Origin of the sequence: Mesorhizobium sp. M0500 (genome assembly GCF_040321165.1) — a bacterium.
Lineage (GTDB): Bacteria > Pseudomonadota > Alphaproteobacteria > Rhizobiales > Rhizobiaceae > Mesorhizobium.
In genome coordinates, this window is record NZ_JAMYRB010000019.1 from 1 (window position 1) to 98147 (window position 98147).

Here is a 98147-nt window from a genome sequence, read left to right on the forward strand (position 1 = left end):
TCACCATGGGCTTCCATCCTTCGAAAGCCCGGCTTCCAAGTCAATTCTGCTTGTTCATCCCGTCCGGTCCGAGGGGCGCACTCCAGACTGAAGTCCAAATTGATCGTAGCCCTCGATGGCTTCCAAAGTGACTGGGGAGCAGAGCTTCAGCCATCGCAGTGGTGACCGGGATTTGTGCAGCTGGCAGCAAGCAACGGGTCCTGCCGCCGGGGGAACACCCGCCTTTCATCTGCTTGACTCGACAACCGTCAGGAGGAGAGTCGGCTTCTCGATGAGACCGAGATCTCGCGTGCATGAACTGGCCAAATCGGATACCTACGACGTGCAGACCAGCCTTTCCGGTAAGCAATCGAAGAACCGTCAATTCTTCCACAATACGCGACCGACGTCGTCGGGCGACCCCACCAGCGCAGTACTAGACACTGCACGCCGCGCCGCTGCTTAAGGGGGACCGCCTCGAAACCAAATTTGTGCTGTGGTACCCGGCGGGGGGCGTGGAAATTGTTTACGATTATCCCCTCCTCATCGAGTGGAGAGCAGCGGCCGCTCGATCAGGACCGGGTCTGACCACCGGATCAATACGCGCGCAAAGTCAGGATGTAGCTGTCTATCGCAGCACGCAAAGTCCTGTCGGAGAATTATTGCTTCCACCGACAACCACCACTATGAAGCAACACTTCGCCGACCCTCTTTCAAGCTACCCCGGAGAGTTTCATGGCAGAAGATGCCGACAACACAATCGACGCCCTCATCGAGCTCACCGCTGATGTGGTCTCAGCCTATGTCTCCAACAATCCGGTCCCGGTGGGCGATCTCCCTGCCCTGATCGGCCAAGTGCACGCAGCACTGAAAGGCACGGCCGGAAGCGTCTCCGCAGCAGAGCCGGAGGCTCTCAAGCCTGCAGTCCCGATCAAGAAATCGGTGACACCGGACTACATCATCTCCCTTGAGGACGGTAAGAAATTCAAGTCGCTGAAGCGCCATCTGTCGACCCAGCACGGGCTGACGCCGGATGAATATCGCGCCAAATGGGGTCTGCCGGCGGATTATCCCATGGTCGCGCCGAACTACGCTGCCACGCGCTCGGCGTTGGCCAAGACGATGGGGCTCGGCCGCAAACCGAAAGAGCCGGAAGCGCCTGAGCCGACGAAGCGGAGCCGCAAGAAGGTCTCAGCCTGATCGCCGATCGAGCTTCGCCGTCGACGTAAGTGTGCTGCGCCTTTCCCGCATCCGTTTTTTCGGACCCAAGACAGAGAGTAAGGCCAGGTATTCGGGCCAACGCACATCCAAAAGCCTGGGTTGCTAAGCCAACTCGCACCCCTTGGCAGCCATCTGTTGCCAAAGGGTGAGGTTAGCCATGTGCTATCGCTCGTATCGAACGGTCGGCCGGCCATCCCGGCCTGCCGCGTCCGTCCGGCTCTTAAGGGAGTGAGATCAACCAGCTTTGCTGAGATTGCCCGCGGAGGACTTGCCAGTCCGGCGGTCCTGTTCAATCTCGTAGTTGATCTTCTGCCCATCAGCTAGGGTCGAGAGGCCCGCTCGTTCGACAGCGGAAATGTGGACGAAAACATCCTGACCACCATTGTCGGGCTGGATGAATCCAAATCCCTTGGTGCTGTTGAACCACTTCACGGTGCCGGTCGCCATATCTACGTATTCCTTCGTAACAATTGCAGTGTGGCCTGGCCGTTGTGCCAGGCCGGTTCAGATCAAGGCATTGGAATTAGACGCAGCAAAGAAAAAATTGCAAGACCAACCCGGCATTCTCGGATGGCGTCACGACCGGTCAGTTAAAGACAACATCGCGACCCTGCGCAATTGCTGGGCAGCCGTTTGCCGGGTACGTCGGCCAATGAGCGGCTATCAACCGAGCATCCCGCGTGGCGGAACTGGATTGAAAGCAGCGAGTGGCTGCCGATCCGTGGTCATCGTTCCCCATGAACTCGAGTTAGGCGATCTATCTCGCCGACAGGGTGCTGGCAGAAGGGCGGCGCGGCGCGGCTTCATCACCGTTGACTTGCCGCGGCCGCGCGAGCGCAGCGAAAGCCGGTTTGTGCGCTATCGCGAGGGGAGGGATTGCGCGAGTTCGGCCTGCATTGAGCAAGCTGTCAACTCGCCAGCATTTGTCGGCTGGCAGGGCCGGAAGCTCAAAGGCCATCAAAACGGCACTGACCTTCAGTCGGTGTTTACCATTCGCTTCTATCTTTCGCGTAGCGGCAAGGTTCTGAGTACCGCACATAAAGGCCTGCTCCAGACAATGGAGCGGGCTTTTTTGTGTCACTTGGGAGACGGACACCAACAAATGCCGTCTACTGGAAAACGGTCCGCAAGGCTGTGCGGCTTGTGATGTGGCTGGGGCTGTTCGTGCAGATGGGCAGGCCGAAAGCAGGCCCCATCAGGCAACACTCTGCCCGCGTCAGGCTGGGCCTAAACTGGGTTATGGCGTCACGGCCCGCAATTTGGCCGATTCATAGTCGAACGAAACACGATTTCGTCCACGCTGTTTCGCTTCAAAAAGGCAGCGTCCGGCGGTGCGAAGGACGTCTTGAGCATCTGCATCGGGAGAGATTTCCGCGCCGCCGATGCTGACAGTCACTTTCACGCCGTCCTGTTGGCCTTTCGCCATCGGGCCCGCCTCGATAAGACGGCGTATGTTTTCCGCAATTGTACCTGCCTGCTCTTTACGCGCGCTGCGTAACAACACCCCAAACTCTTCTCCGCCAAGACGACCGATCGAGTCTCCCGGGCGTGTCAGATAAACGAGCGCCTTTGCAATTCGAACCAAAGCCTCGTCACCCTTGGAATGGCCGTGTTGGTCGTTTATCATGGAAAAGTGATCCGGATCGATTAGGAGCAGTGTGTCGCATTCACCTTCGTCACGCTTTCTGTCCATCCTTGCGATAAATTCACCGCGACTGAGAAGGCCTGTCATCGGGTCGTGACTGGATACGAAGGTGAGCCTGTCGTGCGCCTCTCTCAGGGCTGTGTATGATTTCTCCAACTTGTCACATGTTTCCTGGATCGTTTCAGCCTGGGTGAAAATGAAGGCGCTGACTGGCATTCCGATCAGAATGGGTATGAAGGTGCATTCCACCCAACTCAGCCAGTCGATCGGCATCTGCAGGCCAAGTCTTGCCGTGAACGACAGCCCGAAAGTCGCGACGACTGCAACTATCGTCACCACTATAGATTTGCCCAGAATACGTTTGCCGCGCGGCGTCATATTGTTGCTATAGACAATCCGGCTGAATGACATGTTACCAGCTTGATTAGGATTTTTCTCGATACACCGGCGAGGAGCCGAACCCGCGCGGTCCTCAAGGGCCAGGTCGAGCAAAAGCGCCCGCGTCCTGCCGACACTTCGCCTCGGTCGGTTCTTGGGCCGATTGTGCCGGCTGCGAGGGAAATGACATTTTGACCCGCAGTGAATTTCAGATTTCGGCTGGAAAAACCAGCCGCCTGCTGTAAACAGCGCGGGCCTGCTCACGGATAGGGGAAATCATGACGCTTGTTTCGCCCATGGAAGGTTCGACCGCAGATAGGGGAGCTGCCAGAAGCCGCCGCCTGTGGAGCCAAGCCGAAGCCCGCGCCCTCTACGAGTCTCCCTTCAACGAACTGCTGTTTCGCGCACATTGCGTCCACCGTGCGAACTTTGATCCCAACCGCGTTCAGCTCAGCCGGCTGCTGAGCATCAAGACCGGCGGCTGCCCCGAGGATTGTGGCTATTGCAGCCAGTCCGCGCACCACAATTCCGGACTGAAGGCCTCGAAGTTGATGGCGGTCGAACGCGTCATCGAGGAAGCCCGCAAGGCGCGCGTTGCGGGGGCGACGCGCTATTGCATGGGCGCGGCGTGGCGCAGCCCCAAGGCGCGCGACATGGATGTCGTGGCCGCCATGGTCGAAGGGGTTAAGGCGCTCGGCATGGAAACCTGCATGACGCTAGGCATGCTCGATATTGAGCAGGCGCAGCAGCTAAAAGCAGCGGGCCTCGACTACTACAATCACAACATCGATACGTCCGAGCGCTATTACGGCGAAGTCATCACGACGCGCTCGTTCGCCGACCGGCTCGAGACCTTGGCCAATGTTCGCGACAGCGGCATCAAAGTCTGCTGCGGCGGCATTGTCGGCATGGGCGAGGAACTGGTCGATCGCGTGGACATGCTGGTGACGCTCGCCAACCTCCCCGAGCCGCCCGACAGCGTCCCGATCAACATGCTGATCCCGATTGAAGGCACGCCGCTTGGTCATGAGCGGCCGATAGAGCCGATCGAATTCGTCCGCACCATTGCGCTCGCCCGTATCCTGATGCCGCAATCTTATGTGCGCCTGTCGGCCGGCCGCACGGCAATGAGCGAGGAAATGCAGGCGCTGTGCTTCTTTGCCGGCGCCAATTCCGTCTTTGTCGGCGATACGCTGCTGACGGCGGACAACCCGAGTGAGGATAAGGACACTGCGCTGTTTCGCAAGCTCGGCATTGAACCGATGGAGCTTTCCACCCGGTGAGCGCAGGGGGCTTGCTCGACCGCTACGAGACGACGCTAAGTGGGCTCGCGCGCAAGAACCGTTTGCGCGCGCTGTCGCCGCGGGCCGGCCTTGATTTCGCCTCCAATGATTATCTCGGACTGGCTGCCTCGCCGCGCCTGGCCAAAGCCGTCGCAGCAGCACTCGCAGCCGGCACTCCGATCGGCGCTACGGGGTCTCGCCTGTTGCGCGGCAATGGGCCCGAGCACGAGACCCTCGAAGCCGAGGCGGCACGTTTCTTCGGTGCCGAACGTGCGCTTTTCTTCAGTGGGGGCTATGTCGCCAATTTCGCCATCCTGACGACCCTTCCGCAAAAGGGCGACCTCATCGTCCTCGACACACTCATCCATGCCAGCGCCCACGAGGGCGCGCGGACGGGCCGGGCGGCGGTCGTGGAGGCGCCCCACAACGACGTCGGCGGCTTCGAAGACACCATCTTGGCGTGGCGGCGTTTGGGCGGCACGGGTCGCCCCTGGATCGTGGTCGAGAGCCTCTATTCCATGGACGGCGACCGCGCGCCCTTGGCCGATCTGGCAGCGCTTGCCGACCGTCACCAAGCCTTCCTGCTGATCGACGAGGCCCATGCCACCGGTGTCTATGGTCCCGACGGGCGCGGCCTTGCGCACGATCTCGAAGGCCGCGACAACGTCATCGTGTTGCACACTTGCGGCAAGGCGCTTGGCGCCTCCGGTGCGCTGGTGACCGGACCCAAGGTAATGAGCGACTATCTCATCAACCGTTGCCGGCCCTTCATCTATGCGACCGCCCCTTCGCCGCTGATGGCGGTGGCTGCAACCGAGGCGCTCGCCATCCTGCGTGACGAGCCCGAGCGCCGCGATCGTTTGGCAGCAGTCGTCGCCTTCGCCGGCCGGGAGATCGAAGCCTGCTGCGGAATGGCGCCGAGCGGCTCGCAGATCCTGCCGGTGATCGTCGGCGCCAACGCCCGCGCCATGGCGCTCGCCAACGTGCTGCAGGCGCGCGGTTTCGATGTTCGCGGTATCCGCCCGCCGACGGTGACCGAGGGCACAGCTCGGCTCAGGATTTCGCTGACGCTCAATGTCGAGCAGGCCGACGTCGCTGCGATGATTGAGGCGTTGGCGCAGGAATGGGAGCGGATGGCGGAATGAGTAAAACCTTTGTCATCACCGGGACGGACACCGGCATCGGCAAGACGATTGTTGCGGCTGGTCTGACCGGTCTGCTCAATGGCGCTTACTGGAAGCCCGTGCAGTCGGGCCTCGACGGCGAAACCGATACCCAGACGGTCGCGAGGCTTGCTGAGCTGCCCCCAGAGCGGATCGTCCCGGAAGCCTGGCGGCTGGTGCGACCGCTCTCGCCACATCGCGCTGCCGAACTCGATGGCGTTTTGATCGATCCCGACCGCCTCGTTCTGCCCGTAACGGCGCGCCCGCTGATCGTCGAGGCAGCCGGCGGTCTCATGGTGCCGCTCAACCGCAACTTCCTGTTCATCGATGTGTTCGCCCGCTGGCGCGCGCCGGTCGTGCTTTGTGCGCGCACGGCTCTCGGCACGATCAACCACACGCTTCTCTCGATCGAGGCGCTGCGCCGCCGCGACATTCCGCTTTTGGGCGTCGCATTCATCGGCGACCCTATGCCCGACACCGAATGCACCATCGCTGCGATCGGCAAGGTGCGTGTGCTTGGCCGCTTGCCTTTCCTCGATTCGCTGCGGCCCGACACTCTCCTGTCGGCCATGGCAGCGCATTTCGACATGGTGCCTTTTCAGCAGGCCAGCATATGAGCCGCTCAGCCGTCTGGCATCCCTTTACCCAGCACGCCGTTGAACCGGCCCTGCCGAAGGTCATCCGGACCGAAGGGGCCTACCTGCAGACGCATGACGGAAAGCGCATCCTCGACGCGATATCCTCATGGTGGGTGGTGACCCACGGGCATCGCCATCCGGCGATCGTCGAGGCGATCCGCTCAACTGCCGAAACGCTCGACCAGATCATATTTGCTGGTCTCACCCACGCGCCGGCCGAAGAGCTGGCCAGCGCGCTCATCGGCCTGGCGCCGAAGGGTCTGGACTGGGTCTTCTATTCCGACAGCGGCTCGACCAGTGTCGAAGTGGCGCTCAAAATGGCGCTCGGCTGTTTCCGCAACATCGGCGCGCCGCGCTCGCGTATCGTTGTGATGCAATCGAGCTATCACGGCGACACCATCGGGGCGATGAGCGTCGGCGCCCGCGGCGTCTTCAACGCCGCCTACGAACCGCTGCTCTTCGACGTCGACACCATCCCTTTCCCTGCCGAGGGATGCGAACAGGAAACGCTCGACGCCTTCGAAGCGTTCAGCCGTGATCGCAAGGCGGCGGCGCTGATCGTCGAACCGCTGGTCCTCGGCGCAGGCGGCATGCGGATGTATTCGCCAAAAATCCTGGCCGAATTGAAACGTATCGCCGAGGCCTCCGGGACGCTGTTCATCGCCGATGAGGTGATGACCGGCTGGGGCCGGACCGGTACCCTGTTTGCCTGTGAGCAGGCAGCTATTGCGCCCGACATATTGTGCACCTCCAAAGGGCTGACCGGTGGCGCGATCCCGCTTGCCGCCACGCTCGCCACCGACGCCATTTTTCGCGCGTATTATTCCCCGGACCGCAGCCGCACCTTCTTTCATTCGAGCTCCTACACCGCCAATCCGATCGCCTGCGCGGCCGCACTTGCCAACATCGCTATCTGGCGCGATGAGCCGGTCATCGAGCGCGTCACAACACTATCGCGACTGCAAGCCGAAGGGGCTCGCCGCTTTGCAGGCGATCCCCGCTTCGCCGATGTCCGGGTGACCGGCACGATTGCCGCCTTTGAACTGGCGGTCGCCAGCTCCGGCTACCTGGCTGAAATCGGCCCGAAGCTGCGCGCTTTCTTCCTTGAGCGCGATCTCCTGGTACGCCCGCTCGGCAATGTGATTTATCTCCTGCCGCCCTATTGCGTAAGCGCCAGCGAGCTTGGTCGCCTGCATGATGCGATCGACGAGGCCGCCGACCTTGTTGGGCAAGCCGGATGATCCGAGGCGCGAAAATCGTTGGGTTCGGCCACCACGCGCCGGCGCGGGTCGTGCCGAATGCCGAGATCGAGGCCTCGCTTGACCTGGAGGCCGGCTGGATCGAGAGGCGGACCGGCATCCGGTCACGCCGCTGGGCAGAGCCTTCCGACACCTTGTCGGGCCTGGCCGGGAAGGCGGGCGATATGGCGCTGGACATGGCCGGCATCGACCGGGCCGCCATCGGCCTTTTGCTGCTGGCAACATCGACGCCCGATCATCTGCTGCCGCCGAGCGCGCCGCTGGTCGCGCACCGTCTCGGCCTTGCTCATGCCGGCGCGGTCGATCTTGCCGGCGCCTGCGCCGGTTTCGTCTATGCGCTTACCTTCGCCGACGCCTTCGTGCGCACCCACGGCAAGCCGGCGATGGTCATTGCCGCCAATATCCTGAGCCGCCGCATCAACCCGGCCGAACGCGCCAGCGCGGTGCTGTTCGCCGACGCCGCGGGCGCCCTCGTCCTGGCCCCGTCACCCGACCCGCATCACGGCGTCCTCGGCGCCTCGCTGGATTCCGACGGATCCGGTTACGGCCTGATTCAGATCCCGGCGGGCGGCAGCAGCCGGCCGTTTGGCGGAGATTTCGACATAGCCGAAACCCGCATGACAATCGCCGATGGACGCGCCGTGTTCGCCAAGGCAGTCGAGATGATGGCGCGCTGTTCGGTCGAGGCGCTTGAAGTAGCGAACGTTTCAGCTCGGTCCGTGGATCGGTTTGTTCCACACCAGGCCAACGCCCGCATTCTCGACGCCGTCGCCGACAAGCTCGATATTGGCCCTGAGAAGGTGGTGAGAAGCATTGCAGAGTTCGGCAATTCCTCTGCCGCGACAATTGCGCTGTCGCTGTCCCTCTCCCATCAGGCCAACCCGCTTGCGCCGGGCGAAAGGCTTCTGCTCGCTGCGGCCGGCGCCGGGCTTACCGGCGGCGCACTCGTGATCGGCGTCTAGGGGGCAGCAGCTCAGGCGCCCACTGCGAGGATCGTTGCCGACAGGCTGCACGGCATCCATGGCCCAGATGCGGCAGCGCCCGGCGTGACCAGAACCCTGGAGGCGCTCCTTGCTTGCTGGGAGAGGAGCGAAGAACATCACGCTGCGGCGGCGGCCTGCACGAAACCTTGTACCGAGCCTGGCGACCACACCTCGACATTGTCGATCAGCCGCGTCTGGCCAAGCCAGGCGGCGACGAGCAGTCGCGCCGGTCGGTTGGGGATGGCGATGATGGCGAGGTCCTCGTCCGCGCGCAGCTCAAGATACTCGACCTGCGAAAATCCTGCAGCGATGATGGCCTGTCGTGCTTCAACGAGCACGCGATCGATGCAGTGGTCGCGGTTCAGCCGTCGGGCTGTCTCAAACAGGATTTTGGCCAGGCGGGGTGCTGCGCTCCGTTCAGCGGCCGACAGCCGCGCGTTGCGCGACGACATCGCCAAGCCGTCCTCCTCACGCACCGTGGGGCACGCGATGATGTCGATCGGGATGTCGAGATCGCGCACAAGCCGGCGCACCACATGCAGTTGCTGGAAATCCTTCTCGCCAAAGAATGCCAGATCGGCACCGGTCTGGAGAAAAAGCTTCGTAACAACTGTACCCACCCCGTCGAAATGGCCAGGCCGGAACGCGCCGCAAAGCCCCTCGCTCACCGCACTCACCGAAACCGTCGTGGCAAAGCCTTGCGGATATACATCTGCCGCATCCGGCGCGTAAAGGATGTGGGCGCCGAGCGGCGCCAGTTTGGCGGCATCATCATACTCGGTTCGCGGATAGGCGATCAGATCCGCCGGGCTATTGAACTGCTTGGGGTTGACAAAGAGCGTGACGATTACCCGATCGGCCTTTGCGAGGGCGGCACGCACAAGGCTGAGGTGACCCTCGTGGAGAGCTCCCATGGTCGGTACGACCGCCACCTTCAAACCATCCCGGTGCCACACGGCTACTATGCTGCGCAGTTCAGCAACTGTCCGAATAATGGGAATGCCCACCTTGGATCTCCTCTTTTCAGGTCTTCGGCTCGTTCCCGAACACGTGTTCTGCCGCTGGAAAGCGGCGCTCACGAACGTCATGCGAATAAGCCGAGACTGCCGCGGAAGCCGCCTCGCCCAGCTCGGCGTATCGCTTGACGAATTTTGGACGAAAGGCGCCGAACAGGCCCAGCATATCGTCAACGACGAGGATCTGGCCGTCGCAGGCCGGCGAGGCGCCAATGCCGATGGTCGGGATCGCGATCTCCTGCGTGATCCGCCGCGCCAGGGCTTCAGGTGTCTTCTCCAGCACGACCGCGAAGGCGCCTGCTTCGGCCACCGCGACCGCATCATGCTGGATGCGGTCAGCATCGTCGCCCCGCCCCTGGACGCGGTAGCCGCCGAGTGCATTCACAGCCTGCGGCGTCAGCCCGACATGAGCCATCACCGGCACGCCACGCGCAGCAAGAAAGCGTATCGTCGCGGCCATGCTTTCGCCGCCTTCAAGCTTGACCGCCGCGCAGCCAGTTTGCGCCATCACGCGAGCAGCATTGCGAAAAGCCTGTTCAGGACTTTCCTCATAGGAGCCGAACGGCATGTCGACGACCATCAGCGCCCGTTCGAGGCCCCGCCGCACCGCCTGGCCGTGCAGGATCATCATTTCGAGCGTGACGCCGAGCGTCGAAGGCAGGCCGTGAAGCACCATGCCGACGCTGTCACCGACAAGCACGACATCGCAGTGAGCATCGACCAGTTGTGCAATGGGCGTTGTATAGGCAGTCAGACAGACCAGCGGCGTCCCACCCTTGCGTGCCGCAATGTCCGGTGGGGTCAAGGCCCTGATTGCTCGCGTTGCGCTCACCGACTTCCCTCACGTAACGTCAACCCGAAGCCATCTGCCACAAATTTGTGCAGATGCGAAGAAGAAATTGCAGTGCACAATAATTTGCTGACTATTTATTCCGCAAGCTGCGACGCCGCTTCGAATGCACGAGTGCGAAAGCGGGCTCTTAATCTCGCGCCCAGTCCACTTCCCTTGCGTCACTGCCGGGCGGCTTCGCGTTTGCGACACTCTTGTGTAGACCGAAGGTCTAGGCCTTTACGGAGAGTGTGGTGTTGACAGGCTAAAGGGGCTGCTACACGCTGGTTAAATCGATTGAGAAGCTTCTCACGGAATTCTGCCCAACCCAGGCAACCATGGACGATCGCCCAAAAGCAACACGCAATGGTAGGGCCGCCGCAAAGGCCAAGCAAGTCGAAGCGGAGCTGATTGCCGTTGTCGTGTCCGTCAATGACGGTGAACCAGCGGTCCTCACCATCGGGGAGGCGGATTGCTTACCCTCGGGGCCGTTCGCGCTGGAGCATCGATCGCTGCAGTCAGGTCTAAGGGCGTGGGTCGAGAAGCAGACTGGTCATCCCCTCGGCTATATTGAGCAGCTCTATACGTTCGCTGACGGCGACCGCGCCGACGGGCGTCAGCAGCGCGTCATTTCCATCAGCTATCTCGCTTTGACCCGGAAGGAACATGCCACCGGCGCATCCACCTGCGCCTGGCGGAGCTGGTACGATTATTTTCCGTGGGAGGACCACCGCCTCGGAACACCGAAACTGATTGCGGATGTTCTGAAGCCGCGTCTGCTTGCCTGGGCGGCCGATGCCGAGCAAACCGCGACGCGCAGTGAGCGGCGGCGGCGGGTTGCCATTGCTTTCGGGCTCGAGGAGCGCTCCTGGAATGAAGAGTTGGCGCTCAAGCGCTATGAGCTGCTTTACGAGGCGGGTCTGGTGACAGAGGCCACCCGCGACCGTCGTTCGGTCGCATCCGACTCAACAGCCGGAACCGCAATGATTGCCGACCATCGCCGCATCTTGGCGACCGGCCTTGCCCGCTTGCGCTCGAAGATCAAATACCGGCCAGTCGTCTTCGAGCTGATGCCGCCGGTGTTTACGCTGCTACAGCTGCAACGGACCGTGGAAGCCCTGGCAGGCCGGCTGATCAACAAGCCCAACTTTCGCCGATTGATCGAGCAGCAAGAGCTGGTCGAGGAGACTGGGAAGATGTCCCTGGATACGGGCGGGCGGCCGGCCAAGCTCTATCAGTTCCGCCGTGCCGTGCTCGACGAAACTGCCGTTGCGGGGACAAAATTGCCTCTGGCCCGGGGTTGACACGCTTATAGTCAGCCTAGATATATGCCGCTTATAGTCAAACAGATTATAAACGGGAGGCGCCGGTGAGTGGCACGCAACCTTCGGCCGCGTCCCTGTATCAGCGTGTGCAGCGCATCATCCCCCCAGTGGAATGGGCAGCTTTCAGCGACGACATCGAGGCTATTCTCGAGCTCAAGCGCGAGCGCAACGCCGTCATCCTGGCGCACAACTATCAAACACCGGAGATTTTTCACTGCGTAGCCGATATCGTCGGCGACAGCCTGGCGCTGGCCCGCAAGGCAATGACCGTCGATGCAGACGTCATCGTGCTGGCCGGCGTGCATTTCATGGCTGAGACTGCGAAGCTGCTCAATCCGGACAAGACGGTGCTCATTCCGGATCTTGGCGCCGGCTGCTCGCTGGCTGACTCGATCGCGGCGAACGATGTGCGGCTGATGCGGCAACGCTATCCTGGCGTGCCGGTCGTGACCTACGTCAACACGTCCGCTGCCGTGAAGGCCGAGTCGGACATCTGCTGCACCTCCGGCAACGCTTTGGCTGTGGTGGAGTCGCTTGGCGTTGAGCGGGTGATCATGTTGCCCGATGAATACCTGGCCAGGAACATCGCGGCACAGACTTCGGTCGAGATCATCGCCTGGAACGGTCATTGCGAAGTGCATGAGCGCTTCACGCCAGCCGACATTCGCGAGCTGCGGGATGCCTACCCTGGCGTTACCGTGCTTGCCCATCCTGAATGCCCGCCGGAAGTTGTCGCGGTTGCCGATTTCGCCGGCTCGACGGCGGCGATGTCGGACTATGTCGGACGGCACAAGCCTGCGCGCGTCGTGTTGATGACCGAATGCTCGATGAGCGACAACGTCGCCATCGAGCACCCCGACGTCCAGTTCGTGCGCCCCTGCAATCTCTGTCCGCACATGAAGCGCATCACGCTCGCCAACATTCGCACGGCGCTGGAAGAAACCCGCCACATCGTCACCATCGACCCTCGAGTTGTTGATCGGGCCCGGCGCGCTGTCGAGCGGATGCTTGCCGTATGACGCCAGAGGTCGGCGACATCAGGGGAGCGCCCGTGATCATCGGCGCTGGCGTTGCCGGGCTGATGACCGCGCTTCATCTGGCGCCGCATCCCGTTTACCTTCTGTCCCCGACGCGGCTCGGGACAGAAGCCTCCAGCGCGCTCGCACAAGGCGGGCTGGCGGCAAGCCTCGGCGCTGACGACAGTCCAGACCTCCATCTTGCAGACACGCTGGCTGCAGGTGATGGCCTCTGCGACGAGAGTGTGGTGAGATGCGTTTTGAGTGCGGCAGACCGAGCCATCGAGAATTTGATGGACCTGGGCGTCGCCTTCGACTGCACGTCCGACGGGACACTGCGGCTCGGGCTCGAGGCAGCGCATTGCCGTCGCCGGATCGTCCATGCCGGGGGTGACTCTACGGGCCGCGAGCTTGTACGCGCGCTCATCATCGCTGTGAGGCGAACGCCTTCGATCACAATTCTGGAAGGCATAGAAGCCCGCCGGCTCATTGTGGAAAATGGTGCGGTCAGCGGCGTTGTGGCGGCAAAAGGTGGACAGGCGATTATATTTCCGACGCGCCGCGTGGTTCTTGCGAGCGGCGGTATCGGCGCCCTGTTCAGAGACACGACCAATCCGGCCAGCTCATTCGGGCACGGCCTGGCGCTCGCCGCATGCGCCGGTGCAGAACTCGCCGATCTGGAATTCATCCAGTTCCACCCGACCGCGCTCGACATTTCGCAGCGGCCGATGCCATTGGTGAGCGAAGCGATCCGCGGCGAAGGCGCAGTGCTGATCGACGAGTGCGGTCGACGCTTTCTTTCCGATACGCCTGGCGGCGAACTCGCATCACGCGATGTCGTGGCGCGTGCCGTGTGGCACCAGCTTGCCACCGAACATCGCGTTTACCTTGATGCCCGGCAGTGCCTCGGCCAGAAGTTCGCCAAGCGCTTCCCGGCTGTTGCCCGGCATTGCCGGGAGGTCGGGATCGATCCTGCCGTCGAGCCCATCCCGGTGCGCCCGGCGGCGCACTATCATATGGGCGGCGTGGCCGTGGATGACGCGGGCCGCAGCTCCGTGCCGGGTTTGTGGGCGTGCGGCGAGGTTGCCTGCACCGGTCTGCACGGCGCCAACCGGCTTGCCAGCAACTCGCTGACCGAGGCCGTGACAACCTCGTTATGGGTCGCCGAAAGTGTAGCTGCCGCTCCTGCTGGCTGGCAGTGGCCAAGGCCTATCGCGACGGCACCCCTGCGACCCGATCCCACCTCCATTCGCCACGTGGTCACAAATGGACTGGGCGTTATCCGACACGGGGAAGCATTATCCGAGACGGTCGAAACGCTACTGCCAATCGCGGCGGGTAACACTGCTGCATCCGATCCTGCCTTGATCGCGGTGATGATCGCCGTTGCGGCACTTCGGCGCGAGGAAAGCCGCGGCTCGCATTACAGGTCGGATTTCCCCACACGCAGCGCGCAAGCCCGGTCTTCACGCTTGACCCTTGCCTCAGCAATGACAGTTGCGGCCGAACTTAGCCTGCGACCCGCGGAACGGAGTGCCTGATGACGTCACCTCCACCTCTTCCGGGTATCGTAATCGAACCTATCGTGCGTAGCGCTCTTCTTGAGGATCTGGGCAAAGCCGGCGATCTTACCAGCGATGCCATTGTGCCTTTTGACTGCAGGGCCACCTTTGCGTTCAGAGCACGGCAGTCTGGCGTTCTCGCTGGGCTTGATCTGGTAGCCTACGCTTTCATGCTTGTTGATCCGTCGATCGACATAAATTTTGGACGCCTGGACGGCAGCAAGGTCGCGGCGGGCGAGACCATTGCAACGGTGAGTGGACCGGCGCGTGGGATGCTTGCAGCCGAGCGTACAGCGCTCAATTTTCTGTGCCATCTCAGCGGTATTGCGACGGCAACAGCCGAGATCGTTGAGGCGGTGCGCGGCCAAAAGGCAAGGATCGTGTGCACGCGAAAGACAACGCCCGGCCTGCGCGCGCTGGAAAAATACGCCGTGCGCGCCGGCGGCGGCGCCAACCACCGCTTCGGGCTCGACGACGCCGTGCTCATCAAGGACAATCACATTGCCATTGCCGGCGACGTCCGCACGGCCATTGAACGGGCGCGCGCCGCCGTCGGCCACATGGTTAAGGTCGAGGTCGAGGTCGACACACTGGACCAGCTCGAGATCGCGCTGTCCGCCGGGGTCGACGCCATCCTGCTGGACAACATGTCCGTCCAGCAACTCACTCGGGCGGTGGCAATGATCGACGGCCGCGCGACCACCGAGGCCTCGGGGCGCATAACGCCGGCAACGGCACCAGCCGTAGCGGCAACCGGGGTCGACCTCATTTCTATTGGGTGGCTTACGCACAGCGCGCCAATCCTCGACATCGGCATGGATGTGCCGGTCGAAGCATGCATCCAGAAGCATCTAAACTGATGAGAGCGCGTTCAATCAAGGTGGGGTCAATTGTGGCGGCAGGGTTCGTGCTATGAAAAAGAAGGGACTGGTTAGCAACCGTGTCGAGGCACTTGCCTTCATCAGTGCCAATCTCAAAGAACTGCATCTTGTGGCAGCCTCTCACAAACTGCACTTGCTGGGATACCTTCTTGGGATGGCCTACATCGAATCGTACGATATGGTCCGCAAGGAACGCTCTTATCGTCAGAGCAAGATCGTAGATCAGGGATAGCGCCGCGCTGCGAACTGAGCCCTGCGGCAGCTTCAGCTCACACGATCCAACCTTGAGCGGTTTGGCCGTAACGATCAGTTGGAGTATTTGACCGCGCGGCAGGCTCACTTTGTCTGCGTGGTTGCGATGCCTGTATAGAGTGGAATCGAGTGGGTCTAGTGGCACTTCACCGAGGCCCTATGCGAAGCTGAGGCGCGCGAATAAACCCAAATACGTCGCGTTAACCGCATCGAGGAGATACGCGTTGCCCCTATACGAGCCACTGCTTCGCCACCTGAAGTCGCGCGAGCTGTTCGGAGCCATTGACCGGGTGCCGGCTCTTGGCACCCCAGCAAGTGAGCGGACCTTCGAGGTATCAAACCCTTCGACCGGCGAGGTGCTGGCGGAATTGCCCGACATGGGTGTTGAGGAGACGCGCGCGGCGATCGACAAAGCCTACGTGGCGCAACCTGAATGGGCTGCACTGACAGCTCGCGAACGCAGCGACATTCTCTGGCGCTGGCATCAACTGATCGTCGACCACACCGACGATCTCGCTGCGATTCTCACTGCGGAGATGGGCAAGCCGCTAGCCGAAGCGAAGTCTGAGGTGGCGCATGCTGCCGCGTATCTGCAATGGTACGCCGAAGAGGCCAATCGCATCTACGGCGAGACGATCTCGGCGCCCTCTGCAGACCGTCGCATGCTGGTTATCAAACAGCCGATCGGCGTTGTTGGTACGATTACGCCCTGGAACTTTCCGGCTTCAATGGTTGCGCGCAAGATTTCGCCGGCTCTCGCCGCCGGCTGCACTATTGTGCTCAAACCTGCTGAACAGACGCCCCTGGTGGCAGGTGCAATGTTTGCTCTTGCCCATCTTGCCGGCTTTCCCGAAGGCGTCGTCAACCTCATCTACGCCTCCGAAGGCGATACGGTCGGCCGCGAACTCTGCTCGAACGCCAAGGTCCGCAAGATCAGTTTCACCGGTTCGACCGAGGTCGGCCGATTGCTCATGCGCCAGTGCTCGGACCAGATAAAGAAAGTCGGTCTAGAGTTAGGTGGCAATGCGCCTTTCATCGTCTTTGATGATGCCGACGTCGATGCTGCCGTCGAGGGCGCGATCCAGGCCAAGTTTCGCAATGCCGGCCAGACCTGCGTTTCCGCCAACCGGCTTTACGTCCAGTCGGGCGTTCATGACGAATTCGTCGCCAAATTCGTGGAGCGTGTCCGTGAGCTTCAGGTCGGCGACGGCTTCGATCCAGGTGTCGCCATCGGTCCGCTGATCGACGGGCATGCACTGGCCAAGATCGAACTTCACATTGCAGATGTCCTCGCCAAGGGCGGCGCGATCCGATTTGGCGGCGGCCGCATCGGCAGCGATGGCAACTTTTTCCAGCCGACGATCCTCAGCAACGTCTCAAGGGAAATGATCGTGGCGCAAGAAGAGACCTTTGGACCCTTGGCGCCGATCATCCGCTTCGAGGATGCCGATCAGGCCGTGCGTGAGGCCAACGATACGATCTACGGCCTCGCCGCCTACTTCTATGCTTCGAACCTGAAGCGTGTCTGGCGTGTGGCCGAGGCGCTGGAATTTGGCATGGTGGGGATCAACACGGGACGCATGTCCTCAGAAGCCGCGCCTTTTGGTGGGATAAAACAGTCCGGCATCGGGCGGGAAGGTTCCCGCCACGGCCTCGAAGACTATCTTGAAATGAAGTACCTCTGCATGGGCGGCATCTGAGGCGGCGTGGACCTGCGCAGGGTGTAGTTGAATGCGTAAGACCCGTTCCGCGATCGAGGTCTCCGGGCCGCCTTTACATGACCTGGAGCACAAATCCATGACATGAAACGACGGGCTACTGGGGTTCGAGTTCGACCCAAGTGTCAGCTCCCCGCCCCAATGCACACATTGAGCAGACTATAGCCGCATTGGACATTCGAGAGCATTGGGTGCGCGAGGCGGCACGCGAATGTTGCCGCTGGCAAGTAGCGGGCCTGATCTATGTCCATCGCTGGGCAACGTCACAAACGGGGGCGTCGTCGACCTCCGCTTCCAAACGGATCACCTTTCGGCGAAGCCATCTCCGTCTGTGCCTCGTACTTCGCTCGGTACACGTCCAGGTAGTCCGCATCCTGACAAATGCAGCGCCCCAACGGATCCTTCTTACGACGCTCCGTGATCACGTCACTGGGCATCTTGCGCAACAGATTGAGTTTGGCAGTGGTCCAATCGGGCGCATTGCCTGTGGCCTGCTTGACGATTTCCCCGGCCAGCATGATGCCCGCCATTGCCGACTGGAAGGCCAACGGAACCTCGACACGTACGGGTTTGCTCCCAGCCGTAAGGTCGAACACGATCCCGCCACAGATGGCGCCCTGGTAAAGGCTTCGCAAGGGCTGGCCAACGAAGGGAAGGAGCGGCTCAACGGGAATCGTCAGCCGGCTGGCGATCTGTCGCATCAAGTCCATGCTAACGGGGGCACCGTTGTGAAGCATAGGCCGCACAATATCCATTTTCCGATCCTCAAGACCGAGCGCTTCGGCAATAAGCTGGTCATCGTCAGGGACGGCTCCGTTCGGCAGGTAGAGGCATGCAAGGCATGCCATCTCCCCCTCAAAGCCGTGATGCGACACTCCAAGATCTCCGCGCTGCGTCCACGAGTTGATCGTCCAGCGAGGCAGCGTGCCTTGTAATGCAATTCGATCAGCCGTCGTATCGAGTGCGATCGCCACATGCTGCATGGAGCGCATTGCTGGCAACGTCTGCCATCTCCTGCTGTGCCCCTCAACGGCAAGATCCGGTCGAGCATTCAGGTATCGCCGGGCAAGCTTCACCTTGCTCTGGCCAATATCCCGCTCAAGCGCGAGCACGTAACGCTGAAGATTACCTTGGTCAACCAGCTCTCCGTCAACCACCTGCAAATACCCCTGTAAGTGGGGAACGCGGGAAAGCGCCCAGATTGCGCCGTTCCCAATTGCCCCTAGGCCAAGAAGAAACAAGTTGTCCAGCAAGATGACGTCGGCAAGTGGCGGATTGGAGCGCGAGCCGGGAGCATAGTCGAACAAGGAGAACATGACGGCCTGATCGACGGTCGCACCGCTGACCTGTTTACTGAATATCTGTCGAAACAGGTTCGATGCAGCAATACATGCGGCAGCACCCGCCCCGAACGTGTTGTGGCTGTTGCCGGAACCGACAGGCCGTTCCGCGGAGAACTTTACAATCCAACCGTCAGAGCCCAGGAACAACTTAGGGCAGGACGCCTCCGGGATTGTCGAACCGACGACTAGACAATGCGAAAGGGGCGATGACCCGCGGCGGGCGATCGTGATGCGTTCGTTGATTGACCGTGCCAGCGAGGCCAGGCTCTTGGCTAGCTTTCTCGCTTCCTCTCCCGCGGGCAAGAGACAGATGGTGGGATAGAGCCGCGACACCAATCTGATCAGGAGATCGAGCGACGCTCTGCCCTCGGTCGAGCAGGCCTGCTGATCGAACCCAATTCCAATTACAAGGCCATTGAGCAGCCCCTCGAAGTCCTTAGCGTCAAAACCTTGGAGGACTTGCGACGCTGCGGTTGCGGCTCGACCGAAATACTTCGCTACTGCCATGATCTCAATCCACGATATCGATCAGATGATTCACCACAGGCTGCGGGACTGCTACCCAGTCGCCCGCTCTGTCGAGCCGATAAACGGCGGTCTGCGAGAGATTTACCGGGCCTCTGGCAAAGTCCGGCACGACCAGGGAAAGCGAGCCAACCGCTGTCGCTAACGCGTTCTCGTCGTCGGTATCGGAATGGTACGCGTCAGTGGGGTGGCTGTGAATCTGTGCGAGTATGCGCAGGCCGTTATCGAAGAGCCACACGTTTATGCGATGCAACTCGGCCCCATCGACGTAGACGCCGACACCCGACGCATTCCGAATAAGGCGTTGTTGAGGAATAAGCGCCCGCTCCACGGTCGCGATTTTGGCTGCGACCGTCCCTACCCAAAGGCCCAGCCCCTCATATCCAGAACGGCCTACGACTGCCAGATGCGCATGCACATCGTTCACCGCTGCACGCGGGACGATGAAGCGCTCGACAGCAGCGAGACCACTTACCTTGGCAGGGCTGCTAGGTTGATTTGAAAGCCCGCGAAGCTCATCTGCTGAATCTGATAATTGATCGTCTGAATGGGGTTGATGCCGCTCGCCCAGATTTGTTCCAGAATAAAATGCAAGGAGCCTTCGCCAGAGCGACGATGCAACAGCCATGAGTCACCTGTATGGGCTGGGTGATCGTGATATTCCTTGACCCCGGGCAGACACAGGAAAGGAATCTCGTCGGGGCCGTGAGCCTGAAGCAGCGGTTGAACGGGTAGCCGCTGTTGTTGCGCCAGACTGGCTATGGTCTCGGGCGACGCATCGTCAAGGCCATCGAGACGCATCATCTGAAAGCCAAGGCTTTTCATTGGCAGCGCGCTCCCGGTGGACGGATCAACGAATTTCACCGACGGAGGCATCAGGTCGTAGTTCGTGAAGTCCAGGCGCACTGCGCACACCAGCGGCCGAGGCGTGACCTTCACCGCAGCAAACAGCACCAATACACTGGGGAAGGTAGCCTCCAGAAGGAACCAACCCCGCCGACGGTAAGTGTCTTCTAGCTGCCGGTATCGTGCGATCTCGCGCTCAAACTTGCGTCGAGAGACCGCCTCATCGACGATCTGATTCTCAGTCAACCCGCTGCACCAGCCTTGAGGCTGAGGAAGAGCTTTTGGCCGGCAGCAATACCGATCTCCTCGATCTTCTTGCTCGCGTCCAGAACCGCGCCGCCCTCATCTTTGAGTTCCCAATTTTCAGGGGGCTGTCCTACGTTGCCTGAATCCGTAAGTGCCTTGGCGATGATCGTATGAAGGGGCGCGTTAACGTTGGCTTCGACAGAAACCGGCTCGCCATTCACAATGATGGTCAAGTTTATTTTGTTTTTTGAGCCGGTCTGTTGACCGGTAGTCTCAGGGGCAGTCTTCGGAGCCTTCGCCATTGTTTACGTCCCTCAATCCGCGAATCAACTAAGCACAGCCTCAAATTAGCCGAATCGAAACCCAAGTAAACCGCAGTCTTTGCCCTTCTAACCCCAGAACAACGGTTTCACAGCCTTAAGGCCGGCGGAGACGGCCGGGCGCGGCCGAGATCGCCGGTTTAGAAACAACGGGCAAGGCCGAATTCGGTGTCGTTCACGAGCAAGGCCTCTTCCTCGGCTTCGAACTTGAACTCCGGTGCGATCGGCCGAAGACCTCTTCCTCAGGGAGCGCATCTTGGCGCCGCGTTGGCGATCACCATCGGCTGCAAGAACGAACCGCCAAGCGCATGGCGCTTTCCGCCGGCAACGATTTTGCCGCCTTTTCATCTCGACCTGCGACTTTCCTAACTGTCCTTCGCAGTGCTATGACGCGTCGTGCTGTTCTCGGAACGTCTGACGCGGCTTCCATGCGTTCTCATCGCGCTTTCCCGGATTATCATTATTGGGCGTGAGCGGCGTTATATTGGAGCGCCGAGCCGGATGACGGCTTCGGATTTTGTCACGTCCGGATCGAACGTGTATTTGACGCCCATGATTGATATCGACAAGGATTGGCTCTCTTCCAAATACTCGCTCGGTTTTGACGCCATTGAACTGGTCGTTGACGGCGTTAACCGGACCTATCGGGCACGTGCGGGGCAGAAGTATTTCTATTTACGGCTCTACCGCGCATCGGGAAGGCCCCTTTCGCACATCATTGCCGAGGTAACCCTGCTGACGCAGTTTCCGGACCGCGCGGATGTGGGTGTAAGCCGACCTGTCGCCACGGCCGACAGATCCGCCCATATCCTTGAATTGGCATGTGGTGGTGGCCTTCGTCATGCCTGCCTTTTCGAAAGTGTCGAAGGGGACACGATCGAGCTTACACCTGCTGGTATGGTGCAGTTCGGAGCGTCCATCGCGCACCTGCACCTGGCTATGCCAACGGCCATTGGCGGAGACATCCGAAGCCTTGAGCCGATAGCGATAGTCCAAGATACGTTGCTGGCACTTTCTCCCATCCTTGAGAGCCGCGAAGTCTCGGGAGTGATTGAGCACGACTACCTGGCACGCTTGCGGCGATCTGAGTTGCACTCCCTTCCAGCCGGCCTGTGTCACGGCGATGCCTGGACAGGCAATACTCGCGTTCACCAGGGGAAGGTCCACTTTTTCGATTTTGACGATTTTGGACACGGCCCTCTTGTTCTCGATCTCGGCACGGCGGCATGGCACTTAACGCGCGCCGAAAGTCCACATTCCGGTGACATGGTCGCTTCACTGATATCCGGATATGAAAGGGTCCGCCCGTTGTCGAAGATTGAGCTAGAGGTGCTGCCGCTTTTCATAGTCCTTGCTGAAGTCCGCTCGCTGCTTTTTCTCGCCCGGTATTGTGCGTTGACCGATGACTTGTGGGCTGAAACGTTTCAAGCGGCGATGGACGTATTCGCGCTGTCGCAGCACCCTCCTGAAAACTATCGCGCCGTGGAATTTGGATCGCATAATGGCTAATTAGAGCTGCGGTCGTGTGGACGCTTGGCGCGAATGGATTGCCTAGTGGTCATGTAAGAACGCAAGGGCGCCGGTACGGCCCGGAAGCCCGTGCTCGCCCTCCGATTGGGCGATTGTCGTTATCCTCCTGCTGGATCTGCACAAGCGTCAGCATCTCGCCCGTCAGCACCCTGCGATCAGCTAGAACATCTCCAACTCGATCTTGTAATTTGAGGCTCTTCGTTACTGCATAGCTGCATTGCACAAAATGTGTTTGCGGATTGCACAACTTTTAGCCATTAAGCCTGCAGCTGATGCACGCGATGGTTTCCTCCCATTCCATCGTCTCAGCTGTTCCCCTCTGAAGGTTTTGACCTTCACACCTAAAGGGCCTCGGTTTTCCGATGGCCCTTTTTTTTGGCGGTCGCCACGTCGTTAATTGCAACGCGGCGCGATCGCCGGTTCAGCCATCAGGCTTTGGAACCATTTCTGCCCGGCCAATCCCTCCCGACAAAAGTCTGATCTTCGCCAGCCTTCTACGGGCAAGCGTTCGCGCCAGAAGTTCAAAGCCGCGTCCGTAACATTCGACAATGAAAGCCAATGTCATCAGGTCGAGCAGAAAGTCGTCGATCGCATGTGTGAGCGCATCAGACTTTTGTTCGAATTGAAGTAGCAGGGCGCGCGCGTCTTTAATCGCGGCGTGGCAATCGTCTGCGTCAATCAGGGAATTGATCCTGTCAAAGATCTGCAAACGTCCTCACTTTTCGAAAGCCACACTCAGCATCGAACGGCGCTGATGAGTGAGTTTCCAACAAAAGAACAACGTCGCGTTTCGCGGAAAATCGCTCGGCAGCGCGTCGATCAAGCATGATGCCTCCAATGCCATGTGAATTCCGGCTCGCCAACATGTCGTCGAAGGCGAGTGAGCCGGCCCATTTCTGCGTCTCGGCCGCCAGACCACTGGTCAGGAGGAACTGTGGCCACATCGTCGGAGACAAATGGGTTCCATCTATTCTTCAAGCCGCCACGGTTCAGCCTAGATTACATGGGAAGCGACAATAACGGAAAGCAAAGGATCGCAAAATGAGTGGGGTGGCTGGATCAAACGAAGATTTGGCTGCACCAACGACCTTTGGGCCACTTTTGCAGCCCACCTTTCGCTCGATCTGGCTCGCCACGCAGGTTTCAAGCCTCGGCTGGTTGATGCAGACTGTTGCCATCAGCTGGCTGATGGCAACGATCTCGACTTCCGATCTGATGGTTGCGCTGGTGCAGGCTTCATCGAACCTGCCCGCTTTCGTCTTGTCCGTTTTTGCCGGAGCTCTCGCCGACAATTTCAGCCGGCGCAGGGTGATGTTCGCCGGTCGGTGCCTTATGGTGATTGCGTCCGCGATGCTGACCGCGTCTGTAGCGCTGGGCTTTGTCAGTCCGTGGATGATCCTCGGCTTCAGCTTCTTGATCGCAAGCGGCGGTGCTCTCAATGATCCGGCCTGGCAAGCGTCGGTTGGCGATATCGTGGATCGACGAGATGTTCCCGCTGCCGTAACCCTGCTTTCTGTTGGCTTCAACACCGTCCGGACCGTGGGTCCGGCGCTCGGCGGCATTGTGGTTGCCTCTTTTGGCCTCATGGCGGCATTTGCGGTGACCACGCTCACCTATTTCGTACCTTTGGCCACTATTTGGCGCTGCAAGTGGAAGGTTCGCTCGTCCCCTCTTCCACGCGAGTCGATGAGGACGGCGATCTATGACGGGCTGCGCTTCACGGCGATGTCATCGGAAATCAAAGCGGCGATCGCGCGCGGAACCCTCTTTGGCCTGGCGAGCATCGCCATACTCGCGCTGCTGCCGGTGGTTGTCCGCGACCAGCTGGGAGGAGGCCCGCTCGCCTATGGCGCGCTCATGGCCGGCTTCGGGACCGGTGCCGTCTTCGCCGGCCTCTCCAACAGCCTGTTCAGACGGAGCTTGTCGCAGGAGCGGCTGATGAGGCTCTCCTGCGTCGCCTGCGCGGCGTGCTCACTTTCCCTGGCACTGACCTCTTCGATCGGGGTGGCGGCAATTGCACTCGCTTTGGGCGGCGCGGGCTGGGTCACCGCCTGGTCAGGGGTCGGTGTGAGCGTGCAGCTGGCGAGCCCGCGCTGGGTCGTGGGGCGCACCATCTCGATCTACTATGCTTTGATAGACGGCGGCATCGCGCTCGGTAGCTGGGTGTGGGGCACGGTGGCCGAAAACCATTCGTTGACCTGGGCGCTGGAGGGCTCCGCTGGAGCCCTGTTGATCGTCGCTGCAGCCGGCGTTCTCTTTCCTCTTCGAGAGCGCCGCGACTCCGAGCCCGATCCCTTGGAGGAATTCGATGCCCCAGCTGTCTCTCTCAATTTGAAGCCGAGGAGCGGCCCGATCGTGGTCAAGATCGAATATCTGATAGCCGAGAGAAATCTCGAGGCTTTCCTCGACCTCATGCGGCAGCGGCGTCATGTACACAGCCGCGTCGGTGCTCGGAACTGGACGCTCCAGCGGAACCTGCAGAAGCCTATGCATTGGACAGAAACGTTTCGCACGCCGACCTGGACGGACTACCTCCGCCTCAATCATCGTCTCACGGAAGTGGACAAGGAACTGGACGAGCGTGTCTTTCACCTGCACGCGGCCGAGACCCCACCTCAAATGACACTTTCCATCGAGCGGCCGACAAGCTCGGCCCGCAAGCCCGAGCACTCAGCTTTTCGCCATCCCCGTCATTGAAGCCTGGCCGGCATCTCTGTTATCAATCGATTGGCTACGAGCGCGACCGGTCAGCCCCCGACCTTCAAGACCATCGACATCGAAGCGGCCGCGAGTTGCCTATAAAACATTACTGCACTCTTATTGTTTGTGACATGCGGGTGGTGAGCGGTTTTCAAAGGCCCCGTTTCCTGCTGACAAAGTTAGCTTGGGCCACTGAATTGCCGATCAAACGCTCTCGGATACTGGTGCGAGTATGAAATCAAAGACAAGTTCAGGCTGGGCAGGCTTTGGCTCCCGCAGAACAACCGGGTAAGCTACGATCGCTTGGGCATGTTCAGCGAGCGCGGCAGGTGTCATTCCCAGTGCTTTCTCAAACAGGCCGCCCGGCACTCTCACCACCTGACGAAAAAGCCCTGCAGCTCTTGTCGCATGGCGCGCCGCAGCGACCCGCTTTCCCTCACGGATCTTCACGCCGGCCGCCGCCAACAGGATCAGCCCCTTGAAGAACAGGCGGTGCTGAGCACTTTGTTTCGCAGCCTGCCAGAGAGGCTCCCAGGCTTCATGGGCTTCCCAGTAGTAGCCGTGATTGAAAAGGTCGATTCCCCATCGAAACACATCTGAGCCGAGCGCTTCGCCAACGGCGACGGTCACCGGATCTGATCGGTAACTGTGGCCCAAGGCATCACGCACCGGATGCGGATATTTGCCGGGCAGATACGCATAGCTCGGGAACTTTTTTTCGGGCAGCAGGCGAGGGCGAAACATAGGCCCAGCAAACATGAAAGTGCGTTGAGGGGCAATTCATGCTGACCGCGTCGTGACAGGCAAGCAGTCTTAACGGGCTTGTAAAGGGTGGCGAGATTGGCCAAAACGCGCTTTGCCAAATTCATGACGTTGGGTAAGCGGCTGACGCAGGGAGAAGATATGATTTTGCGACTGAAGGAGCGGCTCGGCAAAAGGTTTGAGGAAGAAGTCCAATTCTTCAAAGGCTGGCAAAAGGACAAGAAGGGCGTGGGAGCCCTTATTCCCACTTCGGTTTATGCGGCACGCCGGATGGCAAGCGTGGTGAACCCACGGTCAGGATTACCGATTCTGGAGCTTGGCGCGGGAACCGGTGTCATCACAAAGGCGATCCTGGCTAGGGGAATCAAGCCGCGCCAGCTGGTTTCAGTCGAATATTCCAGGATTTTCTACGACGGCTTGGTGCAACGCTTCCCGAATGTGGACTTCAGATTGGGCGACGCATTTGCGCTGGACGAAGCTCTGGGTGAGCGCAAAGGTGAACAGTTCGATTGTGTTATAAGTGCAGTCCCGCTGTTGAGCTTTCCAATGCAACAGCGTGTCGCGCTGGTTGAGGATCTGCTTGCCCGTATTCCTGCCGGCCGGCCCGTGATTCAGATCACATACGGACCTCTGTCGCCGGTGATCAAGATGCCAGACCGTTACGTGGTTTCCCACTATGACTTCGTCGTCCGCAACATACCGCCGGCACAGCTCTGGACTTATCGTCGAGCAGTCTAGCCAAATCTGGACGGTTTCCTTCTCTGAGGGTTCCGCTGAGTGGTGGCCTTGCACCCAAATAGGATGTGGAACAGAGCAGGGGCAGATGCCAGATTGCCAAGAAGACGACGCGGTCCTGGTTTGATTTGACAGTGGGCGGGCCAAATGCGCTTGACAAAGCAGCACCGGCCCATTCAACTTGAGGCATTCACCAGGGGAGTCCCGGTAAGGGGCTGAGATACTGCTGGCTTTCGCGGCGCAGTGACCCGTTGAACCTGATCCAGTTCATACTGGCGTAGGGACGGTGCAAGCGCTTTGCGGGAGTTTACGCCCGAGGTCCTGCTGCAGCAGGTCTACAGAAGCGTCTTTTCATCCTTCCGGCACAGAACTGGGTCTCCAATGCATGAGCAAAGGAGCCTCACGATGAATGCCCTCACCCCCGCCGTGTCGACGGGACCACTGCCCGCCTCGCGGAAAATCCACAAGCCCGGCGTCCTCTACCCGCAGATCAGGGTGCCGATGCGCGAGATTTCCGTCCATCCGACGGCCGGCGAACCGCCCGTCACCGTCTACGATCCGTCCGGCCCCTACACCGATCCATCAGTCGAAACCAGCATCGAAAAAGGCCTTGCCCGGCTTCGCCACGAATGGGTCACGGCGCGTGGCGATGTCGAAGCCTATGACGGCCGCCACGTCCGGCCGGAAGACAATGGATTCGCCACCGGCGAGCGCCTGACACCGGAATTTCCGATACGCAATCGGCCGCTCAAGGCCAAGCAGGGCAAGGCGGTGACCCAACTTGCCTATGCGCGCGCCGGCATCATCACGCCAGAAATGGAGTTCGTAGCCATCCGCGAGAATCTCGGCCGCGAGGTGATGCGCGGCAAGCTGCAACGCGACGGCGAAGCCTTCGGCGCGGCGATCCCAGATTTCGTCACACCCGAATTCGTGCGCGACGAGGTGGCGCGCGGACGCGCAATCATTCCCGCCAACATCAATCATCCCGAGAGCGAGCCGATGATCATCGGTCGCAATTTTCTGGTCAAGATCAACGCCAACATCGGCAACTCGGCTGTCACATCATCGATGGCCGAAGAGGTCGAAAAAATGGTCTGGGCGATCCGCTGGGGCGCGGACACGGTGATGGACCTGTCGACCGGCCGCAACATCCACAACATCCGCGACTGGATCGTGCGCAATGCGCCGGTGCCGATCGGTACGGTGCCGCTCTATCAGGCGCTGGAAAAGGTCAACGGCATCGCCGAGGACCTGAACTGGGAGGTCTACCGCGACACGCTGATCGAGCAGGCCGAGCAAGGCGTCGACTATTTCACCATCCACGCCGGCGTGCGGCTGCACTACATACCGCTGACCGTCGACCGGGTCACGGGCATCGTCTCGCGCGGCGGCTCGATCATGGCCAAATGGTGCCTGCACCATCACCGGGAAAGCTTCCTCTACGAGCATTTTGCGGAGATCTGCGACATCTGTCGCGCCTACGACGTGTCCTTCTCGCTCGGCGACGGCCTTCGTCCGGGCTCCATCGCCGATGCCAACGACGCGGCGCAATTCGCCGAGTTGGAGACGCTCGGCGAGTTGACGCAGATCGCCTGGGCAAAGGACTGCCAGGTGATGATCGAAGGCCCGGGCCATGTCCCCATGCACAAGATCAAGCAGAACATGGACAAGCAGCTCGCAGTGTGCGGTGAGGCGCCGTTCTACACGTTGGGGCCGCTGACGACCGACATCGCGCCGGGCTATGACCACATCACCTCAGGGATAGGTGCCGCCATGATAGGCTGGTTCGGCACCGCAATGCTTTGCTACGTCACGCCGAAAGAGCATCTCGGCCTTCCCGACCGCAACGACGTCAAGATTGGCGTGATCACCTACAAGATAGCCGCCCATGCAGCCGATCTGGCGAAGGGCCATCCGGCAGCGAAAACCAGGGATGATGCCCTTTCGCGCGCGCGCTTCGAGTTCCGCTGGGAGGACCAGTTCAACCTGTCGCTCGACCCCGAAACCGCACGGTCCTTCCACGACCAGACCTTGCCCAAGGAGGCGCACAAGCTGGCACATTTCTGTTCGATGTGCGGGCCGAAATTCTGCTCCATGCGCATTTCCCACGACATCCGTGCCGAGGCCCAGAAGGAAGGCATGGCGGCAATGGCGGCAAAATACCGGGAGGGCGGCGATCTCTACATGCTGGCGGACGAGACTGGCGTACCGGTCGTGCCAGAGGCTCCCAAACCATCATGAGGGTGCTCGTCAAAGGGGCCGGCGTTGCCGGCCTCACCGTCGCTTTCGAACTCGCCGCCCGCGGCGTGACGGTCACAGTCGCCGAGATGCGGCATGGCCTTGGCGGCAACGCGTCGTGGTTCGCCGGCGGCATGCTGGCGCCATGGTGCGAGCGCGAAAGCGCGGAGCAGCCGGTGCTGGATCTCGGACGCGACGCTGCCGACTGGTGGGATGCGGTGCTGTCGGGTCAGGTGACACGGGCCGGGACATTGGTCGTGGCCGCGCCGCGTGATGCTGGTGAGCTTGACCGGTTCGCCAGTCGCACGTCAGGGCATCGGCGCGTCGATGAAAACGAAATTGCGCTCCTGGAACCCGACCTCGCCGGCCGCTTCCGGCGTGGATTGCTCTTCCCCGACGAGGCTCACCTCGACCCACGCCAGGCGATGGCGGCACTTCATGACAAGCTTGCGACCATGGGTGTCAAATTCCACTTCGGCTGCGACGCCCGGCCTGTTTCGGGTTTCGCCCGTCAGATAGACTGCATGGGAATGGCAGCGGCCGATGACAGGCTGCGCGGTGTTCGCGGCGAAATGCTGATCCTTCGCACGCCTGATGTCTCGCTGTCGCGGCCGGTCCGTTTGCTTCATCCACGCTTTCCGCTTTATGCCGTGCCGCGCACCGATCACCGTTTCATGATCGGAGCGACGATGATTGAAAGCCAGAGCGCCGGACCGGTGACGGCGCGTTCCATGATGGAGCTGCTGGGCGCCGCCCATGCCCTCCATCCGGCCTTTGGTGAGGCCGAGATCGTTGAAACCGGTGTGGGTGTCCGTCCGGCATTTCCCGACAATTTGCCACGCGTCGAAACAGACGGTGAGATCATCGCGATCAACGGTCTTTATCGTCACGGTTTTCTCCTCGCCCCCGCCATGGCGCGCCAGGCTGCCGGCCTGGTTTTCAGTCAAGACAGAACCACGGAGCTTGCTCATGAAACTGATGGTCAACGGCGAAGCGCATGAGGTTGCCGCCACCACGCTGGCCGAGTTGCTTGCCGCGCTCGACTATGAGGGCGATTGGCTCGCGACCGCCGTCAACAGCGACCTCGTGCACAAAGCCAACAGGGCGGAATTCCAGTTGAACGACGGCGACCGGATTGAAATCCTCTCGCCCATGCAGGGCGGCTAGCCATGTTCGATCTTCTCGGGACGACGCTTCCCTCCCGCCTGCTTCTCGGCACGGCTCAATATCCTTCGCCGGCCATCCTTGCCGATGCAGTCAGGGCGTCGGGCACGTCGGTGGTGACCGTCTCTTTACGCCGTGAAATGGCAGGCGGCAGGGCCGGCGAAAAATTCTGGTCGTTGATCCGCTCGCTGGGCGTCAGAATCCTGCCCAACACTGCCGGCTGCCACTCCGTCAAGGAAGCGGTCACGACCGCGAAAATGGCGCGCGAGGTCTTCGGCACCAACTGGATCAAGCTCGAAGTGATCGGCAACCACGACACCCTGCAGCCGGACGTGTTCGGGCTGGTCGGGGCCGCCCGCATCCTGTGCGAGGACGGTTTTGCTGTATTCCCCTATACCACCGACGATCTTGTCGTTGCCGAGCGGCTGCTGGAGGCGGGCTGCCAGGTTCTGATGCCATGGTGCGCGCCGATCGGTTCCGCCCTCGGGCCGATCAACATCACGGCGCTGCGCTCGATGCGCGGACATTTCCCAGGCGTTCCGCTGATCGTGGATGCGGGGCTCGGACGGCCGTCGCACGCGGCCACCGTCATGGAGCTCGGCTTTGACGCCGTACTCCTGAACACCGCGGTCGCCAGGGCGGCCGATCCGGTCGGCATGGCGCGTGCGTTCGGCAAGGCGGTCGATGCCGGTCGTGAAGCTTTCAGCTCGGGAATGCTCGAACCGCGCGACGTCGCCGTGCCATCGACGCCGACGATCGGCAGGGCGGTTTTCTCATGAAGCTCGATCCCTTCTACCTGATCGTCGACAGCTCTGCCTGGATCGAGCGGCTGGTGCCGCTCGGCGTCAAGCTGGTGCAGCTTCGCATCAAGACCATGGATGAGGCCGGGTTGCGCGCGGAGATCCGCAAGGCGAAGGCTTTATGCGCCCAGTACCAATGCCAACTCATCGTCAACGACCACTGGCGCACGGCAATCGAGGAAGGCTGCGACTTCGTCCATCTCGGCCAGGAGGATTTGGCCGCGGCCGACCTGCTGGCGATTAAATACGCCGGATTGAAGCTCGGGCTTTCCACGCACGATCATCTCGAACTGGAAACGGCTATCGCTGCCGAACCGGACTACGTCGCGCTCGGCCCTGTCTATCCCACTATCCTGAAGCAGATGAAATGGGCGCCGCAAGGGCTCGAACGGATCAGCGAGTGGAAGCGCCGCGCAGCACCCATCCCATTGGTCGCCATTGGCGGCCTCACCCCGGACCGGCTCGACGGCGTCTTCGAGGCTGGCGCGGACAGCGCGGCGGTGGTCACCGACATCACGTTGAATGCCGATCCCGAAGCGCGCACGCGAGAATGGATCGAAAAGACAAAGCCATGGCGCTGAGGCGAGAACCGCATGTGCTCGTGGTCGGCGGATCAGACTCCAGCGGTGGGGCTGGAATTGCACGCGATATCGAGACGATCTCTTCCATTGGCGTGCGCACCTGCCTGACCGTCACAGCGCTGACGGTGCAGACGCACGAAGCCGTGATGGAAATCCATCCTTCGCAGCCCGATCTTGTGGCCGATCAGATGCGCGCCGCGCTGCAGGCCAACAAGGTGGCGGCAATCAAGATCGGCATGCTCGCAACGGCCGAGATCGTCGTTGCCGTCGCGGCTGTGCTACGCGAGAATCCGCAGGTGCCGGCAATACTCGACCCGGTGCTGGTCTCCACGTCAGCCCAGGCGCTGCTGGACACAAGGGCCATCGCCGTCATGAAACGCGACCTGATGCCCCTTTGCCGCCTCGTCACGCCCAATCTCATCGAGCTGGCGCTTCTTGTTGGCTTAGAGCCAGCGGTGGATGAAGGCGGCGCAGTGTGGCAAGGCCAGGAATTGCTGGCAGCCGGGATGCAGGCCCTGCTGATCAAGGGCGGCCACGCGGCGGGACCCCGATCGACCGATATTCTGCTAGGCTCCGACCAAGAACCAATCCGCTTCGATGCACCGCGCCTTGCCGGATCGATGCGCGGAACGGGTTGCATGCTGGCGAGCGCGATCGCGGCGCACCTGGCCAAGGCGAATCCGCTTGAAGACAGCGTGCGCAAAGGCAAGCTGTTTGTTCTCGAGAAGCTGCAGAAGAATGGTTCTGTAGTAGACTGTCCGGCCTCTGAGAGGAATGGTGATAGCTTGAGCGGCTGTTCTCTGGAGGTGGTGTGAGGCGTTGGCCAAGCCGGCCCACTAGAGGCCGAGGCCGCCAATGCAGACATATTTGGTATCGAGATAATCCTCGATGCCCTGATGTCCGCCTTCCTTGCCAAGGCCGGATTCCTTGACGCCGCCGAACGGCGCTTCCGGCGTGGTGATGAGGCCTTCATTGACGCCGACCATGCCGTATTTCAGGCCTTCCATGACCCGGAAGGCGCGGCCGAGATCGCCGGTGTAGAAATAGCAGGCAAGGCCGAACTCGGTGTCGTTGGCGAGCGCGATGGCCTCCTCTTCGGTCTCGAACTTGAACACCGGCGCGATCGGGCCAAAAATCTCTTCCTTCATGAAGCGCATGTCAGGCTTCGCATCGGCGATGACGGTCGGCTGGAAGAATGAGCCGCCAAGCGCGTGGCGCTTGCCGCCGGCAACGACCTTGCCACCCTTCGACGTAGCGTCGGCAATCAGCTCCTCGACCTTCTCGACCGCCTTCACGTCGATCAGCGGTCCCTGCTGCACGCCGTCCTCGAGGCCGGAGCCAACCTTCAGCCCGTTGCTGGCGGCAGCGAGCTTCTCGACGAACTTGTCATAGATGCCGGCCTGGACGAGAAAGCGGTTGGTGCAGACGCAGGTCTGGCCGGAATTGCGATACTTGGCCGTGATGGCGCCGGCAACGGCCCGCTCGACGTCGGCATCATCGAAGACGATAAACGGCGCATTGCCACCAAGTTCCATCGACACTTTCTTGACGGTGACGGAAGACTTCTGGATCAGCATCTTGCCGACCTCGGTCGATCCGGTGAAGGTGATCTTCGACACCAGCGGATTGGCGCAGATCTCGTCGCCGATTTCGCCGGCAGCACCCGTCAGGATGTTGATGACGCCCTTGGGGAAGCCGACTTCCTCGGCCAGCGCGCCCCAGGCAAGGCCGGAATAAGGCGTCTGCGTCGCCGGCTTGACGACGGCAGTACAGCCTGCGGCCAGCGCCGGGCCGAGCTTGCGGGCAAGCATCGAGGACGGAAAGTTCCACGGCGTGATGGCGGCGATGACGCCGACCGGCTCCTTGGTCACCAGGATGCGGCGGTCCGCCCACGGCGACGGTACGACGTCGCCATAGGTGCGGCGGCCCTCTTCGGCGAACCACAGGATGTAGGACGCGGCCGAGCCGATCTCGCCCTTGGATTCGAACAACGATTTGCCCTGCTCGATGGTGAGCAGTTCGGCCAGCACGTCCTGATTGTCCATCATCGCGTCATGCAGCTTGCGCAGCAGCTTTGAGCGCTCCAACGCGGTCGTCTTGCGCCAGGTCTTGAAAGCCTCGGCGGCGGCTTCGATGGCGCGGCGGGTTTCCGCCTTGCCCGACTTCGGCACGGTGCCGATCTTGAGGCCGGTGGCCGGGTTGTTGACGTCGACCGTCTGGCCGCTATCGGCCTGCACCCATTCGCCGTTGATGAGATTGGCCTGCCGCATGAAATGGCTGGTTTTCTGCAGCATGGTCTAGCCTCCGCTCGGCTTATGGTGATCAGGATTCGATATGCTGCGGCTCGCGCCTTAGCGAAGCGCCCTTGTCGCACGGCAGAACGACACGGCCATACGTGCTCGCGCCCAGGCGCGATGTCTCGCCGTCGGGCCCCGGAGGTTCATGTCGACTGGCCGGTCCGCGCATGAGCCGCCGCGGTCTCATCAAGAGCTGCCCGAATGCCGTCAACCATGGCATCAATCTCGTTGGGGGTGATCACATACGGTGGGCAGATCGCCAGCACGTCGCCCATGTTGCGGATCATGACGCCATGATCGCGGCACCGCCGCTCGACATCCGTGCCAATCCGCAGCTCCGGCGCGAAGGCGCGACGGGCGGCGCGATCCTCAGCGATCTGGATGCCCGCGATAAAACCGCGGCCGCGGACCTCGCCGACCAGCGAATGGTCGCCTAGAGCGTCCGCGAGCGCTGCATGCAGGTAATCGCCGAGACGGCGCGCCTGGCTCACGAGATCGATCTCGCGGTAGATCCTGATCGCCTCGGCGGCGACGGCGGCTGTCACCGGATGGCCGGAATAGGTGAAACCGTGGCCGAACACGCCGACCTTGTGGGCCTCATCGGCGACGCACTGGTAAACCTTGTCGGAGATAATGACGCCGCCAATGGGCAGATGACCGGATGAAAGCCCCTTGGCGACCGACAGCATGTCCGGTTCCATGCCAAAAGTCTGGCTGCCGAACCAGTTTCCGGTGCGTCCGAAGCCGCAGACCACCTCGTCGGAAAGCATCAGGATGTCGTATTTGTGCAGCACCGCTTGAACCTTTGGAAAATAATCCTCCGGTGGCACTAGCACGCCGCCGGCGCCCATGACTGGCTCTGCGATCATCGCGGCGATCGTCTCTGGCCCCTCCGCCAGGATCAGGGCCTCGAGTTCCTGGGCCAGGCGCGTGGCGTAGTCACGCTCCGCCTCGGCCGGCAGACCATCAAGATATTGGAACGGCCGCGCCGCGAATATGACGGGAAGCGGCGGCAGGTTGAAAGACTTGTGCATATGCGGCAGGCCACTCAGCGCGGCGCCCATGATCGTACTGCCGTGGAAGGCGCCAAACCTGCTGATGATCTTGCGTTTCTCCGGACGCCCCCGCGCGGCTTGGTAGTACCAGGCGAGCTTGACCATCGTATCATTGGCTTCGGAACCGGAGCCGACCAGAAAAACGCGCGCGTTGTCGAACGGCGCCAACGCGGTAAGCTGCTCGACGAGTTCGACGGTGGGCTCGTTCGAGCGGTGGTTGAAGGTGTGGTAGACGGCGAGCTTGCGCATCTGGCGGTCAGCCGCGGCGGCCAGCCGGCTGTCGCTGAAGCCAAGCGAGGCGCACCAGAGTCCGCCCATGCCCTCGATATAGCGGTTGCCCGCGTCATCCGTGACGGTCGCGCCTTCGCCGGCCACGATCGTCAACGGACCATGATCCTCATGCAGGCGTGGATCGGTTTGGGAATGAAAGTGCCTGGCCATGTCCAGCACGCGCGATTCGTTGTTCATCAAAATTCTCCTTGCGACCAGATAGGCGGTTGCTTCAGCGAGGAATATCTTATAACTTATAAGTTGTCGAGAAAAAATGATCCCGAGAGTGACGCCCAATGCCCAAGCCACCCACCCCATCAGATATCGCCTTACGACCCGACGCGGAGCGGACCGCCCTGTTGCGCGACAGGGCAGAGTTCGTACGCCTCGAGACGCTGCGCCTCATCCAGATCGCCAAGGTTGGGCATTATTCGTCAGTGTTTTCCTGCGCGGAAATATTCGCCACGCTCTACTACGATGCGATGCGGCTGAGGCGCGGCGAGCCGCAATGGCCGGACCGCGACCGCTTCCTTATGGGCAAAGGGCACGCCGCGGTCGGCCTTTACCCGCTGCTGGTCGACTGGGGCTTCTTCTCCAAGGACGTTCTCGACGGCTATACCCGGCTCGGCAATCCGCTTGGCGATCATCCCGACATGCGCAAGGTACCCGGCGTCGACTTCAGCTCCGGCTCGATCGGCCATGCCCTGTCCGGCGGCCTCGGCATGGTGCTCGGCGCCCGTGCGGCCAACCGGCGCTTCGATGTCTATGTCCTGCTCGGTGACGGCGAGATGCAGGAGGGCCAGGTCTGGGAAGCGGCGCTATCCGCCGCCCACCATAAGGCCGGCAATCTGATCGCCATCGTCGACCGCAACGGATACCAGCTCGACGGACAGGTTGACGACATCATCGGCATAGAGCCATTGGCCGACAAATGGGCGGCATTCGGCTGGCGGGTGCACGAGGTCGACGGACACGACGTCGTCGCGCTCGCGACGCTGCTGCGACAGTTGAAGGCCGAGGCAGATCGCACCCGGCCCGTCTGCATCATTGCCAAGACCTCCAAGGGCAAGGGCGTTGGCTACATGGAAACCGAACCCGGCTGGCATCTGGGCTATCTCGCGCCATCGGACGAGGCCTTGGCCGCCGAAGAGATCAAGCGTGGAGGCAAAACACAATGAACGGCCCGATCGATACCAACTCCTGGCAGTACCGCCAGATCAACGCGCGCGCGCCTGGCCTGAGTTACCTGGCCAATGCGCTCATTGATCTGGTCGAAGAGGGTTATCCGGTCGTGGCCGGTACGGCCGACCTGCAATATTCCAACGGGCTGGTGCGGTTCGCGCAGCGCTTTCCCGAACGCTTCACGCAATTTGGCATTTCCGAACAGAATATGGTTTCGGCCGCTGCCGGCATGGCCAGCACCGGCGCCATGCCGTTCGTCGCTACATTCGCTTCTTTCCTGGCGCTGCTGTGCTGCGAACAGATCAGAACCGACGTCGCCTATTCGGCGCTGCCGGTACGGCTGATCGGTCATCATGCCGGTATTTCACTCGGCTTTTACGGCACCTCCCACCATGCGACGGAAGATCTTGCCATCATGCGAAGCATTGCCGACCTCACGGTCGTCGCACCGGCTGACGGCCCGCAACTGGCGGCCGCCGTCAAGGCGTCTGTCAATCATGCGCAGCCAATCTACTTCCGCATTGGCCGCGGCCAGGAACCGGTGGTCTATGACGACGGCGTCGACTTCCAGTTCGGCAAGGCGATCGTTCACGGCGAAGGATCGGACCTGACCATCATTGCCTGCGGCTCGATGGTCCATCCCTCAAGGGAGGCTTACCGCGCGCTGCGCGCGGCGGGCAAATCCGTCGGGCTGATCGACATGCATACGGTGAAGCCGCTGGATACCAAGGCCGTGCTCTCGGCCGCCGCTCACTCCCGCTTCGTTCTGACGATCGAGGAACACAATATCCTCGGCGGTCTGGGCGGCGCGGTGGCGGAAATCCTGGCGGAGGCGGGCAGCCCGGCACGGTTGATACGCCATGGCATCCGCGACGAATACAGCCTGATTGCGCCGCCAACGCATCTCTACAAGCACTACCGTCTGGACGCGGCGGGAATTGAGGCCACCGTCCTCGAAGCCCTCGGCTGAGCGGCGGACAACCATAGCCATGCACGGACATTACGATGACCGATCAGAATAACACCGCCCGACTCATCGAGCGCGCCAGCGCGGTGATGCCCGGCGGATTGCTCAGCCCGAGCCGCAGGCTCGGCGCGCCGCATGTCTTTGCCCGGGCGCAGGGTGCGTTTCTCTACGACGTCGACGGACACCGGTACACCGACTTCCATTGCGGCTTCGGCGCCAACGTGCTTGGCCACTGTCATCCGGCGGTGCGTGAACGCATCGCTGCAGTCACGCAAGACATCGATCTTGTCGGTGCGGGAACGATGCGGCTGGAGATCGAGGTGGCGGAGGCGCTGGTCGACTGCATCCCTTGCGCGGATCTCGTCGCCTTCTGCAATTCGGGATCGGAGGCGACCTATCACGCCCTGCGCCTTGCCCGCGCCGCCACCGGTCGCAAGCGCATCATCAAGTTCCAAGGCGGCTATCACGGCTGGCATGACTATGTCGCCATGAACGTGCAGTCGCACGCGCAGGCGATCGGCAAGTACGACCCCATCAGTGCTGGCATCCTCGATGATGCCGCCCGTCACACCATCGTGCTGCCTTACAACGATGCCGGCGCCGTCGAGGATTATCTCAAGGCCAATCCGGGCGAGGTCGCGGCGATCATCATCGAGCCAATCGCTCACAATATGGGGTCGGTGATGGCGACGGATGTTTTCCTGGGCGACCTGCGTCGCCTGACCAGCGAACATGGCGTCGTACTGATCTTCGACGAGGTCATCACCGGCTTTCGCCACGCGCTTGGCGGCTATCAGTCGATCGCCAACGTCACGCCTGATCTCGCGACCTTCGGCAAGGCGGCCTCGTCAGGCTATCCCGTCGGCCTGGTGGCCGGTCGGCGCGATCTCATGGAGCTCGTCGGCCGGACCGGGGAAGGATCCGTGTTCATGGGCGGTACTTTCAATGGGACACCGTCGACGCTCGCCGCGATGCAGGCGACGATCGAGGAGCTGTCGAAACCAGGCTTCTACGACCGCCTCTTCGCCCTCGGCGCTTTCATGCGCACGCAGCTGGATGGAATTATCGATCGCCTCGGCCTGCCCGCGCAGAGCGCCGGGTTTGGCTCGGTGTGGCTGATCTATTTCCTCAGCGGTCCTTACCGCGACTACCAGGACTTGCTGCGCAACGACGATGTCTTCGATCTCGCATTCCGCAAGGAGATGGTGGCGAACCGGCTGATCGGTCAGCCGCTTCCGCTCAAGCGTCTCTACCTGTCAGGAAGCCATGACCGGGCGACGGTTGAGAAGTCACTGGATGTTATCGAGACAATCCTGCGCAAGCTCTCTGCTGGGAGACCCGCCAGCTCCTAGCCATGTTTCGCAACCGGACTTATAGGATATAAGAGCTGCTCGTACCTATCCGTTGCCGATTCGGTGCGGCCAACATTGCAGCGGTGGACCATGAGCACGATGCAGCCAATCGAGCAAGGCAGTCTGTCGGCGAGAACCTATATCTCGCTGCGCGAAGCCCTGATCGCCGGCAATTTCCGGCCCGGCGAAAGACTGTTGATGCAGGATCTGGCGCAACGGCTGGGCACCAGCGTCACGCCTGTGCGGGAGGCCTGTTTCAGGCTCGTCAGCGAGCAGGCGCTGGAACTGCGGTCGGGGCGGTTCATCACCGTTCCAGAGCTGACCCGGTCGCGTTACTGGCAGGTCCGGCTCATTCGCATCGCGCTCGAGGGACTAGCGGCCGAACTCGCCGTTGAGCATGTTTCGGAGAAAGACATTGCAAAACTGGTCGAGATCCATCGGGATTTCGTGGCCGGCGAAACGTCCGGCGATGCTGACCGCGCCCGTCGCGCCAATCGTGAATTCCACTTCGGCGTCTACCGCCTGTCCAAGATGGATATGCTGATCGCCCAGATCGAAAGCCTGTGGGTCTCGATGGGCCCTATCCTCAACGTGTATTATCTGCAGGCCGAGAACGATTACATCGGCGCGGAGGAGCACGAGACGCTGATCGAAGCGTTCCGGACCCGCAACAAGAAGGTGGCGCGTAAGGCGATCGAACGCGACATCGTGCGCGGTGGCATGAACCTGTTGCGGTATTTCGACGAGCAGGACGCGGCCGCCAAGCGGGCGTGATCGAAGCCGCCGGTCATTTGCCGGCGACCTCTCTTCGCATTGGCTCAGACCGCCCGAAGGCGCGCGGTGGCATCCTGGTCGACGACCCAGACGCCCTGCTCGGCGTCCAGTACCAGGGCCACCTTGTAGGATTGGCGAGCGGCTTCGCTCGTCAGCCAGCCGCGGTCAACGCTGGCCGCGACACGGCGGACATCGCGCTTGGTCGGGTCGCCGTAGCCACCGCCGCCACAGGCAACGAACTCGATGCGCTCGCCGGCGCGACACGCCTCCTCATGGAACGCAGGCAATTCCACCAGCTTGCCGTCCGTGCCGCGCTTGGCACTATGACTGGCCTTGGCGTCACCGCCGCCGAGCACGCCACGCGGCGGAAAGGTTGTGCCATCGGCCGAGTAGACCAGTGTCATCTCGTGGTCGACGGGATAGAAGACACCGCCCACCGCGGGAGCGCCCTCGAACTCGCCAATGCCTTGGGTATCCGCCACCACGCCGCGCGATTCAATGATGATGGGATACATGGATTCGTCCACCTCCACGGAATCCAGCGCGATCAGGCCGCCATTCGCTGGACCACAATATGTCAGCCAGCCGTCATAGCCGTGACGCGCGCCGCCGCCGGCGTAGCCAATGAAGACCTGGTTGACGTAGGGCTGCCCGTCCTTGAACGGATCCTTGCCTGAAATCACGCCGATGCCGGCTGGCAGGTGCGAGCCGCTCTCGGCCTGGCCATAGGGTTCTCCCATGGTCGAGAACACGCAATTGCCGGCGATGATCAAGCGGTCGTTGACATTGGTGGTCGCCACTGAGGTGCCTACTGGGTAGCGGGGTTTGCCGACCACGCTTCCCTCCCGCATCAACACCTTGATCCGGCTCTTGGCACCCTCGTTGTGCGGGATGCCGTCGTCGAGATTGTTGAAGACGCCAATGCGGCACGAGCCCGTGCAGGTGTTTTCCGAAAGGTTGAGACCACCAGGGACGTTATCCATGTTGTCACGCACATCGACCGTGATTTCGCCGGCTTCGGGGTCGACATCGATGGTGATCCGGACCGGGATGCCCTCTTCCGCCACGCCGGGGACCGGGTCATGGCGGACCTCGTAGGAGAACTTGCCCTTCGGCAATTTGGCGATCTCGGCCATGGCGCGGCGCGCACCGTAGTCGAACCAGTCCTCGACGAAATCCAGCAGCGTGTCGCGGCCATATTTTTCAAGCAGTTCCAATAGACGGCGTCGACCGGTCCTGCAGGCGCCGATCTGGGCGCGGACGTCGCCGAGCCAGATGTCTGGAACCCGATTGCGCATCATGCCGATACGCAGGATGTCCTGCTTCTCCCTGTGCTGTTCGACCACACGCACGCAGGGGAAGTGGATTCCTTCCTCATAAATGTTTTTGGCGAATGGCAGATAGGTCGAAGGTGTCGGCGCGCCGGTGTCGGCGTGATGGGAGAGCGCCACGGCCCAGAACAGCGGCTTGCCATCGAAAAAGATCGGCATCGCCATGATCAGGTCGGCATGATGGGTACCGCCCGTGTATGGGCAGTTGTTGAGGAAAATGTCGCCGTCGGCGATATCGTCGAACAGCTCCGTTATCGGACGCGTCGCCAAATCCATCGACATGACGTGGATAGGCAGCGCGTCCTCGGTGGAAACGAGGCGATGATCATAGGTCAGGATCGCGCAGCTCAGGTCGCGGGCGTTCTTGATCACCGCCGAGCGGCTGGCTCGCATCACCACCAGCGTCATCTCCCGGACGACGGCCTCGAACCGGCTCTTGAGAACCGACATCAGGAAGGGATCGACGCGGCGCGTTGGCGTCTCCGGGCGAATGACAGGTGAATCCATTTGATTAAGCCTTGCTCGTGAAGGGTTGAGTCAATCGACGGTCACGACGATGTTGCCTTGCGGGTCGACGCGCCCGCGATGCTTGTCCTTGAGGAAAGCGGTGAACGTCGTCGCCTCCACCAGACAGGGGCCGTTAAGCGCGGCTCCCGCGCCCAGCTGATCCAAGTCGTAGACCGGCAATTGGCTGGTCCGACGCGCTTCATGCAGAAAAACTGGCCGATGGCCTTTGGCGACCGGCGCCATCGCCTGGTTGGCCAGCCTATAGTCCTTCCAGGCGTCCTGATTAACGCGCTTGCCCACCGCGCGCAGCTTCCAGTTGGTGAATTCGACAACGTCGCGATCCGATCTGATTGAATAGATGCGTTCGTGCATCTGATGGAACGCTTCGACCAGACCTGGCAGGTTTTCGGCGTCGAGGCGCGCCTCATCGGCCTCGAAATGGACCTCGATCTCCCAGGACTGGTACTCGTAACGACCAAGAAAGGAGAATTCGAAGCGCCGCAAGTCAGGCTCAACGCCGGCCTGTTCGAGGAATGCCTCGCCCGACACCTTCAGCCGCGCCAGGACGTCGGAGACGCCGGCAGCGTCGAAGCGCCGTGACGAGGTCAGGAAAACCGCGCTTTCCTCGCGCGTGATATCCGAAATCAACCCGCCGAACGCGCTCAATCCGGCCATGAAGCGGGGAATCATGTAGCGTTTCAAGCCCAATATGTCGGCCATCTCGGCGATGTGAATGGCGGTCGCGCCGCCGCCGCAGACAAAGAAGCTGTCGCGCGGATTGATGCCTTCGCGAATGGTGATTTCCTCGATGGCGCCGACCATGTTGTGGTTGCTGGTGGTCTGGATGGCGTAAGCTGCGTCGAATACCGAGATGCCGAGCCGCGCGGCGATCCCCGTGACCGCTTTCTCGGCCAGGTCTCGGCTTATCTTAATCCGCCCACCGAGAAAGTAATCCGGGTCAATGATGCCGAGCACGACATTGGCATCGGTGACCGTCGGCGCGGTGCCGCCCGCTCCGTAGCATGCCGGCCCCGGCCGCGCGCCAGCGCTCTGAGGTCCGACCCGCAGCAGGCCGCCATCATCGACCCAGGCAATCGACCCGCCGCCGGCGCCAACCGATCTCACATCCACCTTCGCGATGCCGAGCGAGTCGTCGTGGATCATGCTGTCCGGGGTGACGATGATCTGGTGGTCGCGCAAAGCCGAGACGTCGAATGTGGTGCCGCCCATGTCACCGACGATGACATTGGCCTCGTCGCTCAACGCCAGCGCCGCCATCGGCGCCAGCGTCGGCCCCGACATGACGCTGTAGATTGGCCGCCGCAGCATCTCGGCGGGAGGCATCATTCCACCGACGCAGTTGGCGAGCAGCAGCTCGCCCTGGAAACCAGCCTGCGAAAGTGCTTGCCGCAAGTCCTCGATGTAGGTGCGCACGATCGGATTGATCGACGCGTCGATGGCGGCCGCGATGATGCGCTTGTACTCGCGCGACATCGGATTGACTTCATGGCTAAGCGTGACCGGGATCTCCGGCCATGCCTGCGCGATGATATCGCGCACCATAGTTTCATGGATGGGATTGACGACCGACCAAAGCAGACCGACCGCTATCGCTTCGACCCCATAGCGCCGGAAATCGGCTATCGCCGCCTCGACATCGGATCTCGACAAAGGCGTGAGCTCCCGCCCGCGCGCATCGACGCGGCCCCGCGCCGTCTTCGTCAGGTGGCGGGGGACGTAGGGCTCGGGATAGTCGAGCCGCCACTGGAAGGCGCCCTTGCGCGGCCCCTCGCGCAGGACGAGGATGTCCTGGTGTCCTTCGTTGAGGATCAGACCGACCTTGACGGTCTTGCGCTCGACCAGCGCATTGGTCGAGACGGTCGAGCCGTGTACGATCAAATCGATCGCGGTCATGAACGTCGCCGGATCCAGCCCGTATCCAGCGGCCGCGACGTGCAGCACGTTGATGAACCCCTTCTCGAATTCGCCGGGCGTCGTCGGCGATTTGAAGATCGAGATTTTCCCACCGGGCTCGGAAACCAGGCAATCGGTGAAGGTTCCGCCGATATCGATGCAGACTTGATATGCCATTTAAGGTCCGAAGCTGTTAGCGTTTCTTGTGATCGCGGCCCAGTATCAGGCTGGCCAGAATGATGAGGCCCAAAAGAACCTGCTGCAGATAGCCGTCGACCTGCATGAGATTCATGGCGTTGGAAATGACAGTGATGAACAGGGCACCGAGCAGGGCCGCGGTGACGCCTCCCTCGCCGCCGCTCAGCCGCACGCCACCGACCACCGCCGCCGCTATCGATTCCAGGGTCAGGTTGCCGCCGAGATTGGGTTCGCCCGACCCGGTGCGCGCGGTGAGCAGCATGGCGCCAATCGCGGCCAGCAGCGAGCAGACCACGTAGTCGATCGCAACGACACGTCCGGTGCGAACGCCCGCCGCCTTCGCCGCGCGCGGGTTGGCACCGATGAGATACAGGCCGCGCCCGAACACGGTGAAGCGCAGGACCAGGAACAGCAGTGCGAAACACAGCGCGGCGAACACGATGGGCACCGGAATGCCAATCAGCCGTCCCTCCGCCAAGGCGTTTGTGAAGGCCTCGGGAATGCCCGGCACGGGAAAGCCGCCGCTGACGGTTGACGCCAGCGCCATGACAATGTTGGCCATGCCAAGCGTCGTCACCAGGGGATTGATGCCGACACCGGCGATGAGGAAGCCGTTCAGCCCGCCGATCAGCAGCCCGACGCCAAGGCCGGCGACGATTCCCCACAGGATCGGCATATCGCCGCTTCCCGTCATCACCATCGCCGATATGACGCTGACGAGCGAGACGGTAAAGCCAAGCGACAGGTCGAAGCCGCGCGTCAGCAGCACCATGGTCTGCGCCATGGCGAAGAGTGCGAGATAGCTGGTCTGGATCGCGATGTTCCAGAGATTGCCGCTTGAAACGATGCGCGGGTCGAGCAGACCGAGACCCAGCAGGGCCAGGAATACGAGCCCCGGCAGCTTGGCCTGCGCCGCGAACTGGCGGATGTCCGGGCGAGCGCGGTCAAGGACAACCGGAGCCGCCATGTCTGGACGATCAGACATTGGCCCGCCTCCCCTGAACAATTCGGTCGAAAGCCAGTGCGCCGATGAGCACCGAACCCAGCACCAGCGTCTGGAACTTGCTGTCGATCTGCGTGAGGTTCATCGCATTGGCGATGATTGAGAGGCACAGCGCCGCCATGGCGACGTTCTCGGCGCGGCCTGAGCCGCCGCGCAATGAAACGCCGCCGATCACCGCCGCTGCGATCGTCTCCAGTCCCAGTGTGCCGCCGATCGTCGACTGGCCAGACCCGATGCGAGCGGTGATCAGGACGCCTGTGAGTGCGGCCAGGAGACCGGAGAGCACATAGGCGGTTATCAGCACACGGTGAGTCCGCACGCCCGACAGCCGGGCGGCGCCGACATTGCCGCCGACGGCGTAGAAGTGGCGCCCGAGCGCGGTCCGGCGCTGCAGAATGATGGCGATGGCGATCACCGCGATCGCCAGCAGCAAGACCGGCGGCAGGCCAAGCACCTGCCCTCGCCCGACGGCATCGACGAAAGCGTCGGAAACGCCATAGATCGGGATGCCCTGTGTGTAATAGAGCGTAATTCCCGCGACGATCGACAACGATGCCAATGTCACCATGAAAGGTGATAGGGAAAGCCGCGCCACCAGCGTGCCATTTACCAGGCCAACACAGGCGCCGCTGGCCAAGGCCAGCGCTACGGGCACCAGCAGCTGGAGCCCATGCGCATCGGGCATCGCGGCCATCGCCGCGGCAGTGACCACGGACGCCAACGCCATGGTGGCGCCGACCGACAGATCAAAACCGCCCGTGGTCATGACGATCATCTGACCGATCGCCGGAACCGCCAGGAAGGAAAAATTGCGCAGGACGTTGAGGATGTTCAGGCGGTTCAGAAAACGCGGTTCGATGATCGCGGCCGCCGCCGCGACCGCGACCAGAAGCAGGATGACGATCCCGCCTGTTTCCAGAAAGCGTCGCCGCAGCGTGTCAGGGCTCATGCCGCCTCCGTGGCGCCGGTTTCGGCGTCGAAATAGTGGCGCAGCACAGTCGCCTCGGTGATGCCGTCGGCTTTGAGTTCGGCGACTATGCGCCCTTCGCGCATGACATAGACGCGGTTGGCCAGGTGAACGAGCTCCGGCAGTTCGGACGAGGACAAAAGAATAGCCGCGCCATTCTCCGCCAGGGTTTTCATAAGCCTGTAGACCTCGCTTTTGGCGCCGACGTCGATGCCAACCGTCGGTTCATCGAAAATATGGACCGAGACCGGGCGCATCAGACCGCGCGCCAGCACGAGTTTCTGCTGGTTTCCTCCCGAAAACGACGACGCCGCGCGTTCGGGCGCCATCGGTCGCAGCCCCAGTGTCTTCAACGGCGCGGCTATCGCCCGGCGCTCGCGCCACGACTTGAGCAGTCCGCCCTGGGACAGTCTCGGATCGTCGAGCGCGGCCATGGTCACATTCTCGCGACCCGGACGGCTAAGCGCCAGTCCCTCGGCGCCGCGATCCGCCGGATAGTAACAAAGTCCAGCACGCAACATGCTGGGCGGCACTGGCGCTCGAACCACCGCGCCATGCAGTTCGATCTCACCGGCCGTCACCCGCTCCAGGCCGAACACGGCCCGGCAAAGTTCGCTGCGGCCGCAGCCAACCAGGCCCGCCAGGCCGACGATTTCTCCAGCCCTGACCGTAATGGAGGCATCGGATACGGTGCCGGAGACACGCAGCCCCCTGGTCGCCAGCACGATTTCGGCGGGGCGCTGGCTGATTGACGGATAAAGTCGTTCGACCGGCTGGCCGACCATCATCTCGATCAGGGTCGCGTCCGATGCCGCGGCGATGGCCACTGTGTCGATCTTGCGCCCTCCTCGCAAGACCGTGACACGGTCCGCGAGCCGACGGATCTCGGCCATGCGATGCGACACATAGATGATGCCGACGCCCCGCGCCTTGAGGCCCGCGATGGCGGCGAAGAGTTTTTCCGCTTCACCGTCGGTAAGCGACGCGGTCGGTTCGTCCAGGATGAGGATTTTGGCATCCGAAAGCATGCCTTTGGCAATCTCGACCATCTGCTTTTGCGCCCGGGTCAGCGTTTCGATCTTGCTGTCCAGCTCGACGTGAAAGCCAACGTCGCGGAAGCGTTCTTCCGCGCGGGCACGCATCGCGCGCCGATTTAGGAAAAGCCTTCCCTTGATCTCGCGTCCAAGAAACAGGTTCTCCTCGACCGTGAGGTCGGGGACGAGACTGAATTCCTGGAACACAGCCGCCACCCCGGCATCGCGGGATTTCTGTGGGGTCAGCGCGGAAACGGTTTGGCCGTCGATACGGCAAGAGCCTTCGGTCCAGCCGTAGGTTCCCGCTATCAGATTGATGAGCGTCGACTTGCCGGCGCCGTTTTCGCCGAGAAGGGCATGGACCTCACCGCTCAGCAGCTTGAAATCGACGCCGTCAAGCGCGACCACACCCCCGAAACGCTTCGTCATACCCGTAAGTTCAAGCATCGCTGACACCACCGAACTCGAAGCAAAACGGGCGGCAGGCCAAGGCCGAGGTCTACCGCCCATCGAAGATGGGACTATTGTACCGAAAATTCAGGCTTCCACCCATCGGGCGCGAAAATCTGCGTCGGGTCGATTTTGTCGACGTTGTCCTTGGTCACGATACCCGGCGCGACCAGCAGAACCTTCTCGTAGTCCTTCTTTTCCAAGGCGCGCACCGCGAGGTCGACGCTGATGCGGCCCATCATGACCGGATACTCGGCGGCAAAGCCGAGCACCTTGCCTTCCTTGACCAGCTTCAGCATCGTCTGGTTCTCGTACGACGACATGATCACGACATCGTCGCGGCCAGCGTCGGCGACGGCGCTGACGGCCGCTTCCGCCGCAGCAGCCCCGCCCCAGATGACGTTGAGATCCGGATAGGTCTGCAAGGCGTCCTCGACGATGCGCAGGCTTTGCGGAACGCCGGGCTCCCCATAGAGCTCGGCCGCGAGCTTGATGTTGCCGGTTTTGGTGCTGTCGCGGAAGCCCGCCATATAGCTCTCCGCCCAGCCCGATCCCTGCGGACCCGGCAGGCCGATCGCGGTCGTCTTTTTGTCGCCGAGATACTTCTTGAGGTACTCACCCTCCTGAAAACCCTTCTGGTAGGTATCGGGAGTGATGCGCGCGGTGATCGGAGTTTCCAGAATGGGATTGGCGACGGCGATCTGGACAAGGCCTTTGGCGTCGCCCTCCTTCAGCTTGGCCGCCAGGCCGGCTTCCGAGATGGCGGCGACGAGGATACCCTGGGCACCGGATGCGACGCAATCGTCATACTGCGACAGCTGCTTGGGCAGCGCGTCATAGCCGCCGGCCTGCAGCACCGTCACCTTGACACCCAGGCGCTTTGCTTCTTCGACGATGCCGTAGTCGACCGAGACCCAGTAGCTGTCCTTGAGGTGCGGAAACAAAACGCACAGGTTCCAGGGCTTCTCGGCCTTTTCCAGCGGCACATAGTCGAGTGCCTCGACTTTTTTCAGATCGCCGCCCTTGGCCGCGTTGATCTTGAAGGGCCACCAATCCTTGGCCTGGGCGGCGTTGGGCAGGACGGCCACGCTGGTGACGAAAGCCGCCGCGAGCATGGATTGGAAAGCGCGAGTCTTGGTCATGTGATTCCCCATTGTTTCGTGTGTTCCCGGGTGGGGAGCCGTCGAATTCGCCGGCTCCCCGGTCTGCCTTGGGAGCAGAGATACCTGCCGATGCGTCGAAGTCACCGTTCGGCGAATGCGCCTTAGGGTTCGTCCGCGCTGTCGCTCATTCACAACGCCACCGTACTACTTATAAGTTATAAGTCAATAGGCTTTCATAAGCCGTTGCTGATTTCAGGCAGGGTGAGCGCCTTCAACCCCGCGCTCTCGCCGCCGTCGACCGGCATGACGATGCCGTTGACGAAGGATGAAGCCGGCGACAACAGCCAGGCCACGGCCTCTGCGACGTCTTCGGGAGTTCCCAAACGACCCACTGGAATGCGGCTTTCCAGCAGAGCCCTGCGGCCAGGAATGGCTAGCGTGCCCGCCATCATTCTTGTTGCGATCTGGCCGGGGCAGACGGCATTAAAGCGAACGTCGCTGATCTCCAATGCCAGCGACAAGGTCAAGGCGATCAGCGCGGCCTTGGAGGCCGAGTAGATGGCCAAACCCTCCTCGCCCATCAGCCCGGCCACCGATGACATCATCACCACCGATCCACGCGCCGCGCGCAGGCCTGGCAGCGCCGCGCTGGTAAAGACGAACGACGAGCGCGCATTCACCGTCATGATTTCGTCCCAATCCCTGAGGGTGGCGGTCTCGAAAGCCCCTCGCCCCGTCATGCCGGCGTTGTTGACCAGTCCGGCGATCTTTCCATTCCCGAGCATCATCGCGGTATTGATGACCGTTCGGCATTCGGCTTCGTCGCGCACATCACAGGCGATGAAATGTGCATTGGCGGTGCTGGATACGATTTCTCGTGCGGCAGCCTGGTCGCGACCGGTGAAAACGACGGCCGCGTTCTCCTGCTCGGCAAGGCGCCGGACACAGGCGGCGCCGATCCCATGCGTGCCGCCGGTTACGACATAGACATTCTCTTTCTCTCTCATGGCTCAGCCTTATGAATGATTGGCCCAACGAGCCAGGTTATGCTGTGGCGCTTCTAGCGAGGCTCGCGCAATTCGGTAGTGATTCCCCCCACGTTGGTGGCTCACGGTGCGCGTCGATCGTGTTAACGGGCGTGGCGCCGCCGGCGGTGCGGATGAAGGTATGTCGGACCACGTAGCGAGGCCGCGTTCGGTCTGTGTAAGTCCCGCTGGACACCAAACTTCAGCACGCCGGCGCGCCATACGCTGTGACGCGCCCCCTGCCTAAATCTTCTATTAGCTTATAACTTATAAGATGGCTGTCAACCCTTAGGCAATGGTGGGAAATCTCTAGGGCAACAGCCGTGCCTTGAAAATGAACTCCGCCTCCGCCCCATGCCGCCACCTATTTCCCATCGGCCAAAGCCTGTCGGATCTTTCAACGGTCAGCGTCCAGCTCAGATAGCCACATTGTAGCCCGCAAAGTCAGGAACTTGCCGGAGGGTTTCGGTGTTGCGTCCAGAATTATCTGTCGCAGTCCGGAATTAAGTCAGGACGTCGCTGTCGCGGCACGTTGCCTACGCTGAGATTCTGACGCCATCTGTCTCAACGGATTGTGGGGGAAGTACAGAGCTGAATCTTGGTCGATAGGGCTGCTGCTTCGGTACCAATCCTGGGGTCTTGGGTTGACCAATCCGTTGCCGACCGTAAGCGGGTTGACCAATAGAAGCGCTTAAACTCCACGCTAATCCAACCACTTAACGCCAGTCCAGAATTAGCTGTCCTTGAGGCCATTGGTAAACCCGGTCCTTGGATCGGGAACCCCTATCCTCGGCTTGAAAACCCTCTTGTTTTCAATCGTATAGGCCGAACACCCGCGGCACTTAACTCCGGACTGGTAAACCCCACGAAATGCCAAATAATTCCGGACATCATACCACACTGCCATTTATGCGACTCTAGAAGCACAGAGAGCGAACATAGGACTGAAAACGTCTTTGCTCTCCGATCCAGACGTCAGCCTCGTCCGAGAGTGACGGCGATCAGCATCGCGGCATTGAAGGTCTTGGTTGGGGCCGATTGCGGAATTACTGCTTCTGGCCAGATGGCGGGCGAAGCTGACATCGCAGTCAAAGGATGACGGTCCCGACCGTGACCAGCCTACTGGCTGCGCGAAGGTCGTAGCGTCGACAGATCGAACAAGCCCTTAGAGCGAATTTCCGCACCTTGGGCGGGATAGCGAATTCAGCGAAGACGTTTCTTGCCAAATAAAAGGATATGCTTTTTCCAACAATTTACGATTATCGCAAACCAAGCTTACGGTGAATCTTCAACAAGAGTTCGACATCGTGTTTGTTCAATCCTTTTTCTTTCGTTCCCTCATGCGCCCAATTATTCCGCAGCGTGTTGAAGAGCGAGACCCATTTGATCTTGTCCGGTTTACTGTTGAATCCATGGCCGACGTCTATCGAGAAGTGCTGCTCAAACGACTCTGCATTGGGTAGATTTTCCGGCTTTTTCGTCCAGTATTTCTCGATTATTGTCTTATAGTCCTTGATAAAGAACTGGTCTGTCCAGGGGATTTCCTGCCGCCCTAGCCCCTCCTTGTAATTTTTCTCCATCTGCTCTTTCGCGCGGGTCTCGCATTCACGCTGGATCGCGCCAATCTCGATATCCCAATTCTCACCGAACAGCGCCTTCAGCTGCGCAATGATGAAATGCTTCATATGTCGTTCGATCTGGGTGCCGAGTTCTCTCCCCTCATTCTGGAGAGCCTTGTCCTGGCGCTCCCTCCAATCCTGGAGCTCAGGCGGTTTATAGTCAGCAAACTTGCCATGGACGTAACCCTGGAAGAACCTCAGCCAGGTGGTTTCCGCACCACTGCCCAATTTCCCCGCCAGAATCTCCGCATCTTCCGGCGTCATCGATTGCAACGCCTTGAAAAGTACAAGAAGGTACTTGCCGATGGCTTGTATCCGCTGATCCGTGCTCGACTTTATTGAAATCGAGCCTTGGCTGGCTTCGAGTGCGTGGAGATCGCCAACAAGTGATATGAACGCAAAGCTACCCCTGTTCGAAAGGACATAGGTAGTGAGCGCCTCCTGATCCTTCCCAAAGGACTCTTCCGCGAGTTCGTAGCAGGCGTTGATGAGGCTGACCGCACGGTCGCGCGCTTTCTTCATCTCGTCGCCATGCTCTACATTTGCGGCGTCATATAATGATGAAGCAGTGGTTCCTTCTACGAACTTGTTGCCCCTGGCTTCTGGCAACAGCTTACACTTGAGCAAGGCGTCCGCGAACGGCTTTGCCTGGAGCACAGCCCGGTCTTCACCGAGAGAAATCTTGTTGTAAAGCGGACCGGAGGGATCGCCGCCCAATGCGCGGATGACAGAAGAGCGAAGCGCCTTGAGCCGGGAGTCCAGACGACTGGCATTCCAGTACAGATCTTCCTCCAAGGTGATCCTGAGGGTGGGGCTTACCGCCTTCTGATTTTCATTGATCTGCATGAAAAGTTCGAGCTGATCGCCTGGATCAAGGTTCTTGAAGGCGACCACCGGGATGGTGTTGCTCGCCTTGAATTTTGAGTTTGCGTATCCATAAATGCGGTGCTGGCCGTCGATGATATAGGCGATCGCGAACGCGTTCGGGATTTTGAGCACGCCTGTCCGAGACGCTGAATCCTTCGACCGCGGCTGGCCTTGGAATTCGAGCTTCGCGTCGCGTTCGCTGAAGTTCAGAATGGCCGAATTGGGGAAGTATCCTCCACCGTCGATGAACTTGGTGATCCCCTTGAGCCGCGACGGCAGAAGGAGACGTTGATAGGTCGGCATCTCGGCCTCATTCGCCCGGGTCCGGTGGAGAACGAACCCGATCTTCAATAGCGTTTGTGGCTCCAGCGAGAACATATAATATGTCTTGTCGCCCATCGTGCCTTCGATGGCTGGGACCTCGATCTTCGCCTTGTTGATAGCCTGACCCTTCATGATCAGTCCCATGAACTGATAGTGAGCCGCATCCCGATAAGATTTCAGGAGGCTATCAACGTATTCGAACGTGTTGTCGTTGTAGTAAAATCCGCCAGAATCAACGAGTCTCTGTATATCGGCGGAATCCCGGCTCAACCGAAGATTTCTCGTCGCGAATATGTATTTTACCCGGCGGCCCGGGCCGAATGTCTGATCGATTGCCTTCCGGTATCCATCCAGACGCAATCGAAGCGCCTCAAATTCGGTCTTGTATGAGGGCGGCTTCGCCGAAACTTCGCTGGATTTGCACTCGACGAGCAACACGGTGTCGTCGTCGACCGCGACGACGTCGATTTGCTTCTTGTCCGACGGCTCCTGCCCAAAGGGCAGGCAGAATTTCTCGTCGATATTGAGTGTGCGATAACCCAGACGATAAAGCTGGCACCAAAGATCGTCCTCGAATTTAACATGGTGGCTCTTCGGCTTGCGGAGCCGCGTCTTGGTTTTGAGAGGCGTGCCATATTCCTCCCAGCCCTCCTCGAGCAAACCTTCGACCAAGCTATGGTCGACATTGCGGGAATGGAACTTGGAAGATTTCGCAACATAGATTTTGCCCAGCAGCGACTTGTCGCTACTGATTTTGTTACGAAGCGCAGCCGCTTCGGCAGGATCGATAAACGACAAGGCACCCCCCAAAAAAAATTCTACGCAGACCTTGAGATATCAGAAAACGAATAGCGCCTCGGTGGTTCCGCGCCTCGAATTCACTGCTCCCGATATCACCGACGGACGAGAAACCACTATCGGCGCACCAAGCTTACCGTAAAGCTCGTGAATGCTTTCGTGGTCTGCGTTTGTCAGGACGACCCGAACACCACGCTGCTTAGCGCGAATAATGGCTTGCATCAGCCTTTTCTGGTCATCCCAAGTAAAGATTTTCTGATTATACTTGACGAAGCCATTACAATTATGAGCCGTTGTATAGGGAGGGTCCAGGAAGACCAGATCGCCTTCCACCGCTTCCGCGACTACAGCTTCAAAGTCGCCAGCGCGGAGATCGGCGCGAGACAGCATCTCGCTCGCCTTCTCGAAATCATCATCGAGAAGCATAACCTGAGTCTTTGTCCCCAGCGGAACGTTGAACTGCCCCTTGAGATTCTCGCGGTAGAGGCCGTTGAAACAGGTTCGGTTCAGATAAAGAAATTGCGCAGCGCGGCGATGCGGCGTCGAATGCTGCCGACCTCGCTCCTCATAATAGAACTCTTTCGAGTGCCTCTCCTGAAATTCGGCCAGGCTTGATTGCACCAAACGCCAGTCGTCGCGAATGGATCGGTAGGTGGCGATCAACCGTTCATTGACGTCAGATAAAATCGCGTCCGGTGGTGCGAGATGAAAGAAAATCGCGCCTCCGCCCATGAATGGTTCGATATATCGCCCGGAAAATTCAGGAAGGCCGAAACGGGAATCGTTCAGAAGCCATCTCTTGCCGCCTGCCCACTTTATGAATGGCTTCAAACTGGTGCTCCCCTCGATGATCCAAACGCCGTCTAATGTCTTTAGCGGGCAGGATCTACATGTGGCAACGGTGGATTAGACAATATGAACTTTTCAGCGGCCTTGCCTCACACAGTCAGAACGGCGCCTTTGCAGATGCCGCGTTGATTGGCTGACTCTGATGGGGGCTTGCAGCATTTGCGATCAGGCTGCTGGACGGCAACAACTGGGCGCGTAGCCGACAGGCACCTTTGGGGCCGTTTGCTGACCGGCAGGTTCCGGACGAGTATGCAGGATTGCTGCCCTTCGCTCACTCGTGGCGCCGCTTGGGATCCTAAAGACTGGCCACAATCGGCGCGCCGAAACCTCGCTGGACTGGTGTCAATTTCATCTGGACCCTTCGCCGCCTTTCCTGTCTAACGCAAATAACCGGAAGGATTGGCGCTTGTGGCTGTAAGTTCAGGGCTGGAAAAAGTTGAAAGGCTAGTCGCGCAGCTTGAGGATGCGCTGGACAGCGAAGATCGGGAGAAGGATGCTCGCGCGATTCTGCGGCAGGCCTTGATTGCGCGGCTGCCAAACTCGCCCGAGAGTGGCAGCGTAGCCGACGCGATCGAGTCTCTAGCAGCGCAAGGCGATGCCATGCAATCGCTTGAGGCCGCGACTTTGCTGCGCTGCCTGGCTCGCGATGTGGTCAGCAGCGCGCGCGAGGCATCCATCGAGCGCCCTGTGGTGACGATCGTCGAGCGCGCCCTTCCAGAGCTTGCCAGCTTTTGCGGCACCGTTCAGAAGCGACAGACCTATGAGAAATACGAGGTCCTTAAGACTGTTCACGGACGCGCTGAGGAGACTCTGGCACCGTTCGTCAACGTGCCGGCCGATCTCGACGCAGTTATGGGTGCTCGCCAACTTCTGGCGCGAACGCTTAACAACCCATTGTTGAAGGCCTATTGCGCGCCCTCGCACTTGGCTCAAATCCGGGCCGGGTTTGAGGTGGTCAACAACAAGCTGGCACGCCTGCTCAAGGACACGGCCAGCCTGCCGGCGAACATGATGGACTGCAAGCAAGCTATCGGGGATCAGCTCGCCTACTGCGAAGCGCATTCCAACTTTTTAACCAAGCGGTATTTCGCAACCTATCTCACGATCGCGGATGCGGCGCTGGAGAAGTTCCTCACCTCCGTGCGCGGGCGCTTCAAGGCCCAGATCGTCCCCCGCCTTAGCGATGGCGGCATATTGCAGAAGCGCTACCCCTTCCGTGAAGCTGGTCGCCAGATCAAGCTCTCAATTCCCCTACGGAATCTGGGGCCCGGGATCGCTTCGAACGTGACGGTTCGGATCGAGGCTGATCCCGAACGTTTTCTGTTCGCCAACGAGGAGCTGTTGCTCGGGAGCGTAGCCGCAGGCGACTTCTCGGCCGTATTCAATGGCGAGGTGATGACTGAAACCGATGCCGTCGTGTTCCTGCTGTCGGTTAAATGGGACGAGACCGGGGGTCCAGAGCGCCAGGAGGTCGAGTTCATGGCGACGGCAAACGCCCAGCGCAGTGATATCGACTGGCAGGCCCAGACGTACCGGCGTCCCTATAGCACCGATGTCGCCAAGGGCGACACCTTCGTCGGGCGCGTCGACAAGGTCCAGGCGCTCGGCAACAAGATGCTCCGGACTCCGATGGAGTCTTTCTACGTCACTGGGCAGAAGCGGGTCGGGAAAACATCACTTGCCCTGGCGGCAGTCGCGTTCGCGAAGGAGCACGCTGCAGAGCCGGGGATCGAATTAAAATATCTGTTGTGGGGTGCCATAGCCAACGCCGACCCTGCGGCCTCGCTACGCGAGTTGGGCACGCACATTGCCGAGTTCATGATCGACAGCTTCCCGGCTGGGGTGCAGACCCCCGCGCTCAGCTTCGACGGAAGCATCGCAGCACTCACCCGTCTCGCCGACATCGCGGCAAAGGTTCGCCCCGGACTGAAATATGTGATCGTGATCGACGAGTTCGACGAGATCCACCCCGAACTCTACCAGCATGGCAATCTTGCGGAAACATTTTTCGCCAACATCCGCGCCCTTACGACTTGCGAGAACGTCTGCCTGATCCTCGTCGGCGGCGAGAACATGCCGTTCGTGATGGATAGGCAAGGCCAGAAGCTGAATAAGTTCGTCCGCGTTCCGCTCGACTATTTCTCGCGCGATTCCGAGTGGGAAGACTTTCAGCTTCTTGTTCAGAAGCCCAGTGCCAACGTGCTCGAATGGCATGAAGACGCGATTGCCGAGGTGTTCAATGTCACGAAAGGAAATCCCTTCTTCGCAAAGATCGTGTGTGCCGCAGTCTTTGAGGATTGCGTTCGCGAGCGCGACTCGGATGTCACGGGGCAGGAGGTCCGCTCGGCCATCGCCGCCCAAGTGCCGACCTTCGACACCAACGCCTTTGCCCATCTCTGGCAGGATGGCATCCACAAGCCGGTCAACGAACGCGAGCCGGACATCCTGCGCCGCTGCCGCACGTTGGTGCTAGTCGCACGTACGGCACGGCGCAACCTGCCGATCACGATCGAGAACCTGCTGGCGCAAAAACACGGACTGATGCTGCCCGACACCGAGATCGTGCCTGTGCTGCACAATTTTGTCGGCCGATCGGTGCTGCGCGAGAACCAGGGCCAATATACTTTCGTGCTGCCGATCTTCCGCGCCTGGCTGGTTGAAGTCGGGGGCAGCCGGCTAATCGCCGACGCGCTTGGCGAGGAACTGGCGCACCATGTTCAGGCTGCCGAGGATCAGGCTTTTGTCCAGTCGAACGAGATCGCCGCGTTGGTTAGGAGCTGGCCGACCTATCAGGGGCGCGAAATCACGGGCGACGAGGTGCGCGCCTGGTTCGAACAGGCCGAAGGTCATCGCCAGCAGCGTCTGTTATTCAAGCTCCTGCAGCACCTGCGCTTCTACGGCGACGTGGAGATCCGCGAAGCGCTCAAGACCTTGCACAGCTTCATCCGGCCATCGTTGCCGACGTTTGTGATCCGCAAGCGAACCGACAGGCGGTCGGACGTGCTGCTCACCTACGCTGACGGTGAAGGCAAGAGCGGTCAGTTCTACACATCCCGCTATGCGGAGACGAACGGGCTCGCTGCGAAGAGCATCATCGCCCCGTACCACTTCTCCGAACAAGTGCGAGAGAAGATGGCGGCTGGACTAAAACCTGCGGCCTTGCTCTTCCTTGACGATCTGGTTGCGAGCGGTCGGTCGCTTGCCAGGAACTTGAGCCGCTTTGTAAGCGTGAATGAGGTTTTGCTGCGTGAAATGAACATCCCAGTGACGGCGATGGCGCTTGCAGTTACGCCTGACGGCGACGAGATGGTCCGCGATGCTATGGGCGTGTTCGACTGGCTGCAGTTCGACTTGCGGTACGTGGATATCATTGGGCCTCGAGAGCAAGCCTTTCCCGAAGACCTCGGCATCTGGACGAGCCAGGATGAGAAGGAACGGGCCAAGGCACTATGCCGGGATCTCGGCGCGTTAATTTATCCGCACAACCCGTTCGGCTTCAGCGATCAAGGCTTGCTTGTCAGCTTCCCCGTGAACTGTCCCAACAACACGCTACCGATCCTGCACTCGCCGTCGCGCGCCGAAGCGAGCCGATCGTGGCACCCTCTATTCCCGCGCGCAATCCACTAGAAGATATCGCCATCCCCCGTGTTGAATGTCCACACCACTATTCTTTGCGGCCGCAGCTCTTATTCCCGGGGGTCGTTGACCCGTCTGTCCCCGAACTCCCGGTCCAACATTTTCTTTCGGTGGAATGCTGTCGCGGCTCGGATAGCCATGATAACGAACTCTGCCTCGGTGCAACTTCCGCATGGGCGCCGTCACCGGATCAGGTATAAAGCGGGTGGAGGGCATACAAAATGGTTTCGAGGGGCTGGGAATTACCCAATCCAACAGATGCGGATGTTGCGCTGTTAAGCCAGTTAAATGACCTTTCGGGCGTTCCAGTCCTCCTCACCTATCAAGACCACGGCTACCGACCTGCATTCTGCCATATATCCTCTAAGGACATTGCGTTGAAAAAGGGCGGCAGGCGTGTGCATGGTTGGTCTTTCTGGAGAGCGATCGACACGGATCACACCCCGGATGGCGGAACATCACAGTGTTTGGGAAACTGAGGACGGTGCTTGTCGATGTGACACCGCCGAGGCACGGGGGGAATAATACGCTGTTCCTGCGTGACGACAGGGCGACAATCGCTAGTACCAGTGGCGAGATTTTTATCCCGACCAACCTCGCGGATTTGCAAAAAGGCGTGTTCTTTCGGGATGGACATCCGGTTAACTATGAAAGTTGTGCCCTTCCAGAGGCCGATGCGGTGCGTGCGCATCAATATGCAGATGCATAGCCTTCGATATCCAAATATCCGACCGATCAGCGATATGGCTGAGCAAACGGAATGCGTTCCGGTTGATAGATCTCGCTGAGGTCAGCAATGCATCAGCTTATTTCACCCAACGGCAACCAGCCGTTTTCAACAGGCAGACTGCCAAGCTGGGCCGTTGAAGTCGTTTTGCTGCGGCGAAACGGATGAAGCTTAGGAAGTGGCGCACCCGGCGGTCGACATGAGGGGCATTGCAGCCCCTCAGCCTTTGGGGCCGGAGTCTACCGGTCCGCTTTGCAGTTCGAGGAAGTGGAAAGCGGCGGTTCAGATCCGGGCGTTGGTGGGCAGTTGGTCCAACGATGGTCCCTGCAGTCGTTCACGATCTGTTCAAGTACGCCATTTTGACCTATGCTTGCCACTTGATTCGCCAGTGTGGGGGCAATCACGCACTTCGTTGTATACTGCAATTAATGCTCTCTGGTTGGGAGCAGGAGAATAATCATGGCTAAGCAATATCAATTCAAGATCGAAGACGACACCTATCACTGGGACGAGCAATTCATAACTGGCGCACAGGTGCGGCAGGTTGGACCAGGCATTCCCGAGGGAATGGACCTGTACGTTAAGGTCCGCAATGTCCCGGGCCGTCCAGTTGCCGACGACGAGAAGATCGACCTCGCAGAGCCGGGTATCGAAAAGTTCTATGCGCAGGATGCCAGCTCCGAGGCTGGCAATTCCTAGCCATGACGCTCCTCTTCGATGAAGACTACCAGATACTCAAAGATGCAGGTCTGACGTTCACCGAGGACGAGGCATCACGCTTTTTTATATTCCGCGATTTTCCACTGCCCGAAGACGTCTACACCGCGAACGGGCAGGTGCGCGCGACCGTTGATGTGCTCTACGCCGTTCCGTCCGACTACAACACGTCGGGCGGTGATATGTTCTGGGTTCACCCGCAGCTCGCGCGTGCCGACAGCAAGCCAATTCCAAACATCGGCACGACAGGTCCGAACCAGGATTCACGTACTTATGCCGGCGTCGAGTACACACGTTGGTCACGTCACTGGCACCAGCCCGGCGTCAGATGGAAGCCAAAGGTCGACGATATTCGAGTCATTATTGACCGGATCACATGGGCGTTCAGCTATCCGGATGCGAAGCGTCCATGAGCGGACATCGAATCACATTGCTCGGTACGCAGCACGAACGTTTGCGTACATGGTTCAACGGTCATCCAGAAGGCCATGAACGCGGAGCGATCGCGGTGTTCCGCCGCTTCGAGCGCAATCATGCGGGCCTTCGGCCGTCAATCAGATTCGTCTGTGTCGACATCATTGAGATGCAGGGCGACTGGATACTCGGCAGCTCGCCCGTGCACCTGCGCGTCAACCTTCGCAAGATGCAAGACATCTACTTTCGCTGCGAGCAGGAGGGCCTCGAACTCGGCTTCGTGCACAATCACCCCGGCGGTTTCCTCGAGTTCTCGGAGAAGGATGAGGATAACGAGCAGCGCATCTTGAAGGGTTATGCCGGCTGCAACGGCAAGTCTGTTGCGCTTGTCGCGCTACTTTGGGTTGAGGGTCGATGGCGCGCTCGCATACGGCGGGGCGACGCACCGCAGCAGACAGAAGCTGTGCGGCACGTGGCGGTGCTTGGCACAAACCTTGACATGCATATCAACGGTGAGGAGAGAACACCTTCCGAGGTTCTCAAACGTCAGGCGGCGGCTTTCGGCGCACCGTTCAATCGCAAGCTGCAGTCGCTGCGTGTGGCCATTGTTGGTGTAGGCGGCACCGGCTCCTCGGTTGCGACGCTATTGGCCCGCGCAGGCGTGGGCGAGATCGTCCTGATTGACGGCGACGTGCTTGAGGGTACCAATCTCAACCGCGTGCGCGGCTATCGCACCCGGGATGTGAAGCGAAATAAGGCCGAGGTGCTGGCCGCCTACATTCAGTCCTTGGAGTTGCCTGGCGTTACCGTGGCGGCCATTGGCGAATATCTGGAGAAGTCGCCGGCCGCTATTGACGCGATTTCCGGCGCTGACGTGATCTTTGGATGCACGGACGACGTCGCAGGGCGCGATCTCCTCAACCAGACCACCTATTACTATGCCTTGGCATTCATCGATGTCGGCCTCACCGGCAAGATCGACATCGGCGCCGACGGAGAACCGTATCTTCGGGACCATCGCGGGCGAATCAGCCGCATCCTTCCGGAAGACGGCAAATGTCTCCGCTGCCAGAAGGTAGTGACGCAACAGAAGCTCGACTATGAGCGCGAACTGAGAGCGCGCCCAGAGCTTGCGGAACTCGACAAGGAAACGCTCAGACAGGAATACTATCTGGTCGGCGGCGGGGAGCAGGCGCCAGGAGTGGGACCGTTTACGAGCGCATCAGCGGACACAGCAGTTGCTACACTGATGGACCTCATACGGCCGTTTCGTAGGATCCCAAGCGACCTGCTGAAGGACAATATATGGTACGACTTCGTCCACATGGTCATCCATAGCAACGCACACCCGGATGATCCCGATTGTTTCTGTTGCGGTCCTGAAGGAATCAAGCTCAAGCGTGAGCGCGGCTACCGGCTCGATATGCCGGCGCTCGGGAAGATCACCTAACATCATGTTCAAGTGGCTCGCAGATAGATTTCGTGTGTTTCTGGATAGTCTCTCGCAGCGGGAGGGCCCCGTTGAGCCTAAGCCTGAAACACCAGCTGCCTATTTCGAAAGCTGTGATGTCGTTACGAAGACGCCTGCGAATGCATCCATCGGCCCCCGGCAACTGATCAACGTCGTCTATCAGAACAAGCCCCTCTGGACGATGTTCCGCTGCCCGTGCGGCTGTGGCGATGTGATTTCTTTGCCCATGCAGCCGCCACACAACCCACGATGGCACCTCTCATTGAGTGCAGCTGGCCGTGCGACACTTTCACCCTCGGTGTGGCGCAACAAAGGCTGCATGAGCCACTTCTGGATCACGGACGGCTGCGTGTACTGGACACGAGATACAGGAACAGAACCTTGGGTGGCTCGACCTGATAGGTACTCCAAGCGCGCTTAGCCAGTGCGGAATTTGCATGCCGTGCATATCCGTGGGTCCGGTATTAGCGCGCCTAGCGCTGCCGGCGTGCCCGTTCTGATGGGTCCGCTTTCAGGAATGTAGAAGGTAGTCTTCGACGACCGAACGGAGGCGCAAACCTGCCGTTCTCTTCGCTTCGAGGCATAAGTCGGCCTACCAGCTGATATCGGGGGAAATGCCAATCCGTGAGTGTCCGAAAATTGCGGCATACTTCGGACGTCTCTCTTGCCAGACCTCTACTACGGAGAGAATTCCGCTGGAGGAACGTCAAAAGCGGGTGAACAACACATCGAGGACCTCCGCCTCGCACAGTCCATCCTGATGCAACACTATCCGGATTGTGCGCCGTTGAGTACCTCGTGGGAAAAATCGATCTCGCCGTCATATCGCTCGAGAAGTTGCAGTGACGATGGCGGTCGTGCGGCCAGGCACAGGCGCTCTATTCGTCGGCGTCGGCATCACTCTCGCCGGGGGCGGAAAACCCCGGCATGATGTCGCCCGCCAGAAGCTTTTCCTTCGACAGCAGCCCCGCATCCTCGAGCGCCTCGAAGTCGGGAAGATCGCGCAAGGTTTCAAGCCCGAATTCCAGCAGGAACTGTTTTGTCGTCACATAGGTATAGGGGGCGCCTGGCGTCGGGCTCCGCGGGCCGGAGGCGATCAGGCCGAAGGAGCGCAAATTGCCGATCAGGTCGCGGCTGATCTCCTTGCCGAAGAATGACGACAGTTCGGCGCGCGTGATCGGCTGGAAGAAGGCAATGCACATCAAGACCAGCACTTCGGATTGCGTGAGGTCGACGGCGCGTTCGCTAGAGCCGACCGCCGTACGGATAGCGTCGGCATAGGTCGGCCGCGTCAGGTGCTTCCAGCCGCTGGCGACCGCGACCAGATCGTAGGGCCGGCCCCGCAGCTCCTCGCGGATGTCGTCGATCAAAAGGTCGATGCTGCAGGTCTTGCCGACGACGCGGGTAAGCACCTCGCGGCTGACCGGTTCGCTGGCGGCGAAGATGGTTGCTTCGACGCGGTTCATCCATTCGCGCCAACGTACTTCTGGCGGTAGGTGATCCAGTTCGCGGTCGAACAGGTGACCATCTGATCGCTCCTTCGCCCTTCTCCCCTTCGCCTGCTCCATGGTCTCACAGCCCGTAGATGCGGAAGGTCGGACGGCCGGACAGCTCGCGCACCGCGCCAAGTTCGATCAGCCGGTCGAACAGACGGCGCAGGCCGCGGTCGCTCATGCCGGCGATCTTTTCGGATGCGACGATCGCGTCGTCGGACAGCAGCTTCTCGACGACAGTGTCCGCCCCTTTCGCCCGCAGTTTTGGGGCGACAGCCAGCAGGCGGTCGGCGCAGCGGCCGAGCTCGGCCGCAAGATCCATCGCCTGCAGCGCCGCCTGCGCATAAGCCGCCCAAATGCGTTGCCGGGACGACTGACTGGATTGCCGTTCGGCATGGGGTGACCGACGACCGCCCGCCACCGGGTGCAAGCCGAACAGGGGCAGCGCATGCGCCCACCCTAGCCGGTCGGCCAGAACAGCGTCCGCAAGCCACGGTCCAAGCTCAAGCGCGGCGCGACTGTGATGACGCTCGAGCACGGCGATCGCGTCGACCGCGCCAGCGACTGCATTACCGACCGCGCCAGCCGTCGCCTGAATTTCGTCACCGATTTGGCCGGCCGCGGCCTCCTCAAGCGCGCTCCCCAGATCCGCGGCGACATCGACCAACACCGTCTCGCTGACCAACGTGGCGACCGGACGAGATGCCAGCGTTCGCCAGGCAAGCAGCATACGGCCGGCGGGTCCAACGTCGTCGCCGGGACGGGTGAGCAACAGCGCGTCGCGCAGCGCCGCCTCGTCCTCGACCCGGCCGGCGCGTTTGGCCGTTGCCGCTGCTGCCGCGAGTGCCAGGCGCTGCCGCCAAGCGCCGGCCCATCTCTCCTGACGGCGCACAACCGCATCGAGCGCGGTCAGCGCCGCGGCCGCGGCAAACGCAGCGTTTTCAATCGAGTCCGGACCGGCCGCCACGGCGCGCAGCCAGGTCGGGACGGGAGTGGCCAGCGCAGCCGGGGCTGCACAGGTGACGACCACAGGTGCATGGCCAAGCAGTTTCGGGCGCAGAATCATCGTCGACAGCATGAATCATCACGGCGCTTCTGGCAACGAAAATGGCCGAAAGCCGCCGTGCCCGTCGACAGTTAAAAACGAACGATAATCCGTAACGGTCATGGCCGGCATGCGGGAACGCTCGACCGCAGCAGCCTACGCCGCGTGAGCTTCGATTCTTCCTTGCAAAATAGGAGTTGCACTCCACAATTGCAAGGATGGGCGCAGCGCCGGATTGCTGGCCATCGTGTCCCTGCGCGGACCTCGTCAGGTTTGGCAAAACCAGCCTAGCGCTGGAAAGAGCCCGAGGGCATCCTTCCATCCGTCAGACCTTTGCCGGAGGAAGCTCGCCGTTGAGATGGTCAAGGCCCGGCTCCATTTCGACGGCCTCGACAGCGGCGATTTCTTCGGCGCTGAGTTCCGCGGCCAGATCGACCCGCTGGTCGCGCTTCGACAGCCGGACAAAATCCTCGCAAGCCAGCAGCACGGTGCACGGCCGGCCGTTCTTGGTGATGATGACAGGGTCGCGAACGGCGGCATCCTGATAGGCGCCGAAGTTTTTCGAGACGGCGGCGGCGGTGACGGTGGTGGTCATCGGCTGAACTCATTTCTTCCGGAATATACGGGTTTTCCGGGCTTTCCACATGTGTCAGCCGGCCATCGTAATTCGCGCTTGAGCTGGGCGCAAAGCGATAAGCTGCGGGATTTGGTGATCATCATCCCGTCATCCTTGCTGTGGCGCCGCTGGCCTTGAGCGCCGCCATCAGCATCGGCCCGACCGAAAACGCCCCCGCCTTGGCCTTATCAGTCAGCGCCCGAAGATAGCCGCCGGCGGAATTGATGTGCTGAGCACGTTGCAGAATACAGGCAATCACCACCGCCGCGATCTCCTGGCCCATCGCATGGCAGGCTTCCTCATACGCTGACGGCGAAACACCCAGATATCCCCGCACCTGGGCGGCGGTGATCATGAGATCGCGCCAATTGCCGATCCCGTCGACGGCATAATCCGCAATTTCGGGGCAGGCCTTCAGCACCATCCCCAGCGGGTATGTTTTCGGCGCCTCTGCGGTCCTCGTCCTTGGCTCGGCCGTCGCCCCGCTTTTCTCTAAAGCAGGTTCAAATTCAAAAATAGAGTCGGTATTTGAATCAGATTGCTGCCGCTCGTTTTGAGAGTCATTGCCGCTCGGATTCGTGGATTTCATATGAATTTCCAGCAGGTTATCGACTTCGTCATGCAACACGGCTAGATCGGCCACGATCGGTTCCAGGTCAGCAATGCAAGCTCGGCGCGGAATTCCCTCCACAACGCCGCGGAAACGCTTCCACAGGCCCCCCCAGTCGCCCGGGACATCTTCCTCAACGGCCGCCTCGATCAGCTTGTGGATGTCACGGCGGTGCAAGGTGATCCGCTCGCGCATAAGCCTGAGCGCCCTGTTGTCGGCACGAACACGCTCGGCCGCCGCCTTGAACTCGTAAGCACGGGCCAGCAGCGGCGCCAGGGAGAAGCCAAACGCTTCCTCGATCTCCCCTCCCCGGCCCTTCCGGGCATAACGCTTGCCGTTCGGGCTGTCCCGACGGATGATTAAACCGCTGCCCACAAGGGCCGCCATGTGCCGCCTGACTGTGGGTTCGGGCATCCCATGAGCTCTAAGGGACAGCTGTGCGTTCGAGGGAAACACGATGAGGCTGTTTTCCTCACTCAGTTCGCTGTCCGGGTAAAATGACAGCAACGCATTCAGAACGGCCAGAGCGCGATCGCCGATGCCGACGATGCTCTTGCCCTCGCAGAGGTTGCGATAGATCTGCCATTTGTCGACAGCCCTGCCCTTTGGGATTTCACGTGACTCGTTTTGCGCTGCCAGCATGGCAAGCGACATCGGCCGCCGCCCAAAGGGCGTCGTTGCAATACCCGTCTCCATTCTTCCTTCGCCTTCAATTAGGCAAAAGAAATCCGTCCGCCGAACCGACGCTTAAAACTCTTGACACTGATTCGCGAAAATGTGATTCTCAGCTTGCTTATGGTTGAGAAGGGCTTCCGCGACGGTGACGTTCGGGGGCCTTTTTCTTTTGCGGTTTCAGTTCTCCTGTTTCGACTTTCTGAACGCTTCGTATAGTTCGCCCAGATTGCTTGAAATCCACTCGCCGAAGGGCTTCGCCTCCTTTTCCGTGAGCACGAGCGAGAAATCCTTGGGACGTGATTTGGTGATGATGCTGACTGATTTGTCTCTAGGAGCCCAGCAGTTGGCAGCTACCGCCTTCACCTTCTTCGTCGAGGCTGTCTTGTTGGCCTTATTCGCGAGATTGAAGACCATCAGAAAGCGGTCGTTGGAACTGGCTCTCTTGAACTTGTCCTGCCCCAACAGATGTTCGAGGCCATCGACATTGCTGCTCTTGAGGAGGATGGATAGATCGTACCACCTGTCCCTACCAACTCCCCTCGCCGCTCCGATCTTGTAGATCACGGCTTCCGGGATGTTGGTGGTTACAGACTGCAGTTTGGACAAAACGGTCTTATTGATCGCTAGCGAAGACATGATCGTCGCGTTGTCAAACTGTTCGGCCAATTTCCTTGCGAACAGCGCCCGCTCAATGAATGAGAGATCGGCACGAGCAGTGTTTTCCTGCCCTTGAGCAATTACGTGTTCCTGATCGGAGAGCTGCCTGACTGCTGCATTCACCTTGATGCCGAGCGCTTTCGCGGCCTTGGCTCGACGATGCCCGAAAACGATTTGAAACCGACCTTCGGAACCTGATATCGGCCGTACCAAGATCGGGCTGTCCTGTCCCCTTTCCGCAATGGCCTGGATCAGTTCCTGTAGGCTTGAATCGTCATCGCCATCAAGACGGTCGACGACGAACGAGGCTTCCAACTGGTCGGGGTCCAGTTTGATGATCTGGGTGCCGGACAGTAGCTGCTTCTCGATTTCCTCGGCAGCTGCAACCTTGGCGGCCATCTCGTCGGCGGCGCGGCTCATCATCCCGAAAGCGCCACGGCGTCCGGGAGCCCCGGCGGATGTAGTCGGCTTGGAAGCCATCCCGTTTGCAACGTTAAGCTGGGAGTCGCTGTCCCTGTTCTGCTCATTAGACGCCTTGTTCCCGAATGAGTTTACGGGCGTAAACTCGTCATCGGCGCCCTCATCCAGCAGGCCTGCCATGATACCCTTCCTAGCCATCAGCTTGCCCTCCCCCAAGCTCTGTGGATCAACGACATAAGTTCCCCGTTCACGGAATGCAGGGATTCCACGGCACGGTCATACGTTGACCGGGTGAGTTGACCCCTCTCGACCTCGTAGAGGGTCTGCTTGGTGATGCCCGCGTCAGAGATTGCCGTGGATTTCACCATCTCGTTCTTGAGGACAAAACCTCCGAACAGCGACCGCATGAAATGAACCATCTGCGACTGCGGGATGTCGCCAGGTTCGTATCGGGTAACCAGATAGCGCATCCAGTCAAGGCTCATGTTTCCACCGCCGCGCTTGATGGGATCGAGTATCTCCCCAAGCATTAGCAGGAACTGACACATCGACATTACGTCCAGCATCTGCGGGTGGACCGTTACAAGTACCGCCGTCGCAGAGGATAGGGCGGTGAGAGTCAGGTAGCCAAGCTGGGGAGGGCAGTCCAGGACGACGACATCGAATTTGTCTCCGACATCGGAGAGAGCTGCATCGAGACGCGTGAAAAACAGCCGCCCCATGTCCCGGGTGCCTTTTTCGGCGAGGATCAGCGGAGTATCGTATTCAAATTCCTGAAGTTCGAGGTTTGCCGGAATAATATCGAGACCGGGAAAATTGGTTTTCCGGATCAGCGCGCTAATCGGTTTCTTATGTTCATCGTACCGGATGGCTTCGTAGAGCGACGGGAATTGATCCAGTTCAGGCTGGATACCGTGCAATGCGGTCAGAGACGCCTGCGGATCGAGATCGATTGCAAGAACCCGATGGCCAGTCAACGCAAGATGCTGGGCAAGATGTGCAGTGGTGGTAGTCTTACCGCTGCCACCCTTGAAATTGACGACAGCTACGATCTGCAGGTGTTCACCATCCTTGCGGTGAGGAACATACATGCGAGAATCCGACCGCCCTTTCTGGTCGAGGTAATGACGCATTTCGAGCATCTGCTCGGCCGTATAGGAGCGGCGCCCGGTTGGTGTTACAGTCGGCTGTGGCCCTTTGCCGTTCAATGATAAGTTTTTGAGATAGCCAGCGCTGATTCCGAGGTAGGAGGCGACTTCGGACAACTGGAACTGCCGAAGCGTTTTCACCGCGTCTGGAGGAAAGTTGTCGAGACGATGCTTTTCAAGGCGGCTGGAAAGCGCCGCGCCCTGCTTCAGGATCAGCTGATCAAAATCCAAAAGAGGCTTATTGGCGTCGAATGCGATATTCATAAGCTGAAACCTGTAAGTGCGAATATTTATCCGCATTAGCCCATTTATCGCACTTAGGCCCGATTCTGTGGATCCTTGCAAGGATTTTAAAGTTAACGAAAGCTTAACGCATTGCTCTGCGGCGTCGTTTACGGCCGTAAACTCATTGGCAGCTCCGCCGTCGATTCCCAAGACGCACCGGGGTCTCCAGGAACGTGCCCATGGGTAGGCGTTTCACGACCGTTACGGCCTCGATGCGTTCGGAATCAGCGCGCGCTTAAGCTACGCCACATCACCGATGGTCAGCAGCAAGAACATGCCTGCCCTGCCGTGGTGTCGATCGGATCCCGAAGTGGTCGGAATGGGCATTCTTGGCTGTGAAGTCGTCGATCGTCTCGATCAGGTTGTTAGCACGCCAAATGGTCGAGGCGCACCATCGCCGGCGTCGCTGGCGTCGAGATTGCGCGGAACCTCGGTAAGGCACGACGGGGCCCAATGTGACAGAACCGCGCGTAGCCGATTTGCCGCGATTTTGCCTGTATTAGAGGGCCTGAGAATGCGCTCTTGAGGGCGGAGATTCAAACACAGGGGATCAGGATACCCGATCCTTTGAGCGCAATTCCCGACGCCGAAAGAGGTGGCAACTTGTGTCATCGGCCTGAAAAGACTACCTTACGGCCATCATGAGCAAGCATTTGGCATCCGTCTTGACGACTGTGAACGGGCCCTACAGCGTGCAACTGGGCGACGCGACGCTGGCGCATTGCCTTGCAGATCTCGATTTGGCCAAACAGCACCCCGGCCATGTCAGCGCCTTTCTCGGTGAAGTTCCCCCCGAGTTGCAGGTCGAGTTCGCTGTGGTGCATCATATCCAGGTCCCCGACCTGAAAGCCTTCGCCGCTGCGTTCTCCGCCTGGTCCGGCGAGAGCTATCCGCTTGCTGCGTGATGGCCGAACAGGATAGCCGGCGCCCTTCCGAATGGCGGCGGCTTTTTCGCATCGCCGTCGATCTGATTGACCAGCTTCGAGAGAATGCGGGCGGCTATGACTTCGAATGGTCATTTGGCGGCGGCACGGCTATGATGATCCAGATCGGTCATCGTGAAAGCCATGACATCGATATTTTCCTCGATGACCCTCAACTGCTCGGCTTCATTGACCCGTCCAAAAGCCGCCTGCGTTTTGATCTGGTGCCATCGGATTATCAGGGTGATGGGCTTCGGTTTCAGAAATTCGCCTTCGAAGGCATTGGCGAAATCGACTTCATCGTTGCCGGAGCGCTAACGACGACGCCGTTCGAAACCCGTGTGGTGGAAGGCAGGACGGTGCGTCTTGAAACCATTCCGGAAATTATCGCCAAGAAGGTCTATTACCGGGGATCGGAAGCCAAGCCGCGTGACATTTTCGACATCGCTGCTGCTGCCCGGTCTCAATTAAGCGAGGTCGTCAACGCCCTGCGCACGCTCCCCGAACACGTCGCTCGCACCAGAGAGCGGATGGAAAAGCTCAACCCGGAATTCGTCGGCCGTGCCATTGCGCAACTCATGATCATGCCTGACTACGAAGCGTCGGCGGCCGACAGTCTGGTCGCAGCGATCGCTGTGCTCGACGAGGTGTTGTCATCACCTCAAAGAACCTGACCGCCTCACCCTAGGGATCGACCGGGGAAGGGGAGGGCTTTTCAAAGCCCGGACGCCTTGGTGAGATTGACCCGGAAGCGGTCGCGACGCCGCTGGTACTTGCGTGTCATCTCCGCCGAGGCGTGGCCAAGCTGCTTCTGCACATAGCGTTCATCAACCTCCGCGGAGGAAGCGAGGCCTGCGCGCAGCGAGTGACCCGAAAACTTCTGGCCGCGCTCCCCCTCCGACCAGTCGCCGCGCACGCCGGCGGCCAAGGCTGCGCGCTTGACCAGCCGCGCCACCTCCTGATCGTTGAGCCGCTCGGTGCCCACCGCTTTGCCTTGCCCGGTGACGCGGCGGAAGAGTGGGCCATGCGCGATGCGGGCCAGTTTCAGCCAGGTCTGCAGGGCAACGACCGGGCACGTGCTGTCCGCTGAGCCACGGCCGATCTCGACCTCGCGCCAGCCGGTCTTGCCGCGCAACGTAACCAGCACGCCCTTGTCCGGGAAAAATTCAATCCAGCCGCGGCCGTCCTCGGTTTGATCGCGCGCAACATCAAGGCCGACGATCTCGGAGCGGCGCAAGCCGCCGGCGAAGCCCAAAAGCAGCATGGCGCGGTCACGCAGACCGCGCAGCGTGCCGCGGTCGAGCGTTTCCAGCATGGCGACAAGATCGTCGCGCAGGATGGCTTCCTTTTGACGGGGAGGGGAGGCGTGTTTGTTGCGGATGCCGGCGAGCACGGTTGCGATATGCCGGTCCTTCCGGTCGATCGGTTGACCGCGTTGCGTATAGTTCCAGGTCAAGGACGACAGGCGGCGCTCAATGGTTGACACAGACTTTTTGTCCCTTGCCGATCCCGAGGCCTGGGCCGTGATGTAGAGGCCGACAACTTGGGGATCTGGCGGCAGCGGATCAAACGACTGGCGCCGGCACCAGGCGCAAAAATGCTTCCAGTCGGCGGCATAGGCGCGACGGGTGTTTGCCGAACTTGCCGCCTCGACATAATCGCGCGCACGGTCGGCCAGCTTTTCGAGATGTGCCGGCAGTGATGCTTGTCGCGACTCAAGGACCTGCGGGGGAGGGGAGGGAGCCTCATCCGGGCGCCCCATTTCCATGACGACGTCGACAATGTCAGGCAGGTCCTTGGTGTCGATCGCGTCGACGGGCGTCATGAAATTACGGGCACTGCTCATTGGGGGCTCTCGTTCTTTGGAATGTCGCAGTGGTGCGATTCGAAGAGCACAACGTGCGACCCAACCGCCGAATTGTCCACCGCGAGACACCTGACGATAGCCCCGAGTTTTGCTCCCCGCCACACACGACAAAGGGCCGGGCGCGCTGCTCCCCGCGTCGGGCGGGCACTTATGGACGATGCGGCGATCGCTTCCACGGCTTGCCCTTCCTTGCCATTCATTGCACTCGCGTTCAACATCCTCTATGTTTCGTTCAACAGGAGAATCCAGGATGAGCATACGTAGCGCAACGGCAACCGAAAGCGAGGAGCGGATTGCCCACACCCGCAACCGTCTGGTGCTTGAGCAGGCGAGGGCGGTCGGCCTTCTCGGCGCGGCCAAGAACACACGCCTGTCGGGCAGGGTGCCCTCGGAATTGATCGAGGCGGCAAAGAAGCGCGCTCATGTGAGTTCCGACACCGAACTGCTGGAGCTCGCCTTGTCGCGGCTGGCCCTCGAGGACGATTTTGGCGCCCGGCTCGTCGGCCGCAAGGGCAGCATCTCGGCGGACATTGATCTTGGCGTTTGATCTCGGGAGCGCACTGCGTTCCCTCAAGCCCCAGCGGCGTGTCGCGGGGCTGGAACGGCGGCCGGATTCCGCTCTGTCCTGGGCAGCGGACCAGCCGCCTGTCGGCGGTGCACTGCTTCTCGACACGAGTGTCTATCTGAATGTCCTGCAGGGGCGCACGCCCGAAGTGGTCGATGACCTTCTGACCTATCGGCTCTGTCAGCACTCGACGGTCTGCCTTGCCGAGCTCAGCCACCTATTCGGCCGGCTCGACCCAGCGCACCCCACGACGAAGTTGGTCCTGAAAGTGGTTGCAGGCACGATTGAAGACATTCCAGTGCACCGGCTGCATGCACCCGACGCCACCGCCTGGGGACGCGCCGGCATGCTTGCCGGCCTGCTGTTCCGGCTGAGCCGTCTGCCGAAAGGGGAGGGGCATGGACGGCGCTTCCTCAACGATGCGCTGATCTTTCACCAGGCCGGTCTGTTGGGCGCGACGGTCCTGACCGGCAATGTTGGGGATTTCGATTACCTCAACCAGCTTGTTCCGTCGGTGCGTGTGATGTTCTATCGGCCGGTGACAGGCTCGCGCCCGCCGGGTTGAAAGCGTCTGTGGGAGACATGCCATCATCGTCGTCGTAGAAGCCGGCGGGGTAAGGGCCAAATGGAATGATTGCGGGTTTCGCCCGCGTGCCCGGTTTGCGTGAATTTGGGCCTTCCGGTCGACGAGAGAAGCAATTCCTCGACTTGGTCGCAAACTCGGTCCGCTCAATGAACGCCAATTCTCGTTGAGCTGACGGCCAAAGCGGGCCTCTCCGGCGATGAAAACGGAGCCACAGCGGCCATTATGGCGCTCGATCCGATAACGAGCGATAAGGCAACATTATCGTTCGTTGTGGAGCTACGACAGGCGCAGCGGTTTTTGTCCGCTTCTGTTGCCACAAGCGCCGTCGTGATTCATGAGACCGGTAATTTCTCTGGGGTTAGGCGGCGCGCAGAAGGGGCGGTTTAGACTTGAAAAGAGAAGGCACGTTTGACTCTGGCCGTGAAACGGTGCCCGCAATCTATCGTGAAGTTCGCCATTGATCTCGGCCGTCCGGACCTGCATGAGCATATGCGCTCCGTGCAGCGACCAGCGCATCTGTTGCTTCTTGACCATACGTTTCCCGACGAGTGAGTTCACCGCCGACTCGGCGAGGGTCGTGGCAACGCGAAGGCCGGCTCGGTAGCGCTTGCCATAGTTCACGATCGCACCACGGTTCGAACGGATGTAGGTTAGAAGCTGCAACCCGAGACTATGAGGGCGTGCGATCGAGAACTCGCCTTCTCGCTGCGAATGCTTGAGTGTTACCAGGACCCGCTCCAGGTCGCGGATGGCGCGATCGAGACAACCCTGCCATAGACGCCACTTCACGGCCCTGACGTCCCTGTCGATGGAAAGCAGCTCCCCGGTTCGGTCAGCGTGGGCTCGTATCCACTGATCGGCGATCTGTTGCATGGGCTGGATCTTCATGGCGATATGGAACCAGTCGATGATGTGGGCCGTCGGCTTCGGCATGGCGCGGGCCGCTTGAGAATTTCTGCGCCGTCCGAGATCACAGTGATGTCGCCGAAGCCGCAGTACCCTTCGCGCCGAAGGGTAAAGGGTGCGATCCCGAATCGCCATTTGGTCGGTACTTCTGTATCGATGCTGACGACGAACTCTTTGCGTCGATCCCCTGGAAGCTGCATTTCGAGCTGGCGTCGGTCATCGATTTGAGACCTCGCGCGTCCTGTTTCCTGCGCGATGTGGTCGTCGAGCCGCTCGCCGATGCTGATGGTGCGCTTGCGCACGGTCGCATGCCTCTCGGTCGGTTCAATTGGCAGGAACTCGGCCAGCACCTTCGCCGCCTGCCGGTACGGCATCATGCTTCCCAGTCGCGCTGTCAATTCCATTAGTTCAGGCGTCGCTTGGTCAGGGCAAATCAGCGGCGCAAAGGCGCCGACCATGCCCGGATAGCACTCCCGACATAGCAGCCAACGCGGATTGCTAACCTCAACGGCGCCGAAGACGCTTCGGATCCGACGCATTGTATAGTCCTTGACCAGTCGGAATGTGTGGCAGTCCGGGCAAACCCGACGGAAAGGCGCGTAGGTCTCTGCCTCGTGTTTCACGACCGCGCTCTGGAGCGCCGCCATGATTTTCTTGCCCTGTTCGATCGAGAAGCCGATTTCACCGTCGAACATGCTTTCCCAGCTCTTGCCAACCCGGACTTGCCCACGACAGACGTTGCCGAATTCGCTCTTGCCCTCGATCGAGATCGTCCACTCTACCGCCACCGTCGCCTCCTTGAAAAAAGGCGGTCATGGACCGGTCGGGCCTAACAACCGTTATTCGACCCCAGAGAAATTACCGGTCTCTTTGGCGAGGTGGGCGCAATCTCACATTTAAGTGCAGTGCGACACAAAGCCTTCGTTGCCGCACGCGCCCTGGCACCGTTACAAAATCTTCAGACGCTGCGGCGCCGCTTATCTCGGCGACCACATCGCCCCTTGCAGTTCCAATGTCATGGCCCGAAAACTCCGTGTTCATCAGCCTATTGCAAGGTGCCTTGGCGCATCACTTACTGTTCAGCGGGAGGGCGCGGATCATGATGCATGACAAGATTAGGCCGCACCATTTGGAGCGCAAGGCGATCCTGTATGTACGGCAGTCGTGGGCCCATCAGGTCCTGCACAACCGTGAGAGCAGCACGCCTCAATACGCGATGCGCGATCACGACGCGTAGAGTAGAGATTTTTAGATGTGGGCAGCCCCAGAATCGACAGCAGACTTGAATCGTGCCTCCTAGACGCGAGGAACCGCTTCATCGCTGGGCATCCTAGAAGGGTGGCAACACCGCTTCGTGCTCTATTATCAGCCTTTTCCGATTGCGATGGACAAGGGCGAGGGGAGCACCCTCTGGGACACGCCTGAAGAGGTGCTGCCGCTTCCCAAGAAGCCGCAGAAGCTGCCGATCGTCCTCAGTCCCGAGGAAGTTCAGCGGTTCCTCGGTTGCGTCCTCGACGTCAAACACCACGCCATCCTGACCACGTGTTATGCCGCCGGCTTGCGCATCTCGGAAGCGGTTCAGCTGAAGCCCACGGGCATCGACAGCCAGAGAATGGTCATCCGCATCGAGCAGGCAAAGGCCAGAAGGACCGCTATGTGATGCTGTCGCCCAAGCTGCTGGAGATCCTGCGCAACTATTGGAAGATGCGGCGGCCAAAGGTGTGGCTCTTCCCCGGCGATCGCGCCGGCCAGCCGATCACCAGCAGTGCGGTGGGACAAGCCTGCGCGAAAGCGCGCGACCTCTCCGGATTGTCCAAACCGGTCACGCCACACAGTTTGCGTCACGCCTTCGCCGTCCCATCTGTTGGAGGCCGGCGCCGACGTGCGCACCATTCAACTGCTGCTCGGTCACCGCAGCCTCGCGACCACCGCCCATTACCTGCGGATCGCCACCAACAAAGTCTGCGCCACCTCGAGCCCCTTCGAGCTCTTGCCGCGTCCGGCGCCCACCGTGGCGCTGCCCGCCAAGCCGCCATACTTCTGAGCGGCGCGGCAATGGCCCGCTCGGGGCAGGAAGTGGCGGATATTCCGCTGCTACGGCGAAGCCTATCGCGCACAGCATGACGCGTCGCTGTCGACCGCCCAGCCCCGTGTCATGACGGCGATTGAACTGTGCCGGACCGCCGCGCTCGGAGACGAAGACTTCGACCATCGCCGTCATGGCGATGGTCGAACCCAATCTGCGAAGGACGTAAGCCGCCACCGTCCTCAGCCCTTCTTCATGTTCCACATCGCTATGAGCGCCGGCATCTCGATAAAGCCGGTGAGAGTCTTTCGGCGCGCACTCGGCGCGACATATTGACCTGCCAGAACCTGGGGCACGTAGTCCCACCATATTTGCTGCATTTCGCGGGCCAGAGCCTTACGCTCTTCGAGTGTTTCGAGATCTGCCCATTTGGCCCGAAGCGCCTCATATTCGTCGTTTTGCGGCCAGCCGTACCAAGCTTGTTCGCCGTTCATCGGCAAGGTGACCGCACTGACAACCTGGCCGGTGGTTGCTTCAGCGTCACTGGAGATGAATAGGCTCCAGCCACCGTCCACAATGGAGCCCTTGTTCTTGCGGCGCGCGACAAGCCCGCCCCAGTCGCTTGGCGCAAGCTCGGCATTGACTCCAATCTTCCGCAATGTGGCTGCCAGAAGCTCCGAAGCATTGGAGAACAAAGCACTGTCCGTGGCCTGAAGAATGACGACCTTCTCGCCAGCATATCCCGCCTCCTTGAAAAGTTCCTTAGCTTTTTCGGGATCGCCGCCCTTTTTGAACCATCCCGTATTTTCGTCGTTGGACACCGGCGTTTCGTTCCCAAACATCGAAGTAACGGTGTTGACGTATTTCGATTCGCCAAATGCGGCGCGCAACATAGACTCCTGATCCACCAGGTGAAGCAGCGCCTGACGCGCCTTCACATTGTCGAACGGCTTCTGCAGACAGTTTATGCGTACGAACATGTCCTCGCCCGTCTTATCCAGAGCTTGCAGTGCAAGGTTGGGATCGCTCTCGATCACTGCAAAAAGATCGGCCGGCGCCGTCCAAACGAAGTCAATCTCGCCCGCTTGCAAGGCCGCCAAGGCAGTCTGTGGATCCGCGATATTGTCCCAGATGACACGATCGACCTTGACGATCTTCCCGCCGGCAAATCCGTCGGCCGGCTCGCTGCGTGGTACATATTTTTCGTTGCGGTCATAGGTGAAGCTCGCGCCCGGCTTGGCAAGAGCCTGGTTAAACTTGAACGGCCCCGATCCGATGTTCGCCGTCACCTGCTCGGTTGCTGGCCTATTCGCGTCTTTCTCGCGCATGATGAATGGGCCCTGGAAAGCCAGGAGGTCGAGCAGAACACCCAGTGGCTCTTTGAGTGCGACCGCGAAGGTCTTGTCGTCCCTCTTCGAGATGTTGCTGGCGCGCTCCATGAGCAGCTGCCCGCCGGGGGTCACCTGTGCCCAGCGACGGATCGAGGCTACACAGTCCGCCGCCGTAACGGAGGTGCCATCGTGCCAGCCAAGACCATCTCGCAGCTGGAACGTATAGGTCTTCTTGTCGTCGGAAATGTTCCACTTTTCCACCATCTGCGGCTGCGGAGCGAACTTCGAATCGATCCCGAACAGCGTATCGTATATGGCCAAGGCATGGCTGCCGGTATCGGTGGACGTGGTCAAAACCGGATCGAAGATTTGGAGGCCACCCAGCGCCATGCGAACAGTCCGCGCGTCGGCTGGCGCCGTCTGCGCCCGCAGGACGGAAGGGATCGATAAAGCCGCTCCAGCGGCCATGCCCGCTTTGAAGAGATTGCGTCGAGAAATCGTCATTTTCAGTTCCCCTTTTTTAGACACTGGTGGTTGACCCGCGCTTGCCTCTTGTCGATAGCAACATTGACGGACTTGACTGCCCTTTCTTTTATCGCCTGATTGACCGGTGATTTTTCCAAATACTAGCACCCAGGAATGGAGCCCTCGCGTCAAAACTCGTAGACTGCTGAAACGTTAGCCGCACAAAACCCACGTGGAACTACCTGCAGTGAGGCTAGCCAATCGCGCCACGTAGAATCCACGGTCGGGTCTCAGCGCACCACGCTCAAACTCGGCCAATCGGTGGATCGAGGCTTAGGCGACCGCTTACCGCGCCTCACCCAGGTGAGTGCGGAACCAGTCCGTCACCCGGGTCAGGTAGTCGACAAGGTAGGCAGGCGGCCCCGTCCTCCGGAATCCGTGGGCGCATGCCGGATACCGCACGAACTCGGTCTCGCAACCAGCCCGGGTCAGGGCTACGAACATCTCCTCGCTCTGCCCGATCGGGCACCTCTCATCGGCCTCCCCGTGAATGATCAGCGTCGGAGTGGTTGCCCGGTGCGCATACGTCGAGGGCGAATGATCCCGGTACGAGTCCGGGACCTCGTGCGGGTCGCCGCCGCACTGCTGAGGGAAGTAAACGTGGCCGATGTCGCTGGTCCCCCACATTGAGGTCAGGTCGAAGTCCGGCGCGCCACACACTGCCGCGGCGAACCTGTTGGTCTGCCCGATCGTCCACGCTGTCATGTAGCCACCGTAGGAATACCCGAGGATGCCGGTCCGGTCTGGGTCCGCGTACGGCCGTTCGAGCACCGCGTCAACCACACCCATCAGCTCCGCGAAGGGCTTTCCGCCCCAATCCCTAACGACCCGCTGAGTGAACTCCCGTCCGTACGAAGTGGAACCGCTCGGGTTACAGAAGACGACCAGAAACCCGGCGGCGGCCAACGCCTGCTGTGTGACGTCGAAGTCGTAGCCGTAATAGTTCTGCGGGCCCCCGTGCACGTCCAGCACCAACGGGTAGCGCCGAGCTGGGTTGAAGCCAGGTGGGAACAGCAGCCAAGCCTCGATTGTCACCCCGCCGTGCGCGACGTCTATGCGCTCCCACTCGGCAGCAGGCCAGTTGACCAGACTGGAGGCGCTGTTCGCGGTCACCGTTCTCGACTCACCACTGACCAGATCAGTGACCACGATCTCGCCGAGGGAGTTCAAGCTGCTTTGCACCTGCACCGCATAGCGCTGCCGGTCGTCCACGCTCAGCCCGGCGTTCGTCGCGGTCCACCGCGCCACTGCGTCGTAGGCGCCAGACGCCACGTCTACGATGTACAACCCGCTGGCCCCTTTGTGTATCGCATGCACTAGCACCCGGTCGTCCTCTAGCCAGACCGGCTGCGACGGCGGTCCCAGCCTTTTGGGGGCGGCCAGGATTGCCAATTCGTGGGTGAGCCGGGTCAGTTCGCCGCGGGCGACTTCCAGCAAGAAGAAGTCCGTCTGTGCGGTACACAGATCGTCGCCGGCCAGGAAGATCCGCCGACCGTCTGGAGACCAGGCCCACTGATCGATGACACCCTCCGTCGGGCCAAATGGCTCGATGCTGCCGGTGGCCACGTCGACTAGCCCAAGGTAGCTCCGCATCTCGTTCAGCACGGTCACCCTGACTGCGACTGTGCGCGCGTCGGGAGACCAAGCCGGGTCGTAGTGGTCGAACGGTTCGCGGGTTAGTATCCGCCGTTCCCTCGTCTCGACGTCGATGACGAACAGTTGCAGCCGCACGTCGCCGAGGTACCCGCGACCGTCCTGCTTATAGTCGATTCGCCGGGTCACCCGGACAGGGGGCAGTACACCTCCTGGAAGGCCGGCCTCGTCAGGGTCGTCAGGATCAAAGAGTGTTGTGTAGGCTAGAGACCCGCCCTCGGGGGACCAGGCGAGGCCGCTGATCGGCGCCCGGTGCCCGGCTAGTTCCTGGACCTCGCCGCCTCCGACCGGAAGCACGTAGAGGCCGTACCTGGCGGGGCCGCCCCGATCTGCGATCCTGTCGGACACGAACGCGATCCGTGTCCCGTCCGGCGACCAGACGCCGCCATCGCTGACTCGCCCGCCCGTGGTGAGTTGGCGCGGATTGGCGCCGTCGACGTCGGCGGTCCACAACTGCGCCCACCTCGCGCCGGTGCCTCGGTCGGTTCGCGCCAACGTGTACATGATATGAGTCCCGCCCGGTGAGATCCGTGCATTTTCAGCGACCGTGAACCCGTAGACAAGGGTATCCGGGGTGAGTCCTTCGGTCTCGGATCGCGGCGACGCAGTGGTCACCGGCTGGGCGATATCTTCCATTCCACGCTTTCCCAGCTAGGGGGTCCTGACGTTCCGGCAGCGCGGTTCGAAGCGGCCCGCGCATATATTTGGCAGTATTACCTGAGCGCAGGACCTTCAAAATGAAGGCCATCGCGCAATGATTGCATCAAAAAGAGGTTGGCGTTGGCGGAAAATCATCAGGATATAGCGCGACGATCAGGATGAGACGGGTAAAACCACTCTCATGATTGCTGACAACGGCCCTTGGCGTAGAAATTGGCCCGCCGAACCCGATTGGCGGTCGAGGCACTTGTACGGCGGATATGACGTGCAAGAGGCGGGACTTGAACGTCGGTCAACAATCTCTCATCCGCGGGTCGGGCCGCATGACCTTGTTTCGTTTGGAGCTGCCTCTGTCTAGATGGCGAGCATCGAGGCTCATAGTGGTGACGAGGGCTCCCCGGCATTGTCCCGCCTCCAGCGCCGCATATCGCGCCGAGGCTGATCGGGGTTTTGCGATCTCCTCTGCTGGCTGTCTGTAAAATAGCGGTCACGCCGCCTTTGGCGCGGATTGAACCGTGCAAGCGATCGACCAGATGAAGCCCACCATCTCGCGTGCGATGGCGGCAACGACGACGTTGGCGTTCTTGCCGCGCGCGCTCAGCCGACGATATCGGTGCACAGCCGAACTTGCGCCTTCCACCCGATATCACGAACGACTTTTGGCAGCGCCTCGATCCGGTCGACCTTGTGCCGGCCCGATGCGCGGCCTGATCCTGTAAGCCCAGGCGCCCTCGACCAGCGCGCGCCGGGCATGGGTGTTGCCGGTCTTGGTGATGCCGCCGCGCCAGACGGTCTCGCCACTCGATTGCTCGCCAGGGACCAGGCCGAAATAGGCCATGAGCTGGCGTGGATTGGAGAAGCGTGTGAAGTCGCCGACCTCCGCGACCAGCACCACCGCATTGATCAGCGCGATCCCGCGCATTGCCTGCAAGGCATCAACCACCGGGCGCTGGTTCCATTCCGGGAGCAGGCTGAGTATCTGTTCCTCGACCTGCTGCAGGCGCCGTTCCGCATCCATGACGGCATCGACGTAATCCTGAAATGCGATCTGCTGAGCGGGGTGTTCGAAGGCCAATGTCGAAAGCCATCGCCGGTAAGCCATTCGCCAGGCCGTCCCACGCTCGTGCTTGCGTCCGTGACGCAGCAGAAATCCCTGAAGATGTTGGCGCGCTCGCGTCACCACCTGTCGTACGACGCTGCGTAGCCGTACCAGGTCGCGCATGGCTTCGTTCGGCGTCGGGCACCCACACGGGCGTCAACTCTCCGGCCCGATTGAGGCGGGCGAGCATGGTGGCGTCGCGGCGGTTCGTCTTCACCCGATCGCCGGGCTTCCTCGGATACAGCGACGGCGCCACCACGTCGCATCGATGGCCGAGGCTTGTGAGTTGGCGATGAACGCCATAGCCGCACGGGCCAGCCTCATAGCAAAACGCCAGCGGCTTGCCGGAATGCCGAGACGGTCGCACAGCTTGCTGATGGCATCAGGGTCGCTGGTAATCTCGCCGAGATATTCCACCGTGCCGGAGCTTCCGCTCTCCGCCACCGCGACCGAAATCCGTTGCTTGTGAATATCTAAACCGACAAAGCTGATATGTTCCATGTGGCCCGTCTCCTATGCATGAGGCTCTGCGCCGGCCAGCCGGCTCAACCCTCGTACCATTGCATATCGGATGCCGGGCCACCCCAGGCCCAGCAATCATAGGGACTAACAGATTGGGTTGAACGGCTCTTTCCCGGCGTGTCGACATCGCGGGTTGTGCCGTGGAGTGGTCTCAGACCCATGATGCCAAACATGATGCCGCGAGTGCGGCGCGGAAAACGCCCAAACGTTTTCTACAACACCGGCCATGGGCATCTTGGCCGGACGTTGTCATCTGTGACAGCGGAAATCGTCGCAGAGTTGGCATTGATCTCACCGCAAATTCCAAAAGCAGAAGAGGGCCAGCTTAGCGGAGACGGGGCGCCATCAGCAGCCGTGATCGCCAGGGGCGAATAAGGAGAGGAGCTTCCGGCGTGCTCAAATGTTCGTCGCTGGTCGCCTCCCGGGCCCCCCAAAGGAGAGCGATCCTCATCGCGGATCCGCATGATGGTTTGCCGGCTCGTCGCGAACTTCCTTGCAGCGGCGGAAATACTCATTCCCGCTGCCAGATCGTCGCGCACGTCCTGCCTCTGCTTGTCATTGAGGGTCGAGGGGCGGCCGAGAACCTTGCCTTCCGTCTTGGCACGCTTGAGGGCGGAATGCGTCCGCTCGATCAATAAAATCCCGCTCGAACTGTGCGACGGCATTCAGCACGTTCATGGTCATCGTGCCTGCCGAGCTAGTGAGATCGGCTGCACACCGCCGCCTACTGGCTGATGCTCACCCTGCGCGAGGCGGTGCCCGGAACCCTCATCTCAGCAAACCCGAATTCGCCACGCTCCGGCTCAGGCTCCTCAAGCTCGGCGCCCGCGTCATCGAAACCGTCTCGAGCATCCGCCTGGCCTTCGCCGCAGCCTGTCCCGAGGCCAGCCTGTTCCGAGCGATCACCCTCCACCTGCAGCCGCAGCCGCGGTGAAAAAGACGCCTCACACCTTCACGTCCCCGCGCTTCGTGGCAAAGGAACCAAGCCGCTCTCGAATAAGACGGGCTAATTCTTGCGGTCAGAGGGTCAAGATTGATTTGCTTATTTCAATTTGCAGGGCAAACTGCAATAATTGTAGCGTCACTTCCGACGATTATTGAAGTTGCAATCATTGGCAGCATTATTCCATGGATGATCTAGATCGACGGATCCTTACGGCTCTACAAAAGAACAACCGGCTCTCATTTGCCGAACTTGCAGAATTGGTCGGTTCCTCGGCAGCGTCATGCATGCGTCGAGTGAACAAGCTTCGTTCGGATGGCGTGATCGTTGCGGACATCTCGCTGGTGGATCCGAAAGCTGTCGGCAAATCGCTCACCGTTATTGTCACGGTGGAGTTGGACCGGGAGCGTCTTGACCTCGTCGACGATTTCAAGCGCGCGATGCGCGCGGCCAAAGAGGTTACTCAGTGCTACATGGTTACGGGCGACGCCGACTTTGTCCTGATCGTGGCCGTTGAGGACGTCGAGGCCTTTGACGTTTTCGTCAAGACAAAGCTCTATACCAATCCTAATGTCCGAAAATTTAAGAGCATGATTGCGCTTGATCGTGTCAAGTTCGAGCCGCGGGTAACGGTGTAGAGTTCGGCGGGTTGCGCTGAAGCCATCACGCCGGGCAGTGTTTTGAAACCGCCGTTGCGTGCGCACCGTCAGATTGAACTTTTTCGACTGGAGAGACGTGCGATCTAAGGGGCGCAGTCGATGCTGCGTCGGGACGGCGTGAGACGCCAGATCGTTCGACGCGGCAAAAGCAACTGTCCCAGTGCGAGGAAAAAGAATGGCACCCCCGATGACACAGGTCTTATCCGCGCTTCCAGTTGTGGACGAGCATCACGTGGACCGGCGCCGCTATCCTGACGGGGTAGTTTTCATGGATGGGCAATACCTTCCGATGTCCCAGGCCAAGATCTCCGTGCTCGATTGGGGGTTTCTGCACTCGGACGCCACTTACGACACGGTGCACGTCTGGAATGGCAGGTTCTTCCGATTGGAATTGCATCTTGACCGCTTCTTCGGGGGTATGGAACGGCTTCGAATGAAGCTGCCCTATGATCGGGAGACAATAGAGTCGATCCTGAAAAATTGTGTCGCTTTGTCGGGGCACAGATCGGCGTACGTGGAGATGATTTGCACGCGCGGTTCGTCGCCGACATTCAGCCGCGATCCCCGCCAGGCGGAGAACCGCTTCATCGCGTTTGCTGTCCCCTTTGGTTCGGTTGCCAACAAGGAGCAGATGGAAAGAGGCTTGCACGTCGCGATCAGCGAGACTGTTCGCATTCCGCCCAATTCAATCGATCCCTCGATCAAGAACTATCATTGGCTCGATCTCGTGAAGGGCCTGTTCGATGCCTACGACATGGGGGCAGAGACAGCACTGATCCTAGATACGAAGGGCCACGTTGCGGAGGGACCTGGCTTCAATGTGTTCGTTGTAAAGGACGGATCCCTTAGAACACCCGCTTTTGGGGTGTTGCCCGGCATCACGCGCCGAACCGTGTTCGACCTTTGCGCCGAGATTGGGCTTTCGGCCACGGCCGGTGATATCAGCCGCGCCGAGATCAAGGCAGCTGATGAGGTGTTCATCACCTCGACTGCCGGCGGCATCATGCCCGTGACCCGCATCGACGACGCTGCGATCGCCAATGGACACGTCGGGTCCATCACGCGTCGGCTCATGGATCTCTACTGGCAAAAGCACGATGATCCGGCATGGTCGACTGCTGTCGCCTATTCCGTAGTCGTAACCTAGCCATGCGACAGTGGTTTGCCGAGCGAGTTGGTGAGGGGTCGACGAGCATTGTCAGGCGCACAGATCATTGGACTGGCTACAGCAGCGTTGGTTTTAGAAGCACCGTTTGCGCAGTAAAATAACGGAGATCGCTCTTCGCCGTGCCGCGGCTTACCGTCACCGGGTTTTGCGCCCGTAACGTCTGTAATCACCAAATTCCAATTCAGCGGAGTGGCCGATGACCGCCAACTTCATTTCCCATTTGTCGATGGAACTCGAAAGCCTGAAGATGGCCGGTCTATACAAGTCCGAGCGCGTCATCACCTCGATGCAGTCGTCCGACATCGAACTCGCGGACGGCAGCAACGTTCTGAATTTCTGCGCCAACAATTATTTAGGTCTCGCAGATAGCAGGGAACTGAGTGAGGCGGCAAAACAGGCCCTCGACCGTTATGGATACGGCATGGCATCCGTGCGCTTCATCTGCGGCACGCAGGAAGAACACAAGCAGCTCGAGGCGACGATCTCGCGCTTCCTCGGCATGGAGGATACAATCCTCTATTCTTCGTGCTTCGACGCCAATGGTGGCCTGTTTGAGACGCTGCTTGATGAGCAAGACGCGATCATCTCCGATGCGCTTAATCACGCCTCAATCATCGATGGGGTTCGGCTGTCGAAGGCCACACGATTCCGCTACGCCAACAACGACATGGCCGATCTCGAGGCGCGATTGCAGGAAGCGAAGGACTCCCGCTTTAGGCTGATCGCCACCGACGGTGTGTTTTCGATGGACGGCACCATCGCCAATCTCAAAGGCATATGCGACCTCGCGGAAAAATACGGCGGCATGGTTATGGTGGACGACAGCCATGCGGTCGGCTTTGTAGGCAAGAACGGCCGCGGATCGGTAGAATATTGCGGCGTTGAAGGCAGGGTGGATATCATTACTGGGACGCTTGGCAAGGCGCTTGGCGGGGCTTCCGGCGGCTATGTATCGGGCAAGCGCGAAGTGGTGGATTGGCTCCGTCAGCGCTCCCGGCCCTATCTCTTTTCCAACACCCTGATGCCCGCGATTGCTGCCGCTTCGATCCGAGCATTCGAGCTAATCGAACGAGGGGGTGCGCTGCGCGAAAGGCTTTTCGCCAATGCCGACCGCTTCCGCACGAAGATGTCGAAGGCGGGCTTCACGCTGGCTGGCGCGAACCATCCGATAATTCCTGTGATGTTGGGCGACGCGAGCCTGGCGCAGCAGATGGCCGAGAAGATGCTCCAGCGCCTCATCTATGTGATCGGCTTCTCCTTCCCTGTGGTGCCGATGGGCCAGGCGCGCATCCGCACGCAGATGTCTGCCGCACATTCGAGTGCGGACGTGGACCGTGCCGTCGAGGCCTTCACGGAGGTGGGCAGGGAAATGGGCGTCATCGGATGTTGAACATGAAGCAGCACCACCGTCGATGCCAAAGGGATTCACGATCGATTGCCGTTATGTCCGGGTCGGGCGCGAAAACACTGAGCCTTACACGACATTCTCTTGCGAAGCGTAAATTGGGAATCACACATGCACAACGTTGAAACTTTCCGGGATCTGCAGCGCGAGGCAACCGAGTGGCGCCGCTACCTCCACGAAAATCCAGAACTCGACTTTCAGGAACATAACACAGCGAAGTTCGTGACCGAAAAGCTGGCATCGTTCGGCATCAATCATATCGAGACGGGAATAGCTGAGACCGGCATCGTCGCACTGATTCAGGGCGAAGGCGGAGATGGCCCCACGATCGGACTGAGGGCGGACATGGATGCTCTGCCAATCGTTGAGGCGTCAAATAAACCCTGGTCCTCGAAAAACCCGGGCATAATGCATGCATGCGGCCATGATGGCCACACCGCCATGCTGCTAGGCGCCGCAAAATATCTTGCGACTACGCGCAACTTCAAAGGCTCCGTCGCCTTGATCTTCCAGCCGGCAGAAGAGCCAGAATTCCCATCGGGCGGCTTCAGGATGGTACAGGAAGGAATCATGGACCGATTCGGTATATCTCAAGTCTTTGGCATGCATATCTACCCAGGTATTGATATCGGAAAATTCGGCATCTGCCCCGGACCAATCATGGGCTCGCAGGACGACTTTGATATCGTCGTTAAGGGCAAGGGCGGTCATGCGGCAGGGCCGCACCGTACCATCGATCCCGTTGTCATTGCCGCACAGATCATCCTTGGTCTGCAGTGCTTGGTCTCGCGTAAGACAGACCCCCTGGAATCACTGGTGATTTCGGTTACGAAGTTGAGTGCGGCACAGGCTTACAACATCATTCCCGATCACGTTGAAATCTCCGGAACCGTCAGGACTCTTTTACCCGGTCTGAGGGACTTTGCCGAACAAGAAATGTTGGCCGTCGCCCAAGGTATCGCGCGCGGATTCGGTGCGGATGTTGAGTTCAAGTACCTTCGTTCCGTTCCACCTACCATCAACCATTCTGAACAAACCAAGCTGGCGATCACGGCGGCACAAGATCTCGTGGGGTTCGCATCCGTGAACGATGCGGTCAAAGTAAGTCTGGGCGCAGAAGACTTCGCTTATATGCTTGAGGCGCGGCCGGGAGCCTACATTCTGCTTGGTAATGGGCCGACCGCTGACTGTCATAACCCGGCCTTTGATTTCGATGATGAGGCCTTGTCTTACGGGATCGGCTATTGGGTGAAGCTGGTCGAGACGGCTTTGCCTGTCTAAAATTGAAGCCAGATTGAAGTAGTGAGGCCAGTCCTCATTCTTCTAGGCTGCGGCAACAACGATGGTGCCATCTGCCCAAGCGCCATTGTAGCGAAGATGGCTAGTGATCGGACCGGTAGACCCAAGGCGCCGCTCGCAAAATGAGTATGGAGGGGTTGCAGAGCAAATCCGTTTCGCCGCTGACCTTGCGTTTGCTGAGGAACCCCATCTTCCTCGATCCGGCTCGCCGCAGGAGTTCGAACCTCGGCCGCTGACGCAGACTGACTGTTCCGCCAGTTGGCTGACGGCAAAAACTTCCCAGTTCTGCCGCCTTTCAGTGCAATTGAGGGCTGCGTGGTTGGTTATTCCCAGGCTCGCTGTGAATAGAGTCCCAGCCGGCGGTTATATCGTCTCACCACTGTCCCCAAAGTTTGATCGCCCATCGTACTGCGACCGACGTAATCGACGTGTCGGCCTGACGTGAAGTTTGCCTCTTCCCGAGCGAGATAACCTGTCGGCAACCGACGCGGAGAACCCCGCCCTGCGGCGGTCATTCGGTACGACCGCATCGCCTCCGGCCGTCGCCCCAACCGGGCATCCGCCGAACGATTGCTGCCCCGCCAGAACTGGAGGGTGGCCGCGAGAACGAGGTCCGATCTATGTAACCTGGAGAACCGACGGCGCGGCCCTGCTGCAGGGTATAGGTCGAGGCGTACCTCCGGGGTTAAAAGCCTCGTCTAGCACGTTAGAAGCGTCCCTTGCCATGCCGGCTTTTCCCGGTAGGGATGTGTGGTGGCTGACCGAAGCAGACGGTGCGGCGATGCATTTCAAACTACCCCGCTTTTTGCGGCTCGCATTTCAGCAATCTGTGCATTTTGACGCAGCTCCCCTCTCACCGGTGCTAATGTTCCTAGGCTGCCTTAATCGGATTTGTGAGATACGGCAGGTAAATCCTTCGATGTAAATCCTTCGATCATGAGATCGACAAGACCCAATAAGCGCGGTTAACCGCCGCGGATCAAAAAAGGGGAACTGAAAGATGACGATTTCTCGACGCAATCTCTTCAAGGCGGGCATCGCCGCTGGAGCGGCTTTATCGATCCCTTCGGTGCTGCGGGCGCAGACGGCGTCGCCATCCGACGCGCGGATCGTTCGCATGGCGCTGGGCAAACTCAGCGCCTTCGATCCGGTGGTTACAACATCCGACGGTACCGTCACCCATGCCTTAGCGATTTACGATACGCTGTTCGGGACCGATTCCAAGTTCGGGCCGCACCCGCAGATGGTGGGCAAGTGGGGCGTATCCGACGACAAGAAGACCTATACGTTCGAGCTGCGGGATGGTCTTGGCTGGCACGACGGCACCTCCGTTACGGCGGCGGACTGTGTAGCCTCGATCCGTCGCTGGGCGCAAGTGGCTCCCGGCGGACAGTTGCTCATGGCGCGGGCCAAGGATATCTCGAAAAGGGATGACAAGACCTTTACAATCGCGCTCAAGGAGCCCTTGGGGGTTCTGCCTAACATCCTGGCTTTCCAAGGCCCGTTCATCATGCGCGAGAAGGACGCGAATCTTCCCCCAACGGAGCAGGTAACCGACAATATCGGATCGGGGCCGTTCAAGTTCAATCACGCTTTCGCCAAGCCGGGCGCGAGCTTCACCTACGACCGTAATGAACAATACGTGCCCCGCGACGAGGCGCCCGACGGATTGGCTGGGGGGAAAATCGTAAAAGTCGATCGTGTCATCTGGCAAAATATTAGCGATCAGCAGACTGCCGTAGCGGCCTTGCAAGCAGGTGAGACCGACTTCCTTTGGACACCACCTGTCGATCTTTTCGCATTGATCGAGAGCGATCCCAACCTTGAACTGCAAGTTCTGGACAAGACGGGCCAGGACATGTTCATGCGCATGAACTGTCTGCAAAAGCCGTTCGACAATGTGAAAGCACGCCAAGCGATGCTTTACCTGATCGATCAGGAGGCGATGTTGCGGGCCGCGTATGGCGACCCAAAATACTTCCGCACCGTCACTTCGATGTTTGGAAACGAAACCCCGGTTTCCAATGATGAAAATACGGGATGGTTCAAAAAGGGCGGCGATCCGGAAAAGGCGAGGCAACTGTTCAAGGAAGCGGGATATGCCGGCGAGAAAGTCGTCATCCTGCAGCCCACGGACTGGGCGGAGAGCAGCAATGGCGCTCAGCTTCTGGCAGCCACATTGCGGAAGATCGGGGTCAATGCCGAGCTCGCGCCAAGCGACTGGGGTGGGCTTGTCGCCCGCCGGGCGAAAAAGGACTCTGTTGAGAACGGCGGCTGGAACATCTTTATAACGACCGAACCGGAAGCGATCATCGGCAACGTTATCACCGAAGTCATTCTGCCCATGAATGGCGAAAGTGCTTGGTACGGTTGGCCCCAAAATGACGAGTATGAGGCTCTTCGGAACAAATGGGCCGATCTCGAAACGCTCGAAGAGCGCAAGGCCCTGGCTCGCGAGATGCAGCGAATATGGTGGGACTATGTGCCCCAGGTATTGATAGGCCAGCAAGTCGTGCCAATCGCGCGCCGCAAGTCGCTCACTGGCCTCATTGGCGTGCCGTCCTGGATCCCGTTTTGGAACATGCAGAAGGCTTGAGCGCAGTGCCCTACATCCTTCGCAGGATCGTGTCGACCATCGCCGTCATGGCGATGGTCGGGATCTTCGTCTTCCTGCTCCTCAGGCTTGCGCCCGGCGACCCGGCGGCGATCATCGCCGGCAGGTCGGCAACGGTGGAGATGATCGCCGGCATTCGCGAACAACTGGGCCTGAACGACCCTATGCCAGTCCAGTTCATACGTTGGGTGCGGGGCATGCTCGGCGGCGATTTCGGCACCTCGATCTTTGCCGGACGACCGGTTCTCGAGCTGATCTCGCAGCGGCTTGAGCCGACCCTTTCGCTGTCGATCCTGACGATGATCCTTTCGGTGACGGTCGGGGTCTCCTTCGGCATCCTTGCCGCGTGGCGAACTGGCGGCTTCGTCGATCGGCTCCTCACGGGCTTTTCCGCACTTGGTTATTCCGTCCCAGTCTTTGTCATCGGCTATTTCTTGATATATTTCTTCGCTATCAGGACGCACTGGCTGCCGGTCCAGGGATATGTGCCGATCGATGGTGGCCTCGGACCTTGGTTTGTGCACCTGATTCTGCCCACCGTGGCTTTGGGTCTTGGCTACATTGCATTCATCGCCCGAGTCACGCGGGCGAGCATGCTCGAGGTCCTGTCGGAAGACTATATGCGAACGGCCGCCGCAAAAGGCGCTTCGTCCTATGCCATGCTTTTCCACCATGCCTTGAAGAATGCGGGGGTCCCGATCCTCACGGTGATCGGCATAAGCTTCGCTTATCTGATCGGCGGAGTCGTTCTTACGGAAACGGTGTTCAACATACCCGGTATCGGTCGTCTGGTCGTGGATGCGATCAACAACCGCGACTATCCCATCATTCAGAGCGTGCTCATCCTGACTTCGGGTCTGTACGTCCTTATCAACCTCACGGTCGATCTGGCCTACACCCTGATTGATCCGCGGATCCGGTATTGATATGACGCTCCTCTCCGCACCAGTCGAAGCCGTGCCGATGAGGCGGCTGCAGCTATCCGATGTTCCCCGTCTCGCAAGGCGGCACCCGCTGGTCCTGATAGGCGGTGGCCTCCTGGTGCTCCTGATCATTCTGGCGCTCGCCGCCCCGCTTTTCGCCGGCGATCCGGTGAACATGGATCCCTTCACCCGCCTGCAGCCGCCTTCCGCCGAAATGTGGTTCGGAAGAGACAATCTGGGCCGGGACGTGTTCGCGCGAACGATCTTCGGCGCCCGGATCTCGCTCATGGTGGGATTGATGTCGGCGGCGTGCGCGGCCATGGCCGGCCTCCTGATTGGAATCATCGCCGGCTACAGCCGCAGCTTCGACAACGTCGTCATGCGGGTCATGGACGGCCTCATGTCGATTCCGACGCTGTTACTGGCAATTGCGCTCATTTCTCTGACAGGTCCCGGAATCGGCATACTCATCGTCGCGATCGCGATCCCCGAGACGCCGGCCGTCGCGCGGCTGGTTCGTTCTGTGGTTCTGGGTGTTCGCGAGCGTCCCTATGTGGAGGCCGCGCTGTGCGGCGGTGCGCGCCTGCCGAGGGTGCTGTGGCGACATATCCTGCCCAGCACCATTCCTGCGCTGATGGTCCAGGGTGCTACTGTCTGCGCCAGCGCGATCCTGACGGAGGCGGGGCTGAGCTTCCTCGGCGTGGGCGTGCCGCCCGAGACCCCGAGCTGGGGCAACATGATCGCCAGTTCTCGCCTGTATCTCGCCATCGCCCCAATGACGATCTTTGCCCCGGGTATCTGCCTTGCCATCACGGTCCTTGCGGTCAACTTGCTGGGGGACGGTTTGCGCGACCTATTCGATCCCCGCGCGAAGCGGAGGCGCTAAATATGCAGATGCATCAAAAGGCAGGGAACGACGTGCTCCTCGACGTTCAAGACCTTGAGACGCACTTTTACGGCGAAGAAAGCGTCACCCGTGCCCTGGGCGGCATCAGCTTCCATGTGAAAAAAGGCGAGACGCTCGGCGTCGTGGGCGAATCCGGCTGCGGAAAGAGCGTCACTGCCCTTTCCATCCTTCGGCTGCTGCCGAAGGTGAGCGCCAGGACAGTCGGCGGCGAGATCCGCTTTCACGGACGCGACCTGCTTGAGCTCTCCGATCGCGAGATGCGAAAGATCCGCGGCGACCAGATCGCCATGATCTTCCAGGAGCCGATGACGAGCCTGAACCCGGTCTATACGGTCGGCCACCAGATTGCAGAGGCGGTCCAGATCCACACGAAAGCGTCCCGCTCGATGGCGATGGCAAAGGCCGAAGAGATGCTCCGTCTTGTCCGCATCGCGGACCCCGAGCGCCGCGTCAGCAACTATCCTCACGAAATGTCGGGCGGCATGCGCCAGCGCGCCATGATCGCCATGGCACTCGCCTGCTCACCAGAACTGTTGATCGCTGACGAGCCGACGACGGCTCTCGACGTCACCATCCAGGCGCAGATCCTGCGGCTCATCGTCGATCTGAAAGAGCGCACCGGAACGGCCGTGATGTTCATCACCCACGATCTGGGTGTTGTGGCCGAGACATGCCAGCGCGTGATCGTCATGTATGCTGGCCGGATCGTAGAACAAGCGAACGTGATAGATTTGTTCGCGCGACCGGCGCATCCCTACACTCAGGGCCTCATGCGATCGGTGCCTGATCCGCGGCGGGGCCGTCAGAGCCGCCTTCCGGAAATCCCCGGCATTGTCCCAAGTCTACGCGAGCCCATTGTCGGCTGTAGCTTTGCGCCTCGCTGCCCGTTCGCTATCGACATTTGCCGCGAAAAGACGCCCGCCCTGCGTGATGTCGGGTCGAGCCACGCCGCAGCTTGCTGGCGTGCCGAAGAGGTGATGGGCGCATGAACGGTCCTCTGCTGAAAGTCGAGAATCTGACCAAGCATTATCCGCTCGGTGCGGGATTCTTGAAGAAGACAATTCCGGTGATCCGGGCGGTGGAGGATGTATCCTTTTCCGTCGAGGCCGGCGAGACGCTCTGCATCGTCGGCGAATCCGGCTGCGGCAAGTCCACCGTGGCGCGGATCTTGATGCGACTCGTAGCGCCGACGGGCGGGCGGGTGCTGATCGACGGGACCGATATTGCGGGCCTCAAGAAGCATGCGCTTCACGCGTGGCGCCGTCGGATTCAGATGGTCTTTCAGGATCCTTACTCGTCGCTGAACCCGCGTCTCACGGCCGGACAGATCATCACCGAACCCGTCGAGAATTTCGAGCGCCTCGGCCGAAGCCAGCGTCAGGCGCTTGCCGCGGACCTTCTCCGAAAGGTCGGAATGTCGCCGGAGATGATGCACAGGCTCCCGTCCGAATTGTCCGGCGGTCAGCGCCAGCGGCTCGGCATTGCACGCGCCCTGTCGCTCAACCCCTCACTCATCATCGCCGACGAAGCTGTGTCAGCCCTCGACGTCTCCGTGCAGGCACAGATTCTGAATCTGCTTCTGGATCTCCAGCAGCAGATGGGCATCGCCTTTGTCTTCATCTCGCATGACCTTGGCGTCGTGGAGCATATCGGCCATCGGGTTGCGGTCATGTATCTGGGGCGGATCGTTGAGCTTGCGCCGTGCGAGGCGCTGTTCGCCAAGCCGGTCCATCCCTACACCGAGGCGTTGATCGCGGCAGCTCCGGTGCCGGATCCCACGCGAGTTCGGCTGGAGGCGCCCCTCGAGGGCGAGGTACCAAGCCCGATCAATCCGCCCACTGGGTGCGCGTTCCACCCGCGCTGCCCGCTCGCTGTCGAGCGCTGCCGCATCGAAGTGCCACCTTTGGTGCCAATGGCAGACGGGCGCGTTGTGGCCTGCCATGTGCGCGCTCCGGCCACAGACACTCCAGTTCAACGGGCTCTGCTGGGCGATCATTCGCCCGCCCGTGTTGGCTCAGCCTGATGATCTGGTTGTAGTATCGGAACGCAAGTATAGGACCAGCTGAATACATACACTGGAAAGTAGGAAGTAAATATGGATTATCAAAAAGATGGTCACCCTGCGATTCAGCGGGATGGTGGCTTTGATACGGTCGGTTCGATCGAAACAAATGTAGCAGACGGTTTCACGATGGCGGCCGTCGGAGACCTTCTCTTGGCGCGGCCAGTGACAAAAGGCCAATATCCCGGCTTGGCCGATGTCCTGAAAATCTTTCATGATGCCGACGTCACTTTCGGCAACTTGGAGACGAACATTTTGGATGCTCGGTCTCAAGGATGCCCACAGGCTGAGTACGGCGGTGCCTATTGCATAAGCGCTCCCGAGCTCGGACCTGACTTGAAAGCGATGGGCTTCAATATGGTTAGTCGCGCGAATAACCATACGCTTGACTGGGGCGTCGAAGGTATGCGCGAGACGAGCCGTGCCCTTGAAGAGAACGGGATTATCCACGCAGGTGCCGGCGAGAATCTCGCGCAAGCCGGCGGTGCTCGCTATTGGGAGACCCCTCGCGGTCGCGTAGCACTGGTGTCATTCACAACAACGTTCGAGCCCATGTCTCGTGCCTGCGACCCAGTTGGGGAGGCGCCGGGTAGGCCCGGACTCAACGCACTTCGTTTGATGAAGAACATTGTCGTACCGGCTGACATGCTGGATAACCTACGGCTAGTTCGTGATGCATTACCCGATAGTACGCTAGTGCCTAGTGATCCCACCAGGGTGGTGATGGCCGGGGTCTCATTCAAAGCCGGTAACGAAGGTGGTTACAGCTTTGAGCCTAACACCCGCGATGTTGCCAGTATCCAGCGCAATGTTCGTCAAGGCAAGCAGTTCTCCGACTTCTGCATTGCAACGAACCATGGACACGAACCTGGGGGATGGAGCCAGGAGCCACCCGATTACGAACAAGCCTTTGCGCGTAAGCTTATTAATGCCGGCGCCGATGCGTATGTCGTGCACGGACCCCATGTGTTGCGAGGCATCGAGATCTACAAAGGCCGGCCTATCTTTTACAGCTTGGGGAATTTCTTCTGTCAGGACCTTCGGACGCCGGTAGGCGCCGACATGTTCGAGGTGTACGGTAAGGATCCGCGGGTCGATACGGACGCCGAGGTAACGGTCGACGAGGTGGCCAAGGGATATCCGACGCCAGAAGGGTTTGTAGGCCCGCAATCCGATGCGGTCTATTATGAGAGCGTTGTCGCCGTCAGCCGCTTTGAGCAGAACCAGCTTGCCGAACTGAGGCTCTATCCAATCGAGCTCCGTCGCTCCAGCAGGTTCGCCAACCGGGGAGTGCCGCGTCTGGCTCCCGCCCAGCAAGGAAAAGCCATTCTGGAGCGGCTGCAGAAGCTCTCGGAGCCATTTGGCACCCAAATCGACATCGAGAACGGCGTTGGATTGATCCGACTGCAACCCAGCGCGGCGCGTGCAGTAGGTAGCGATACCCGCACTGCCCCTGGCCTCTAAGGCGAGTGAGGACGAGGGGTTGGGAGTTGCCGCATATGTCCGGGCATCCCGGCCTCCAGCCACAAACTCTGCCCGAGGATCAATAGGCCAACTAATCGGAAGCAACTTTTTCGGCCGCTTGCAGATGTTACGAAACGCAAGGGCCAGGCTGAGGGCCTTTTTGATTTTACTGACCGCAAAGCCGGAGGAGGCTTCCTGATCCATTCTACAACCCTGTTTGTCCGGACGTTTTCAGCCGTGGCAGCCGGCATCAGCGCACCATCCTAAAGGCGCCCGGTGCGCGAAACATCTCAAAATCGCGCCGAAGGCGCAGACGCTATTTCAATTCTGCCTGATCCGCCGACGGATCTGTGTTTCTCACCTACGGGCTTCACGCGCTTCGGTTGAGTCAGGCCGGCTGCGCATCCAACCCGCCGATCTCGATTGCCTCCACGGCCACTGCTTCATCGTTGTCTGATGTATCTCCAGTAATGCCCACCGCACCAAGCAACCGACCGGTCTTGTCTCGCACCAGGACACCCCCGGGTACGGGGAGTATCTTGCCGCCTGATATGGCGGTCAGGCCGGCTACAAAGTGCGGTCGGTCGGCTGATGCTGTGTCGAGCCAGCGTGAACCGAAACCGACGGCCAAAGCACCGTAAGCCTTGCCGAATGCAAGTTCAAAGCGGAGCATTGAAGCCCCATCCTGCTTTTGGAACGCGACCAGGTGGCCGCCAGCATCCAGAACCGCAACGCTCAAGGGCTTGAGACCCTTTCCGCTTGCTGTGGAGCACGCCCTATTAATGATGGAATTGGCGACTTCCAATGTCAGACTAGTCATGTTCAAGTTTCCTCGGGGCGTTAAAGCAGGGAGGTCTTCTACGCAGCCAAACGAGCGTCGACCGGAAGATCCGTAGCCACAACCGTGGCCAGCATGGCCGATGTTGCGGCTGAAAGCGTCCACCCTAGATGCCCGTGACCGGTATTGTAGAAGACACCCGGAACCCGGCTTTTGCCGACCCGCGGCATCATGTTCGGCATCATCGGTCGAAGCCCTGCCCACGGCACAACGTGTTCAGTTGCCACTTTCGGGAACATCATCCGTGTCCAGTCGACTAAAGGTCTGATGCGATCTTCCCGGATGTCGAAATTGACACCATTGAATTCTGCGGTCCCTGCCACGCGCAGACGCGCAGCGCCGAGACGGCTGGTCACGATTTTCGCGCGGTCGTCAAGAATGCTCACCCAGGGCGCCGAGGAATCTGCCGTAGACCCGTCCAACTCCACCGTAATTGAATAGCCTTTCACCGGATAAATGTTGATGCGATCCCCGAACATCGCAGCGATATCGCGACTATTTGTTCCCGCACAGACTACAATGCCGTCGGCTTCCAGCGTCTGATCGGCGCCACCAGTTGTGCAAACGAGGTGGAAGCGATCCCGGCGTTCAATCCGGCTCACCGCAGCGTCATAGATGAATTGGGCGCCCCGCTTTGTGCAGGCCTTCTCCAAGCCCGCGCAATATTTGTGGATATCGCCGGTAGAATCCGACGGGGTGTAGAATCCTCCATAAAAATTGCCATGTAATGCAGGTTCAATCTCGGCAAGTTCGCTGGGCGTTATCGAACGCCGGTCGAGGCCACCCTCGTTCAGCATCTCGTTCACCTTCAACGCGTGGGAGAAGCCTGCTTTGTCCCAGCAAACATGCAGGATACCCCGACGGACGTGATCAAAGTTGATGCCTTCGCGGTCAGCGATCTCGAAGAGGTGCTTACGGGCCGCGATAGCCAGGCGGGTCGTTTCAATCGTGTTCTCGCGATATCGCGAAATATTGGACACGAATTCCAGCAGCCAGCTGTACTTGTGCCACGACGGGGTAGGGTTCATGAGAAGCGGCGCATCCCGCCGAAGCATCCACTTAATTCCCTTGAGCACTGTCGACCAGTGGTTCCAGACTTCGGCATTGCTTGCGGATAGCTGGCCACCGTTGGCGAACGACGTTTCCATCGCGGCATACCGTCTCCGCTCAACAACGGTCACCTCGTAGCCTTGCTCCAGCAACGCAAAAGCTGTCGACACACCGGCAATTCCGGCGCCAATTACAACAATTTTAGGCATTTAAACTCCGAACAGTGCAATGGGTGCGAGCCTGGCTCGCAGCGAATCCCCAAATCTGTCTCGGGTACCTGAGAGCTTAACCGGACCTACCGGCTTTCCCCTTCGGTGGACGCGCGTGGCGTCTCTCTCCAGATCGTTCGGCGGTGCGGTCACTTTTGCCTGAGAGTTTCCTTGGGGGGTTGCTCCGTCGGCGTCGGCGGTTGCCGATCTCTCCCGTTCAGCCTTTGAACACTCCAGCTATACGATGATAGGCGCGCCATTGATCGCCATTTCGAGGTCCGCACTGAAATGTATGGACCATTTTTTGTGTTATTTCTGACTGTATGAGGCCAGCGTGTCCAATTTCAGGAAATCGGCTTGGAGCGGGTCGGCAAACGGTCAACCGGACACATACGAGATGGGCCAATCTAACGGTTAGCAATGTCGGGGGCATTGTCGACGAAGTCGACACCGTGCAGGGAAATGTCACGCCCCGGACACCAGCGCAGGGATGGCGAAAGCTTCATTCGCTTCGTCAAGGATGGAGAAACTGTAACGGCCATCGGCGTCGAAATCGACGGAGTAGCTCAGGCGGTCGAGTATGTTGTTGTCCTGGTCGAACGTAACGATCCGCGGCTTCAGAGAGGTGATATGCGCTTCGTCCAGGTAGATGGAGTTGCAGACAATGATCTGGTCGTCCGGCTGACAAGTGCGGGCCGCCGTTCCGTTTAGAATACAGCATCGTGAGCCGCGCTCGCCCAGAATGACATAGGTGGAAATCCGCGCCCCGGAATTCTTGTTCCATATCTCCACGAATTCCATGGGCAGGATCCCTGCTTCTTCGCAGTGGTCAGGGTCGAGCGTTATCGAACCGTGGTAGTTGATGTTTGCTTCGGTGACGTGGATGCCGTGCAGCTTGCCGGCTGTGAGATCGCCTGCAATGTTGTCCCCTGAGGGGGTTATTTCGCTTCGAATCCTCGCCCCCTGTTTTCCAGTTCTGGTGATCCTTCCCGCTTTTTGAGGGAAGGGGTTTGGGGATGTTGGTTGTGGAGACGATTGCGCGGATCCGGTTCGAGTTTTTCTCCCGAGGCAAGAAGATCAAGCAGATTGCGCGCGAGCTCGGCGTGGCGCGCGACACGGTCCGCAAGGTCATCCGGTCTGGCGCGACTGAGTTCCGCTACAAGCGCGAGGTTCAGCCGCTGCCGAAGCTGGGTCCATGGCTGGTGGTTCTGACGGATATCCTGGAGCGTGAAGAGAAGCTGCCGCGGCGTGAGCGGCGCTCGACGATACGACTGTTCGAGGAACTGCGCGGCCGTGGCTACGATGGCGCGCATGACAGCATCCATCGGTTCGTGAAGGCATGGCGGAGCGATCGGGCCCGGGCGCCGGCGCATGCCTTCATCCCGCTTCGCTTCGATCCCGGCGAGGCCTACCAGTTCGACTGGAGCCATGAAGGGATCGAGCTTCACGGTCTGCCGCTGACGGTGAAGGTCGCGCAGATGCGGCTGTCCCATAGCCGCATGCCGTTCGTTCAGGCCTACTTCCGCGAGACACAGGAGATGGTGTTCGACGCGCACGACCGCGCCTTTGCCTTCTATGGCGGAGCGTGCCGGCGCGGGATCTATGACAACATGAAGACGGCGGTCGAGACAATCTTCGTCGGGCGCGCCCGGCAATACAATCGCCGCTTCCTCCAGCTCTGTTCTCACCATCTGGTCGAGCCGGTGGCCTGCACGCCGGCAGCCGGCTGGGAGAAGGGCCAGGTCGAGAACCAGGTCGGCACCCTCCGCGACCTGCTGTTCCGGCCGAGGCCGAAGGTAAAATCGTTGGACGAGCTGAACGCCTGGCTCGCCGATCAATGTGTCGCCTATGCGCGTCGCGCGAAGCATCCGGAGTTCAAGGACCGGACCGTCTGGGATGTGTTCGAGGATGAGCGCGCCCAGCTTATCGAATATCGCGGCCCCTTCGCGGGCTTCGCCGAGAAGCCGATGCGGGCGACAACTACCTGTCTGATCTCGCACGACCGGAACAAATACAGCGTCGACGCCAAGGCCGCAGGCCGCGCGGTTCTGGCGCGGGCCTATGCCGACCGCATCGTCGTGCTTCTCGATGACGCGGTCGTCGCCGATCATCCGCGCAGCTTCAAGCGGGAGCAAGTCGTCTACGATCCGTGGCACTGCCTTCCGGTCCTGATGCGCAAGCCCGGTGCACTGCGCAACGGCGCTCCGTTCAAGGATTGGGCTTTGCCCGCTCCGCTCGCGAAGATGCGGGCCAGGCTGCAGCAACGGTTCGACGGCGACCGGCAGTTCGTGAAGATCCTCGGCCATGTTCCCGATGTCGGCATCGGCGCGGTTGTCGAAGCCTGCGAGGAAGCGCTTGAGGCCGGGATCGCCAGCGGCGACGTGGTCACGGCGATCCTCGCGCGGCGTCGGCATGAGCCGGTCCCGCCCAGCATCATCACGCCGGACAGCCTTAAGCTCAAGGCCGAACCGATCGCCGACTGCGCCCGTTACGACAATCTGAGAAAGCGGAGGGAAGCTGCCTGATGGAACGTCACCAGATCATCGAGGCCATGACCAGCCTCAAGCTCTACGGAATGCGCGCGAGCTTCGACGAGGTCGCCGGAAAGGGCCTCAACCGACGCGACGAACTCTACCCGCTGCTCGCAAGCCTGATCCGCGCCGAGATCACGCACCGCAAGTCCCGATCGATCAACTACAGGCTCAGCGGCGCAAAGTTCCCGGTCCTCAAGGACCTCGGCGGATTCGTCTTCAACGACACCATGATCGACGAGGGTCACATCCGCGAGCTTGCCACCGGCGCCTTCACGGAGGCCAAACGTAATCTGATCCTGATCGGCGGCACCGATCCCACGACATAATGCACACCTCGCTATGTTATTGAAAAAGCTGGATCTGCTGATCCTGTGATTGTGATAATGGACTGTGTCCGCTCCTGCCGGAATGGTGCTGGATATCGAGTTGCTCGATATCTTCATGACGGATGATCCAGGGCGTACCCTTGCAATACTGCTCGGCCTTCAGATCGCCGGCGCGGATCATGCGCAGCACGGTCATTGGCCGCAGGCCGAGCTTCGCAGCCGTTTCCTGCAATGTATACTCGCCGCGCTCCGACCGTTCATCCTTTTTGTAGACGGCGATGTCGTGCTGGTTGCGGAAAGTGCAGACACGGGACTGCGTCCATCCGTTCAGACGACCCGTGGTTT

Annotated in this window: 82 protein-coding genes, 7 pseudogenes and 2 riboswitches; of the genes and pseudogenes, 52 read left to right on the plus strand and 37 right to left on the minus strand. The window is 60.3% G+C overall.

The window, feature by feature from the left end:
- Positions 1-714: 714 nt before the first annotated feature.
- Positions 715-1179: a Ros/MucR family transcriptional regulator gene (locus tag NKI70_RS25505; RefSeq protein ID WP_352658621.1), complete on the plus strand. Its 465-nt coding sequence runs from the start codon at positions 715-717 to the stop codon at positions 1177-1179.
- A 255-nt stretch (positions 1180-1434) separates the two neighbouring features.
- Here NKI70_RS25505 and NKI70_RS25510 read toward each other — a convergent pair whose 3' ends face one another.
- Positions 1435-1647: a cold-shock protein gene (locus NKI70_RS25510; protein ID WP_027038889.1), complete on the minus strand. Its 213-nt coding sequence runs from the start codon at positions 1645-1647 to the stop codon at positions 1435-1437.
- A 205-nt stretch (positions 1648-1852) separates the two neighbouring features.
- On the opposite strand from NKI70_RS25510, the gene NKI70_RS25515 reads away from it, so the two are divergent.
- Positions 1853-2347 carry a hypothetical protein gene (locus NKI70_RS25515; RefSeq protein ID WP_352725149.1) on the plus strand — a complete coding sequence of 165 codons (495 nt, stop codon included), beginning with the start codon at positions 1853-1855 and terminating at the stop codon, positions 2345-2347.
- A 90-nt stretch (positions 2348-2437) separates the two neighbouring features.
- Here the strand turns inward: NKI70_RS25515 and NKI70_RS25520 are convergent, their stop codons facing one another.
- A complete protein-coding gene (locus tag NKI70_RS25520; protein ID WP_352725151.1) occupies positions 2438-3337 on the minus strand; it encodes a GGDEF domain-containing protein in 900 nt (299 codons plus the stop codon).
- 182 nt (positions 3338-3519) lie between these two features.
- Here NKI70_RS25520 and bioB point away from each other — a divergent pair, with 182 nt between their 5' ends.
- From bioB to bioZ, 5 genes are read left to right on the plus strand one after another with little or no spacing between them, the layout of a single operon-like run.
- Positions 3520-4506: a biotin synthase BioB gene (gene bioB / locus NKI70_RS25525; RefSeq protein ID WP_352725273.1), complete on the plus strand. Its 987-nt coding sequence runs from the start codon at positions 3520-3522 to the stop codon at positions 4504-4506.
- Positions 4503-5651, plus strand: coding sequence for an 8-amino-7-oxononanoate synthase (locus NKI70_RS25530; protein WP_352725153.1), 1149 nt, complete (start codon positions 4503-4505; stop codon positions 5649-5651). The genes bioB and NKI70_RS25530 overlap by 4 nt, the downstream gene beginning before the upstream one ends.
- On the plus strand, positions 5648-6286 hold the full coding sequence (gene bioD / locus NKI70_RS25535; RefSeq protein ID WP_352725155.1) for a dethiobiotin synthase: 639 nt from the start codon (positions 5648-5650) through the stop codon (positions 6284-6286). The genes NKI70_RS25530 and bioD overlap by 4 nt, the downstream gene beginning before the upstream one ends.
- Positions 6283-7548, plus strand: a complete 1266-nt coding sequence (locus NKI70_RS25540) for an adenosylmethionine--8-amino-7-oxononanoate transaminase (protein WP_352725157.1) — start codon at positions 6283-6285, stop codon at positions 7546-7548. The genes bioD and NKI70_RS25540 overlap by 4 nt, the downstream gene beginning before the upstream one ends.
- Positions 7545-8528: a 3-oxopimeloyl-[acyl-carrier-protein] synthase BioZ gene (gene bioZ / locus NKI70_RS25545; RefSeq protein ID WP_352725159.1), complete on the plus strand. Its 984-nt coding sequence runs from the start codon at positions 7545-7547 to the stop codon at positions 8526-8528. Before NKI70_RS25540 ends, bioZ begins: the two co-directional genes overlap by 4 nt.
- 137 nt (positions 8529-8665) lie before the next feature.
- On the opposite strand, the gene panC is transcribed toward bioZ, so the two are convergent.
- Complete coding sequence (gene panC, locus NKI70_RS25550) at positions 8666-9556, minus strand: pantoate--beta-alanine ligase (RefSeq protein WP_352725274.1); 891 nt, start codon at positions 9554-9556, stop codon at positions 8666-8668.
- Between the two features lie 16 nt (positions 9557-9572).
- Positions 9573-10397 carry a 3-methyl-2-oxobutanoate hydroxymethyltransferase gene (panB, locus tag NKI70_RS25555; RefSeq protein ID WP_352725161.1) on the minus strand — a complete coding sequence of 275 codons (825 nt, stop codon included), beginning with the start codon at positions 10395-10397 and terminating at the stop codon, positions 9573-9575.
- Between the two features lie 335 nt (positions 10398-10732).
- On the opposite strand from panB, the gene NKI70_RS25560 reads away from it, so the two are divergent.
- From NKI70_RS25560 to NKI70_RS25585, 6 genes are all read left to right on the plus strand, one after another.
- Entirely contained in the window at positions 10733-11698 is a 966-nt protein-coding gene (locus tag NKI70_RS25560; RefSeq protein ID WP_352725163.1) for an NUDIX hydrolase, read from the plus strand.
- A 65-nt stretch (positions 11699-11763) separates the two neighbouring features.
- Positions 11764-12738, plus strand: a complete 975-nt coding sequence (gene nadA / locus NKI70_RS25565; protein ID WP_352725165.1) for a quinolinate synthase NadA — start codon at positions 11764-11766, stop codon at positions 12736-12738.
- Positions 12735-14276, plus strand: coding sequence for an L-aspartate oxidase (locus tag NKI70_RS25570; protein WP_352725167.1), 1542 nt, complete (start codon positions 12735-12737; stop codon positions 14274-14276). The genes nadA and NKI70_RS25570 overlap by 4 nt, the downstream gene beginning before the upstream one ends.
- On the plus strand, positions 14276-15157 hold the full coding sequence (gene nadC / locus NKI70_RS25575; protein WP_352725169.1) for a carboxylating nicotinate-nucleotide diphosphorylase: 882 nt from the start codon (positions 14276-14278) through the stop codon (positions 15155-15157). Before NKI70_RS25570 ends, nadC begins: the two co-directional genes overlap by 1 nt.
- Before the next feature lie 52 nt (positions 15158-15209).
- Positions 15210-15410: a hypothetical protein gene (locus NKI70_RS25580; RefSeq protein WP_352725171.1), complete on the plus strand. Its 201-nt coding sequence runs from the start codon at positions 15210-15212 to the stop codon at positions 15408-15410.
- Positions 15411-15654: 244 nt separating this feature from the next.
- Positions 15655-17130, plus strand: coding sequence for an NAD-dependent succinate-semialdehyde dehydrogenase (locus NKI70_RS25585; RefSeq protein WP_352725276.1), 1476 nt, complete (start codon positions 15655-15657; stop codon positions 17128-17130).
- Between the two features lie 281 nt (positions 17131-17411).
- Here NKI70_RS25585 and NKI70_RS25590 read toward each other — a convergent pair whose 3' ends face one another.
- The 4 genes from NKI70_RS25590 to NKI70_RS25605 are packed head-to-tail and all read right to left on the minus strand — an operon-like array spanning position 17412 to position 20410.
- Positions 17412-18998 carry an E2 ligase fold family C protein gene (locus NKI70_RS25590; protein ID WP_352725173.1) on the minus strand — a complete coding sequence of 529 codons (1587 nt, stop codon included), beginning with the start codon at positions 18996-18998 and terminating at the stop codon, positions 17412-17414.
- A gap of 4 nt (positions 18999-19002) precedes the next feature.
- Positions 19003-19443, minus strand: coding sequence for a Mov34/MPN/PAD-1 family protein (locus NKI70_RS25595; RefSeq protein WP_352725174.1), 441 nt, complete (start codon positions 19441-19443; stop codon positions 19003-19005).
- 44 nt (positions 19444-19487) lie between these two features.
- A complete protein-coding gene (locus NKI70_RS25600) occupies positions 19488-20108 on the minus strand; it encodes a putative metal-binding protein (protein WP_352688818.1) in 621 nt (206 codons plus the stop codon).
- Entirely contained in the window at positions 20105-20410 is a 306-nt protein-coding gene (locus NKI70_RS25605) for a DUF2604 domain-containing protein (protein WP_352725175.1), read from the minus strand. Before NKI70_RS25605 ends, NKI70_RS25600 begins: the two co-directional genes overlap by 4 nt.
- Positions 20411-20929: 519 nt before the next feature.
- Here NKI70_RS25605 and NKI70_RS25610 point away from each other — a divergent pair.
- A complete protein-coding gene (locus tag NKI70_RS25610) occupies positions 20930-21937 on the plus strand; it encodes a phosphotransferase enzyme family protein (protein ID WP_352725177.1) in 1008 nt (335 codons plus the stop codon).
- Between the two features lie 442 nt (positions 21938-22379).
- On the opposite strand, the gene NKI70_RS25615 is transcribed toward NKI70_RS25610, so the two are convergent.
- On the minus strand, positions 22380-22667 hold the full coding sequence (locus tag NKI70_RS25615) for a hypothetical protein (protein WP_352725179.1): 288 nt from the start codon (positions 22665-22667) through the stop codon (positions 22380-22382).
- Between the two features lie 332 nt (positions 22668-22999).
- Here NKI70_RS25615 and NKI70_RS25620 point away from each other — a divergent pair, with 332 nt between their 5' ends.
- The gene (locus NKI70_RS25620; RefSeq protein ID WP_352725181.1) at positions 23000-24655 is read left to right on the plus strand and encodes an MFS transporter; all 1656 of its coding nucleotides are present in this window, start codon (positions 23000-23002) and stop codon (positions 24653-24655) included.
- A gap of 207 nt (positions 24656-24862) precedes the next feature.
- Here the strand turns inward: NKI70_RS25620 and NKI70_RS25625 are convergent, their stop codons facing one another.
- Positions 24863-25402, minus strand: coding sequence for a DUF309 domain-containing protein (locus NKI70_RS25625; RefSeq protein ID WP_352725183.1), 540 nt, complete (start codon positions 25400-25402; stop codon positions 24863-24865).
- A gap of 159 nt (positions 25403-25561) precedes the next feature.
- Between NKI70_RS25625 and pmtA the strand changes: the two genes are divergently transcribed.
- The 7 genes from pmtA to NKI70_RS25660 all read left to right on the plus strand — a co-directional run bounded on the left by pmtA (position 25562) and on the right by NKI70_RS25660 (position 31753).
- Positions 25562-26158: a phospholipid N-methyltransferase PmtA gene (gene pmtA, locus NKI70_RS25630; protein WP_352536261.1), complete on the plus strand. Its 597-nt coding sequence runs from the start codon at positions 25562-25564 to the stop codon at positions 26156-26158.
- A gap of 182 nt (positions 26159-26340) precedes the next feature.
- Positions 26341-26457: riboswitch (TPP riboswitch) on the plus strand.
- 103 nt (positions 26458-26560) lie between these two features.
- Entirely contained in the window at positions 26561-28396 is a 1836-nt protein-coding gene (gene thiC, locus NKI70_RS25635) for a phosphomethylpyrimidine synthase ThiC (RefSeq protein ID WP_352725184.1), read from the plus strand.
- A complete protein-coding gene (thiO, locus tag NKI70_RS25640) occupies positions 28393-29394 on the plus strand; it encodes a glycine oxidase ThiO (protein ID WP_352725186.1) in 1002 nt (333 codons plus the stop codon). Before thiC ends, thiO begins: the two co-directional genes overlap by 4 nt.
- Positions 29363-29560: a sulfur carrier protein ThiS gene (thiS, locus tag NKI70_RS25645; RefSeq protein WP_352725188.1), complete on the plus strand. Its 198-nt coding sequence runs from the start codon at positions 29363-29365 to the stop codon at positions 29558-29560. The genes thiO and thiS overlap by 32 nt, the downstream gene beginning before the upstream one ends.
- A gap of 2 nt (positions 29561-29562) precedes the next feature.
- A complete protein-coding gene (locus tag NKI70_RS25650; protein ID WP_352725190.1) occupies positions 29563-30336 on the plus strand; it encodes a thiazole synthase in 774 nt (257 codons plus the stop codon).
- Positions 30333-30938: a thiamine phosphate synthase gene (locus NKI70_RS25655; protein ID WP_352725192.1), complete on the plus strand. Its 606-nt coding sequence runs from the start codon at positions 30333-30335 to the stop codon at positions 30936-30938. Before NKI70_RS25650 ends, NKI70_RS25655 begins: the two co-directional genes overlap by 4 nt.
- Positions 30929-31753: a hydroxymethylpyrimidine/phosphomethylpyrimidine kinase gene (locus NKI70_RS25660; RefSeq protein WP_352725278.1), complete on the plus strand. Its 825-nt coding sequence runs from the start codon at positions 30929-30931 to the stop codon at positions 31751-31753. The genes NKI70_RS25655 and NKI70_RS25660 overlap by 10 nt, the downstream gene beginning before the upstream one ends.
- Positions 31754-31774: 21 nt before the next feature.
- Here the strand turns inward: NKI70_RS25660 and NKI70_RS25665 are convergent, their stop codons facing one another.
- Together NKI70_RS25665 and NKI70_RS25670 are read right to left on the minus strand one after the other, a co-directional pair.
- The gene (locus NKI70_RS25665; RefSeq protein WP_352725194.1) at positions 31775-33232 is read right to left on the minus strand and encodes an NAD-dependent succinate-semialdehyde dehydrogenase; all 1458 of its coding nucleotides are present in this window, start codon (positions 33230-33232) and stop codon (positions 31775-31777) included.
- Between the two features lie 146 nt (positions 33233-33378).
- A complete protein-coding gene (locus NKI70_RS25670) occupies positions 33379-34758 on the minus strand; it encodes an aminotransferase (protein ID WP_352725196.1) in 1380 nt (459 codons plus the stop codon).
- Between the two features lie 161 nt (positions 34759-34919).
- Between NKI70_RS25670 and NKI70_RS25675 the strand changes: the two genes are divergently transcribed.
- From NKI70_RS25675 to NKI70_RS25690, 4 genes are all read left to right on the plus strand, one after another.
- Positions 34920-35738 carry a transketolase gene (locus tag NKI70_RS25675; protein WP_352725198.1) on the plus strand — a complete coding sequence of 273 codons (819 nt, stop codon included), beginning with the start codon at positions 34920-34922 and terminating at the stop codon, positions 35736-35738.
- Positions 35735-36712, plus strand: a complete 978-nt coding sequence (locus tag NKI70_RS25680) for a transketolase family protein (RefSeq protein WP_352725200.1) — start codon at positions 35735-35737, stop codon at positions 36710-36712. Before NKI70_RS25675 ends, NKI70_RS25680 begins: the two co-directional genes overlap by 4 nt.
- Positions 36713-36747: 35 nt before the next feature.
- Complete coding sequence (locus NKI70_RS25685; protein ID WP_352725201.1) at positions 36748-38061, plus strand: aspartate aminotransferase family protein; 1314 nt, start codon at positions 36748-36750, stop codon at positions 38059-38061.
- A gap of 90 nt (positions 38062-38151) precedes the next feature.
- The gene (locus NKI70_RS25690; protein WP_023737066.1) at positions 38152-38835 is read left to right on the plus strand and encodes a GntR family transcriptional regulator; all 684 of its coding nucleotides are present in this window, start codon (positions 38152-38154) and stop codon (positions 38833-38835) included.
- A gap of 44 nt (positions 38836-38879) precedes the next feature.
- On the opposite strand, the gene NKI70_RS25695 is transcribed toward NKI70_RS25690, so the two are convergent.
- The 9 genes from NKI70_RS25695 to NKI70_RS25735 all read right to left on the minus strand — a co-directional run bounded on the left by NKI70_RS25695 (position 38880) and on the right by NKI70_RS25735 (position 52806).
- A complete protein-coding gene (locus tag NKI70_RS25695) occupies positions 38880-40673 on the minus strand; it encodes a hydantoinase B/oxoprolinase family protein (RefSeq protein WP_352725203.1) in 1794 nt (597 codons plus the stop codon).
- A gap of 30 nt (positions 40674-40703) precedes the next feature.
- Positions 40704-42764, minus strand: a complete 2061-nt coding sequence (locus tag NKI70_RS25700) for a hydantoinase/oxoprolinase family protein (RefSeq protein WP_352725205.1) — start codon at positions 42762-42764, stop codon at positions 40704-40706.
- 16 nt (positions 42765-42780) lie between these two features.
- Complete coding sequence (locus NKI70_RS25705; protein WP_352725207.1) at positions 42781-43770, minus strand: ABC transporter permease; 990 nt, start codon at positions 43768-43770, stop codon at positions 42781-42783.
- Positions 43763-44737, minus strand: a complete 975-nt coding sequence (locus NKI70_RS25710) for an ABC transporter permease (protein WP_352725209.1) — start codon at positions 44735-44737, stop codon at positions 43763-43765. Before NKI70_RS25710 ends, NKI70_RS25705 begins: the two co-directional genes overlap by 8 nt.
- On the minus strand, positions 44734-46236 hold the full coding sequence (locus NKI70_RS25715; RefSeq protein ID WP_352725211.1) for a sugar ABC transporter ATP-binding protein: 1503 nt from the start codon (positions 46234-46236) through the stop codon (positions 44734-44736). The genes NKI70_RS25710 and NKI70_RS25715 overlap by 4 nt, the downstream gene beginning before the upstream one ends.
- Before the next feature lie 74 nt (positions 46237-46310).
- Positions 46311-47381, minus strand: coding sequence for a TMAO reductase system periplasmic protein TorT (gene torT, locus NKI70_RS25720; RefSeq protein WP_023782520.1), 1071 nt, complete (start codon positions 47379-47381; stop codon positions 46311-46313).
- Between the two features lie 194 nt (positions 47382-47575).
- Complete coding sequence (locus NKI70_RS25725; RefSeq protein ID WP_352725213.1) at positions 47576-48349, minus strand: SDR family NAD(P)-dependent oxidoreductase; 774 nt, start codon at positions 48347-48349, stop codon at positions 47576-47578.
- Positions 48350-49626: 1277 nt separating this feature from the next.
- Complete coding sequence (locus NKI70_RS25730; RefSeq protein ID WP_352725215.1) at positions 49627-51975, minus strand: DGQHR domain-containing protein; 2349 nt, start codon at positions 51973-51975, stop codon at positions 49627-49629.
- Between the two features lie 39 nt (positions 51976-52014).
- On the minus strand, positions 52015-52806 hold the full coding sequence (locus NKI70_RS25735; RefSeq protein WP_352725217.1) for a DNA adenine methylase: 792 nt from the start codon (positions 52804-52806) through the stop codon (positions 52015-52017).
- Between the two features lie 426 nt (positions 52807-53232).
- Here NKI70_RS25735 and NKI70_RS25740 point away from each other — a divergent pair, with 426 nt between their 5' ends.
- The 6 genes from NKI70_RS25740 (at position 53233) to NKI70_RS34055 (ending at position 60210) form a co-directional block, all read left to right on the plus strand.
- Positions 53233-56451 (plus strand): phosphoribosyltransferase-like protein, encoded by a 3219-nt coding sequence (locus NKI70_RS25740; RefSeq protein WP_352725219.1) that lies wholly within the window; start codon positions 53233-53235, stop codon positions 56449-56451.
- Positions 56452-56944: 493 nt separating this feature from the next.
- Positions 56945-57169 (plus strand): hypothetical protein, encoded by a 225-nt coding sequence (locus tag NKI70_RS25745; RefSeq protein ID WP_352725221.1) that lies wholly within the window; start codon positions 56945-56947, stop codon positions 57167-57169.
- A 477-nt stretch (positions 57170-57646) separates the two neighbouring features.
- Complete coding sequence (locus NKI70_RS25750) at positions 57647-57886, plus strand: multiubiquitin domain-containing protein (protein ID WP_352725223.1); 240 nt, start codon at positions 57647-57649, stop codon at positions 57884-57886.
- A gap of 2 nt (positions 57887-57888) precedes the next feature.
- Positions 57889-58317 carry an E2/UBC family protein gene (locus NKI70_RS25755; protein WP_352725225.1) on the plus strand — a complete coding sequence of 143 codons (429 nt, stop codon included), beginning with the start codon at positions 57889-57891 and terminating at the stop codon, positions 58315-58317.
- On the plus strand, positions 58314-59768 hold the full coding sequence (locus tag NKI70_RS25760; protein WP_352725227.1) for a HesA/MoeB/ThiF family protein: 1455 nt from the start codon (positions 58314-58316) through the stop codon (positions 59766-59768). The genes NKI70_RS25755 and NKI70_RS25760 overlap by 4 nt, the downstream gene beginning before the upstream one ends.
- A gap of 4 nt (positions 59769-59772) precedes the next feature.
- Entirely contained in the window at positions 59773-60210 is a 438-nt protein-coding gene (locus NKI70_RS34055; RefSeq protein WP_502898934.1) for a ubiquitination-like system serine protease family protein, read from the plus strand.
- Positions 60211-60667: 457 nt separating this feature from the next.
- Here the strand turns inward: NKI70_RS34055 and scpB are convergent, their stop codons facing one another.
- The 6 genes from scpB to repA all read right to left on the minus strand — a co-directional run bounded on the left by scpB (position 60668) and on the right by repA (position 66717).
- Positions 60668-61357, minus strand: coding sequence for an SMC-Scp complex subunit ScpB (gene scpB, locus NKI70_RS25770; RefSeq protein WP_352725228.1), 690 nt, complete (start codon positions 61355-61357; stop codon positions 60668-60670).
- 4 nt (positions 61358-61361) lie between these two features.
- On the minus strand, positions 61362-62360 hold the full coding sequence (locus NKI70_RS25775; protein ID WP_352725230.1) for a DUF1403 family protein: 999 nt from the start codon (positions 62358-62360) through the stop codon (positions 61362-61364).
- A gap of 292 nt (positions 62361-62652) precedes the next feature.
- Entirely contained in the window at positions 62653-62922 is a 270-nt protein-coding gene (locus tag NKI70_RS25780) for a type II toxin-antitoxin system Phd/YefM family antitoxin (RefSeq protein WP_352725232.1), read from the minus strand.
- Between the two features lie 121 nt (positions 62923-63043).
- On the minus strand, positions 63044-64249 hold the full coding sequence (repC, locus tag NKI70_RS25785) for a plasmid replication protein RepC (protein WP_352725234.1): 1206 nt from the start codon (positions 64247-64249) through the stop codon (positions 63044-63046).
- Positions 64250-64405: 156 nt separating this feature from the next.
- Positions 64406-65485 carry a plasmid partitioning protein RepB gene (repB, locus tag NKI70_RS25790; protein ID WP_352725236.1) on the minus strand — a complete coding sequence of 360 codons (1080 nt, stop codon included), beginning with the start codon at positions 65483-65485 and terminating at the stop codon, positions 64406-64408.
- A gap of 17 nt (positions 65486-65502) precedes the next feature.
- Complete coding sequence (gene repA, locus NKI70_RS25795) at positions 65503-66717, minus strand: plasmid partitioning protein RepA (RefSeq protein WP_352725238.1); 1215 nt, start codon at positions 66715-66717, stop codon at positions 65503-65505.
- Positions 66718-67412: 695 nt separating this feature from the next.
- Between repA and NKI70_RS25800 the strand changes: the two genes are divergently transcribed.
- Positions 67413-67643, plus strand: a complete 231-nt coding sequence (locus NKI70_RS25800) for a hypothetical protein (protein WP_352725280.1) — start codon at positions 67413-67415, stop codon at positions 67641-67643.
- Positions 67643-68335, plus strand: coding sequence for a nucleotidyl transferase AbiEii/AbiGii toxin family protein (locus tag NKI70_RS25805; RefSeq protein ID WP_352725240.1), 693 nt, complete (start codon positions 67643-67645; stop codon positions 68333-68335). The genes NKI70_RS25800 and NKI70_RS25805 overlap by 1 nt, the downstream gene beginning before the upstream one ends.
- A gap of 41 nt (positions 68336-68376) precedes the next feature.
- On the opposite strand, the gene NKI70_RS25810 is transcribed toward NKI70_RS25805, so the two are convergent.
- On the minus strand, positions 68377-69507 hold the full coding sequence (locus NKI70_RS25810) for a site-specific integrase (protein ID WP_352725242.1): 1131 nt from the start codon (positions 69505-69507) through the stop codon (positions 68377-68379).
- A gap of 271 nt (positions 69508-69778) precedes the next feature.
- Between NKI70_RS25810 and NKI70_RS25815 the strand changes: the two genes are divergently transcribed.
- Positions 69779-70075: a hypothetical protein gene (locus tag NKI70_RS25815; RefSeq protein ID WP_352725243.1), complete on the plus strand. Its 297-nt coding sequence runs from the start codon at positions 69779-69781 to the stop codon at positions 70073-70075.
- Positions 70065-70658 (plus strand): type II toxin-antitoxin system VapC family toxin, encoded by a 594-nt coding sequence (locus tag NKI70_RS25820; protein WP_352725245.1) that lies wholly within the window; start codon positions 70065-70067, stop codon positions 70656-70658. The genes NKI70_RS25815 and NKI70_RS25820 overlap by 11 nt, the downstream gene beginning before the upstream one ends.
- A 456-nt stretch (positions 70659-71114) precedes the next feature.
- On the opposite strand, the pseudogene NKI70_RS25825 reads toward NKI70_RS25820, so the two are convergent.
- Positions 71115-72373 (minus strand): annotated as a pseudogene (locus tag NKI70_RS25825) (ISKra4-like element ISMet1 family transposase); the annotation flags it as partial.
- A 596-nt stretch (positions 72374-72969) separates the two neighbouring features.
- Here NKI70_RS25825 and NKI70_RS25830 point away from each other — a divergent pair.
- Together NKI70_RS25830 and NKI70_RS25835 are read left to right on the plus strand one after the other, a co-directional pair.
- A pseudogene (locus tag NKI70_RS25830) lies at positions 72970-73629 on the plus strand (tyrosine-type recombinase/integrase).
- An 11-nt stretch (positions 73630-73640) separates the two neighbouring features.
- Positions 73641-73779 (plus strand): annotated as a pseudogene (locus NKI70_RS25835) (IS91 family transposase); the annotation flags it as partial.
- A 74-nt stretch (positions 73780-73853) separates the two neighbouring features.
- On the opposite strand, the gene NKI70_RS25840 reads toward NKI70_RS25835, so the two are convergent.
- From NKI70_RS25840 to NKI70_RS25850, 3 genes and pseudogenes are all read right to left on the minus strand, one after another.
- The gene (locus tag NKI70_RS25840) at positions 73854-75446 is read right to left on the minus strand and encodes an ABC transporter substrate-binding protein (RefSeq protein ID WP_352725247.1); all 1593 of its coding nucleotides are present in this window, start codon (positions 75444-75446) and stop codon (positions 73854-73856) included.
- 306 nt (positions 75447-75752) lie between these two features.
- The gene (locus tag NKI70_RS25845; RefSeq protein ID WP_352725249.1) at positions 75753-77756 is read right to left on the minus strand and encodes a S9 family peptidase; all 2004 of its coding nucleotides are present in this window, start codon (positions 77754-77756) and stop codon (positions 75753-75755) included.
- A gap of 511 nt (positions 77757-78267) precedes the next feature.
- A pseudogene (locus NKI70_RS25850) lies at positions 78268-79380 on the minus strand (IS110 family RNA-guided transposase).
- A 105-nt stretch (positions 79381-79485) separates the two neighbouring features.
- On the opposite strand from NKI70_RS25850, the pseudogene NKI70_RS25855 reads away from it, so the two are divergent.
- Positions 79486-79776: pseudogene (locus tag NKI70_RS25855) on the plus strand (FAD-dependent oxidoreductase); the annotation flags it as partial.
- 71 nt (positions 79777-79847) lie between these two features.
- Here the strand turns inward: NKI70_RS25855 and NKI70_RS25860 are convergent.
- Positions 79848-80112: pseudogene (locus NKI70_RS25860) on the minus strand (recombinase family protein); the annotation flags it as partial.
- Here NKI70_RS25860 and NKI70_RS25865 point away from each other — a divergent pair.
- The 11 genes and pseudogenes from NKI70_RS25865 to NKI70_RS25915 all read left to right on the plus strand — a co-directional run.
- A pseudogene (locus NKI70_RS25865) lies at positions 80112-80335 on the plus strand (transposase); the annotation flags it as partial. The pseudogenes NKI70_RS25860 and NKI70_RS25865 sit on opposite strands and share 1 nt — an antisense overlap.
- A gap of 194 nt (positions 80336-80529) precedes the next feature.
- Positions 80530-80982, plus strand: coding sequence for an Lrp/AsnC family transcriptional regulator (locus tag NKI70_RS25870; RefSeq protein ID WP_352725251.1), 453 nt, complete (start codon positions 80530-80532; stop codon positions 80980-80982).
- 196 nt (positions 80983-81178) lie between these two features.
- The gene (locus NKI70_RS25875; protein ID WP_502898935.1) at positions 81179-82150 is read left to right on the plus strand and encodes an aminotransferase class IV; all 972 of its coding nucleotides are present in this window, start codon (positions 81179-81181) and stop codon (positions 82148-82150) included.
- Positions 82151-82367: 217 nt separating this feature from the next.
- The gene (locus NKI70_RS25880) at positions 82368-83561 is read left to right on the plus strand and encodes a glycine C-acetyltransferase (RefSeq protein WP_352725253.1); all 1194 of its coding nucleotides are present in this window, start codon (positions 82368-82370) and stop codon (positions 83559-83561) included.
- Between the two features lie 126 nt (positions 83562-83687).
- Positions 83688-84857, plus strand: coding sequence for a M20 aminoacylase family protein (locus tag NKI70_RS25885; protein WP_352725255.1), 1170 nt, complete (start codon positions 83688-83690; stop codon positions 84855-84857).
- 1018 nt (positions 84858-85875) lie between these two features.
- On the plus strand, positions 85876-87471 hold the full coding sequence (locus tag NKI70_RS25890; RefSeq protein WP_352725257.1) for an ABC transporter substrate-binding protein: 1596 nt from the start codon (positions 85876-85878) through the stop codon (positions 87469-87471).
- A 5-nt stretch (positions 87472-87476) separates the two neighbouring features.
- Complete coding sequence (locus NKI70_RS25895) at positions 87477-88415, plus strand: ABC transporter permease (RefSeq protein ID WP_352725283.1); 939 nt, start codon at positions 87477-87479, stop codon at positions 88413-88415.
- A gap of 1 nt (position 88416) precedes the next feature.
- Positions 88417-89298 carry an ABC transporter permease gene (locus NKI70_RS25900; protein ID WP_352725259.1) on the plus strand — a complete coding sequence of 294 codons (882 nt, stop codon included), beginning with the start codon at positions 88417-88419 and terminating at the stop codon, positions 89296-89298.
- A 2-nt stretch (positions 89299-89300) separates the two neighbouring features.
- Positions 89301-90308 carry an ABC transporter ATP-binding protein gene (locus tag NKI70_RS25905; RefSeq protein WP_352725260.1) on the plus strand — a complete coding sequence of 336 codons (1008 nt, stop codon included), beginning with the start codon at positions 89301-89303 and terminating at the stop codon, positions 90306-90308.
- The gene (locus tag NKI70_RS25910) at positions 90305-91342 is read left to right on the plus strand and encodes an ABC transporter ATP-binding protein (RefSeq protein WP_352725285.1); all 1038 of its coding nucleotides are present in this window, start codon (positions 90305-90307) and stop codon (positions 91340-91342) included. The genes NKI70_RS25905 and NKI70_RS25910 overlap by 4 nt, the downstream gene beginning before the upstream one ends.
- A 72-nt stretch (positions 91343-91414) precedes the next feature.
- Positions 91415-92845, plus strand: coding sequence for a CapA family protein (locus NKI70_RS25915; RefSeq protein ID WP_352725261.1), 1431 nt, complete (start codon positions 91415-91417; stop codon positions 92843-92845).
- 388 nt (positions 92846-93233) lie between these two features.
- On the opposite strand, the gene NKI70_RS25920 is transcribed toward NKI70_RS25915, so the two are convergent.
- The 3 genes from NKI70_RS25920 to panD form a co-directional block, all read right to left on the minus strand.
- On the minus strand, positions 93234-93665 hold the full coding sequence (locus NKI70_RS25920; RefSeq protein ID WP_352725263.1) for a GlcG/HbpS family heme-binding protein: 432 nt from the start codon (positions 93663-93665) through the stop codon (positions 93234-93236).
- Between the two features lie 38 nt (positions 93666-93703).
- Entirely contained in the window at positions 93704-94942 is a 1239-nt protein-coding gene (locus NKI70_RS25925) for a D-amino acid dehydrogenase (protein WP_352725265.1), read from the minus strand.
- A 136-nt stretch (positions 94943-95078) separates the two neighbouring features.
- A riboswitch (glycine riboswitch) is annotated at positions 95079-95168 on the minus strand.
- A 239-nt stretch (positions 95169-95407) separates the two neighbouring features.
- Positions 95408-95863: an aspartate 1-decarboxylase gene (gene panD, locus NKI70_RS25930; RefSeq protein ID WP_352725287.1), complete on the minus strand. Its 456-nt coding sequence runs from the start codon at positions 95861-95863 to the stop codon at positions 95408-95410.
- 95 nt (positions 95864-95958) lie between these two features.
- Here panD and istA point away from each other — a divergent pair, with 95 nt between their 5' ends.
- Both istA and NKI70_RS25940 read left to right on the plus strand, forming a co-directional pair.
- Positions 95959-97467, plus strand: coding sequence for an IS21 family transposase (istA, locus tag NKI70_RS25935; RefSeq protein WP_352725267.1), 1509 nt, complete (start codon positions 95959-95961; stop codon positions 97465-97467).
- On the plus strand, positions 97467-97802 hold the full coding sequence (locus NKI70_RS25940; RefSeq protein WP_352725269.1) for an ATP-binding protein: 336 nt from the start codon (positions 97467-97469) through the stop codon (positions 97800-97802). The genes istA and NKI70_RS25940 overlap by 1 nt, the downstream gene beginning before the upstream one ends.
- A 16-nt stretch (positions 97803-97818) precedes the next feature.
- Here NKI70_RS25940 and NKI70_RS25945 read toward each other — a convergent pair.
- Positions 97819-98147: helix-turn-helix domain-containing protein (locus NKI70_RS25945; RefSeq protein ID WP_352725271.1), on the minus strand; the 329-nt coding region annotated here is incomplete at its 5' end.

What these genes read in the sequence shown, in the direction of transcription:
- NKI70_RS25505 (WP_352658621.1), top strand. Translation starts at nt 715, where the DNA reads ATGGCAGAAGATGCCGACAACACAATCGACGCCCTCATCGAGCTCACC.
- NKI70_RS25510 (WP_027038889.1), bottom strand. Translation starts at nt 1,647, where the DNA reads ATGGCGACCGGCACCGTGAAGTGGTTCAACAGCACCAAGGGATTTGGA.
- NKI70_RS25515 (WP_352725149.1), top strand. Translation starts at nt 1,853, where the DNA reads ATGAGCGGCTATCAACCGAGCATCCCGCGTGGCGGAACTGGATTGAAA.
- bioB (WP_352725273.1), top strand. Translation starts at nt 3,520, where the DNA reads ATGGAAGGTTCGACCGCAGATAGGGGAGCTGCCAGAAGCCGCCGCCTG.
- bioD (WP_352725155.1), top strand. Translation starts at nt 5,648, where the DNA reads ATGAGTAAAACCTTTGTCATCACCGGGACGGACACCGGCATCGGCAAG.
- NKI70_RS25540 (WP_352725157.1), top strand. Translation starts at nt 6,283, where the DNA reads ATGAGCCGCTCAGCCGTCTGGCATCCCTTTACCCAGCACGCCGTTGAA.
- bioZ (WP_352725159.1), top strand. Translation starts at nt 7,545, where the DNA reads ATGATCCGAGGCGCGAAAATCGTTGGGTTCGGCCACCACGCGCCGGCG.
- NKI70_RS25560 (WP_352725163.1), top strand. Translation starts at nt 10,733, where the DNA reads ATGGACGATCGCCCAAAAGCAACACGCAATGGTAGGGCCGCCGCAAAG.
- NKI70_RS25570 (WP_352725167.1), top strand. Translation starts at nt 12,735, where the DNA reads ATGACGCCAGAGGTCGGCGACATCAGGGGAGCGCCCGTGATCATCGGC.
- nadC (WP_352725169.1), top strand. Translation starts at nt 14,276, where the DNA reads ATGACGTCACCTCCACCTCTTCCGGGTATCGTAATCGAACCTATCGTG.
- NKI70_RS25580 (WP_352725171.1), top strand. Translation starts at nt 15,210, where the DNA reads ATGAAAAAGAAGGGACTGGTTAGCAACCGTGTCGAGGCACTTGCCTTC.
- NKI70_RS25590 (WP_352725173.1), bottom strand. Translation starts at nt 18,998, where the DNA reads ATGGCAGTAGCGAAGTATTTCGGTCGAGCCGCAACCGCAGCGTCGCAA.
- NKI70_RS25605 (WP_352725175.1), bottom strand. Translation starts at nt 20,410, where the DNA reads ATGGCGAAGGCTCCGAAGACTGCCCCTGAGACTACCGGTCAACAGACC.
- NKI70_RS25610 (WP_352725177.1), top strand. Translation starts at nt 20,930, where the DNA reads ATGACGGCTTCGGATTTTGTCACGTCCGGATCGAACGTGTATTTGACG.
- NKI70_RS25620 (WP_352725181.1), top strand. Translation starts at nt 23,000, where the DNA reads ATGAGTGGGGTGGCTGGATCAAACGAAGATTTGGCTGCACCAACGACC.
- NKI70_RS25625 (WP_352725183.1), bottom strand. Translation starts at nt 25,402, where the DNA reads ATGTTTCGCCCTCGCCTGCTGCCCGAAAAAAAGTTCCCGAGCTATGCG.
- pmtA (WP_352536261.1), top strand. Translation starts at nt 25,562, where the DNA reads ATGATTTTGCGACTGAAGGAGCGGCTCGGCAAAAGGTTTGAGGAAGAA.
- thiC (WP_352725184.1), top strand. Translation starts at nt 26,561, where the DNA reads ATGAATGCCCTCACCCCCGCCGTGTCGACGGGACCACTGCCCGCCTCG.
- thiO (WP_352725186.1), top strand. Translation starts at nt 28,393, where the DNA reads ATGAGGGTGCTCGTCAAAGGGGCCGGCGTTGCCGGCCTCACCGTCGCT.
- thiS (WP_352725188.1), top strand. Translation starts at nt 29,363, where the DNA reads ATGAAACTGATGGTCAACGGCGAAGCGCATGAGGTTGCCGCCACCACG.
- NKI70_RS25650 (WP_352725190.1), top strand. Translation starts at nt 29,563, where the DNA reads ATGTTCGATCTTCTCGGGACGACGCTTCCCTCCCGCCTGCTTCTCGGC.
- NKI70_RS25655 (WP_352725192.1), top strand. Translation starts at nt 30,333, where the DNA reads ATGAAGCTCGATCCCTTCTACCTGATCGTCGACAGCTCTGCCTGGATC.
- NKI70_RS25660 (WP_352725278.1), top strand. Translation starts at nt 30,929, where the DNA reads ATGGCGCTGAGGCGAGAACCGCATGTGCTCGTGGTCGGCGGATCAGAC.
- NKI70_RS25665 (WP_352725194.1), bottom strand. Translation starts at nt 33,232, where the DNA reads ATGCTGCAGAAAACCAGCCATTTCATGCGGCAGGCCAATCTCATCAAC.
- NKI70_RS25670 (WP_352725196.1), bottom strand. Translation starts at nt 34,758, where the DNA reads ATGAACAACGAATCGCGCGTGCTGGACATGGCCAGGCACTTTCATTCC.
- NKI70_RS25680 (WP_352725200.1), top strand. Translation starts at nt 35,735, where the DNA reads ATGAACGGCCCGATCGATACCAACTCCTGGCAGTACCGCCAGATCAAC.
- NKI70_RS25685 (WP_352725201.1), top strand. Translation starts at nt 36,748, where the DNA reads ATGACCGATCAGAATAACACCGCCCGACTCATCGAGCGCGCCAGCGCG.
- NKI70_RS25690 (WP_023737066.1), top strand. Translation starts at nt 38,152, where the DNA reads ATGAGCACGATGCAGCCAATCGAGCAAGGCAGTCTGTCGGCGAGAACC.
- NKI70_RS25695 (WP_352725203.1), bottom strand. Translation starts at nt 40,673, where the DNA reads ATGGATTCACCTGTCATTCGCCCGGAGACGCCAACGCGCCGCGTCGAT.
- NKI70_RS25700 (WP_352725205.1), bottom strand. Translation starts at nt 42,764, where the DNA reads ATGGCATATCAAGTCTGCATCGATATCGGCGGAACCTTCACCGATTGC.
- NKI70_RS25705 (WP_352725207.1), bottom strand. Translation starts at nt 43,770, where the DNA reads ATGTCTGATCGTCCAGACATGGCGGCTCCGGTTGTCCTTGACCGCGCT.
- NKI70_RS25710 (WP_352725209.1), bottom strand. Translation starts at nt 44,737, where the DNA reads ATGAGCCCTGACACGCTGCGGCGACGCTTTCTGGAAACAGGCGGGATC.
- NKI70_RS25715 (WP_352725211.1), bottom strand. Translation starts at nt 46,236, where the DNA reads ATGCTTGAACTTACGGGTATGACGAAGCGTTTCGGGGGTGTGGTCGCG.
- torT (WP_023782520.1), bottom strand. Translation starts at nt 47,381, where the DNA reads ATGACCAAGACTCGCGCTTTCCAATCCATGCTCGCGGCGGCTTTCGTC.
- NKI70_RS25725 (WP_352725213.1), bottom strand. Translation starts at nt 48,349, where the DNA reads ATGAGAGAGAAAGAGAATGTCTATGTCGTAACCGGCGGCACGCATGGG.
- NKI70_RS25750 (WP_352725223.1), top strand. Translation starts at nt 57,647, where the DNA reads ATGGCTAAGCAATATCAATTCAAGATCGAAGACGACACCTATCACTGG.
- NKI70_RS25755 (WP_352725225.1), top strand. Translation starts at nt 57,889, where the DNA reads ATGACGCTCCTCTTCGATGAAGACTACCAGATACTCAAAGATGCAGGT.
- NKI70_RS25760 (WP_352725227.1), top strand. Translation starts at nt 58,314, where the DNA reads ATGAGCGGACATCGAATCACATTGCTCGGTACGCAGCACGAACGTTTG.
- NKI70_RS34055 (WP_502898934.1), top strand. Translation starts at nt 59,773, where the DNA reads ATGTTCAAGTGGCTCGCAGATAGATTTCGTGTGTTTCTGGATAGTCTC.
- scpB (WP_352725228.1), bottom strand. Translation starts at nt 61,357, where the DNA reads ATGGAGCAGGCGAAGGGGAGAAGGGCGAAGGAGCGATCAGATGGTCAC.
- NKI70_RS25775 (WP_352725230.1), bottom strand. Translation starts at nt 62,360, where the DNA reads ATGCTGTCGACGATGATTCTGCGCCCGAAACTGCTTGGCCATGCACCT.
- NKI70_RS25780 (WP_352725232.1), bottom strand. Translation starts at nt 62,922, where the DNA reads ATGACCACCACCGTCACCGCCGCCGCCGTCTCGAAAAACTTCGGCGCC.
- repC (WP_352725234.1), bottom strand. Translation starts at nt 64,249, where the DNA reads ATGGAGACGGGTATTGCAACGACGCCCTTTGGGCGGCGGCCGATGTCG.
- repB (WP_352725236.1), bottom strand. Translation starts at nt 65,485, where the DNA reads ATGGCAGGCCTGCTGGATGAGGGCGCCGATGACGAGTTTACGCCCGTA.
- repA (WP_352725238.1), bottom strand. Translation starts at nt 66,717, where the DNA reads ATGAATATCGCATTCGACGCCAATAAGCCTCTTTTGGATTTTGATCAG.
- NKI70_RS25805 (WP_352725240.1), top strand. Translation starts at nt 67,643, where the DNA reads ATGGCCGAACAGGATAGCCGGCGCCCTTCCGAATGGCGGCGGCTTTTT.
- NKI70_RS25810 (WP_352725242.1), bottom strand. Translation starts at nt 69,507, where the DNA reads ATGAGCAGTGCCCGTAATTTCATGACGCCCGTCGACGCGATCGACACC.
- NKI70_RS25815 (WP_352725243.1), top strand. Translation starts at nt 69,779, where the DNA reads ATGAGCATACGTAGCGCAACGGCAACCGAAAGCGAGGAGCGGATTGCC.
- NKI70_RS25840 (WP_352725247.1), bottom strand. Translation starts at nt 75,446, where the DNA reads ATGACGATTTCTCGACGCAATCTCTTCAAAGCGGGCATGGCCGCTGGA.
- NKI70_RS25845 (WP_352725249.1), bottom strand. Translation starts at nt 77,756, where the DNA reads ATGGAAGATATCGCCCAGCCGGTGACCACTGCGTCGCCGCGATCCGAG.
- NKI70_RS25870 (WP_352725251.1), top strand. Translation starts at nt 80,530, where the DNA reads ATGGATGATCTAGATCGACGGATCCTTACGGCTCTACAAAAGAACAAC.
- NKI70_RS25875 (WP_502898935.1), top strand. Translation starts at nt 81,179, where the DNA reads ATGGCACCCCCGATGACACAGGTCTTATCCGCGCTTCCAGTTGTGGAC.
- NKI70_RS25880 (WP_352725253.1), top strand. Translation starts at nt 82,368, where the DNA reads ATGACCGCCAACTTCATTTCCCATTTGTCGATGGAACTCGAAAGCCTG.
- NKI70_RS25885 (WP_352725255.1), top strand. Translation starts at nt 83,688, where the DNA reads ATGCACAACGTTGAAACTTTCCGGGATCTGCAGCGCGAGGCAACCGAG.
- NKI70_RS25890 (WP_352725257.1), top strand. Translation starts at nt 85,876, where the DNA reads ATGACGATTTCTCGACGCAATCTCTTCAAGGCGGGCATCGCCGCTGGA.
- NKI70_RS25900 (WP_352725259.1), top strand. Translation starts at nt 88,417, where the DNA reads ATGACGCTCCTCTCCGCACCAGTCGAAGCCGTGCCGATGAGGCGGCTG.
- NKI70_RS25905 (WP_352725260.1), top strand. Translation starts at nt 89,301, where the DNA reads ATGCAGATGCATCAAAAGGCAGGGAACGACGTGCTCCTCGACGTTCAA.
- NKI70_RS25910 (WP_352725285.1), top strand. Translation starts at nt 90,305, where the DNA reads ATGAACGGTCCTCTGCTGAAAGTCGAGAATCTGACCAAGCATTATCCG.
- NKI70_RS25915 (WP_352725261.1), top strand. Translation starts at nt 91,415, where the DNA reads ATGGATTATCAAAAAGATGGTCACCCTGCGATTCAGCGGGATGGTGGC.
- NKI70_RS25920 (WP_352725263.1), bottom strand. Translation starts at nt 93,665, where the DNA reads ATGACTAGTCTGACATTGGAAGTCGCCAATTCCATCATTAATAGGGCG.
- NKI70_RS25925 (WP_352725265.1), bottom strand. Translation starts at nt 94,942, where the DNA reads ATGCCTAAAATTGTTGTAATTGGCGCCGGAATTGCCGGTGTGTCGACA.
- istA (WP_352725267.1), top strand. Translation starts at nt 95,959, where the DNA reads ATGTTGGTTGTGGAGACGATTGCGCGGATCCGGTTCGAGTTTTTCTCC.
- NKI70_RS25940 (WP_352725269.1), top strand. Translation starts at nt 97,467, where the DNA reads ATGGAACGTCACCAGATCATCGAGGCCATGACCAGCCTCAAGCTCTAC.